The organism is Bacillus sp. 17RED48, from assembly GCF_019837545.1.
Lineage (GTDB): Bacteria > Bacillota > Bacilli > Bacillales > Bacillaceae_G > Bacillus_A > Bacillus_A wiedmannii.
In genome coordinates, this window is record NZ_JADAXG010000002.1 from 230687 (window position 1) to 345559 (window position 114873).

Sequence of the window (114873 nt, forward strand, 5' to 3'; positions counted from 1 at the left end):
ATTGATCCTCTTTTTTTAACTGACTCAATTTGTCTTCTAATTTTTTTATTAAAGTCGGATCAGCCTGCTCTAACTCATCTAGCATATGATTTAAAACTAAATGTCCAAATTCCCCCATCAATTCCTGTGTCATCTTCTTCGTTTGATTGGATAAGAATTCTTCTTTTGTTTGTACAGTACGATATATGCCACTTCTTTTCACAGTCTGTTTTTCTAAGTGGAATTTCTCTACTAACCTGTTCATAACTGTCATGACCGTATTAAAATTCACAGGTGATTCTTCACTTAATTTCTGCTGCACTTCTTTAATCGTAATACCCTCGGTGGACCAAACGATCTCCATAATTCTCGCTTCAAGTGGTCCAAAAAAGTGATTTAATCCTTGCTCATTTAACTTGTAGTTTTGAGTAAACATAATGTGGCTCCTTTCACACTACGAATTGTAGTATAAATTAAATGAAAGGTCAAACAAAAATGATATACACTAAAATTCACTACCTATAAATACGTAGGCCATTCCATTCATTTTAAACCTAATTTCTCTCCAAATGTCTCAAAGAGATACTGCTCTAATATTTGTACATTAAACTTCTCATTGCGCCCAAGTGCAAATAATTCCCGATCCTTTGCTACGATAGTATCTAAAGGAATAACGACATTATCCACTATTTTTGTAATTTCTATGATGTTACTTTTTACATTTACCTCTGTTTTAAATTCAATATTTTCTAATACGATATGTGAACGTCTTCCTGATGTAAAAAAAGTAAAATTAGGATTTTTAACAACGCCAATTTCAGCCTCTAACGCATATAAATAGTGAAAAATTATATCTCTATGTCCATCTTTTATTATTTTTTCATCCTTCTCATCATCTAAGTATTCTTTCACCTTCGCTGCAAACTCAAATCGAAAATCCACCTTTTTCACGCTCCCTTTTTGTATTTTTATATTAAACAAATATATTGAAATAATTTTACCATATTGTAATACAACTTCCTATTAAAAGTAAAAAACGATTTGTGAAATCTCTATTATTTCCGACTCCTTTTTAAAGTATAAACACTAATTCAATTTGAATTAATGCTTCGTTATATCCATTTAAACATATTGTTTCCATATTTTGAAACAATAGTATGAAGTATTATATATCGATAAAGTGAAACTTTAATCAATGAGGGTTTTGTTCATCCCCACTGATTATCAGCCCTCACCAATCAGGCTTTTACGGGCAGCCCACAAATATCGGGGTAAATTGTTTCAAATTCATTTTTCTATAAAGTTCTCACTACCTTTACTATTCCGATATACTTAAACTATATTTTCTACTTATTCATTACATGAGAGAAGGAATGTTACTCTCTTCTATCGAATTTTTATATAACAAAAATGATTAGGTGGTGCTTTACTATGAAATTAGCTGTCATTGGTGGCGGTGATTTACAAGATTCAAATCACTCGCCTATTAATGAGCGACTTATAGAATTAACAAATAAACAGTATCCAAAAGTATTATTCATTCCTACAGCTAGTCATGATGATGAAAGCTATATAAAGCTATTTTTGGACACGTTCGAAACACAATTACACTGTGAAGTACAAATTTTACGTACTATAGCTGATACACCTTCTAAATATGAAATAGACGAAATGATTCAGTCTGCTGATTTAATTTATCTCGGTGGCGGGAACTATATTCACATGCTTACACAATGGAAAGAACATAAACTAGATGAAAAATTATTATTTGCTTTGCAACAAGGAACGCTCATTGCAGGCAATAGCGCCGGTGCTATGTGCTGGTTCACATCTAGTATCCGATCCGATTATGAAGGTTCTGGTTATATAGAGTGTAACGGTTGGGGGATTGTTAACAAAAGGTTTTGTCCACATTATAATCAATTAAATAGAATGAACGCCTTCCATTCCTTTTTACAAAATCATCAAGGTAATATAGAAGGAATTGCACTAGAGGATAATTGCGCTTTATATATTACAGAAGAATCTTTTGAAATTATCGGTGAACCTGAAAAAGCGTGGGAGTTTTATATGAGTGATAACAAGCTCATTAGACAACATTTTGATATCACTTTAAAAAGCTATTTGTAAACCTACACTTACAAAAAATGTCCCTAAGTATAATAGCTTAGGGACATTTGCATGATTTAACTCACTAGTCGTGTAATTCGTTTCTTCTGCCATGAAAGCTTATAATATGCATACTGTAATATTAAGCTGACAATAAATGCTGCTGGGTACCCAATCCATATCCCTTCTATGCCAAGACTTGTATGGTAAGAAAGGTAATACGCTACAGGTACTTCAACAAGCCAAATTGATACAACACCGATAACAGTTGGCCATAATACTGTACCACTCGCTCGCATTGTCGCACTAATAATTTGCGCATGCCCGAAAATTAAATAACTCCATAACGTAATCATAACGAGGCTATGAGCAATTTCAATTGTAGTTTGACTCGTTAAAAATAGTGATAGAATGTCTCTTGAGAACAAATAAATAAGAGATATTAGCACACCACCGATGACGTAGTTCATAATAATCCCGGCCTTCACAACTTTCTGCAGTCGATCGAATTGATTTGCACCAATTGATTGCGCTGCAAAAATAGAAACTGTAATACCAAGGCTAACTGCTGGCATTTGTACATAACTTGCAACCTGATTCACGACGCCATATGCCGCTGTTGCATCCGAACCGTAACGATTTACAAACGCGATTACCGCAATTTCAGATAATGAAACTAATATCATATTAATACTCGCTGGAATTCCGAGTCGTAGCAATAGCTTTAATAACTCCCCATCCATGCGAAGATATTTCCTTACCGTACTATCTAATTGTAGTGGGTGATTTTTCTTCTTTAAATACACTAACATGACAATGAACGTAATAACTGTAGATATAACAGAAGCATAGGCTGCTCCATACACATCTAATTTCGGAGCTCCTAACCATCCGAAAATAAGAATCGGTAATAAGATCATATTTAGCGCTGTACTTACAATTAAAAAGTAAAATGGCGTTTTAGAATCTCCTGTACCCCTCATAAATGTTGTGTATGCGAAGTATAAAAATAAGACTGGCATCGATATAAATAAAATACGCGCATAATGAACACTTATATCAATAATATTTTCTGGCGTTCCCATAAGGCGCATAATATCCATCGCAAAAACACTACCTATTATCGCCAGCACAACTCCAATAATAAAGGTAAATGTCAGTGTCGTACCAACGATCGCTTTTAAACGATCTTCGTTTTTAGCACCAAACGCCTGACCAATTAAAATCGAACTACCTGAACCAATACCAATTACAAATGAAACGAGTAAGAAAAATAGCGGGAAGAATGCTGAGATGGCTGCTAAATCATTCACTCCAAGCCATCTTCCTACTACTACCATACCGAATAATTGTCCAATCGATTGTAGTACATTACTTAATAGTAACGGTACTAAAAACATGGACATCGACTTCCAAATCGGTTTACTCTCACTTTCTAACTTATGTGACTCCGCACCTTCTTTATTGTTATCTGTAGGTGGTTTCAAATTTCATTTCTCCTTTTATTAAAAATCTGTTTTTCAACTTCTATCTCTTTGTATATTTGTTATAATAATGTGCTTCTATGCATATTCTTTTCCGTATGATTATAACTTCACCCAATATTGGCTTCCATCTGCTGTTCTATCTAAAAACCCATATTCGATTAAATATCTTCTTAAAGTTACAAAATCCGGATATACTCTTTCTATGACAGTATTTACTTCTTTTTCAGTGTACTTTTTATTACTATCAAACTTCGTCACTAAATGGCGTAATATAATTAATTTACGCTTTTGCTTTTTCGGAAATTTAGAAAGCGGTCCATCTAATCCTTCTGTAAAGTGTGCTTTTAATACTTCATTATTTTCTTCTTCCGTAATATTGTAGCGATCATCTACCATCGTTGCTGTTCTATGAATGGGTACAAATTTCGTTTGTACTTTTGATTTTTCTTCTGATAGTTCCATTAACGCTAAAAACACTTTCGCTTGCTTCATTTTCTCTCGAAGTGTAAATCGATGATTTCGAATGGTCGAAGTACTTCCACCATCCATCTCGTTTACAATCTCTTTATCATTCAGCCCCATATGGAAAAACTGAACCATTTTCTTTTGCAAATCAGTTAAACCAGTATACTTCTTATCAAGGTTTAATAAATAATCAAACATAGACGTATGTTCATTTTGCACATGCAATTGTACAAACTTCTCTGCTTCATACAAAACTTGATTATCTTGATAAATAACTCCCTTAATAAACGCTTCTCCACAAGCTAAACAAATATACTCCTCTGCTTCCGCTTCAAACACATACCCTTTCTTCAATTCCTCAACCGACGCATCCCAAAACTTCTCTGATATATCATTCACACTAAACACTCCTCCAAAACGTTTATTTAAAGACTAAACAAATCACAATAACGTTTGTTATCACTTCACCATCTTAACATAACATAAATAAACATTTCAACATTCCGTTTACCCATTTTATAAACTTTTATAAAAAAATCTATTAAACAAACTAAAAAAAGACTTAAAACAATGAAAAGCGAATGTATTTAATAAATGAATTACGATAGGATATGAAACAAAACATGACTATTCTGCACGACCTTTGGTTTACTGTTAAACAAAATTACAAATTTCTCACCTATTAATCAAATTTACGGTTCACATCATACTCTCGGTCTTTCACCTGCTATATTGAAAGAAGTGAAATATGCTATTCAATATTTAAGTAATAACAACCTAGTTCAACATGGAACTGGTATTCACTCATTCCAAAACTTCAGCATTCAATTTTAAATACAAAAAAGGTGTTTCCGTATACGAAAACACCTTTTTATCTTTTATATATTCTAATTACAATCTCTACTAAAACTTTACTTCCCTGTACGAATACATGCTTTCCGTTTCCATCTTCAACAAATTTATTAGTACAACTACCCATAATCATCATACAACTAATTATGACTAACGCTACCTTTCGATTCTTGTAAGTCACTTCATGCCACTCCACTATTACAAAACTTCATGTAAAATTTATCCCATCAAGAAATTTTACATGAATAATAAGCCGAAAGAACATGCAATTCTGCATATTTACACGTTTTATCGCGATGTTGTGATTTAATTTAGTTAAAGAACAAGTATACCGAGGTGATTAACTTGAAATTTAAAGCGAAAAAAAATCCTTTTCACTTCATTTTTATTACATTATTTATAATTTTTTTCATTTTATTATTCTTCCAAAATGAAAATTCTATTTTTTTCACTCTCATGATGTTTATAAATATCGTAAATCTTTCTTCATTCTATTTTTCTTACTACAACGTAACGGAATCATCTCTTGTTGTAAAACATGGTTTCATATTGCGTACTGAAATTCCATTTGAAGAAATTCGTCACGTTACATACTCTGGTAAAAAACTTCATTCAAAACAATGGACTAGACAGCAATTAGAAATCCATTACAATTTATTTGACTCTGTGACAACTTTCGTACCTCAAGAAGAAGAAAACTTCCTTTCACTCTTAAAAGAAAACTGTCCACAGATGAAAGTATTGAATATGCCTGCTAACAAATAATATATTTTGGTACTTGCAGTAATACAAATGGAAGACCTACAAATAAATATCAAAAAAGCCAAGATTCTAAACATAGAATCTTGGCTTTTTTATTACTCTTTCGGAGCAATCATTTTTTTCGGATCGACAATTTCATCAAATTGTTCTTCTGTTAGTAATCCAGATTGCAGTGCTGCCTCTTTTAACGTTAAGCCCTCTTTATGAGCATGCTTCGCAATTTTCGCTGCATTTTCATATCCGATATGCGGGTTTAATGCTGTAACAAGCATTAATGAACGATTTACATTCTCTTTAATTACTTCTTCATCTGCTTCAATACCAACTGCACAATTATCATTAAATGAAACAATTGCATCTGCTAATAAGTGAGCGGATTGTAAGAAGTTATATGCAATAACAGGTTTAAATACGTTCAACTCAAAATTACCTTGACTCGCAGCAAATCCAATTGTTGCGTCATTTCCCATCACTTGCGCTACAACCATCGTTAACGCTTCACTTTGCGTTGGATTTACTTTACCTGGCATAATAGAGCTTCCTGGCTCATTTGCCGGAATAATAATTTCTCCTAGACCACTACGTGGACCACTTGCCAACCAACGCACATCGTTAGCGATCTTCATTAAATCAGCTGCTAATGCTTTTAATGCACCATGCGTATATACAGCTTCATCATGGCTCGTTAATGCGTGAAACTTATTTGGCGCAGAAATAAATTGCTTACCTGTAAATTGGCTAATTTCCTCTGACACCATCTCACCAAATTTAGGGTGAGCATTAATACCTGTTCCAACTGCAGTACCACCAATCGCAAGTTCTTTCATATATGTATTGCTCTCTGCAATCATACGCTCTGTTTTTTCAAGCATACGATGCCATCCGCTAATTTCTTGTCCTAATGTTAACGGTGTTGCATCTTGTAAGTGTGTACGACCAATTTTTATAATATGTTCAAATGCAGTTACTTTTTCTGCTAATGTTTCTTTTAATTTCGTAATTGCTGGTAATACGTGATTTTCTACTGCGATTACACATGCTACATGAAGCGCTGTTGGAAATGTATCATTTGAACTTTGAGACATGTTCACATCATCATTCGGATGAATATGTACGTCAGATCCCTTCTCTTTCAAAATTTGATTCCCTCGATTTGCAATTACTTCATTCACATTCATGTTTGACTGAGTACCACTACCTGTTTGCCATACGACAAGTGGAAAATGTTCATTCCATTTCCCTGCAATCACTTCGTCAGCTGCTGCCACAATTGCTTCTGCTTTTTCTTCTGATAGCTTTCCTAATTTTTGATTACTAAGTGCTGCACTCTTCTTTAAAATGGCAAATGCTTTTACAATTTCAAGCGGCATTTGCTCTGTTCCAATCGGGAAGTTTTCTTTACTACGTTGCGTTTGTGCTGCCCATAATTTATCAGCTGGAACTTTTATTTCTCCTATTGTATCTCTTTCAATTCTGTACTCCATTTTTTCATCCCCTTGAAAATAAAATACCTACATTTCTCATTTTAACAGACTTTCAATCAAATGATAAGAATTCTCACTTATATATATGCAAATATTCAATATTTTTTTCAAAAATTCCTCTTGACCTAAACTTAAGTTTAGGCTGTATCCTTACCATTGTAACCTACTATAACACTACTGGAGGAATTTAAAATGAAAAAATATGCTTTCATAACAGGTGCGAATAAAGAGATCGGATATGAACTGGTTCGTCAATTAGCAGAAAAAGACTATCACGTATTTTTAGGTGCTCGTAATAAACAACTTGGACAACAAGCGGTAAAATCTTTACATGTTTCAAACGTTTCCTATATTCAAGTAGACATTTCTAGTGCTCAATCCATTCAAGAAGCAATCAAAAAAATCCATGAAACGACTGACCACTTAGATTTATTAATCAATAATGCAGGCATAGCACTCGACTTCCATACGATACCTAGTGAATTAAATATTGAAACTTTACGCCAAGGATTTGAGGTTAACTTTTTTGGAACATTCCAAATGGTGCAAGCCTTTTTACCATTATTAAAGAAATCAAGTAACAGTAAAATTATTAATGTAACAACTGACATGGCCTCACTAACAATGTTTGCTAGTGGTGAAACACACCCGATTAATACATTAGGATATAATTCTTCAAAAACAGCTATTAATGCTTTAACATTAGCTTTTAGCAAAGAATTTGGCACTAACGGTCCAGAAATTTTCGGAGTAACTCCTGGTTTTACAACTACTGACCTAAATGGAAATTCCCCAGGTGGCCATACGACTAATGAAAGTGCTAAAATTATTATTAAATATGCATTAAGTGAAACAAACTATAATGGTAAAATACTAAATAAAGATGGCATTATACCTTGGTAATAAAGGGATGAACGATATGTATTATACAATTGGGCAAGTCGCCAAAATGCACCTCTTAACTATTTCTCAAATACGTTATTACGATAAACAAGGACTGTTCCCTTTTCTTAAAAGAAATGAAAAAGGAGATCGAGTTTTTGATGAAGAAGCACTGAAATATTTAGAGATGATTTTATGCTTAAAAAACACCGGTATGCCCATTCAAAAAATAAAACAATTTATCGACTGGTCTATGGAGGGAGAATCTACAATCCTTCGACGGTTGGAATTAATGCAACAACAGGAGACCAATGTCTTACAACTCATTCAAGACACTGAAAAAAACTTAAAAAAGATACAACAAAAAATTGCTAAATATGAGGTCGAGATAACTTCTTCAACTCCTATTACAAAATAAAAAAATCACCTTCTACATATTGTAGAAGGTGATTTTTTATTTTATGATGCTTGCTTTCCTTTATCGGCATCATCTACATACCAAATAAATTTGCCTGTATATCCGTAAATAACTGCTAAAATTAATGATACGAAGCTTAACCACATAAATGGAACGTATGAGAATGTTGCTACACCTAAAATACCAGCCATAAAAATACCATTATCAGACCATGGAACCATACCTGAAGTTAACGTTCCACCTACTTCTGAGTTACGTGCTAATACACGTCGGTCTATTTTTAATTTATCATAGCTATCTTCCATAATTTTCGGTGTTAAAATTAGTGATACGTACATCGCACAACCAAATATATTTGCTAAGAATGCCACGATTAATGTAGACAATGTTACATTGCCTGCAGAATTTAATTTCTTCTCAAATTTTGATACGATTACTTTTAAAACACCTAGTTTTTCAAGTAATCCACCAAATCCTAAACCGAAAATAATAACGGCTACTGATCCAAGCATACCGTTAATTCCACCACGGTTTAATAACTTGTCAACAAACTCAACACCAGATTGAATTGAAAATCCGTTATACGCTGTTCCAATCGCCTCTCCAAAGTTCATTCCTTGGAAAAGAGCTGCCCAAATTGCACCAATTAAAGCTCCCATTGCAATTGTCGGCATAGACGGTTTCTTCATCGCTAATAGAACAATAACAATGACCGCCGGAACAAGCATCCATATTTTAATATCAAATTGCTTTAATAAAGCTTCTTTTAAAAACTCTACTCGATTCAAATCTACATTATCGCCGCCATACATCCAACCAGCTACAGTAAACATAATGCTAGTAATAATATAAGCCGGAACATCTAATACGAGCATAGCTCGAACGTGAGCAATAACGTCTACTTTCGCCATAGAAGCTGCAAGAACTGTACTATCAGAAAGTGGTGATAATTTGTCGCCGAAATAAGCTCCTGAAAGAACTGCACCCGCAACAAGCGGAAGTGGTAATCCAAGTCCCTCACCAATCGCCATCATAGCAATACCCGCTGTTCCTACTGTTCCCCATGATGTTCCTGTTGCGATAGAAGTAATCGAACATATGATTAATGTTGCTAATAGGAATATGCTAGGGTGAATAAATTCTAATCCATAATAGATTAATGTTGGTACTACGCCACCAGCAATCCACGTTCCAATTAAAGCACCTACTGCAACTAAAATCAGTATTGCTTCTAATCCGTTAGAAATTCCTTTCGTAATTGCATCTTGCAATTCTTGATAACGAAATCCTAATCTTAATCCAAGCGCAATTACTAAAAACCATGAAATAAATAGCGCTAATTGAATTGGGAGATCAAAAATCGTTTGGAAGGAAAAGACAACAGCAAGAAATAGTAATAAAAGAACTATGATTTCTAGCATCGATGGTAATCTTACACTTTTCATTTTTTTCTCTCCTTACAAGTCGATAACATGACGTGTGTCGTCTTACATGTATGTAATATACAATTAGCGAAGACAAAACAAAATTTTCATATTATTTCGATTTATTTTTCCAGTATAATATAACACCTTTTCTATTGTAAAAGTAGATGTTACTTTTCGCAATGGAAAATATAAAAAATGTTACATTTTTTATATAGAACAATCCATAAATAACTTTTTTAATATTTGCCATAACAAATTTTTTACTATTATCCTCACCTTTTAAGGACTACCATTTTTCCCCACAAAAAAGCACACATCATTAAAATGATGCATGCTCCACTTTTATTTATACATATTTTGTATTTCTTCTTTATTTTTAAGTATTTCCACAAACTTATCACTACAACCTTTCGGAAATAACACTCCGAGCCCATATGAATGCTCAAACTGAAAATGAGGGTACTTCGCTTTGACCTCATCCCAAAATTTATACACGCCGAAATTTCGATCTTTCACCTCAATATCGTGAAATAACACGATACCGTTATTCGCAAGTTTCGGTAACCATGTTTTATAATCATGAGAAACTGCTTCATACGTATGATAGCCATCAATATGCAACAAATTTATCGTTCCATCTTGAAACTGATCCACAGCCTCATCAAAAGTAGACCGAATTAAATTCCCTATTTGAGGATAACTCGTGCTCACGAATTTACTCACTATTTGAAAAACACCTTCTCCATATGGACCTGTGTGCTCATCTCCTGCCCAAGTATCTACAGCAAAGCATTTTGTAGATACTCCTCCATCTTTTACCCCTTGGCAAAAACTAAAAAAAGAAGCTCCTAAATGTGTACCTAACTCAACTAATATTTCTGGTTTTTCAAATCTTACTAAATCATAAGCGAAGTTTAAATGTCCCACCCACGCAGAGTTCATTCGAATATATGGACTATATTGATCAAATTCAAATGTTGGTTTATGAGTAACCCAGCTCATCACATTTCTCCTTCTACACATATTTTTAACAAACCAAATTACTCTTATCTTTATTTTTTTATCATTGTAATTATGATTTTATTTCATAAAAATATGAATTATTATTCCTTTCTTATTGCGGTAAAGCATCGTATACATACGGATCTGCAGGCGTATTAATTTTCTCTACTTTACTTACTTTTACAAGTGGAAATAGTGTTCCTTTATATGTCGTTTCGTCCAACAAACCTGTTATTTTCACCCATGTTTCCTGTGGGAGCTTTTTTACGTTTTCCCCTGCAACAATCATCCCCCAGACTGATGCATCCGCAATACAACAAGTTATGCCGTATCGCGCCACTACCGCTTTATCACCCGTCACATCCTTATCATTATATATAAACCCTGAGAATGTAATTTCTTTCCCTTTAAACCCTTTTACATCTTGGCCAATTATACTCATTGTTTGAACATAATCCTTATCCTCTACTTGTATTTTTCGTTGTCCTAACATACTTTTTTCTAATTGTTCTTCCACTTGATTAATCACTTTTAAATTCGAGGTTTCATCTTGATCAACTAATCTTTCTTTCCAAACAGAATTTGCCTGTATTCCCCCTTTTTCGTTCTTTTCCATACTTCTCGCCTGTACACTTTGATTCATACCTCTTTTTCCCGCTAAACTTCCGTCAATTGTTACACTTCCAAATAGAAAAGCACTAATAATCGGAACAACAAATAAAACATATACAAAGAAACTTTTCATCCCTGATTTTAATGCTGTATGATGCTTACAACAATTACAATCATCCCGTTTTTCTCCCCCATCTCTCCAAACTTGTAAAGAACCAAGAAGTAAAATCACTACAAAAGCTATATACGTAAATTTAATCATTTTTGGAGCGATAAAATTATAAATATTGCCTGTTACAAGTAGTTTAAATAAGAGCATCGCTAAACCAATTAAAATAATGCCACGAATATAGCGATGATAGGCCTTCTGTTCCTGTTCCTCCACTGTTTCCCACCTCCTATAACGTTGTAATTTGCACGATTGTGTACACCGATAAAATAATAATTCCAATCAAAAAGAATACAAATCTCTTTTGAAAATAAGCAAATAGCATTAATGTATTTTTCATATCAAGCATAGGTCCAAACACAAGAAATGCGAGAAGTGCTTTTACAGAGAAGACATGTCCAAAAGATGCCGCTATAAATGCATCAGCTGCTGAGCAAATGGATAAAACATAACCAAATCCCATCATAATAATTGGGGAAATTACTTCATTATGGGCCACTGCATCAAGTACATTTCGATCAAAAAACGTTTGAAATACGCTCGCAAAAAAAGCACCAATCAATAAATATTTACCCGTATCAAAAAACTCATCTACAGTGTGATTCACAACATTCCCCCAGCCCTTTTTTTCTTTTTTCTGAACCGGATCCTCTATATCTTTTAAAATATTGTTCCCGCGATAGACATAATACACAATTAGCCCAACTAATAGCGCCGCACAAATCGTTATCCCAAAGCGTGCATATACAATTACATCATTTTTTTGAAATGCATATACGGTAGATAAAAGAACAATCGGATTCATAATAGGTGCACTCAATAAAATTACAATTCCTACATGAAGAGGGAGTCCTTTTTGAATAAGTCTTCTTACAATTGGTATAATGACACATTCACACATCGGAAAAATGATTCCGACAAATACCGCTGGAATCATTGCAACAATCTTTGATTTCGGCATTACTTTTTGAATCATATCTTCCGTCACAAACACTTGAATGAGTGAAGAAACAATTACCCCTAATAAAATAAAAGGTATTGCTTCGAATATAATACTTAAAAACACGGTATTCACATTCAACCATTCTTGTGGCATACTTTTGTGCAAATTTGCTAGACTTGTAAAATCTACAAAAAATAATAAAAAAAGAAAAATAGAAATAAGGGCTATTCCTATTAATTCTTTTGAAACTCTATTAAAGACCAACATTATCCCCCACTTTATTCATATTAAATTGTATACTTGTCCAAATGCCCTACACTACTACAGCACAAATTTTATAGTCTATTCCTATTCTTAAATCGTAATCATTATGATTTATTATTGATTTTTTCTTTTCTATCACTTAATATAAAACGTAATCATTACGATTTAAAGGAGAGATCATTTTATGAAAAAAGTACCTATCACTGTATTAAGTGGGTTTCTAGGAGCTGGAAAAACTACTCTACTACATCATATTTTGGCTAATAAGAGCAACTTAAAAGTGGCTGTTATCGTTAACGATATGAGTGAAATAAACATTGATGCATCGCTTATAAAAAAAGGTGGGTTTTCACGTACGGAAGAGAAATTAGTAGAAATTCAAAATGGTTGTATCTGCTGTACACTACGAGAAGATTTAATGATAGAAGTGAGTCGGCTTGTTGAAAACGGTGATATTGACTATATAGTTATTGAAGCTTCAGGTATAAGTGAGCCGATTCCAGTTGCCCAAACATTTACTTATACTGACGAAGTACTTAATATCGATTTAACGAGAAATTGTCGCCTCGATACGATGGTTACAGTTGTAGATGCAAATAAATTTTGGGATGATTTTGCAGATGGTGAAAGTTTATTAGACCGTAAACAGGCTATCGATGAAAATGATACTCGAGAAGTTATTGATTTACTAATAGACCAAATTGAATTTGCGAATGTCATTATTCTTAATAAAATTGATTTACTAGAAAAAGAAGATAGGGTAGAACTTCATCATTTACTACAAAAATTAAATCCCGGTGCAAAAATTATTGAAGCTTCATTTAGCAATGTACCATTGCAAGAAATTTTAAATACAAATTTATTTAATTATGAGGAAGCGAGTCAATCGGCGGGCTGGATGCAAGAACTAAATAGTGAACATCATACACCCGAAACTGAAGAATATGGTATCAATTCCTTTGTATACCGTCGTAAATCCCCTTTTCATCCTGAACGCCTTATGAATTGGCTAGAAAAATGGCCTGTAGATGTTGTAAGAGCGAAAGGCTTTTTCTGGCTCGCATCTCGTAATAATATGATAGGGCTTCTATCTCAAGCAGGTTCCTCTATTACAATTCAAGGAGCAGGTGAATGGATAGCCGCATTACCTGAAACTGAAAGAAATCAAATTATTAAAGAAGAACCCGAAGTATTGAAAAACTGGGACGAGCGATATGGAGATCGAATAACTGAGCTCGTATTTATCGGTATTGATATGAATCATTCTGTGATTGAACAATCATTAGATGATTGTCTATTAACAGACAAGGAAATGGAACAAAAGTGGAATACATTTGTTGATCCTATTCCGGCTTTTACTTACACTTCATAATCTAAAATAAAAAGGCTTCCGTAAACAGAAGCCTTTTTATTTTATCGTTCTCTTATTTAACAAATTTTCTTTAATTTGAATAACACTTTACATTAAGAAAGAAATTTCAATTTATTAATGTTTCTTTCTGTGATATATTGCATATTGTATCCGATATATATTTTTAAAAGGAGGACTATATACAGTATGGATCCAAATCGTTTAAAAGGAATCATTATGGTTGTAATTGGTGCTTGTTTATGGGGCTTGTCCGGGACAGCTGCACAACAACTTTTTCAATATGAAAATGTTTCTACTGAATGGTTAGTTACAATTCGTTTGCTTATATCAGGCTTTATCTTGCTCCTTATTTCATCATTCGGAACGAGAAAAAAAGAAATATTCGGCATATGGAAACAAAGATCTGATGCTACTAAAATGATATTGTTTGGCCTATTCGGTATGCTTGCTGTACAGTACACGTACTTCGCTTCTATTAAAGAGGGAAATGCCGCTGTCGCAACATTATTGCAATATTTAGCTCCCATATTCATCACTGTATACTTACTTTTCAAATGGAACGTTCGACCATCAAAAATTGATTTCATTTCCATTACCCTTTCATTAGTAGGCACTTTTCTCTTACTAACAAACGGGTCTGTTCATAACTTGGCTGTTTCTACACCAGCTATTATTTGGGGTATTTTATCTGGATTATCTCTTGCTTTTTATAGTTTATATTCAAAGGGATTACTAGAAAGGTGGTCTTCCTCTGTTATCGTTGGATGGGGCATGATTATTGGGGGTATTGGCGTTACGATTCTACACTTTATTTCTACAAACGAATTCATTTTATTATCGACTATGAAATATGTAAAACTAAGTACCCTACCGCTCATAACATTTGTCGTCATTTTCGGGACACTGATTGCATTTTATTTATACTTAGACAGCATACGATACCTGACTCCGAAAGAAACAACATTATTCGGTTGTACTGAACCACTCGCGGCTATTATTTCTTCTGTACTTATATTGCACGTACCCTTTCAATCTTTTCAGTTATTAGGGGCTTTTTGTGTCATTGTAATGGTGCTCATCTTAAGTCAAAAACCGGATGAAGGGAAACAGGAATTAAAGTTTGTTCATGAGAAAAAAGAAAATATACAACGAAAGGATTGAATTCACTATGCCCATCCCTCAAAATTATAAAAAACAAGGAAGAGTTTCGGCAAAATCACTCGTTTTAAATCAATTACAAGATTGGATTATTGAAGGTGTTTTACAGCCTGATGAAAAAATTAATGATGGGGAATTGGCTGAAGCACTAGGAGTAAGCAGAACACCTGTAAGAGAAGCACTTCAAATATTAGAGCTTTCTGGATTAGTGGAAATGGTACCTGGGCAAAAAACAAAAATTGCTCCTATTAAGTTAGACGACATTCCTATCATTTATGAAACGATGGCTGGTCTTCACTCTATTATAGGAAAGCAAGCACTTCAAAAAATTACAGACGCTGATCTGAAACTACTTTCTGAAATAAATGCTGATTTTCAGCGCTCTATAGAGAAGAAAAACGCAAAACAAGCTTTAAAACTAGATATACAATTTCACAATACAATTTCTTCTATTGCTAAAAACCAATATATTGAACCCTTTCTAGAAAATATGCAACTTCATGTTCTACGCCTTGAATATTTATTTTTCCAAAACTTTGTTCCAGCAAGTCAATCTATTGAAGAACATCACTCTATCATTCAAGCATTGCAAAAGCAGGACGAAAAACAAATGGAACAAATGATGTCTCAAAACTGGCTCCGTCCAATGAAAGAAATATCAAAAATAATTTCTACGAAATAATAATAAAGCTGGTTACACAAAATCGTAACCAGCTCACCTTTTACTAATCTATATAGCTATGCCTGAATATCTGCATAATCTTCCATATCTTCGTACTCTTTTTCCAATTCTTCTAAAGACAGCTCGTATAATTGTCGGTCGCGAATTTTAAACACACCTGCTCCAATTAACTCATCAATTAAATGCCTCTTACGATTTTCAACAGCAAAACGGAGTTGACTACTCATCTTTTAAAAAACTCCTTTCCACGATCATTGAAAATGATAATCTTTATCAATTACCACTTTTGATTATAAAAGATGACTCTTTATAAGTAAAGTAATTTCATGAAATATTTACCTTACAAAGTATTTGTGGCCACATTATATATATGTATGCCGTGCGAAAAATGTTATGACACATTTTCTTATCCTTTTTCTTTCATACTTTGCAAGTTGTCTCACTATGATTAAATTCACCATCTATTTCTACTTGAATGGTGACATGTTCTACATGAAACTTCTCCTTTAATACATCCGTAGCCTCTTTTAATACATTTTGCGTTTCATCACCTTTAATAATCAAATGGCAAGTTAATACTTGAAAATCAGATGTGACAGACCATATGTGCAAATCATGAACTTCTTTTACAACCGTAATATTTAATAATGTACTTTTTACCTCTTCAACATTTATGTGTTGGGGTGCACCTTCCATTAATATATGAACGGTATCACGTGTTACACGCCATCCGCTAATAATGACTAAAATAGACACAAGAATACTAGCAATCGCATCAGCAACAGTCCATCCGAAAAATTTAATAAATAGCGCAGCAATAATCGCTCCGACTGATCCTAATAGATCGCCTAATACGTGTAGGAACGCGCTTCTTAAATTCAAATTCCCCTTCACATCTCCGCCTCTCATTAATATCCAAGCTGATAAAATATTAATAAGCAGACCAAGTACAGCAATAATGAGCATCCCATTACTAGCAATCTCAACTGGCTCTTTAAAACGGCGAATTGCTTCAATAAAAATGTATACTGAAATGACAATAAGAACGACACCGTTACATAATGCCGCTAACATTTCGACTCGCTTATACCCATATGTTTTCGCAGTTGTTGCTGTTTTTTCTCCAAGCTTGAATGCAAGTAAACTTAGCGCTAAGGATACTGCATCACTTAGCATATGCCCCGCGTCAGATAATAGTGCTAAGCTATTCGTTACAAATCCCCCAATAACTTCAGCAATCATAAAGCTTGTCGTTAATAAGAAGGCAATTAATAACGCTTTTTTATTTTTTGAATGACCGTGATCATGTGAATGTCCCATACGAATGCTCCTTTAAGTGCAATATCTGTATGTTAGTATGAAACACATTCCCTATCTTTATCCCCCATTAACTGCCCATAAACGCCCGCTTCCTCTATCTACACACTTCGCTATTTTTCAAACAAGTCCTTTTTCTCAACAAAAAATAAGACTACTTCCTTTTCAGCTTCATATTGTTTACTAATGAAAGAATTTCTAAGGAGGTTACTAAAATGAAACGTTTATTTCTCTGTATGGAGCGTGAACTTGTTGTAGTGAAAGAACAATATGGTCACTTTGAAACAGCGTATCACTTACAAAATATGCAACCTACCTGTATTGCTGTTGATCCATTTCAAAAGAACCGTGTATATTGCGGCACATTTGGACGAGGTTTATGGTTAAGTGACGATGGTGGGGATTCATGGAGACCGATTGGAGATTCATATCGTTACTTTGATTTCCCTAAAGAAGATGGTATTTTACATTCTTCGATTACTTCTATAACGATAAGCTCAAATGAGCAAGTTAACGGCTATGGCGTCGTTTATGTCGGCACAGAACCGAGCGCTTTATTCCGTTCTGAAAATGGTGGTGAAACGTGGACTGAACTTAAAAATATGAAATCATTATTATCTTCTTATACGTGGGCTTTTCCGCCTAGACCTTTCACCCATCACGTACGCTGGATTACAGTTGATCCAAACACCCCAAATACAATCCATGTTTCAATTGAAGCTGGTGCTGTTATTCAAAGTAATGATAGAGGGCATACTTGGATTGATAAAAAATTTGGTGCTCCTATCGATGCTCATCAATTGCTTATGCACCCTGACGCTCCAAATCGCCTTTATGCATCATGTGGTGACGGATTTATGGGCGGACCTGATCGTGCATATCTTGAAAGTTATAACAGTGGAAACAGCTGGATCTCATGCAGTGAAGGACTTGAACATCATTATCTATATAGCATGGCTATCGATCCGGCTGATTGTGATACAATCCTCGTTTCTGCCGCACCGAGTGCTGACCTCGCTCATCATCGTATTCCTTATGAATCTTATATTTATCGTAAAACGAAAGATTCTCCTTTCCAGCAAGTGCAGCAAGGTCTACCATCTGCAATTGGTACAGTCATTTCAATGTTTGCAACAAATCCAGCCGAACCACATACGTTTTACACTTTAAATAACAATGGCATCTTTCAATCCAATGATAGCGGCGAATCGTGGGAACAACTAAACATTCCTTGGAAAGATGAGTATAAAACGCAGCATCCGCATGCGTTACTTGTAGCTAGTTCTTAACGAAAAAAGACTGCCTAACGGTTTTAGGCAGTCTCTCTTCTATTTCTTTAAATCAATTACGATATCATCTAGAACAATATCTTTACTCTTCGCTTCTTTTTTCGGCACTTCAATTTTCTTCTCTTTTCCATTCACATACTCCACTCCACCATGATTTTCAGGTGTATGAACTCGCAAGTGCACACGAGGTGTAACGATAAGCTTTGTGGCATTTTCGTTTAACTTTTGGAATGTAGCACTCCAACTACTTTTATGGGGTTCTGCTACTGTACTACTTCCGCCATTTCCTTCACCAGCATAATGATTTCCTAAATCATCTTTTATTTCTAACTCAACATCCGCACTATCCCATATACTTCGTAATGCCTTAGTTTCTTCTTGATTATAAAAAACGATAAAGGACATCGGGGTTACTTCCATTTTGTCTATATTTACTTTTATTAATTCATTTTCAGAAACCCTATTAACCTTTACTTCTTTACTATCCATTGCTTTTAAACTAAGCGCGAAATTCCAGTTCCCCTTTATTGCATTACCTTCATAATCCAACTCAATTGCCTCTATATCCCACCAAACATTTGCAACATCTAACCTTTCACTACCATGACCACTCATCGTAGTCATACCTACATACTTTCCCTCTCCAACTTTTGTAACGTCCGAACTACCTCCTCCGCCATCAAAGCCCATCACTTGCGGACTTCCAAATGGGAACGGTTTCTCTCCTAAATCTTTTTCGCTTTCAATAGAATATGTGATTGTAATTGTTCTACCATCGAACACAGCATCATTAATTGTAACCTTAACCCCATTACTCTCTCTCGTCATATTCAATTCAGTCGAAAATTCTTTATAATTTTCATATAACCCTGTTCTACCATTATCTAAAAATCGGAATATGTCACCTATAATTGGCAATACCCCGGCATATGTAGGAAACCCGATACCAAGCGTTGCAACTGATAAGCCTACTAAAATAGATGCAGCAGCGACACTTTTTTTCCAACTTTTCATCTTTTTCTTCGTACGTATCGATTGTTTTACATTGCGCTTCGCTTTTTCTTTTTCAATTTCAGAAGCCTCAATTTCCTCAAGTTCTTTTTCATCTATATCAATGTCATTTAATAGTTCATAAATGTCTTTCATATTGCACTACCTCCAAAACTAATATTCGTAGCATTTTGTTGTAGTTTCTTTTTTCCACGGTACACACGATTATCGATCGCTGCCCGAGTTAACCCTAACTTATCTCCTATTTCTTCTGTCTTCATACCGAGAAGATATTTCATAATGAACACCTTTTGATCTAACGGTTCTAATTGATTAATAAGCTTCAATAACTCTTCCCTATCTTCCATAACGATTAATTCATCTTCCGCTGACTTTTCCGTACTAATATGAAACTCATCTGAAATAATTTCTACTTTCCTAGTCGCTTTCCGATAATAATCAATCGCCTTAAATTTCGCAATCGCCGCAATCCATTTTTTAAAGTCACTCGGCTCTCCATGAAATTTATTTGCGTTATTCCAAATGGAAAGAAATATATCGTTTACACATTCCTCTATGAGTCCATCATTTTGAACTGGAATAAGAACTTTGTGCGTTATTCCTTTTATGAGTGGTAAGTATGTATCGACAACGAATTCTAGTGCATCTTCTTTTTGCCGTTGTAATCTTTTTATAAAATTTTTCTCATTTGATTTCATGTAGCGATTCCCCTTATTTTTTTGTAAAAGCTTTTACACCCTATATAACGTCTTACAAAATATTTTCTCTCATCTTTTTTTATTTTTTGTATGTTATGGAATACTTTCCCTAAGCCATTGTCTCACATAACTATGTATTACAAGAAAATTTTCTCAAGTCTGCCCTTTAATTCATGTAGTACACTATTTATGTAGTGACTTTTTAACTTGATGTACATTTTATTTCATTAATCTACTATTTTAAATTAGGAGATGAGATGTGTATGTGTGGAATTACAGGTTGGGTCGATTGGAAGGAAGATCTTTCAAAACAACATGTTATTTTAGAAGAGATGGCAAATAGTATTCAGCATCGTGGTCCTGATGCTGAAGGATTTTGGTTTTCACCACGTGCGGCTTTTGCACACCGGCGTTTAATTGTTATTGATCCAGAAGGCGGGACACAGCCGAAGACATTTCGTGCTGGTGATTATACGTATGCTCTTACTTATAATGGAGAAATTTATAATTTCCGTGAACTGAGAGAGCAACTTCGAAAATGTGGTCATGCATTTGAAACGCATTCAGATACAGAAGTGTTACTACATGCTTATTTAGAATGGAAAGAAGATTGCGTACAACATTTAAACGGAATTTTCGCTTTCGCCTTATGGGATGATCAGAAGCAACAGTTGTTTTTAGCACGTGATCATTTAGGCGTAAAGCCACTCTTTTATACTGAAAGAAATGACAGCATTATTTTCGGATCTGAAATTAAAGCATTATTAGCTCATCCATCTGTTCCTGCTGAAATTGATGCAAATGGCATAAGCGAAATATTTGGATTAGGCTTATTTCGAACTCCAGGATATGGCGTCTTTAAACATATTCAAGAAGTGCGTGCTGGACATTCTATAACGTTTACACGTGATAAAAAAGTAGTTAAGAAGTATTGGAATTTAGAAAGTAAAGTTCATACAGACTGTACTGAAGATACATCATCACATATTTTATCTATTTTACAAGATACAGTAAAAAGACAATTAATTGCCGATGTTCCTCTTGTCTGCATGTTATCGGGCGGGTTAGATTCTAGCGGTATTACTGCACTAGCGGGGAAAGAATTTGCCGCTGAAAATAAAACACTTCATACGTATTCCGTTGACTTTGTAAATAGCGCCAAAGATTTCGAGCTGACATTTGCTCGCACTGGTTTAGACGCCCCTTGGGTAAAACGCGTTTCTGAACATGTAGGGACATCGCATCATGACATTATTGTGAATGCTGAAGAATTAGCAAATCACTTATTCGTTCCTCTCCGTGCAAAAGATTTACCGAGTGCTGGCGAAATGGAAACTTCACTATATTTACTATTTTGCGAAATGAAAAAAGATGCAACTGTAGCTTTATCCGGAGAATCTGCTGATGAAGTATTCGGTGGGTACCCTTGGTTTCATCAAGAGGATTTACTATTTGTCGATAAATTTCCTTGGCTAACAAATTGGAAAAACACTTCCCCTCTTCTACTAAATGAAGTAAGTAACCAATGCAAATTAGAAAACTATATTGATACACGATTCCAAGAAGCGATACTTGAAGTACCTACTCTTGAAGGCGAAAATAAAAAATCCGCGAAACAACGTCAAATGTTTTATTTATTTTTAACGAGATTTCTCCCGTTTTTACTTGACCGTAAAGACCGTATGAGTATGGCTGTAGGATTTGAAGTTCGTGTACCGTTTTGCGACTATAGATTAGTTGAATATTTATGGAACGTTCCTTTCAACATAAAAAGCATTGATAATATTGAAAAAGGTATTTTACGTAGAGCACTGCAACCTGCTTTACCTGACGATGTACGCAATAGAAGAAAAAGTGCTTATCCAACTTCACAAGATCCACATTATTTACAAACAATCCGTCATTTATCACTCGACTTGTGCAGTAATAAAAACAATCCTATTTTCTCACTTATTAATCATTCCACATTACTTGCCATTGCCGATGAAAGTAATAAAGAAATTAACAATTTTGAAGCAAGAAGTGCTATGGAATATATGCTACAAGTAAATGAATGGTTGAAAACGTATCATATTCATATTGCTTAACAAAAAGGAGTTCAAGGATAAAAACCTTGAACTCCTTTTATATTAATTAGCACATTGTTTATTTTCAGTATCAATAGACCACCCAATAATTGTGGCACAATCTCTACCTTTCCACTGCAGTACATTTGTTAATACTGGCTCAATCTGTAAGCAACTTCCGTCGTGCAATATTTCTACTAAAGATTGATCATCATCAAATTTTCGTTTATCACACTCTAAAATACCGTCCGTTGCCATGACGATGTGATTCATTCCTTTTTCTAATCCCCTTACACCTGACGTAAAACAAGGTGTATTTGCTGCGAAAATATTTTTCCTACCGATATATTCGTAATTCTTCCGTTTATTTAACCGCCCTTTACTATTCTTCGTTTTCTCAGAATGGAATAAATATGCGAAGCAATCACCAACTGATAGCCAATATAAAAATTCACCTTTTCGTAAACAAATTAAGCATGCAAGTTCCTCATCATCTTGATCACATTTTTCAATAAACAGCTCATCTGTAAATAACGCTAATAAGTACATATGTGTATGATGAAAAGCTAAATGTATTGGGTATGAGAATAGCTCTTTTAGTTTCTCTTTTCTTTCTGAAATCGCTTCTATTATATAATTTATATTTTTTGTTTTGTGGTGTGTATCAAAAATCATAACAAATTCAAATTGTAATTCAGGATCCCACCAAGCAAGCACCGCATCTCCTCTTTCATATGCATCACTTTCTTGATTTCCCCCATATACGCCGACTGAAAGAGGACCACATTTTTCAACATGTATTTCATCTACATACATCTGTTCATGACTCATCCATTTAAATGTATTCACAGCTATCATCCTCTCTCCTGCTAAATGTATACCTTTACACATAGATTACCTTATATTTCAATAAAAATAAACTTTTTCAACATTTTCCATCCAAATAAAAGGATTTTATTTCTATTCTCACGAATATATCTTACTATGCGATATAAAAATAGGGGGATTTATCATTATGAAAGACATCAATCAACATTGGGAAAGTATTTATTATCACTTACGATATGAATATGAAGACAACCTTTCCCACCAAGCCATTCGTATTTTACAAATCGTTTCTCGTGAGAAAGATATAACAATTGGAAAAGTGGCTACCGAGCTTAGTCTCTCTCATAACACAGCGTCTGAACACGTAAAGCGCCTTATTCAAAAAGGATTTATCATGAAAGAAAGAAATAAACAAGATGAAAGGGTCGTAAACCTTACTTTAACGAAAGACGGCATTGAAGTATTAGAAAAGCATACTTTACTAGATAAAGAAAAGATAAAAATATTAGAATCACAGTTATCAAAAGAAGAACAACAATTAATTGAAAAAGCTTTTTCGTTATTAGCGAAGGAGGCAAAATATGCATTTCCTCGTTAAAGTTATCATTTCGGCACTTATTATCGGCGTGATTACTGAAGTCGCTAAACACTATAGTACGATAGGTGGCTTTATTGCTGCCCTTCCTCTCATTAGTTTACTGAGCCTATTTTGGATTTCTTTCGAAGGCGGGAACAAACAAGAATTAAGTCAATTTGCTATAGGCGTATTATACGGATTTCCTGCATCTGCACTACTATTATTTATCGTCTATATTGGTCTAAAAAACTCTTTTTCACTTAGTACATCTGTCCTGTTTGGTATAGGTGTTTGGTGCATTGTTTTTGCTTGTCAAAAATTATTTCAAGCTTAGGTGGGGATTATTATTCATAAAATTGTAGAGGTATTCGGAAAAAATATAGAAGTATATATAAAAGGAAGTAGTAAACAAACGGTAGTTATTCAAACCGGAATGACTTGCTCATTTTATAATTGGCTTCCCATTATAGAAAAGCTTTCACAACACTTTACAGTCATTTCATACCATCGCCCAGGTTATGGAAAAAGTGAACTAGGGAATCATTCACGTACTACATTACAAGCAACGAAAGAACTTCATATGTTACTACAAAAACTGGATATTCACGAGCCAATCATTCTAATCGGTCATTCCTACGGAGGCTTATGTGCACAACATTTTGCTATGTTACATGAAGATAAGTTACAAGCACTTATTTTAGTTGATTCTACTTCTATGAACTTACACCGATTAGATGAACTTCATTTACCAATTTCTGATCAAACTGATTCGGATGATATGTGGCTTCAAAAATATATGACATACTCCAAAATGGATGTAGACATGCTTTATAATGAACTAAAACCTATACTCGTTGATCAATCAAGACAGTACATCGAATTTTCTACCTCTCCTCTATTATATAAAGCGACAGCTTCTGAACTATGTGAGTGGAAAAATTGTGCCCGCTCAATAAAAGAGCTACATAAAACATTAGAAACACCTTTAATCGTTATCGGTAGAGACCCTCAATATTCTATTACTGAGTTGACTGAGGGTGGCATGCCAAAAGAGGAAGCCACACAACTAGAAGCAATGTGGCAAGAACTGATTCATGAACAACTACAACTCTCAATAAATAGTCAATATATACTTGCCGAACATGCTGGTCACGGAATAGAAAATGATCGACCAGATATTATTATTGAAGCAATTCACCCCTTGCAAATAAAAAAAGGAAGCAACTAACGCTGCTTCCTTACTTATCTATTCATAATCTTCTTCATCATCGATTTCTTCATAATACGAATTCCCATTACTTACATATATAGGGCCATTCGCAACGTCAATACGTAATACCCATGCCCACGGCACAGCTAAACGCTTATGTATCGCTCGCCAAAAGCTCATTGATTTTCTTTCGTACTCCTGGAACTCCTGAAGTAACTCTTTGTAGGAGGAACCGTCTAACTGAATATTTGCTTCTAACAAACGAGAATGGGCATAGTACTGCAGCTCTAGTTCAGCAGCAATTTCCATTTCTTCTTCCGTTGCCATACCAATAATTGCTCCATCTGCTGGTACAATTTCAAATACGTTCTGAACTTCAATAAGCCCTTCTTTCTCTTTCTCAAACATGTAAACAGCCTCCTTTAACACAAATTTTTTATGTTACAAAGTCATACTTCTACAATAACTTCTCCCTTTCCTCTTTTTTTGATAAACTTTTACAAATTATTTATCTGATAATCTGTAGACTGTATTCTTTCAGCAGAACTGAAACAATTATTATCAAAAGTTAATTTATACACGTCAGGCATATGAAGGATTTTCCAAAACTGAAAATCATATTTCGAATCAAAATAATTCATTAGTAATACCATAATATTCCCATGAGTACCTATTACAATATTCTTACCTTTATATTTTTTTAATATACTTTGCATACATATTATAGCGCGTCTTTGTGCTACATCATTTGATTCTCCGCCTTCGTATGCATAATTCCAATCTCCCCACACTTTCTCCATAGCATCATCAAAATCCTGTACCGGCTCTGTACTTAATAACATTTCACGTAAATCTTCTTCTATTTGTATCGATATATTATATGTATTCGCGATTCCTTGCACAGTTTGAATTGCTCTTTTGTACGGGCTAGAGATCACAACATCGATATGTTTACCTTTTAACAAGCGTGTTACATTCTCTGCATCGCAATGCCCTTTTTCAGATAACGGCCGTTCCCGTTCTTGTTTTGTATATGTAGAGTGGGCATGGCGAACGAAATATATTGTCGTCATTTTTCAACTTCCTTTCTTATTTTCAATCTATATTCAATGAAACAAATAAGAAATCCTGTATTATAAAAAGAAAAGGACACTTTCTAAAAAGCGTCCTTGTTTACATAATAAAATTATTCCATTATAATTTCCTTCTAAACTCTTCATCTGTTATAGCATCTTGAATAAAATAATCTATATTATTTCTTAGCTTTTGATATGCAACTTGATCTTCTATACCATTAAACATAATTACAACTTCTACCTTATTCCCCTTCTTATCTGTACTATACAAACTTTTTGTCAATACGAATGCGGTAGATCCACCTTTTTGACCAGCAAATTCTAACTTACTATTATCAACTGTTCCTTTGAAAATATTCTCGATTTCTTCTTGCATTGATTTTGGAAAATACTTTCTACTATTTATCTTTTCCATTATACTCATATAATCTTTAGCGTTTGCACCCACTAATCGATCTGACCAAATTCGCTGAAATTCCATATCTACTTTTAATGGGATATCCCGTTTTTTCCATTCTTCTTCATCTTTCATCCATTCATGAATTTGTAACACATGTTTATTATACTCATCCTTTGACATGTTACGTATCATTTCTAATGATTGATTTTCTGGCTCATGAAGCTCTTTTTCTACATACCCTCTCATATATAGTGCAGCAGTATACGAAGAGAATTTGTCATGACTAGTAAGCTCTAATTCTTTTATACTTTCATTTACCCTTTCTATTCCAAGCTTATCTAACAAATATGTTGTATTTGCATTAGAACTATAATGAATCATCCCTTTAGCGACTTCTTCTAAGGCGATTTGTCCATTTTTCACTAATTCTCTCGCTTTGGCATCTTCTAACCAGTCAGGATGCGCTCCACCATCAGTGTTTTTAACGTAATATTTTTCTAACTCCTGCAATGAAATTTGTTCATCACGGCTTATCTTTCCTTCTGACACTTGCTTAGCAAATTCAACTGCTATTACGATTTTTGCCGTACTCGCTAATGGCAATTTTACATTTTCATTTATAGATGTTAATATTTTCCCATTTTTTCTAATTAGTAATGAACATGTTTTATCATCTTTATGTTCTTTTATGTACTTTAATACGTAATCAGGATCTTCTTTTGACAAATAGTACTTCATAATAACAAAGAAAGCTATAACCGCTACTATAATGACTCCTGCAACAATTCCTATAATCTTTAATATGTTCACAATATGCCCCCTCTATAAATCCCCTTCTATATAATATATTATAGCGAATCAAAATACAAAATTATACAAAATAGAGTAACTCTTCCTAAAAAATGAAAGAGTTACTCTATTTCACATGATGTTATTTGTCCATTTAACGTAACAACTATATTTGAGTCGTCACTTTCTTTAACGCTATTTAGTCGATTTGAGTTAGGAGGACCAATTACAACTGACTCCTTAATTGGCGAAAGATCCTTTCCTAATTTTTCTGCACTTACACCATATGCAGCTTGAAATACTTCTGGCGGTGTTAATCTAAGTATGTCTGATCCTTCTGCTGTTTCAAACTGATCGTTATTGAAAAACAAATGTAATTGTACTTCTTCTGTTATCGCTGTAATCCAATGCCACCATCCCATTGGAATAAAGACAGTTTGCCCCGCCTTTATATGATAATTTTGCAATTGATTCGTTTCGGGATTTAAAATGGATGTAACTGCTTCTCCTGATACAACAACATCTAATTCCCACGCATTCGGATGCCAATGCGGTTCCCGCATATGCCCTTTTGTCATAAATAAATCAACAAACGCTCCTCCTATCATCGCTGGTAACTGTGTTGACGTAACTTCATATGCAACGTTTTTATCATCCCTTTTAAAAAAGACATTTTTTCTCGAATCAAAGAAAAGGTTTGGAGTTCCTGAACTTTTCTTTAAATTTTTATTATCTGGAACATAACCTGAACTACTCATTTTATCCCTCTTTTCCACTCCGAACATTTCTACTTTCACACTGTATCCTATGGAAAAAATGTATGAATGTGCCTATCATTCACATAACAAAAAAACATGCCTTCATGATGAGAGCATGTTTTGTGATATTCTTCACATTGTTTAGTTAAAAAATAAACTTTTTACTTGCCATGATGTAACATTAAATCACTAAGTTCTTCTTCAATGTGATTTAATTTCGCAACGCCTTCTTTCCATTTATGAATATAACGTGAAACCCCGACAATAAATAAACCAATAATTGTAGAAAGAATAATACCATATACGATTGTTACAGTACTCATAGTTACACTTCCTTATAATTAGTAATGTTGTTAGTAGTTATATTTTTATTATAAACCTTTTTCTTTTAAAATACTTCGATTTCAACTTTTTTTAACAAAATTGATTTTTCTAATATTTCGTTCGTAAAAATGGCATATTTTTCACAAATTATACAAAACTTCACCATATGTACTATTACCATATGAGTTATATTGTTAAATAGGATAAAGTGAAATTTTAATCAGTATGGGGGATCTATCCCACACTGATTATTAGCCCGCACCAACCGGGCTTTTACGGACCGTTACTGTGGGATAAAGGGGATGATATACTATGACGACTTGGTTTATTGTAATGTTAATTGTATTTGGGGCATTTAAAATTATCGTTTCTAGCCTTCCCAACTCTGTTATTGAATCCATTATTAGCAAGTACGAGACACATCCACAACTTGAAGAAGAGAATGTGACTGTTACAATTAATGGAAACAACTTAGAAGGCGAACAAAAATCCAAAATTATTCATGATTTTAACGAAGGTTTATTTTTAGATCGCTATTACGCACCACCACACAATGAGGGCACGCCTTTAATTATCAATGAAAAACGTGGTAAAAAAGATTTTATCTTTTACATTTATAGTCATGAAGAGCATGTTGATGTTGTAAAGCAACATAAAAAGAAGGTAGTTGCTTATAGTTTACGCTCTAAAAACCTTCAAAATAATGATATGTTCGTGTCAGCTGATTTAGCTTAATACTCATATATTAGAAAAAGGAATCCATATATACGGATTCCTTTTTACTATTCACTGAAAAATAAGCTCTGTCTTCAAACTATCTTTCGGTAACAACCATCCTTTTTGTTCTAATCTCTTCATTAATAATTCTCTTTGTTTTGTTGCAATACTTTCCTCATTTGTTTTAAACGACACTTCTATTACGAAATCATCTTCTATTTTCCCTGTATTACTTAGTGGCCAAACTTCAATATTCGTTTTTATATTTTCAAACTCCCCTGTATACCTTTTCATTAATACAGGACCGTAAATACGAGAGTTCTTGAGCATTTCTTCTCCCCAATTCGTATACGACCATTTGTTCATTTTCCCTGGCAACTTTTCTATTAACATGTTTTGAGCGGCTAGTTCGTTCGGTAAATCAAGTACTCCATACCCTTTAGCACTGTAGGTTTTCTTATTTGAAATACTTAACGTTTTCTTCTCAAATCCCCAATCTATTTCCGCCTCATAGTTATCGGTTTTACTATCAAATCCATCCTTTTTAGCCACTTCTAGTGCATCTTGAATTACACCATTTTGAATAGGATATCTTTTTTTATATGTTAGCTCAAAATCTTTACTAAATTCTTTCTTTCGAATTCTCGCAAACCACCCTTCATTATTTAAATTTTTATTTGCTGTATCTAAAAATTGCACTTGTATTCTTTCATAATTTGTACCAGCCTGAAAATGTTCTAATATCTCTTGGTTCATTTCTTTGTTGTAACCTAATACTTGTTCTGGCTTTAATAATAACTTCACTTCAAAACTAGGTGTCATTGGACTGGCAGCAAACCCTTCCTTAACGTTATAAAGGAAACAACAAAATAAAATGCTTACGAATACAAATACTTTTTTCATATACCTATCTCCTTTGCATTTTAAATGACTTCTATACGTTCCATAGTAAGTGAATACACATTTTCATACCCTGCCGTGCTAAGCTTTTTCTGTAATCGATCCGTATCCCCTTTCAAAGCATGTACTAACACCGTATGTTCTGGTAATAATGTATTTAACATCTCTTTCACATCTCTTATACTTTGGTGAACTTTATATGGAACTCGCTTCACCCTACATTCTTTACCTACACGTTCTTTCAAAACTTTGTCTGCAAAACTCCCTTTAGCAATATGTCCAGTAAATATAATGGAATGTCGTTCTTCATATCGCAGTTGTTCATAATATAACTGCGCTCGTTTCGTTTGCATATTCGCATCACTCATTATAACTATTCCATAACTATTTTGCGTACCGATGTCATGATCCATAACGATTATGTTTCTTTTTAAACTCTCCAGGATCCGTTCAAGTTCTTCATTATTTTTGAGCCAATCTTTATATACGAACATTTCTTGGAATCCATCCAAAATTTCTTGATCTACTATAATGGGAAGTTCTTTATACTTTTCATATAAATACAATACGATATCTTGCGCTCTACCAAGCGGTGGCAATGGCAATAATGCTATTCCTTTCTTTTGCGCAACTCGTTCAATTTCTGTACACAGTTCATTTATTCGTTCATGTTGCGAAACATCATCAGTATGATAAGCGGCATCTACGATTGCGACTTTTATATCGCCGCGCAACTTCTCAGGTAAATTAGCTCGTAGTATGTTAGACTCTGCTGAATAATCGCCAGAATAAAATACATATGTATGACTCATGTCCACTAAAAACCAAACAGCCCCCAATACATGCCCACTATACCCCCATTGAAAACGCAATGTAGGTGTAATCTGTATCCATTCATTCGGATTACTAATCTCATCAATATATACATAATTTAAATCTTTAACATTTTGGTCGTTATAAGGTACATTCCATCCTTGCGTCAAATTATAGTTTCTCCATTTTTCATAATAAGCGGGAAGTTGCTCCTTCGTATAACGAGTCGTCCAAATTTTTTTCTTATATCCATACTTCGCTAATAAAGGTAAGCCCATCGTATGATCTTCATGAATATGTGATAAAAATACTGCATCTAAAAACGGTACAACTTCCCTATCTATTTTTGGATAACTATCCTCATATGATCGATTAATACCACAATCAAATACTATTTTCGTCTCTTTATTTTTTACGAAGTAGCAGGAACGACCGTATTCTCCCGCTCCTCCCCATACTTCTATCCTCATCATGCTACCCCTTTTCGTTTTTGCTCCATATGTTGCAGAAGTAATAAACATATTGTTGTAAGTCCAACGGAAACGACAGCCATTGCCATGCCAATAGATACTTCTCCTTGTTCAAACTGAGCAAAAATAAATGTTGCTGACGTTTCTACTGATGGAGGTAATACGAGAAGCGATGCTACTAATTCTCTTATCGAGATTGTAAATGTCATCGCCCATCCAGCAAGAATTCCCGGGATAATAAGAGGTAATATTATTTTTCTAAAAATATAAATATAATTTCCAGAAAAAATACTTCCTGCCTGTACAAGAGAATCATCAATTTGCCCAAGCGATGCTTTTACATACTGCACCGTATAAGGTAAAAAAAGAACGACGTACGTTACGATAACCATAACTGGTGTATTGTAAATTGACAGGGGCATATAGGGTGAATTCCAGAATAAAATAAGCCCTACAACCATCACGATTCCTGGTACCATATTCGGTAACATACCGCACATATCAAGCCATTTTTCAGAAGACTTTTCGCCCTTTCGGATCATAAGTGCCAAAAATACTCCAATCATAGCAGCAATAATCGCTGTTATAAGTGAAAAAAGAAAACTGTTCCATAAAGCTTCTAATCCTGGAGAGCCAATTGTAAATAATGCTTCATAATGGCTCGTTGTAAAGTTATTTACCTGTAAGCCGTCGCCTCTTAATTTCGATAATGAAGCAATCAGTATAGAAAAATACGGGATTCCAATTGATACGATTAATAAACCAATTACATAAACCCATGCTACAATGCGCGTAAATATAGACAATGTATACCTTTTAGATTTCACACCTTTTCCACTAACCATTGCATATGAGTACTTTCGATTCAAAACATTTTGCATATACCAAATGAGCATACATGCACTAAGTAATAAAGAAGATAATGCTGTTGCACTACTAAAATCAATCGGCCAACTTGAGATAAATTTATGAATCTCTGATGTTAACACATGAAATCCTATTCTTCGTCCGAATGTAGCCGGTGTTCCAAATTCAGCAATCGTCTTTACGAAAATGAGTAAAGCACCCATTACATAACTTGAAACTAATAATGGCAATATTATTTTTCTTAAACGGTAGAAAAAGCCTCCACCATGAACTGCTGCAGCTTCTTCTTTACTACTCCCAATTTGAAGTAACGTATTTTTCAACATGAAGTAAAGGAATGGGAATAAATGCAGACTCATAATTAAAACCATGCCGCCTAAACTAAAAAACGAAGATGAAATCGTCTTTAGCATCGGAAAAAACTGTTCGAAATAGCCGTTCGGTTGCATGAACAAAATCCAGCCCATCGATCCAATATACGGCGGTGTCATAAATGGAATCATAAAAATAATATCCAACTTACTATACTTTCCAACATCTGTTTTACTCATAATGAACGCTAATGGAAATGCAAATATAGTTGCTCCTATTACTACGAGTACACCTAAAAGCATCGAGTTTAGAAAAATCCCCGCTAATCCACCACTCTGCATCACTTCAAAAGGCTTTAAAAAATTCCAACTACTATTTTCGTATACACTAGAAAATAAAATGAGGAAAAGCGGAATGACGATTAACATCGCCACAAGCAACAACGCTACCGTCATTCCAACTTGTCTTACTGATACGAATCGATTTACCATGTAATCACCATCTTATTGAAATACTTTCTTAAATTGTTTTCCGATTTCATCTTGTTCTTTCTCAACTGTTTTCCAATCAATATGTAATACCGGAATCTCTTCTACATTCGGTCTATTTTCAGCTTTTATATCTGTTCTGCCTGGTAATAAGTACGCTTTAGCAACTTGTTTTTGCACATCATCTGATAATAAATAATCAATAAACTCTTTTGCACCTTCTACATTTTTACTATCCTTCATAATCCCTGCTGCACGTGGGCTAATAACTGTTCCGCTTTTTGGATAAACAATATCAACCCGTTCACCCTTTGCTTTTGCACTGTACGTCATATAATCAACACCAGCAATGACCATGTCTTTCGCACCTGTTACTACTGGATCTAACGCTTCTTGATTTGCCCCCGATACTGTAACTTCATTTTTCTTAAGTTGTTCAAATAAATTCCATCCATCTTTTCCATGCTTTTTCACATAACCTGTTACAAAGTCTAAAGCTGAACCTGATAGTGCTGGATCCGGAAGATTCACTTTTCCTTTCCATTCCCCTTTTGTTATATCGCTCCAATCTTCAGGCGCTGTCTTCACATTTTTTGTGTTATACACAATTCCTAATGCTGAAGCACTATATCCAAAATAATGTCCTTTATCATCCGACCATTCAGAACGAAGCTTATCAGCTTGTTTCGCTTCTTTATAAGCTAACGTTTGTCCATCCTTTTTTAATCCTTCCATCGATGGTAATGATGCAAGTACGACTACATCAACGACTGGATTTTTCTTTTCAGCTTCCATTCTCGCTAAAATCTTACCTGTTGTTCCTTGAAACATTTCTACTTTTATACCTGTTTTCTTTTCAAAATCCTTTTGAATCTTTTCTGCTAATCCTTTTGGTCCTGCACTATATACAACAATTTTCTTTTCATTCGTAGTTTTACTTTTTGCATCTACATTGCCTGTCTTTGAACTACACCCTGTTACTACAGCCGAAAATAATAAAGTACATACAAATAAAGACTTAAGCGAACTGAATTTCTTCATACGATTCTCCCCCTATATGATGAATACATTTTTTTGGCACATATAACGATACTGGTTTACCGATGCTTAATTTACTATTGTGATAAACTGTCCATATTCCAAGTGCACCCATGTTTACTTTCATTTCATATCGTTCTCCTACATATGTAACGTGCTGAATTTCACCTGTATACATTTCACACACTTCATTTTTCGTCCAGCTCACATGCTCTGGACGAATCATTTGTTTACCCTCTACAAGCCAATTTGCTTTACCAACAAATTTTGCAACAAATTCATGAGACGGCTTCACATAAATATCTTCTGGCGTTCCTTTTTGTAATACTTCTCCTTGTTTCATGACAATAATTTGATCTGACATTGACATAGCTTCCGTCTGATCGTGAGTGACATACAATGCCGTTAAACCAATAGAATGAACGATATCCATAAGCTCTAAGCGCATTTCTTCACGCAAAATTGCATCGAGTGCACTAAGCGGTTCATCAAACAAAATAAAATGAGGTTTTGTTACAATCGCTCTAGCAAATGCAACACGTTGCTGCTGTCCACCAGAAAGTTCGTGTGGATATCTTTTCTCCATACCTTGCAGACGAACTCGCTTTATCGCATCTTCTACCTTTTCTCGTAAGTGATTCGTTTGCTTTGTAGCCCTTAATCCAAATGCAACATTTTCAAATACAGTCATATGCGGCCATAAAGCAAAATCTTGAAATACCATACCGATATTACGTTCATGAGGAGATGTTTTTATTTTTTTCGCACCAGAATACATGCACTTATCTCCAAAATATATTTCACCTTTATCTGGCTCTTCAAGTCCTGCAATCATTCTAAGTAAAGTCGTTTTCCCGCATCCCGAAGGTCCTAAAAGTGTGGTGAATTCACCTTGTTTCATGACAATTTGTAACGGTTTTAACGCCTGCGTTTTTCCAAACTTCTTTTCTAATCCATGAATTTTAATATCCATCGTTTCACCTCTCTCCCCTCACTCTTAACCTGCTTTCATTCTATCTGGAAGATTTATACTGAATGTTAATGTACTGTAAAGATTAAATTAAAAAACTTCTAATAAACTATTTATTTCTATAGATTTTTTCTATAGTTAAAATAAAAAAGGCGGGCAATTCATAATGAATCTCTTAAAATTAGAAATTGTAGTGCTTATTAGGAAATATAAAAAACTTACACTTGTTGCAGAAAAACTTGGTGTTAAACAACCTACTATTACATTCCATATAAAAAGCTTAGAAGAGGAACTCGGTGTACCTTTATTTGAATTACGATCCGGGAGATATTTCTTAACGGAGGCTGGTGAGGCATTGCATCATTATGCTTGTAAAATAGATGCACTTATGAAAGAAGCTAGGCGGGTCACGCAAGAGTTTAAAGATTTTCATAAAGGCGCTATAACAATTGGCGCTAGTTATGTACCAGCGACTTATCTTTTACCAGAAATTATTCACCAATTTCAATGCGAATTTCCAAATATAAAAATAACACTCATGGTAAAAACAGCTCCTGAAATTCGAACGATGCTACAAAATCATGAAATTGACCTCGGGGTAATTTCTGCAGCACCGTTTGATGAATCCCTTTTAAAACAGACAAATGTAATGCCTGATACACTTGTTCTTGCTTTCTCCAAAGAACATCATTTTTCAAAAAAAGAAAATGTATCACTACAAGATATCGAAAAGGAACGTATATTATTGCATCGTAATCCATCTACAACGAGAGATTTACTTACAAAATGGACGTTAGCTCATAACATTACGTTCCAATCTGAAATTGAATTAGATTCATTAGAAACGATGAAACAAATTTTAAAATATGGTAATGGCATTGCTTTTATTTCTAAACTCGCTATCGAACAAGAAATACAACGAAATGAACTACGCTACATACCCATCCCTGGATTTGAATTTCAACGTAACATTTATACGATTCATCATGAGGACAGATGGAATTCTAAAATTATTTCTTTTTTACTACATAGCATCACTTCTTATGCCGCAAAAAATTAAAAGGCTGTCGTTATACACGACAGCCTTTCAAACTATAACTCTATTTATTTTTCTTCGCTTCAATTTTTGCTTGCGCCTCTTCAGCCTTATCTAATGCTTCTGAAACTTTCTTCTCTTTTTCTTTCACGTCATCTATACTATCGACCGCTTTAATCAGTTTATCAATTCCCTCTTCTTCTACCTTTCTCCGCTTTGCCACTCTTTCATTTACTTTCTTTTCCACATCTTTTGCTTTTTGAAGCATATTCTCTGCATTTGATGTTACAGCTGTTTCAAGTGCATCGTCTTTTTTCATTTGCAACACTTCATTTGCAATGTCTTTTGCTTCTAAATACTTACCATCTTTTAATGCTGTTGCTCCGTGATCCATTTTCTCGGCCATTTCTTTATATGATTTTGCTTCATTTCCTGACTTTTCTTTTTCCGCTTTTTCAAACCACATCGTTGCATCACTATATTTTTCATCTTTCAACGATTGCATACCTGTTTCTATATATGTGTCATAATTACTACATCCAGCCATTACGACTAACAGAAAAAGCATAACAAAACTTAATTTTCTCATGATGTTTTCTCCTTTTCTTTGCCTGCTCACTATACTGTAACATACATGAAAAAGAGTTTCAAAAACTAAAATACTAATTTGGTCATTTTTATAATGATAAGTCGAATTTTTATTATTTTCTTATTTTTAAGCCGACACACCTACTTGTTTTTTCCCCATATGTTGCTTTACTCCAACTAATACAACTAACAATAAACCTCCGCCTATCGTCATCATAACAATGCTAGTTGGTAACATATCTAATAATAATCCATATACAATCATACCGAGTGGTGCGATTGCAGTAGCAATTGTTTCAAGTAGGCCAAACACACGCCCTAAGTAGCTCGGATCTGTCGTTTTTTGCATATGTACTTGCATCGGAATATTTACAATCATAATTGCTATACCCGTTAACATCATAAAAGCAATATAGTAAATAAAACTTGCCCCTTTTGAAATGGTAACTACCAATGGGAAGACTGTACATAAACTTAAACCCGCAAACAAAAACAGCCCAGTATAAATAGAACGAAACGGATTATTCACTTCTTTACGCACCGATAAAGCAATCGCACCCATTAGCATCCCGACTGCTAACATTCCCTCTACGATACCGAGTTGCTTTGAAGATAAATGCAATGTATGGACGATAATGTATGGAAGTGCAACGGTTAGCCCACACGCAAAAAAGTTTACCCACAATGCTATTTTCATTAAACCATATATTTCATGCTGTCGTTTTACATATGAAAACCCTTCTTTTATACTCGTCAAGAAATCCTCTTTACTCTCAGCCACTTCTTTTTTATATAAATCAAATACAATAAATAATTGCAAAATAACTGCTAAAAAGAACGTAACACTATTTAACAAAAAAAACGACTTAATTGAAAAGAAACCAAATACAACTCCACCAATAATTGGCCCTAAAATATTTGATAAAGAAGCTGCCGTTTGATTTAAAGCACTCGCTTTTTGAATACGCCCCGCATCTACTAAATTAGGAATAGACGAAGTTAATGCAACAGAATAAAAACTTGCACAAATTGATAATAATGCTGCTGAAATATAGATAAAAAGAAGTGAAGGTCCAAATATAGTAGCAAGAATAAACATAATAAGCATCGTTACACTACTTAATAAATCCGTGCCAATGACAAGCCATTTTCGATTCACACGATCAGCTACAGCACCTGCAATCGGACCACAGATCATCCTTGGTAGTGATCCGCAAACGAGCGTAATAGCAAACCCCATCCCTGAACCAGTTGTCTTTAATACGTATAACCCCATTGCGAATGTATAAATACCTGCCCCTAATAAAGACGTCATCTTTCCAATCATCATCAAAATAATATTTCTCGTTGCAACTTTCATTCTTGTATCATGTTGTCCTATACTTATATCTCCCATAATGACTTTCTCCCCTTAAAAGTTAAATTGTGTTAAACTTATTATATAATCAACTTTCCAATTTTTACAACAAAAAGTTAAATACAATTTAACTTTTTGATGATAAAGGAGCAATAATATGGCAACTCTCGGCGAAAAAATTAAGGCATTACGAAAAGAAAAAAAACTTACACAAACAGAGCTGGCAGGTTCGGAACTGACAAAAAGTATGCTTAGTCAAATTGAAAACGGAAAAGCTACACCTTCCATGAAAACATTACAATATATTGCTGAAAAACTTGAATATGAAACGAGCTTTTTATTAGAGGAAGACGATGATGAAATTGTAGAACTCATTACAAAAATGGAGCAACTCATAAAGGAAAATAAATGTGATGAAGTATATGAAACTCTACTACCGATTGTTCAAAAAGAGCTATCTTCTACTATAAATACGGCTCGTTTATATAAACAGTTCCTAACAGGAGCAGCTATTATGAACGATTATAATATTGAATCTTACGTTGAAACCGCTGTTTCTATATTTGAAAAATATGCTTTATATCGAGAAAGCACTGAAACGAAACTACTGTTTTACTATATGCTCTACAAACGGAAAAAATATAAAGAATGTTTACAGTTGATTACCAAAATTCGCGATGAATATAAAACGAAGAATTTAGAAATGGATCTTATTACACATATACAATTATATTTAAAAGAAGCAATTATTTTACTCGCATATGGCAATTATGAAAAATGTGAAAAAGTCATTTTAGATGCACTTGCATTTTCAAAAAAACACCAAGTGTATTATAAAACAGATGAATTTTACCGTATTTTATCTTATCAAAAAATCATTACAACTGATAAAGAAAGATATTTATATTACATAAAAAAATCTGAGCAATTTGCCATTTTTACAGAAGATACTTTATCCGCTGCAAATATACATATATTAAAAGCTTATTACTACAATACCGTTACGAATGAATATACAATTGCATTAGAACATTTAGAACAATTCCGAGAAAAACTAAAAGATGTACCAATTTTTCAAGACGATGGACTGTATTATATTGAAAAAGGAAAATCTTTGTATGGCTTAAAACGTTATAAGGACGCTTTGGAAACATTAAAACATGCTACTATACCAGATTATATGAGTCATCCACTTGATCAATCGTGGTTATTAACGGCTGGATCTTATCGTGCTCTTTGCTATATAGAACTTCAAGATAAAACAGCTGCACTCAAAGAAGCAAAAGAAGCAGTTCAAGCGATAGATAGCTATCCTGATTCCATCTTCTCTTCATTTATTAAAGGAACATTACAAATAATACAAAAACTTTAAGAATGTCTCGAAATGGTATATTATTCCTCTTTTTTAGCAAAGATAATAATGATGGGAGGAATATAAATGAATATTCAACGTGCAAAAGAGCTTTCTGTGTCAGCGGAGCAAGCTAATGTCAGTTTTCAAGGCATGCCTGTTACGATTCAACACGTCGACGAAAGCAATGAAACCGCCCGCATATATGAAGTTAAAAACCCAGGACGCGAATTAACAGTTCCAGTTAATAGCTTAGAGGAAATATAAAAAATGCCACTTCGACTTTTGAAGTGGCATTTTTCATCCTTTAGATTACTTATTATAAATTTCTTCTATCTTCTATTTTACATGGGATGAAAAAATAAGAATTTTCTACTTCTTTTCTTTTTGTGACCTGCTAGAATACAAACTATGGATTAATTATTTGTACTATACATTAAGGGGGAAAGACAATGAAATCTGATTTAGAAAAAAACAAACCTTATTATGCAGTTATATTCACTTCTAGTTTATCAAATGATACAACAGATTATAGTACCGTTGCCGAAACAATGGAGGAACTTGCGAAACAGCAACCTGGATTTTTAGGTGTAGAAAGTGCACGAGATAATTCGGGCCTCGGCATTACAATTTCTTATTGGGAATCACTTGAAGCAATTGAAAATTGGAAAAAGAACGCCTTACATAAAGAAGCGAAAAAAAGAGGCCGTGAGCAATGGTATGAAAACTTCCACCTGCGTATTTGCCTTGTTGAGAAAGAATTTAAGTTTCATAGAGGTACATTGTAACGATGGAGAAAAAATTAGCTCTCGTTGCTGTTCATGAAATTTATGGTGTGAACGACCATATGCATCACGTTACCCACCACTTCACTTCATCTCATATAGATGTATTCTGTCCTAATCTTCTACAATCGCAACATGCATTTCATTATAGTGATGAAGAAAAAGCATATCAACATTTTGTAAATAATATTGGATTTGATGATGGAAAAGAACAAATTAAAGAATTCATCAATACTCTTTCAAGTAATTATTCACATATTGGACTTATCGGCTTTAGTGTTGGCGCTACCATCTCATGGCTATGCAGTAACAATCCGAAAATAGATTTTATTATCGGATGTTACGGTTCCCGTATACGTGACTATATTCATATAAAACCTACATGCGCTACCTTACTTATTTTCCCTGAAAAAGAAGTTAGTTTTTCAGTATCCTCTTTCATTCAAACATTGCAGCAACAAAAAAATCCTTTATTAGAAATAAAACAACTACACGGTGAACATGGTTTTTTAAATCCGTACACTGAAAAATATAGAGCGAACTCTACAAAGCAGGCATACAATGTAATAGATGCATTTCTTGCAAAAACAATCTTATAAAGGAAATCCAAATAACGCTTACATTACTCTTACTTCTTTTCATATTCATTGCCTTTTTCGCAGCGCTAACTATCATTTTTATAACTGTAAAAAAAGGGGAGTTTTTCAAACGCCCCCACTTACAATCTATTATCGTTTGCATTTTATTTTTTACAAATTGGATCTTATATTCAACAACTTTTTATACGTTACCTCCCGAGAAAGTTAGCGAATTCATATTCTTGCCCATTTGGTTTCTCCTTTGTATTTTAGGATTTATCGTTTTCTGGCGCGAATGGAGAAATAATCGTGTGTTCTCCATATGTATCTGTTTTCTTTCCGTTATTAGTTTTCTATTTGAGTTATTGTTGTTAGTTCTTTCGGGGATGTAATAGAAAAAGGAAGAAAAGCCAACTTTCAACTTTTCTTCCTTCTATGTTTACCTTTAGCTTTCACTGTCACTGATTCACAAGGTGTATAATATATTTGAGGTGTCGCCTTATCAACAAACATCATAAACGTAATGAAGCCGATAATAAAGAAAATAAACAACGTTAACAAAATTGCTCCTATCGTTAAAAGTATCATAACACCACCCCTATATCTTTCATGTTATTACACCTTTCGCTATTATATGAGCGTAATCCTTTTTAGAAAAAGAAACGTAACAAAATAATCACAATCACTCCCGTTAATACTGTACCTAATAAACTACGAGTATATATCGCAACAAGAAATGTTGGGATTGCTGCGATAAGGTAATCCCACTGCATCGTCTCATGCATAAATAATACTTGGGCTAAAAGTGCTGCTAATATCGCAATTGGTATGTAATTTAACCATTTTAAACCCCAGTCTGGAATTTGTAGTTTGCTAAATACGAGTAGAGGTAAAATACGTGGCACGAGTGTGACAGCTCCTGCTGCTAGTAAAAGTAATAGTACGTCCAATCTCATTTCCATTTTTCAATTACAACTCCAATCGTCGCAGCTAGTAATGTTGCGATAATAACCGCTATACTATCTGGCATAAATAAGTGTGAAACGTATGCGATCATAATCGCTACAATTGCAACAGTAAGATGAATTGCTAGTTTCGGTTTACTACTTATGAGCTGAAGAACAAATAATCCGATAAACATTGCTGGTAATGCATAATCCATGCCATATGTATGCGGATCTGGTATCCACTCACCAAACAGCCCGCCAATAATAGTAGCAAGAATCCAATTTAAATATGCTGTGACATTTAACCCCATCATCCACCTGTCACCTACATATCCTTTTTGCGCTGCGTGCTGCACTGCAACGCCGAACGTTTCATCTGTAATTTGAGAACCGATAATTACATTTTTTAATAGAGGAAGTTTCGTAAAGTATGGTGCAAGGGCAGCACTCATTAGAAGGTGGCGTAAATTAACAAAAAAGACGGTAAAAATAATTGCTGAAGCAGGAGCGCCAGCTGCATACATACCAGCTAATATAAATTGGGCAGAACCTGCATAAATTAAAGTGGACATAAACGCAATTTCAATGATTGAGAAACCTGCTGTTTTTGCAATTACACCAGCTGCTATACCGATACTTAAATAACCAAATACAGTTGGTAAACAATCTTTTACTCCTTGCTGAAATGTATCATCGCTCTGAAAAGCTACATGGGCCTGAGCTTTACTCATTCGTATCATCCTCCATTCCTTCCATCGTTCGTTTTCCTGTTACGACATGAACTAAATCTATATTTTCACGCCATAACGTATCTAACTTATCAGCCCCAAACTCCTTCGTAATTTCTTCAACCATAATATCGTGCCGCACATACTCTGTAGCAACGAGAACTAAAGCTGGGTCATACGTTGTAACGGCCCATGAAGTGCTATCATTTGAGAAGTTCGCAATTAATACTTCCTCTCCATCACGAGCAATAACGGTTAAATGACCACCCATTCTCTTTTCAACAACGTGGGGCGTCATATAATTATGGTGAAACGTCGCACCTATTTTTGTATTGGGAGCGCCAAATAAGATTGAAAATATATGTACACCTTCCTCTTCCTTTTGACGAATATATGGCTCAATTTCATGCACTTGATCTTCCCAAACAGAAATCCATAGCTCTTCCTTCGCCCTATTAATTATATTGCATATTTCTTTTACAACACGATCATTGGAGCGAATATGCGAAATTACATCTATTTGTCGCTCTTGTTCTAAACAATTTAATTTTCGGTCTAAAAATTCAAAGGAATTTTCAAAATCTTTTCGCATTCGATCCATTAACTCCGTAGCTGGTACTGGTACATATTTCACTGGTTCAGTAGGAACGATATGCACCGCTCCTTTATCCATCAATTTACCGAGTACTTCATAAATCATCGAACGCGGTACCCCTGTTTGCTTACTCACTTCATACCCGGTTACTGGGGAATGTTTTAATAGTCCAATATACGCTTTACATTCGTACTGGGAAAAACCTAACTTTTGTAATTCCTTTATAATTTCATCCATCAGCAATCCCTCACATTCTATATAACTCTCATCTCAAAACGATACATGTTTATTAGTAGTTATTAGTATACCTACTAATATAAAAAAACAGACCCACAAAGTCAATTGATAATTCTGAAATTTAATCCAAAAATAAAAAGCCTTCTTATGAAAGGCTTTTTGTACATAACACTCCTGTTATTTTAACTGCAAAGTTTTTGGCGACTTTCCCCTTAAATGCTCCCGTAAAGTAGAGCCTGTATACTCTTCCCTAAATACACCGGCCTTCACGAATAAAGGAATAACTTCACTAAAGAATAGATTTAGTGACTTTGGCGGTCCTCCTGGAATAGCAATAAATCCATCTAACGCCCCTGCTTCAAATCTATCTATAATTTGTTTCGCAACGTCTTGTGGTGTACCAACCGCGACCCAATGGGCGGAGCCAACAACTTCTGGTCGTTCTAGTATTTGTTCAACAGTTGGTTCATTTTTAATAATGTAGTTCCGTAATAATTCGGCATGAGTTTTACTGCGAACAGCTTGATTCCGACTTGGCAGCATCTCTTCCGTAATCTTACTTTCTAGCGGAATCCCTCTAACGTCTAATCCGAGAACCATTTCGAGTAACGAGAATCTCTTCTCTTTTGTGAGATGTTGATGTGCTTGCCTATGCATTTCTAACGCTTCTTCATATGTATCACCAATAAAGAAATATAATCCAGGTAATACGCGTATATCATCTTGCTTTCGGCCATGCTGTTCTGCTCTTCTTCTTAAATCTTGACGCAGTTCCATTCCTGACTCTACATCTGGCATTGCAGCAAAAATTGCATCCGCAACAGAAGCAGCAAAATTCCGTCCTGACTCTGAAGCACCAGCTTGAAATAATGGCATTTCCCCTGAAATATGCTGCGGAATATTAAGTGGACCTTTCACCTTAAAGTATTCACCATTATGCTCAATAGGCTTTACCATTTCTCTAATAACATCAGGATTATCTACTTTCAATACTTCATTCGGGTGACTCCCCCAAAGTTTTCTTACTAACGCTGTACATTCTGCCGCTTTGGCGTATCGTTCCTCAGATGATGACATTCCTTCCTCACCAAAGTTTTCAGCGCCGTCAATGGATGTAACAATATTCCACCCTACTCGGCCTTTACTAATCCAGTTCAAAGATTGTAATTGCCTCGCTAATATATATGGTGGGTAAAACGAAGTTGACGCAGTCGTAACGACTCCAATTTTTTCTGTTGCATAAGCAATAGCAGTAAACAGTAATGTCGGATCTAAAATGACATTCCCTTTATTACGAGCAATTAAATCCGGGTGCGCCACTAAATAATCTGCTTTAAAAACAAAATCTAACTTAGCCTGTTCTGCCTGTTTCGCTAACTCTACTTGTTCATCAATTCCTGAATCAAATATACAGTCTTCTTCTTTCTTTCTCGAAATTAAACATAACCCAATGCAAAGTTGTTTTTTTGTAGACATATACACACCATCCCCTTATTTTTAATTCATCTAGTTAAATAAATGTTGCTATCATTATAAAATTCTATTCTTATACAAACAGATAAATTGATAATGATTATCAATATCATTTTATGGGGTAACTGTAATAAAAGCAATAAAAAAAGACTCCCGCTAACGGAAGTCTCCTATCTCAATATTTCATTCGCTTCTTTTTCATAAATTTTATCAAATGAAGTCATAACGCGTTGTGACGCTGAAATCATTTTTTGATCCGTCATAAGATCAGCCATCTCTTTCGTCATATCTACATTTGAATTTTCTAGCATATGATTTTTTACTGTCCCTACCCCGTTCGGTAAATCAGCAATGTTTCCTTCTGCTAGAGTAAAGCTTTTGTTCTCTCTTTGTACGAGACGATTATTCGCTTCTGCACCTACTGTTTTTGTTTGCAGGCGAGCAATATTATTTTGCGTCACCGCATCATATAACGTACCGTCTGCTTGTACAGCTACCTTTGCTCCTTCTGGAATACGAATACGTTCATTATTCTCACCCATTACGAAAGCACCTGAAGTTGTTTGCAGATAACGATCACTATTTACTGTAAAACTACCGTCTCTTGTTAAAAACGTTTCATTATTTTTAGATGTAACGAAAAACGAAGCTGCGCCAGACGTACCGTCATCTAAAAAGAAATCTGTAGCACTATTTGTCATTTGTATATTTCCTTGTACTAAGTTCACATGCGTTGCGGCTGGTACTACAGCGTAATCGACCGAACCGATATTTGTCACAGCTCCATCACCACGGCGATATGTATCTTGTACATCAAATACTTTAGAAGTCATATTTTCTGCTTTAAATCCTGTCGTTTGAGCATTTGCAACGTTATTCGAATGAACATTAATGCGCTGCATATAATTCATCATACCCATAGAACCTATATAAAGACCGTTCATACTCGTTTGAATAAGGCAGTTGCCTTATCCTTCACCTCTTTTCTACGATGTTTGTAACATTTGTTTCGCTAAATGTTCAGCTGTAGCGATATGTATATGTTGTTTCACGTCTTGTCCGTCTGTCATTAATACAATTGGAGCTGATGATACTGCTGGAATTTTCAACAATTCACCACTACTTGCTGTTTCATCAAATTTCGTAAATACGATACCATCAATATGAATATCTTTAAAATTCGTAATGATTTCAATCATATCTTTACTTTTCATCGAAGCTGATAACGTTAAGCAAATATAATCTGGCTCTACTTGTCCCATCGTTTCAATCATTTCTTCCACTGTTTCTGACGCACGATAATTTTTTCCGGCTGTATCAATTAAAATATAATCGACGCGCGCTTCTTCTTTAAAATACGTAAGCGCCCTTGTCATTGCAGCTTCATCACGTACAGCGATTACTTCAAATCCCATTGTTTTTACGTAATCTTGCAGTTGCTGTACTGTTCCAATGCGCGAATGATCTGTCGTAATAAAACCGACCGTTTTTTTCTTACCGTGAAACTGCCATGCCATTTTCGCAAGTGTCGTCGTTTTTCCAACTCCAGTTGGACCAATTAATGCTATTGTTTGTACTTCTTTTTCAAAAACGTTTTCCGTGTTGAAATGGGATCTCATATCTTCCAATATGTATCCGATCACTTCTTCTTCTGTAATCATCGTCGCATTCTCAAACTTCACTTTTAACTTTTCAGCATATGCATGAATGAAGTATTGTTCTACATCGTTTTGCTCTAGCATGCGAATTACTTTTTGAATAATAAACGGTACAGATTCTTGGTTTTCTTTTTTTACAACCACTTCTTCTTTCTTGACCGGAACAACTTTTTTCACAGTTTTTTGCTTTTTTGTTACTTTCGCTACTTTCGTTTCTTCCGTCTGTTTCACAACGACGATACCTTTTTCAAACAGCTTTAATAGTTTCTCTTTCTTTCTTGTCCATTCTTCACTATTTCCTGTTTGCATCGCCGCATATGACATAGAAGTCGTCACGTTTTCTAAATTGTGCAGTACCGATTGAATTCCGTTCGCCTTCACAATTTGTTCTGAAGGATCATTTACAACATCCATTAATTGTTCGTGAAATTGAGCTGTGGCTTCATTCACTTCTTCCTGTTTATCCTCTGGAAAAGCAACTAACATTTCATAATTCTTTTTCCAAAAAAACGGGATGTTTCGTTTTACACTTTCATCGACAACGTAATAATAATCTGTACCATATTGGTCAAATAACTTTCGATACAATTCATTTTTCGAAGCTGCTTTTATTCGCATTAACGCTTCTTTCTTTTCTGTACTTTCCATTACTTCACCCCCTACTATTCAATATAGGCAATTTGATCTACAACAATTTCCGGTGCTAATTCGCTAATACAAAGTACTTGCGCTTCTACTTGATAACGCTCAAGAAGTCTTACAATCGCAAATCTGAAATCTTTTCTACGCGTTAACAATACTGGTTCTCTTCCCATTAAACGAGCTTGTTTAAAGACACGCTGTACTTGTTCAACAACACGTGTTTCTAGATCTAAATCCCAGTTTAATAAGTAACCTTGGTATGAATTATTTACAACATCCGCATCTAACTCGATTGAATCTGAGAAGAGCGCCGCATAAATTTTACCGTCAGGATTTTTCGCATTTTCACAAATAACTTTTGAAATACATTCACGGACGAATGACGTTACACCGTCTACATGGTTTTGATAAATTTCTTTTCCGTCAATAATACCTTCAATAATGGTTGGTAAATCACGAATAGAAATACCTTCTTTTAGAAGTTGTTTAATAACATTTTGAACGAGTGATAAGTCGATTTCTTTCTTCTTAATCTCTTCTAATAAAACACCGTTATCATTTTCAAGCGAGTTAATTAAGTCTTTTACATGTTGACGCTGAATTAACTCATGAAGATTACGTCTAACGACAACATCTAAATGTGTAATTAATATGCTAAGTGGCTCTAATACTTGATAGCCTTTCATTTGTGCATCTTGTACCATATGCTCTAAAATCCAATATCCATCTTCACCGAAAATTGGATCTTTCGCTGGTTCTGCATCTAAATCTGCCATTACATTCGGTGTTTTCAGTGCTAATAAATAACCTGATTTTAAAACACCTTCAGCTGCCTTCGCACCTTTAATACGAATAATGTAACGTCCGCGTGGTCTAAAACTCGTATTATCTTTAAAGTTAATGCCAGGAACGTTAATACCAAGGTCGGTAATAATCGACTTCCTCATAAGAACAACTTTATCACGAGCTGTTTCCCCGTTAATCTTCTGCTTTACAAGGGCTGCTAAATCTAAACCGAGCTCTACTATAATTGGATATTTATCTGTAAATACTCCGAATGAATCTTCCACTTGTTGCAGCTGTTCATCTTCGCCTTGAATCATTTCTAATTCTTTTTGAAGCTCGTCTTCTTTTTCTTTCTTTATTCGGTTTTTATTGCGAATTCCTAAGAAGATAATTGTTCCACCAACGAGTGCGAATGGTAGAAATGGTAGCGGAGTGAAAATACCCATCGCAATAAATAAACCACCAAGCGCATATACAACGACTTCATGTGCTAATAACTCTTTAAAGATACCTTCTGTTACTGTATCCGCTGAACCATCAAATACACGTGTTACGATAATACCTGTTGAAATCGCAAGCATTAACGAACCGATTTGGTTTACGATTCCGTCACCGACAGTTAACTGTGTATAGTGAATCGCTGCTTCAGCAAAACTCATTCCTTGCTGCATTATGCCGACAATTAAACCGAAAATAATGTTTACGAATAAAATGACGATCCCGAAAATAACGTCCCCTTTAATGAACTTCCCGGCACCATCCATCGCTCCGTAAAACTCTGTTTCCATATTTAATTTTTTTCGTTTTGCCTGTGCATCTTTTTCAGTAATAATACGCTGGTTTAAATCCGCATCGATTGACATTTGTTTCCCGGGTAAAGAATCAAGTGTAAAACGAGCTGCAACTTCAGCAGTACGAGACGCACCGTTTGCAACGATAAACTGGAATATGATTAATACTATGAAAATAACGATACCAATTAATAAGTTCCCGCCAATTACAAACTGACCGAACTCTTCAATAACATGCCCCGCATTTCCGTCTGTCAAAATCGCTCGCGTCGTCGATACGTTAATCGATACGCGGAAAATCCCGATTAATAACAGCATCGTCGGAAATGACTTTAATTCATCCCACTCGTTAATACTTGTTGCTCGCATATAAATAAGCACTGACATACTTAGTAAAAAAACGATAACGATATCAAGTATAAATGGTGGAAGTGGAATTAAGAGCGCCACTACGAATGACGCTGCTAAAAAGATAGAAAAATATGTTCTTGCAGAATCTATCTTAAACACAAGAGATCTCCTCCAACCGCGCTATTATACTTCAAGTTCATTCGTTTGAATTAAATAGCGCATAACTTCAATTACAGCTACGTATAAATCTTCTGGAATCGTCTCATCTTCCTCGACTTGATAATATAAAGAACGAGCAAGTGGACGGTTTTCCACCATTGGTATTTCTTGTTCGCGGGCAAGCGTTCGTATATATAATGCGAGCTCATCTTCCCCTTTTGCAACGACAATTGGCGCCGCATCAACCTGTTTATTGTACCGAAGTACGACCGAAATATGAGTCGGGTTGTTTACAATAAATGTTGCACCATCCATCTTCTTCGCAATTGTCCCTTGCAAGATGGCATGCATAAAGTTTTTTCGCTTTCCCTTTACTTGCGGGTCCCCTTCATTATCTTTATGCTCCCTTTTTACTTCTTCTTTTTTCATCTTAATATCTTGTTCGTACTCCCATTTTTGATAAATAAAATCAATAATAGAAAGAACAATTAATATAATTAAAATAGCTAAAAAGATAAATTTAATTTGCCTAATAATTTCAGTAAGTGACGCAGTCCAGTTAAATCCAATCATACTAACAATCTTCTCTAAATTCTTTTTAAACAGAATGTAAGCGACGTAACCGATTAATCCCATATAAAATAGTGATTTCAAAATATCTACTAAACTTTTACGACTAAACAATCTCGTAAAATAGTTTTTTGGGTTAATACGTGACGCTTTCGGCTTAATGACTTTAGAAGAAAATAAGAAACCGACTTGAATCATATAATTAAATAAATGAAAAGCGTATACGAGTATTAATATTGGCGCGGATACTTTTAGTAATAAAATCCCCATCAAGTAAAAATACTCGGTCGAATCTGTATTTTTTCCAATTTGATCAAACAGCACCGCTACAGAATTCGCAATCTCATATCCGAGCCAATCTCCGAAAAAGTACACGACAACTGCTAATACTAGTATGGAAAATAAATTATTTAAATCTTTACTCCGGGCAATATTCCCTTCTTCACGCGATTTTTTACGCTTCTGCGGGGTGGCCTTTTCTGTTTTATTATCCTTTGCCATGCGCGTCCCCCTACTTCGTTAAGAAAAAGTTAAATAGTTTCGTATATTCCTCAAGCAATACATCTGTCATATTTTTAAACACATAACCGAGCATCGGTACACTCATCGCAATAAACAAAATACCACACGTAATTTTAATGACGAATGCATTCATAAAAATATTTAATTGCGGAGCATTTTTTGCGATTAAAATAAGAACAAAGTTAATGATGAATAAACTTCCCATAAGCGGAAGAGCAATTTCAACCGCTGATGTAATCGCAAATAATAACGTTGCGAGTAGACTATCTAAAAAACTAGTCGTCAGCAATTTTGAAATCGCCTCTGTATATTGAAACGACTTTAAAATCGTGGCAACGAAATAATTAATGCCGCCAAGTGAAATAAAAATAATAAGAAAAAATATATCAAAAATGGTTGAAAGTAAAGTAGACTGTGATCCTGCATTTACATCAAACAAACTTGCCTGTGATAAACCTATATCGAAGTCTAAAATATGCCCTGCCATTTTCGGAATATTCCACAGCATTTCTACAATTTTTGAAAGCGATAATCCAATTACAATTTGCGTACCTGCATAAGCTGCAACGTCCCAAGTTGTCTTTATGTGAGAGACATCAACTTGATCGGCCACTGTAATCGAAAGAGCAAGTCCAACTGTAACCTTCGCCATCGCTGGAATGGATCGACCTGAGAAAAACGGTAAAAAATATAAAAATGAAGTAATGCGGCAAAACGCAAAAAACGTCGCCGCCCATAATTCCATATTCATTTCAGTTCACCCATCTTAGTAGGAACGCAATAGCGATGGGATTTTATCAAATAAATCTAAAATAAGTGTCGTTAACTCTTGAAACATCCACGGACCTAAAATGATAATAACGAGTACGATACTCGCCATTTTCGGTAAAAACGTCAGCGTTTGCTCTTGAATTTGCATCATCGCCATAATGACAGCGATAATAATAACGACAATCATACTTACACCGGCAACCGGCATTAAAATCATAACCCCTTTATAAAAAAAGGTTTGAAAAATATCTATAATTGGTGACGTATTCATTTATATGACTCCTATCACATAGCATCAAACGCTTCAGGCGACCGTTTTAAACATAATGTCGACGATTTTTGTATATCCACCTAAATATACGAAAACGAGTATTTTAAATGGTAAACTTAAAATCATCGGCGGTACCATCATCATCCCGAGGTACATTAAAAGTGTACTAATAATCAAATCTATAAATACAAACGCTAAATAAATGAACATCCCCGTTAACAACCCTTTTTGGATTTGCGTTAACGTAAAGGATGGTACGAGCGTAAATAAGGAAAGATCTTTCAAATCTTTCGGCAACTCTTCTCCGCGCACTTTCAGCATCATTTTTAAATCATGCTTATACGTATGCTTTGACATATACTCTTTCATAATCGGAGCTGTCGTCTCCGCAGCTTGACTTACAGTTATTTTCTCTTTCGTCATCGGATCCCACACATCGCTCTTTAGCTGCCCAAGTACAGGCTGCATCGTAAAGAGTGATAAAAATAAGGCAAGTCCAACAAGCACTTGGTTTGGTGGTAAATTCATTACTCCAAGTCCTTGACGTGTAATCCCAAGAACGATCATAAAATAAGTAAAATGTGTAAATAATAGAACGATAGAAGAAGATAATGATAAAAGGGTAACGAGCGCAAATAATTGTACACTTGAATTACTCGTAAACTCTTTTCCATTTTCGAAATTAATAAAACCGTTCGGGGCCGCATACGCTGGATTTACAAAAATAATTGAAAAAACGATAGAAAATACGAAAATAACGGCTAATAATGATAACTGTTTCTTTATTCTCATGATGGATCCTCTACTTTTTTCGTTTCACTCTTCACCGCGTCTTCTAGCGCTTGTTGAAACTGATTTCCTGTTCCTGTTAATTGCACAGATTGTACACCGTTATTACTAATAACAGTGAACACTTGCTTGCCATCCACTTCAAATAAAAAGGCGCTCGTTTGATGATTTAAATACACGCCGTCTTTCACTTGAATATGGCCATTTTCACCTTGTTTAAAAAACTGCTGCTTGCGCGTCTTTTTCGTCATATAATATGCACCGTAGCCGAGCGCACCAAACAGTAAAACGACTTGAAATAAGGTCGTCATATACGACATATGACTCCTCCTCTACTCTTTATCTTGCATTTGACTTTGCGCTTTCATAAGCGCAGCTTGCTTCTTATCGGCTTCAATTTCAGAAATGATAATACCGAACTTCTCGTCCATTACGATTGCTTCACCGATACCGACTTTCATATTACTTAAATACACATCTACTTTATGTCCTAGGTTTTTCTCTACTTCCAGAACATCGCCCACTTTTAACTGTTTCACATCACCGAGCGTAATAGATGACTTCCCAAGCTTTACACCAAGTTCAATCGAAATGTCTGAAACAGTATCAATATGTGCTTTACCTGCTTCATTTCGCTTCCCTGCAAAATCTTCTAATCCCATTAATGACACAGGAGATACTTCATGTTTCATATGGATCCTCCTACTCTACAAAACTTTTAAATAAGAGCGCCTTACGCGTTCCATCTTTTCCAATAAAACAATTAAATTTATGCTTTCCATCTACATAACCAAGTAATTCATCCGAAACTTTCGTATGAAGCGGAATAATATCTCCCTCTTCAATTTGTTCAATGTCACCCATTGTCATCTTTTGCTCACCAATTGCAACGTGAACAGGTTTATACACTTGATTTACTTTCACTTCCACTTCAGACGTATACTTCTTACGTTTATCCGAAGAATGTTCGACAATATTTTCAGACGTTAACTTATCCATAATTTCTTCAACAGATAAGAACGGAATACCGATACGCACTGTCGTATTCCAAAAATCTGTTTTCATATTTACGTTCAGTAATGAAATGATATCACTCGCTGTCGTAATCTTTAATGCATTCGGATCTGTCTCCGTCGTTACAAATTTCGGTTCAATCGCCACAACACTTTCAAATGATTGCTCTAAATTTTTACAAAGGAGCATAAAAATATTATCCAGTGTTAAAAACTCAAATGCGGTAAGTGGTCTGCGCATCGTAAAGTTACGCTTACTATCTCCACCAAGCCAACATTCATGAATATAAATAACGAACGCTAAATCAATCTCAATAACAATTTCTCCAAGCTCTGGAAGGCCAAGATCAATAACGCAATATAAATAATAATCTTTCGGCATTTTCTCCACATACTCACTCGTAAACGGAACTTGCTCAACCGTTGAAGGCTCAAGCTCAATTGGAATACGCATACGCGCTGCCAACGTCTGTGACGTCTGTTTACCAAATGTAGAAGCAATCGCTTGCAAGCTACGTAAATGCTCAACACCGAACTTCTCCGGTCTATTAAAATCATACTCTTGAAATTTCTCTTGCTTCCCTGCTTCTTGTGCGAAAGCTGGCATTTCCTCGCCTTCATTTACCGCCTTCAGCAGGGCATCAATTTGCTCTTGGCTTAATTTTTCGCCACTCATGACAATCCCCTTCCCTACCTTTTCAATTCAACGATTTCAACGTACATCTTCCCGTTTTTCGTCAAAATCTTTCCGGTTCCAATCTCTTCATTCTCAAGCATAAGACGCACCGTATTTTTCGTTGAATTTTCAAGACGATACAATGTACCTTTCGTAATATGAAGCAAATCTTCAATTTTCTTTTTCGTATTTCCGATTTCAAAATAAATTGTTAACGGAATATCATCTTGTAATTTCAAATCTAGCCAACTCCCATATCATGTTCACGAAAATTTCATGTTCTCTCTATATATGAAATTTCTTATTTTGAAACGTCGATATTTAATATTTTTTTAATATATCCTTGCGTTTCTTTAAATGGTGGTACGCCTCCGTACTTTCTCACATTACCAGGGCCAGCATTATAAGAAGCAAGTGCCAATACTAAGTCGCCGTTATTTTTCTTTAAATAACCGCTTAACTCTTTCACACCGCCCTCAATACTTTCAGCTGGTGAAAATGGATTTTTTATACCCATCTCTTTCACATTCGCTGGCATAAGCTGCATAAGACCCATCGCACCTGCATGTGACACCGTTTTCGGATTAAAATTAGACTCTACTTCAATCATTTTTTGAATTAACGTTTTCGGAATTCCGTATGTACGGCTAGTGCGATCAATAATATCCTCATACTTCCCCTCATTGGAAGAACGTATTTTTTGAATATTATACTTCTTCGTTAATTCCCACGTATCAGCAGCCTCATTTTTCGTTTCTGGGAAACGTCGTTCAAACTCTTTTTGTGCGACTTGCACTTCATCTACGTTCTTCGTTTCAGCTTTTTCTTCAGGCTTACTCGCTTCCTCTACTTTATGAATAGATTGTTCCGGTTTATTTACGACCGTTTCTATTTTCGTAGATTGTACCGGCTGACTCATATCCTCTACCTTTGCCGGCTGCGTAGTACCCTTCGTCTCCTTCGCAGGTTCACTCTGCAACTTCTCTTGAAAACGACTACTAACGAATGCTTGTGGACTACTTAGCTTTTGCTGAATTTGTCCTTTCTTATATGCAAGCACTTCTTTTACTATATTTCCAACTAACATAATATCACCTTTTCGGTAAACAAAGATAATCTAATATTAGAGTTTTTTTTTAAAGTTTGCAATAATCCTTTTAATAATATTGTAATAAAAAAACGACTAAATTGTTAAACTGTTATTTTTTTATATTTATTAATTCGAATTTTTAGTTGACACCCATTGTAGCAAGGATTACAATAAATCTCGAAATTGATTTTTTCGCATATTACCGTTTTTCAATTTGCAGAAAAGTCAATATAAAAAAATGGGGGTTCTTAACATGAGAATTAATACAAACATTAACAGTTTACGTACGCAAGAATACATGCGTCAAAATCAAGCAAAAATGAGCAATTCTATGGACCGTTTATCAAGCGGTAAACGTATCAACAACGCTTCTGACGATGCAGCAGGTCTTGCAATCGCAACTCGTATGCGTGCTCGTGAAAGCGGTCTAAACGTAGCTGCTAACAACACACAAGATGGTATGTCATTAATCCGTACAGCTGACTCAGCATTAGGTTCTGTGTCTAACATCTTACTTCGTATGCGTGACCTTGCAAACCAATCTGCAAACGGAACAAATACATCTGATAACCAAGCTGCAATGCAAAAAGAATTTGCTGAACTGCAAAAACAAATTACTTACATTGCAGATAACACACAATTCAATGATAAAAATCTATTACAGTCTAATTCATCTATTAACATTCAAACATTAGACTCTTCAGATGGTAACCAACAAATTGGTATTGACTTAAAATCAGCTTCTTTAAAATCTCTTGGAATCGAAGAATTAGCAATTGGCGCTTCTGCGAATCCACTTGCTAAAGCTACTGTTGAAGCAAGTGAAGCTTTCGACAAAGCTTCAGCTGATACTGTTGCTTTTAAAACATCAATCGACACATTAGCTGCTGGCCCTGCAGGTGCTGAGAAAGATGCTGCAGTTCTAGTTAAAGCTTATATTGAAGCAGCACCAGGTGGTAAAGCTGCTGCTAAAACTGCTATGGATGCTAATGCTGATGCTAAAAAATTAGGTGAACAATTTGACACTCTAGAAGCGGCTGAAAATGGTAAAAAAGCTGAACTTACTATGGCTTCAGCTAAATCAACAGCAGATACTACTGCTAAAGGATTAGTTGACGCGTATAATACTGCTAAAACTGATGCTATGGCTGACCCTAAAGCTAAAGCATACCTTGAAGCTAAAATGGCTTATGAAAAAGACACAAGTAATGTAGCTAATAAGCAAAAATTAGACTCTACTAAAGAAGCAATGGAAAAAGATCCAGCTTCTAAAGACTTAGTTGTAAAACTAGATGCTGCTAAAGCTGCTGCTACAAATGGTACTCCATTAGATGCGGTAAGTAAAATTGATGCTGCATTAAAAACAGTTGCTGACAATCGTGCAACTTTAGGTGCTACATTAAACCGTCTTGATTTTAACGTAAACAACCTTAAGAGTCAGTCTGCTAGTATGGCTTCAGCTGCTTCTCAAATCGAAGACGCTGATATGGCGAAAGAAATGTCTGAAATGACTAAGTTCAAAATCTTGAACGAAGCTGGAATCAGCATGCTTTCTCAAGCAAACCAAACGCCACAAATGGTTTCTAAGTTATTACAATAAGCCATTTGAGTTAGCTTCATGAATAAACCTCTCTGCTTGCGGAGAGGTTTATTTTTTCTATATAAATGAATTATTTGTAAAACCTTTCTTTTTTAGGTAGGATAGAGCATCCATGTTGCGTAGAAGCGGTCAATCCCTATCTCTCCCCTTATGTTAAAACACAACTAGAAGATAAGCATAAGTCCTTTTTTCTTTTCATAGCTGTTTATCGGCTTTAAAACTATATATATGAATTTATAAAATAAGGAGTGTATATTATGCGTATTGGTACGAATGTCTTGAGTATGAATGCTAGGCAATCGCTATATGAGAATGAAAAACGTATGAATGTTGCAATGGAGCATTTGGCGACTGGTAAGAAGTTAAACCATGCTTCTGATAATCCAGCCAATATTGCAATTGTGACTCGTATGCATGCACGAGCGAGTGGTATGCGCGTGGCAATTCGTAATAATGAGGATGCAATATCGATGCTTCGCACAGCCGAAGCTGCACTTCAAACTGTTACAAACATTTTAAAACGTATGCACGATTTAGCTGTTCAATCTGCAAATGGTACAAATTCAAATAAAAACCGTGATTCACTAAATAAAGAGTTTCAATCTTTAACAGAACAAATTGGCTATATTGATGAGACGACTGAGTTTAATGATTTATCCGTGTTCGACAGCCAAAACCGTCCTGTTATATTAGATGATATTGGTCATACAGTAAATATAACGAACCATATTCCTCCTTCCCCTACACAACATGACATCAAGATTTCAACAGAACAAGAAGCAAGAGCTGCAATTCGTAAAATTGAAGAAGCTTTACAAAATGTATCACTTCATCGTGCTGATCTCGGTGCTATGATGAATCGTTTACAGTTTAATATTGAAAATTTAAATAGCCAAAGTATGGCCCTAACAGATGCTGCATCTCGAATTGAAGATGCGGATATGGCGCAGGAAATGAGCGATTTTTTAAAGTTTAAATTGTTAACTGAAGTTGCACTCAGTATGGTTTCACAAGCAAATCAAATACCACAAATGGTTTCCAAGCTACTACAATCTTAAAAAATCATCTTCCTTCTTTGAAACGATTCCATACAAAACAAAAGGGAAATACATATACACTATGTATCTCCCTTTTATTTTGTACCCAAATTTTATTACTGCGTTACACTCATAACCTGTCCACTACGATCAACCATAATTTTCATTTTACCGTCTTGTGCGTTATATAACCCTAATTTATGCAAATCTTGTTTACATTCTTTTACGAAGAAAGGCAATGTGCGAATTTGATCAATATCAGAGCTCGTAATGAAATGAATTAAATGATGCGTCATTTCTTTTATATCATGAACAAGTTCTTCCTTTTCTCGCTTTAGCCTTTCATTTTCAGCCCGTAATACATGCAATTCGCCTTCGAGTCCACGTGCGTTCTTTTCATCCTTTGAACGCTCTGCAGCCATGCTAGAAAGCTTATAGATTCCTTCCATGAACTGATGTAGTCCACGCTCTTTTCTTTCACTACACTGGCTAATTGTTTCAAAATTATCAACAATACCAGATATAACTGTTACAAGATTTTTTTCGGTCTCTGTATTTGGAACTTCATTTCTTAATTCTTGTTTGTTTTCTTTTTTCATTTCAACAATTGGTTCTTTTACAGGCGGATATTTTCGCTTTCGTCCTGGTTTTTGTTTTTCAATATTTTCAAACGGTATTTCACATTTTTTTAATTTGTAATACGTATTTTGCAATTGACTTTCTGTTTTCGGAAAAAGATTTAGTTCTTTTTTACTAACGTATTTTGAAATATTAATAATGTTTAAACCGTGACGTTGGGAAAATTGATACACTTCATACAGTAACTCTAGCTCAGACTTCAGCCATGTAATCGCTGATTTTTCATATGCTCGCATCCCACCATGTTTTTCTATATCTATTTGAAATAATACCATTCTATTATATAAATCAACTAGTTCTTCATATTTTACTTGGAATTGTTTTTCTATTTTTTTAAATTCCGTTTCTAGTTGCACATCGTTCATTTTATTATTTGACATGTTTTGTAAAAGACTTAATACATTGATTGCTGTGTGGTGATACATACTCTGTGTCACTCCCCCTCATCCTTTCACAATTCTCATCTGACTCCCATGTCTTCTCAGAAAATAGCAAATTTTACATATCCATATTATAACATTTCGAAATTATCTGTCAAATAATAAACATACAAAAATATATAGAAAGTATAGAAATAGAAAAAAGATTTTTAAATTAATATGTATAATTGCATATTAATCATATTATATGGTATTTCGGATATATTTTCACCGAAAAAGTTTGCGTTACTACGCAACCTTACTAGCATATTCCAAAAATACGCTCTCTTATATTTTCAAATAAACAAGCTCGCTATTTATTCATTAAACGAATTGAAAATCTCGAAGTAGAGACTATTCATACAGCCACAAACACTCCAGAAATGTTTAATCTTCCTACCTGTACAGCAGAGTATAGAATGCAAAAAAGGAACTAGCCAGTACTACTTACACGTGGCTAGTCCCCTCCTCCCTACTAAAAAAATAGAGTTGTATATCAGTTCTTCAAACCCTCAATTAAAGGCTCTTTTCTTCTACTGACCTAAAACCACTCCATATATCTGGCCTCACATCGCAGGGGCTCTATTAGGCACTGACCCTCGCTAGATTCTCTCTTCCAGCCAATAAAAGCTTTTAAAGTACTAACTTATCAACTAAGCCAATTAACTCTTGAATATCTGGCTTACTTACTTGAGCATTTGCTCCTACAGCTTCGCCTTTATGGAATAATTCATTTGTAATTAATGAAGAGAAAATAATAACCGGTAAACGATTCATTACTTCACTATCCTTAACAACTTTCGTTAAATGATGTCCGTCCATTTTCGGCATTTCAATATCAGTAATTAGCAGGTGAATATGTTCAAACATTTTTTCCCCTTGCTCTTTCGCTAATTTTTCAATTTGTGCTAATGCCTCTGCACCATTGCTGAAGAAATTCATTTTCGTATATCCAGCTGATGATAATGTTTCTTCTAATATTTGACGAAGCATTGCTGAATCTTCTGCAATATAAATCACTTTTTCAGCTCGATCCGTTTTTTGCTCTAAACCTGCAAGTGATTTATTGTCATAGCCAGTACCGCTAATTTCACATACAATTTTCTCGTAATCTAATAGTAAGATGATTTTTCCATCTAGCTTTACAATACCAGATGTCGTTTCCTCTAGTCCCATAGATAATGAAGCTGGCTCATCAATTTGTTCCCACGAAATACGTTGAATACGATGCACTTCATCAACGCGGAAAATAACTTTCATTTGGTTTAATTCAGAGATAATAAATTTCGTTTGATCAAGTGGCTTTGTTGATTTTAAATTAAGAGCCGTTGCTAAATTAATAACAGGTAAAATTTCACCACGTACTTGAACAACACCTTCAACTGCATGATGAGATTCTGGAACAGTTGTAACAGGGAATGGATTAATGATTTCACGTACTTTCATTACATTAATACTAAATAGGTTTTCACCAACAGTATATGTGACAATCTCTAATTCATTTGTTCCACTTTCTAATAAAATACTTTGTGCTTGTGACATAAAGGTGTCGCTCCCCTTCCATTAATTCCGTATATCTAATTATTAAGCTTTATTAAACCGAAAAAGTCAACTACCTATATGAAAAATATAGATAGTCGAACGATTTATTTTAAAAGACGCTTAATCTTGTATAAACGAAGCAAGTGCCTCTAATAATACTTCTTGTGCTCCTACAATTTCTGTCGGCATTGCTTCCCACTTTTTCGAAAGCCCCGTTTCTACTCTTATTCTTAGCTCCGAATCCATTTCTTCTAGCACATATTCTTTCGTCGCTATATCAACATCAAGTAGCGCAAGCGCATATAATTCTGGATCATTTATTTTTTTAAATAATTGTTTCAATATAGATGGTGCTATATGTTTTAATTTTTCAATATGAATTTCCTTATCCGAAAACAGTAACTCATATTGAATAAACGTAACATTTTCTTTAATCACTTTAAAATAGCAATTATTTTTTTTATCATTTACAAAGTAACCGTTCGGATCTGCAATAATACTCTCTACTTTACGAATTAAATCTGGCAAACTACTCGCCGCCATTACAGTCCGCTGCTCAACCTCACTTGGCGAAATGAATGTAACGCGATACTTATTCTGCGCCATCCTCCTCACCTCTCCTTTTATAGAAATCTATCGTCACATACTATCCAGAAGGCGCTGGCCTAATATGAAATGATTATCTCATTCCCAACTATCTCCGTACGCCTCCATAGCTCTATTCTTACAAATAGGAGCTCGTCTGGATCATAACTGTTTCTCCACACTAAACTTTGCTTACCTCTTCTTATACTACCCTAGTAACTCTCCATACCTCTGTCCTTACACACCAGTCGCGGCCCTATTAGGCACTAACCGCTCCAAAACAACGCTAGGTCCTCTCTTCAACCCTAAAAAGAGCTTTTAAGGTCTTTTTAAGAGCTTTTCAATAACTCGATGTTATTGAACCAAAATGCAATCTGCTGATCCGTTATCCCTGATAGTGTAATAAAAAACTCACGGCACTTCATCTCGTCCTTAAACAGTTGATACTTCCATTCTCCTTCGCTACCAACACTTACGAAATAAAACTCATGAATACGGCCAATAATTGATTGCTTTTCACCAAATGAATATGCAGGTACTTGCTTAATTTCAAATTGATCAGGTAAATATATATGCTCTTCTCTTTCCATTTTCAACACTTGCTCTGCAAGTTCACGTTTATTTTCGAAAAAAGGCAATTGTAAAATTCGCTCTTGTCTTGTCGTCATACGAATAAAAAACCCTTTCTACTACATTACAATTTTACTTTATGATATATTATCGAATTAAGTTTACAACTTCATTTAATACTTCATCTGACACTTTAATTACTTTCGCATTTCCTTGGAATCCGCGCTGATAAAGCATTAAATCAACGAATTCTACTGATAAATCTACGTTTGAACTTTCTTTTGCTGATCCTCGTACATTACCTGCACCATTCTCACCAGCAACACCTACTCCTGGAATACCCGCTGATGGTGTCGCAACGTAATTTCCATTCCCAGTTTTCATTAATCCACCTGAATTCGGGAATGTAGCTATAGCTAGTTGTCCTACAACTTTCATACTACCATCTGAATATTTCATCATAACGAAACCGCCGTCAGAAATAGAGTAGTCATTTGCAATTGCAGCTGGACGCCCCGTTACTTCTGTTGTAGAAATAGTTTTCCCTGTCGGATAATTTGTTAAACCACTTAAATCCAGTTTCAATCCCTTTCCAAAAGGAATATCAACCGTTCCACCTTTAGTAATTTCACCAGTTACTGGATCTTTTTGTACGGGTTCATCTGTTTGCTTTAAATTCCCTAATGTATCAAATATAAGAGGTTTGTTGTCCGGCATACCTTCAATAGGCTTAAATTCTTTTTCGTTTTTAGAATCATTTCTTACAGAAACTGAATATGTATATTCGCCTGGCACTGGCTTTTCAACTTCTTTACCATCTACAGTCTCTTTTGTAGTCTTTTGTTTAATATTTACACGTAACGTTAACGAGTTTCCTTCCGCATCAAAAACTGTGAATTCGTGAGATAATGCATTTTGGTTTCTAGGAAGGTTTCCGCCTATTGTCGCTTTATCTGTTTGAATCCCACCAACAGCTGATCCCATTGGAATATGAATTGGGCTTGGTCGTGAAGAAAAATCTACTTCTTGTGTTCCTGTTTTTACACCATAACCTAGTACATACTGTCCACCTGTATTTGTAACATAGCTATCTTTCGATACACTAAAAGACCCTTTTCTCGTATACTCTACATTTCCAGCATTACGATCACCAACTAAAAACAAACCGTTTCCTTCTATCGCTGTCTCCATCTTATCACTAGTTAAAGTAATAGAACCATCACTAAAATCTGTAGATGTCCCACTGAACTTTACACCGTTACCAATACTCTTTGGATTCGTGCCAGCATAAGCACCATCACCACGTGAACCAACCGTATTATTATATAGCAAATCATCAAATATAGCCTTTTGCTTTTTATATCCAACTGTTTGTGCATTTGCAATATTATTTGAAGTAACACTTAATGCATTTTGTGCTGCATTCATCCCTGTAATACTTGTATATAACGCTTTAATCATAACCTTTGTACACTCCTTTTATTAATCTGGCTTAACCTCTTCATTTTTTTCTATATCATCTTTCTTCTCATCTTCCGGATTAGTTTCTGTTATCGGTTTATCAGAAACCCTTTCTATGAAACGAAGTGAGACAACTTGATTATCAACAATAAGTTGCACATCGTTATTTTCAGCAAGTCGAACTGTTTCCACTTGACCAGTCACTTGCTTTCCATTATTGCTTACACCTCTAACGTACTTTCCTAAAAACTTCATCCCTCCATCAAGAGCCGTCGAATACATCGTTGATTGCAGTTTATCTACTGCTTTCGTCATATTCTGTACTTGCTCCATAAGCGATAGCTGTGCTGTTTGGTTCATCATTTGGTTCATATCCATCGCATTAAACGGGTCTTGATGTTGAAAGCTTGCTAAGAAAAGTTTCAGGAAATCATCTTTATCCATAATACCGGGTGTTTTTTGAGTACTTGCTGATACTCCGTTTGCTTGTTGAGCTGTCGACTGTGCACCAGTAACAGATGCGTTTTTTGTTTGTGCTCCTGCTTGTAACGGAATATGATTTGTACTCGTTGTATTTAATCCAACTGTTGGCACACTTTATTCCTCCAATAATCCCGCAAATTCTTTTGCATGTTGTTTTTCATGTTTCGTACTTGCTAATTTTTGTTTTTGTCTTTGCTCTTGTTCTCGCTGTTCTTTTCGATTTTCATCTTTATCTGAATAGCTAATTTGAATATTGATTTCTTTTTCTTTTAACTTCAGTCTCAATTCATCAAAAATGATTTCAACACGTTTTTTCGCATCATGTTTTTCCATTTCTACGTGAACATCAATTTGATCTCCATGTTTTTTCATAAACACCGTTAATGTACCAAGTTTTTCTGGATTTAACTGAAATAAAACACGCTCTTGTTTCACTACAAATTTTTGCAACGCTTCTACTTGTGCTTCCATTTTCTTTCCTAAGTCAGGTAACGTAACTTTCTCAGCGCCACTATTTGATTTTCCTATTTGATCCGTACCCGTTGCTTTATTTAATAACTCCGCACCCGTTGAACTCGAATCGTTTAACACATCACCTTCAGGCAACTCTATCTTTACATCATCGCCCTCAGCTTTTGGAAGATCTACATCTAAGTTTTTGGAATCTTCTTGTTTCTTTGCAATATTACAAGTTTCTGTTTCTACCACTTTCAATACTTGCATCGTTTGCTCCGGCATCTTCATTTTGTCTAATACCATTTGCATTGTATCTTCTAAACATATAGCATTTTTGATATTCATATTTGAAAGAAGCTCTTGCAACTGTTGTAATTCATTGGCGGGTAATTCGTTAAGTTTTATATTCCCATATTCTTTATATAGCTCTTGTATTTTTTGTATGTATTGATATAACAATTCCGGCTGCACACGTAATTGTTCAATTGCAACCATTTGCTCAGATACTGCTAATAGTAACTGTTCTGTCTCTTTTTTTTCTTCTTTCTTTACAATTGGCTCTTCTTTCGTTACTGATTGTTTAGAAAGAATATATTCTTTTTTTTCTTCTTTTGGTGCTTCTTCTCGTTTCATTTTCTCCGTTTTCGGCTGCTTTTTATTTTCCATTCTCATCGTACGATCGAATGAAGAATCTTCACTTTTTGATTGTACTTCTAGCCCTTTTTCTTTTTGCGGAGGTAAACTTTGTTGCACCGGTAATACAGACTGTATCACTATATTCACCTCATCCATTCATACACATTTTCAAATCAAGAAGCATTTTTTCTTCCTGCTTTTCTCGTACTTTAGCAAGCTTTCTACAACCTTCTTGATACATCTCATCAATGACACGTTCTTTTTCTTTTACTTGCTCTAAAAGGCTTTCATTTTTTCGAATAAAATCTTCCGTTTTTTTAATTTTCCGATTCCATTCTTCTATTCTTTCAGGTGAAAACGTATGTGACGAAAGCATACCGGCCATTATACGCTGCCCAGTTTGTACGACTTTACTACGCGATTTTACTACATATAAATCATATTCTTTTTTTTGTTCTATTTTTCTTTTTTCACCTGTTAATTCATACACTTCTTTCAAAATCTGTTCTTTTTCTTGATTTATTTGCAATTTTATCGTGTCGTACTGCTGCTTATCCACCTGTTTTCATAGCCCCTTCCTATTATAACGTTCTCTTTTTCTATTATATAGTTTTTTTCCAAAAAAATCTGTGAAATATTAAAAAACAAAAAAATAAGACCTCTTGGGCTGAGGTCTTATACTGTATGGTGCATCGCTTCAACAATATCATCAAATTGGAAACTATCAGATCGACCTTGTTTTAAAAACGTATTTATACCTTCTACTTTGTTTTTACATTCAAAAATATAAGCATTTTCTGCATTTTCTTGAATCGTCCCTAATTTAAAATACAATTCATTTTCTTTATAAACAGATAAGATTTTTCTCATTTCATTTGCAAGTTGCCAATGAGTTGGCGAAACAATTTCTTCCATAATCCTACTCACTGAGTCTAGCACTGAAATAGCAGGGTAATGACTAAGTGTTGCAAGTTCACGCTTTAACACAATATGCCCATCTAAAATACCTCGTGCTAAATCTGGTACAGGTCCGTTTAAATCATCCCCATCAACGAGTACGGTATAAATACCTGTTATGGATCCCTTTTGTGTTTTCCCAGAGCGCTCTAACAGCTTCTTCATATAACTTTCCATTAAGAGTGTTTTACCACCGATCGGCAACTCTTTAACGGCAATATCAACACTTCTACGCGCATCAGCAAAACGAGTAACAGAGTCCATCATAAGTAGTACGTTATTACCTTGATCACGGAAATATTCAGCAATAGACGTTGCAAGTTTCGCTGCACGAAGTTGCATTAGGTGACTTTCATCTGACGTCGCTACAACAACGACGCTTTTTCGCATTCCTTCTTCACCTAATTCTTTTCGAATAAAGTCTTTTACTTCCCGGCCACGTTCTCCTACTAAGCTAATAACATTAATGTCAGCTTTTGCATTTTTTGCAATCATTCCGAGTAAAGTAGATTTACCAACACCAGAACCTGCAAAAATACCAATCTTTTGACCGATGCCAATTGTTAGCATAGAATCAATCGATTTGATTCCAGTTTCAAATACATCGGTAATTTCTTCACGTTCAAATGCATGAATAGGCGGGGCATCTAGTTTTATTTTTTGTAATGGAATATTCTCTGCATCCTCATTTAGTACTTCGCCATTTGCGCCTAACACTTTTCCGAGTAAATGATTACCACGAGGTATGACAACATCTTCTGCAACTAATGTAACTGAATCTCCATAACATACTTTTTCTGTTTGTTCAAACGGAAGTAGCATATTGTTTTCTTTTTCAATCGCAATCACTTCACATAAAACATTATGTTCCCCAACGAAACAAACATCTCCAATTTTCGCCTTTGGCCCTTTCGCTACGAAAAACTGTTCTTGTACACTATGAACTTTACCGACTTTCGTATAAAACGGGGTTTCAATAAACGTATTCCATTTATGGTTTTCATTCATTAATAGTCGATTCATACATTTTGCTCCTCAAATACCTTCTCTTCTTCCCATTTCTGGCGAAGTTTCGCAAATATAGGTGCAAATTTAAATTCAAAGAACTCTTTCTCTTCTTCTAGAACAAATTCACCGAACTGTAAGGAGAAATCATATTTCCATTCTACTAATTGTAGTAACCAATACTCTTTCGTATTTTCCTTCTCTTCTTGAATACGTTCAAATGTTTCTGGATGTACTGTAATGACTAATTTTTCAAACGAAGTAGGCAACGTTTGAACGATACCAGTTAAAATGGGTAACACATCAAGCAATCGTGAATCTACCGCTTGATTCACGATTTTTTCTGCTAGTTGAAAAGATTGATTCCATAATAACTCTGTCCATTCATATGCTGTTTCTTGTTGTTCTTTTTGAAACTGCATACGTGCTGCTTCCATCTGTTCCATTTGGTCATGAATATGCATTTGAAATTCTTCTTTATCTTGCAATAGCTGTTGACGCTCTCGTTCTAGCATTTGCTGTTCTTGCCTTAGTTGATTCAGTTCAGTATGTAATGATTGTTGCTGTGCAAGAAGCTCTTCATGGTCCACCTGTATTTCTTCTTCGACTTGAACTGGTATTGGTTTTGGAAATTGTAATTCATACGTTTCTTCAGAAAAAGAAACAGAATTCTTCGGAATTCTGTTTTTAAATAAGGACATCATCTTCACCTCTTTGAACGATAATTCTTCCTTCCTTCTCTAGCTTTTTCACTGTGCCTGTAATCGTTTGCTGTGCCTTTTCAGCATCCGTCATCTTAAGCGGCCCTAAGCCATCTAATTCTTCTAGAATCATCTCTTTACGGTTTGAAGACATACATGTAAATAATTTCTCTTTAATTTCTTCTTTTGCAATTTTAAGTGCTTTCGCAATAACACCGTTATCTGTAATTTCTTCTAATACACGACGAAGTGCAAGATCTTCAAGTCCGAGTAAGTCTTCAAATACAAACATGTTTTCTTTAATTTTCTCAGATAACTCATAATCCATTTCATCCAGCTTTTGAAAGACTGTTTTTTCAACACCTCGTGAAACATTATTTAAAATGTTTACTATTGTTTTCAAGCCATCCGTTTTATTAATTGCATTAAATGCCATATTATTTAATTTTGATTTTAATAAATCACCAATTTGATTTATTAATTCACCATCAACTTGCTCTAGCTTCGCAATCCCCATTACCGTTTCTACTCGCTTATGATCTGGTAATCTCTCAATTAATTGAGAAGCAAGCTGCGGTTTAATATAAGAAGCGATAATCGCAATCGTTTGTGGCGATTCATCATTAAGTACAGTAAGAAGCGGTTCTAAATCCGCAAGTGAATTTAAGAATTCAAACGGATTATCTTTGTTATACCAAAGATCTTCCAATAATTTTTCTAGTTCGTCTTCTGGCATATTTTTAAATATGCGACGAATATATTCTTTATCCGGAGTCACTAAGTTTAATTCTTTTACATTTAATTCATACAAGAACTCCCCTAGTACATTTTCTAACGTTTCCGGTTTATATACACGAAACTTCGCGATTTCACGAAGTAATACTTCTTTTTCCTCAGCCGTCATATATTCAATGACTTTTGCTGCCACCCCTTCTTCTAATGTACGAATAAGGATGGCAGCTTTTTCTTTGGAGGAGATTTCATCTAACATCGTTGTTCCTCCCTTACTGTCCATTTAACCATTTTTTAATTACTTTTGCAGTTCCTTCTACATGTTCTTTCGTAGCATCATGCACTTGTTCATCTAACGTCGGTTCTTTCGGTTCTTCTGGTTCTGGTTTTGGCTCTGGTACTATTTTTTCTTCAGGAATTTCCATAATACTTTCATTACTTGCAGCAATTTCCTCTTCTGCTAAGTATTCTTCATATTCCTCTTCTTCTTTCTTTCTCTTACGTCTTGCTAATAAGAACCATACTAGACCACCAATCGCTAATAAACCAGCTGGAATTCCACCGAATAACCACCAGTTTATACCGCTTTCTTCTGGCTCTTTCTTCTTCTCTTCTTTCGGCTGATCAAACTGAACAGTTACAACGTTAACTTGACCGTTTGTAAAGTTTCCATTCGGATCAGCTTGAAGGCCAGCAGCTGTGCCGATTGCTTCTTTGAAAGTAGTCATATCCATTTTTCGTTTTACTAACGTATCATTGTCTACCCATACTACAACATTTGTTTTCGTTAATTCTGGGTGTTTCTTAATTGTTTCAACTGTTTTATCTATTTCATAGTTTTCAATTTTGTTACCATTTTTATTATCATAGACGATTTTACCATTTTGATTATTGTTCGTACCGTAGTTTGGCACTTCGCCGTTCGCTGTAATACCAGCGCCTTGCTTCGTCTCTGCTCCTTCTTGTGCAGTAGAGCTTTCTTCTTGCTCTTGTTTGCTACGAAGTACACCTTTATCACCATATTTTTCTGACTGGCGTGTAACTTCATCATAGTTTACAGACACTTTCGTATTCACTTTATATTCATTCGGTTTAAACATCGTCATTAACGTTGCATCAATATCTTGCTTTAATTTACCTTCAATTTGTTGCTGCATCTCTACTTCTTTTTCATAAGAAGAGGAACTAGTAGAATGCGCTTCATCTGCTCCTTTTGAGATAATACCTTTTTTGCTATCAATCACACTTACTTCTTCTGCTTTTACACCCGGAACTGCTGCACTAATCATTTGCTGTATACCTGCAACCTGATCTGCCGTTAATAATTGGCCACGTTTCACACCTACAGTAATTGCCGCTGTTCCTTTTGCTTTTTCTTCATCAAAAATTGTCTCTTTTTCAGGTAATGTAATTTGAACATTTGCCGTTTCAACTGTCGCAAAGTTTCTTACGATATCTTGCTCCAATTGCTTTTTCGTACCGACAATTTGCTTCATTTTTTTATCTTGCTCACTTGAACCGAGCGAGCTTTCTAATAAAATTTCCTCACCGCTTTTAGAATTAAACGGTAAGCCCATCCCATTCATTTCTTTTCGAACCCATGGAGCATCATTCTTTTGCACACGAATCGAACCATCGGCCGCTAATTGATAATCGACACCTAACTTCGATAATTCTGCTGTAATCTCTTGCTTATCTGTATCATTTAAATTTTGATATACAACAACATATTTATCTGGCAAGGTGAAGTATAAAAGTGCTCCTGTTACAATCGCTAAAAGCGCAGCACCGATTACTAACTTATGCCACGTTTTTAATGATTGGATAACATTTTTTATCTTTTCCATTTAAACACACCCGTCCACTTTCCTAAATTTGCATATTAATTAGTGACTTATAATTTTCAATAAGATTATCACGTACGAGAGCAGCCGTTTTCATTTGGGATTCTGCCTTCTTCTGCTGAATTAAAACGTCATGCGTTTCCCCTACCCCTTTAGTTAGTAAATCGTATACTGCTGTTTGCGCATTGTTTTGCGTTTGATTCATATCTTCCAATAAATCAATAAACTTTTTCCCCTCAACTACAGATGTTTGAGACGTTTTCGGTGCACCAATTGACTGAATTGCTCCAAATGGTTGCGTATTTAACATCGGTTGGATTTTCATATTACTATATTCCCCCTTATCCTCTACCAATTTCTAAATCTTTATCAAGCATTTTTTTATTCGCATTTAATACACTTGTATTCGCTTCGTACATTTTTTGGGCAACCATTACATTCGTCATTTCAGCAGTCACATCAATATTTGGATAACGTACATATCCTTCTTCATTTGCATGCGGATGTGTTGGATCATACACTAAGTTTTCAGTTTTATCTGCTTCAATACTTTTTATTTTTACTCCATTTGTAGGAGACCCATCTAACATATTTGCAAAACTATTGTTTGATTCTAGCACTACACTACGACGCTCATATAAATTCGCCCCCGGAGCAGCCGTTGTATTTGCATTTACAATATTGTTAGAAGTAACTTCCATCCACTTTCTCGCTGTCGTTAGCCCTGAGCCACTTGCATTAATTGCCTGAAACATCGTTGTCTCTCCTTCTACTTTTAACGTCCGCGTGCCGCTTGGTTAATTGCATATTGTGTATTAATCGCGTTAATTGAAATACCGTATAACTGATTTGCTTTCATTAAATCTAGCATTTCTGTCGTTACATCCACACTATTTCCATCTTTATTCGTTTGCATTGATTTTGTTTGCATCTTTGCATATGTATTTTTCGTATTCACTGTCGGTAAGTGCATTTCATTCGTTTGATATAAATTTGGATTACTCTTTAAGTCCGCAGCATTGTTCTTATATAATGCACTACTTTTATTCATTTGCTCAGCAAATGTTACATCTTGTGCTTTATAGCCGGGTGTATTCGCATTTGCAATATTACTAGAAACAGTATTTCGTTTCGTCACTAAATAATTCATATAATGGCCTACATCACTCACTAAATCTGGCATATTCCACACCCTTTCTTTTTTAACTTCATGATCCACTGATGGAAGTTTCACTTCATTATTTATTTTCTTATATGTGTTTATTAAAATATTAACAATCATGTACCCTTACATATTTTATTCCATTTTTCCATTGTTGTCTTTAGAAAAATACAAAAATATAAAAAAGAATACAAAAAAACTGTATTCACGCAATAATCTATGAAACATTTCAATATATGATTTACAAACTAAAGTTCATTTTCATATTATTTAGATTACTACTATTATTTCATTACAGTCATAAAATGAAACCTCAACCAGCGGAAGTCTTTATTTAAACAAAGGAATGGATCCCCTCTTAAAAGGGGAATCCGTTTCTAAACTCTATCACTAAAATTTACCGTAAAATGAATTAGCTTTCATGCGCCCATCATTTGTCATAATCATTTCTTCCAAAATCTTTTGCTTATCTCGAATATGCTGTGCCGCCTTAATAATGAATGGGCTTACTTCTGCTGCAACTTGCGCACGTGTTTCCTCATCCAATGTCATCATCCAGCGATTTAACATTTCACTCTTCTCAGCAAACTCTCCATCTGACACTTGCAATTCACCGATTTCATTAAAACAGCCGACAAACGTCCGATAAATATCATTGTTCATTTTCAAGTGCTCCGCGGTAACCATCTATTAAATCTTGTAACACTTTCACAATCGCATCCATGTCTTTTGCTTCACGTGTTACTTTCATCGTTTGAATTTGAATGCTAATCCAATCGTATAAGCCATATAAACTATCATATAAATCTTTCGTAATTTCAGGATTTAATTGAAGCTTTAATTCTTCAAAAATACGTTCTAACTTTTCAAGAAGTGCATCCCCTTCTTGTAGTTTAAAAGTATGTAACAGTTCTTCTAAATTACGAAACTCTACAATACATCTTTCATAAATAAAAATTGTATTTTTAATTGGATTACTCGTCATAATATCATTTTGCATATAACGTTGCCATGCTTGCATACAATCACTTCCTTACCTTTCATTAATCATCACTTTTTTGTTTTGTCATTGCTTTAATTGTTTTTAATTGGCTATCAAGCGCTGCTAATGTACTCTCTAGCTTTTGATACTTCTTCACAATTTCATCTTGTTTTTGCAAGTTTTGCGTTTCAATATCTTTAATCTTTTTATCTAAATCACTTACACGTGAATCAATGTTTTTTACTCGTTCTCCAACTACACCTTTATCACCAAATAACTTATCAAGTGGCTCTTCCATCATTTTTCCTAAACCGTTAGAACTAAAGAAAAATTGCTTCGCTGCATCTGGTTTTTCTTTTAACGCTTTCGTTAATGCTTCGTCATTAACTTCCATCGTTCCATCTTGCTTTAATTGAATACCAAATGAGAATAAGTAATTGCCATCTTGTGAAAATGTTACAACATTGTTCATAGCTTGACGCACACTTTGCATAATAGCTTGTCCTTGGAAGGCTCCACCTTTACCAGCAAAGATATCTACTGTAGCAACAGCTTTATTATAATCTGCAACCATCTTTTTAATAATATTTGATGCGTCTGTTACGTTTGAGTCATTTACTGTGAATTTTAGATCTATGCCTTTTGCTTTTGGTTCTGTTGTTGTACCTGCATCTGGTGTTCCTTCTACTTTCAGCTCAGTTACTTTTAACAATTCAATTTTCACGCCTGGAAGAGCTTCAATTGTATTGGTAGAACTTTCATCTGTGATACCATTAATACTATATTTAGCATTTTGCGCTTCATTAATTGTATTGAGCGCTGTGCCATCTGCCTTGGCTAAACCCATATCTTGAAATAGTGTAGATGTGTTCGCTTCAAACTTAATCTGTCCATCTGTTCCCTCTTTTTTCGAGGTCATGAAAATTTTATTTCCAAGTGTATAAGCTGATACACCATAATCTCCATCATTAATTTTGTTAATTAAATCTTTATATGTCATATCAGTTGTTACTTTTAGTTCTTTATCACCTAGTTTTAATGTTTCATCTTTAGGAAGCTTTGCATTTATATCTTTAATTTCATTTGAAGCTATTTGATGACGCTGCGCAAGCTGTGTAATTGTCATATTGAAAGTGCCGGCAATCGCACCCCCATCAGCTTTTACGTTAATATAACCGTCTTGTGATGTTGTTACCTTTTTTTCATTTCCTTTAAAAGCCGCTAAGTTTTTAAAAGTTTGCGTGAAAGAGCTAAATTCTGATTTTAAACTTGTATATAATAGTTTATCTTGTGAAAGTTGGTTTTTTTCATTAGCATAAGGCGTCTTTCTCATTTCTAACGCTTGCATTTCTAATTCTACAAAGTTAGATGTATCGATCATATTATTTCCGAGGTTCCATATTTGTTGTCTACCACCGATACCTGTTAATGTTCCTGCCATAATTTCTCACTCCTTATAGATTACATGTAGTCTAAAATACTCGTTTTACTCATCGTACTAACTGCTTTAAGCGTTGCCTCATACGTTGCGTTTATATAAGCTAAATCAGAGATGGCAACCGCTAAATCGACATCTTCAATGTCTTTACGGTTTTCTTGAAGTGCTAAGTTTTGCTCGCTTAAAATTGTTTTAAACGTCTCCATTGTGTTCATTGTCGAACCAACTTCAGTTGTACGATTAATGATGCCATCTAAATTTTTCTTATTTTCTCCTAATAACGGCTGTAATGCTTTTTGGTCACCTTTTTGCATCGCTTCACTCATCTGTTTTAACGTTTTTATAACAGGGGATAATAGCGCTTCACCGTTACGAAATGCTTTTAATTCATAACCGTCATTTAATTGCCAGTTCACATCATTTTGTCCACCTTGATACGTACCATCTTCTGTAAATGGTGGTTTCTCTGTACTATCACCACCGAAAATATAACGACCTTGCTCTTTTGTATTTGCTAAATATACAACTTGTTTTAAAATTTGATCAATCTCTGCACCGATGGCTTTCAATTCTTTTTCACCATTTTGCTCACTTAATGCCTGCAACGTTAATTGATCTGCTCTCGTTAAAGATTTAAAAACACCTTGTAAAGTATTTTCAGTTTGTGTTAATACATTTTTCGAATCCGCTAAATCTTTTTGCATTTGTTCCATATTCGCCAATGAATGTTGAATCGCAAATGATTTACTTGCCGCAAGTGGATCTTCACTCATAAAAAGGTTTTTCTTCCCTGAAGTCACTTGATTTCGGTGGTATTGTTGTTGCACATTCAAATCCATTAACTGATTCTTTGCCCAGCTTGCATTTTGAAATGTAGATACTCTCATTTCTATCTCCTCCTTATATATTTTCAATCAATTACTATCACTTATCGAATAATCGAAAATAGACTATCAAACACTTCATTCATCGTAGTAATAGCTTTAGAGTTTGCAACGAAATATTTTTGGAAGGCCATTAAATTAACCATTTCCTCTTCCATATTAACGCCTTCAACACCCATTTTTTCTTGCTGAATCCCCTCTAATAAATCCCCATGAATTTTTTGATAAGCATTCACCGCACTTTTATCAGATGCAACACCAACTACGAATTGGTCTAATGCTTGTTTATAAGAAAGACCTTCTTTATACTTTCCATCTGTAATTGCTGCTAGTTTATTTGCTGTTTCAGCTGATATTTTCATCTTCGAAACATCTTTTGCAAATTCAGGGTTTAATTTCATATCTTTCGCTTGATCTCCAACGAAGAACTCTTTCCCCATTACTGTGTTCACTTCATTCTTTACAGAACTCATTAGTTCTTCAAGGTTTTTCTTATAACTAGCAATCTTCGCTTTCGTATCGATTGCTGATTGGATTGCTCCACTAGTTAAAGGAATTTCCGAACCGTAAATTTCAGCAGTCATTGGCTCTTTTTCTTTATTTAATTGAAGTGGATATGTATCTTGTCCATTTACTGTTAAAACACCATTCATTCTAACACTCGCGATATTAGGATTCATAGATTCATAAGACACTTCTATATTTGCATACTTAGACATTTCTGTAATGATACGATCACGTTCATCCAAAAGTTGATTTGGCACTTGTGTACCTGCTTGTCCAATTTTTTTATTCGCTTCCGCTAAGCTGCCAGCAAGACGATTAAATTCATTGACATGCGCTTCAATATCTTCTCTCGTTTGTGCTTCTGCTGTATCTAAGCCTTTCGCCAGACGATTTACTTGGCTTGTAAATTTCCCAGTTTCAGAAATTAATGTATCATAGTAATTTGGTTGTTCTGGATTTTTTGCAACTTCACGAAAGGCATTGAAGAAGCCATCCATTAAACTAGATAATGAATTCTTCCCTGTCGTTCCAACCATAGATTCTACACGTGATAAAGTCGAATTCATGTAGTTATAGTAAGAGAGTTGAGATAATTGATCGTTAAACTGTTTCGTCTTCACTTCATCTGTAATACGGTCAACGCCTAACGTTTGTACACCGTAACCTATTTTTTGTTCCGGTGAATAGCCCTGACTTGCCCCAGCCGATCCGTAATTCACCATTTGACGCACATAACCAGGCGTATGAATGTTAGATAAATTTTGTTTCGTCGTTTGTAATCCCATTTGTGCCGCTAATAAACCCGATAGCGGCGTATTATAATCAGATAATCTCATAATGTTTCACTTCCCCTTTACAATAGTTCGTTCATAAAGATTTGTGAATTATTGTTTCGCTCTAAATTATATTCAGAAACGGAATCCACAATACTTTCTGTAGTTTTTAATAGTACGTTTAAGTAATATTGATTTTTCAAAAGAATCATTTTTACATTCTCTTCTAATTCAGCTACATTTTTTTGTAATTCTTCCATTTTTTCAATTTCTTCATGAGAAAAATACGAAAATAACGCACTTACGCGAAATGATTCCACGCCCTGTTCTTTACAAAACTGAACAACCATTTCTTCAAATGAACTTGATAACTTTTTTAAACCATCAATGTACTGCAATTGCTCTACTTGTAACTTTTGAACTGCATTTACATTTTTATGTTTTAAATTCTCATATATTTGTTCTCCAAGCGCTTGAATGTTTTCATATGCTTTTTGAATAATAACAAGCTTTTCATATAATTGTATGTACATATAGCTTCCTTCCCTTTTACAAGACTAAATTTACAATTAAACCGTGGATTTCTCCAATCTGATTTAACATTTCTAAATGTCCCGTTTTCGTATTAATTAAATTCATAACATCTTCTAGCTCATTTAATCCCATTTCCGCCTGTTTTACAATCGTCATTTTCTGTGAATATCCGTAACGCGGATGACGAGACATGACATCTTTATATTGCAATACATTATCTACGTAAAAATTCAAAAATGATTTTACTGTATTTTTGTATTCCATTACATTATCAAGCGTTAATTCCATTTCAATTTTCTCTTTAATTTCTCCAATGTTATCGACAAATGCTTCCATTTGTTCTAGCAATTTATCTTTTTTCGGATCTGCATGCAAATTATCCGAAAATGCAAGTCCTGTCCTGACATTTGCTTCTTTCGGCATTTGAGTAGCAGGCGGTATATGCGATAAAATTGGATTATGCGAGATCGAACGCAGCATATATATCACCTATTTATTTTTTTATTTCTTCCTAAACTTAATCGTAAAATCCAGTTATTTATAATTATACTCTGAACACTAATATTTTGCAGTTATTTTTTATAAAAGATATGTTACAATTTAGCATGAGGTGGCACAAATCTATGAATATTTTTCTTTGTGGTTCAAATCAATTAACAGCATTAGATCAAGAAGAAATAAAAAAATTTTTAACTGACTATGCTCACAAACATAAAATTTACATATTATGTTATAAATCTATCGAAAATGAGATTCTTCGTTTTTTCATCGAAAACGAAAGACTCGCTCAAAATTTATGCCTTTACACGCTACAGCCGTTACAAGCATTAACAGATGAATTTCAAGAGGTCCTTGATTACTTAAAAAGACACGGAGCCGAGTATGTTACTTTTGATCATCCTTCCGACTCCATTTACCGATCGGATTATATGTTTTTTGTAAAACAAATAATCGAAGATACCGATTTAGTTCTCTGTTTTTATAATGGGGACAAGCATACATCTGTCATTCCCGTTGACGTTGCAAAAGAAGCAGGAATTGATGCTGTTATTTATGATTTACCAGGTTTACATGAAAAACAGATGAAAAAAAACTTTGAACAAAAAATCCGTATGATGTAAAGGGGGAGGCACAATATCGTTATTGTGCCTATTATAAATATGATAATTGAACAAGATTATGATCATTTTATCGCGAGTTTTAAACAACAATTCAATATGGATATCGCTTCATATAAACAAGATAGAATGCGTCGTAGAATCGATGCTTTTATTTCGAGAAAGGGCTTTGAGAACTACACTAGTTTTTTAAGCAATTTACGTACCGATCAAAATTTATTTTTAAGTTTTATTGACTATATTACAATTAACGTTTCAGAGTTTTTTAGAAATAAAGAACGTTGGCAAACATTAGAGACGAAAGCACTACCAAAATTGCTTGAACAAAATAACGGAAAATTAAAAGTATGGAGTGCCGCTTGCGCTGCCGGTGAAGAACCATATACACTCTCTTTAATTTTATCGAAACATTTAGCTCCATTTCGTTTTGAAATACAAGCAACAGATCTTGATTTTCACATTTTAGAAACTGCAAAACGCGGTCAATATACAGAACGTTCTTTAAAAGAATTACCTATTGATTTGAAAGAGCGTCATTTTACAAAAGAGAATGATATATATTCATTACATCAAAACATTAAGCAAAACGTGACGTTCAAACAGCACGACCTGTTAATGCAGTCATTCGATACAAATTACGACTTAATCATTTGTCGCAACGTAATGATATACTTTACTGAAGAAGCAAGGGTAAAACTTTATGAAAAGTTTAGTCGTGCTCTACGAAAAGGTGGCGTATTATTTGTTGGTAGTACTGAACAAATTTTAACACCTGAACGATACAATCTTCAGCGCTTTGATACATTCTTTTACGAAAAAATATAAAAGAGGTCGTCACAATGTAAAGTGACGACCTCTTTTATATAACTCGAATTAAAATAATAGAAACAATCCATACAAAGAGAAAAAGAAATGTCATAGACCATTTATGTTCTTGCATCGTTTGTTTCAGGGCCTGTGATAATTGTGTCATATTCATTTCTGCAAGCGCTCTCCATACACTTACATCCCGCTCTTTAGCAGTGCGATCTGTAACGCTAATTAAAATAGTTTCGTTAGACAATTTCGTTATGTAAGCAGTAATAACCGTTACCATTAAATTTATATTTCCTTCTGAAGAATCACTTTCCACTCTAGAAATGAGTGCACTTACATCTAATAACGGAATATGTACCTTTCTACCAAATGATAGTTGTACTTCTGCGAAATCATACGTTCCATCTAACAAAGGAAGTTCTTTTATATGCGCCTGTTTAACAAGCCCTTGTAAACTTCTCATTACTTGTTCAAATACTTTTTCTGTTTGCTTTCCTTCACCAGTTAACGTATGTAACTTTTTAAAGAGTTGTAATACTGTATCCATCTCTTTAGAAAGCATTTCCTTCATAACCTTTCCATCACCTAAACTCGCAAGTAAAATCCCTATTTCATTATTTCTCGAAATAATCTTAGACTGTCCAGTAAACACTAGATTACTATGCTTTCGTTCTTTCTGGATTTCATGTTCCGAAATAGCTGCAGGCTGTTTTAATGGTTGTAGCGTCTTATTTTCAATTGTCGTACGTTTAATCTCCATCTAAGCGCCTCCACTACTATGAAATTATTAGCCCCATTCTTTATTACTTTTTAAAACTAAAAACAATACGAATAAACCTGACATGATAGCAAATACATTAGAAGCTTGTATTCCCTGTTCACTTTTTGCTTCTTTCTTATCTTCTGGCTCTTCTTTTTTCTCTTTCTTTTTCGAAATGACTTGATTGTTATTATCTTTATCTTTTTGAGCCTTCGCTTTATTTACTTCCTTGTTGTCTGTGAGAGGCTCTTTTATAACATAAGTAATTTTTTCTTTCTCTTTCAATGGTTCTTTTATAAGATCGTTTACTTTCTCTTCTTTTTTCGGAATTTGAACAACTGGCAGTTTTTCTTCTGGAAGCGGGATTTCTACTTTCGAGTCTTCCTGCTTCTCAGGTTCTTCCTTAACTTCTAATTTATCTTCATTCTCTCGTTCTTCTATCTTTTTATTCTCTTCTGGTTTTTGCTCCAAAATAGAAACGATATACTCACTTTCCTCAACCAGTTTATTGCCGGCCGCATCCACTATCTCTACAAGTATTTCGTATGTCCCGATTGGCAACGCATCCGTTATTTCAAATACTTTTTGCCAATCCATGTCGCGCTTATTGTAATCTAATAAAAATGTAATCTCTTTATTTTCTTTCCCTTTTAATATAACACGAACCTCTTTCACAACTGATTCTACGTCTGTCGCCTTCACTCGCACACGTATAGAATCGCCTTGTTTCCGTTCAATTAGCTTCTCTTTCGCCTCGTCAACAGTAACTTTATGCAACTTCGGCAGTTCTTTATCTATTGTTGGCGTGTCATTATTTATACGAATAAATGGGACTTTCACTTCATTTTCTATAAGCTCTTCTTTCTCAGTTTCTTTAGAACTTTGAATGAGCTGAAGATTCCAATCACCTTGCAAATCAAAAGTTTCGACCTTGTAGTTAGCAATCCATCGCTTCGTTTCCTCTTCATACTTAAACGATAGCATTCTTTCTTGTTCATACTGATCGCCGTTTTTTGGCAAGCGCAAAATACCTTTTATACTTTGAACATTTTGCTCTTTCGGCTCTACAATAACCCGCACTTCTTCGCCAACTTTTAATTCCGACTTATTTACTGTAATAACTCCTTGATCCGTCTCTATCTTTTTTTCGACCTCTTGTTCATTTGCTACTTCTTGTTGTTCCTCTTTACCTTGATTCAATTCCACTTGCTCTGGCTGCTCTTGAACTTCTTTGTTTTCTTCTTGTACATTCATTTCATTTAGTTTTTGATCTGGCTCAATTTGTTCTTCCGCCTGACTTTGCAGAGGGAAGAACAAATACATATGTATGAATAACCAGCTCATTAGAAAAAACTTTACGTTTTTCATCTACTAGCTCAAACTCCTATTTCAACGACTTATAGCGATTTCGTCACTTTTACTCCAAAAAATCCATCTACATTTACAAGTTCACCATACGCCACCAATACATCATTTACATAAATACGAATTGGCTCGTCAATATCCTCATCCAGTACAACCGCTTCATTCTCTTGTAAACTTAAAATATCTTGAATTGTTTTCACTGTGCTTCCAAATACAAATTTCACATTCATTTCTACATTTTGTAAGATGGATGTATCCATGTATACTGGTTCCATTTGTTTTACTTCTTTAAATTCAATAGGTTGCACAACAGGTTCTACAATTTTTTCTTCATCAATTTCTTCCGTAACAATCTCTTCTTCCTCTTCCATCATTGGATATAGAAGTCTTCTTACCATTTCTTTCGCTTCTGAAATCGGTAAAATTTGATACATTTTCGATTGAAGCAGGTCACCAATTTCAAGGTTGAACGTAATTTGGACGAGTTCGTCCACTTTCATTGACTCTCCCAAATATTCCATTTCTTCTTTTAACGTTACGAATTTAACATTTGGTGGTGTCATGTCCATTTTTTCTTGAAACATTTCTGACATCGCCGTCGCAGCATGCCCCATCATTTGGTTCATAATTTCTTTAATACCACTCAGTTCTAATTCACTAAGCTCCTTCTCTGGATCAACTTCCCCTGTTCCCATCATCATTAAATCTACCATTGTTAAAGCGACATCTTTCGTAAATACGAATACATTCTCATTCTTTAGCCCTTCAACAAAATCAACATTTAAAATAACAAACGGGACTGGTACTCCGTCATAATGACGAACATTAATTGATTCTACATTGGGCGTACTAATTGTAACTGGCTGATTTAATAGTGTTGACAATACTGTTGAAGCTGAACCAATTGAAATATTTGCAATTTCACCAAGGACATCTTTCTCTTCTTGTGTTAAATGCTCTTTTTCAACTTGTTCTTCTACAATCTCCGTTTCCACTACTTCTGCTGGCTCATCTTTTTCTTCTACTCCACCAGATAATTGCATTAATTTATTTACCATTCGTTTCGCATGTTCAACTGAAACAATTTGCACAAGTTTAGAGTTTACAAGATTATCTATCTTTAAATCAAACGATACTTTAACAATCGTTTGATTCCCATCAATCTCAGAAATTTTCTCCATTTCTTCTGATAACTTTACAACTTTAATTGTCGGCGGAGACATATCTACTGTATCTTGAAAGAATTCTGACATAGATGTAGCTGCGAACCCCATCATTTGATTCATCGCTTCTTGTACAGCACTTAGCTCTAATTCACCAAGTTCTTTTCCGTCTTCCACTTCACCTGTTCCCATCATCATTAAATCAGCAATGGATAATGCAACATCTTGCTTAAGGACAAGAAGGTTTTCCATATCTAATCCTTTTGTAAAATGAATGTTTAATACAACGTGTGGAACTTCGACGTCGCTTGAATCATATAAATCTACCAATTCTATGCGAGGAGCAGTAATACTTACTTGCCTATTTAAGATTGTTGATAATACAGTCGAAGCTGAACCAAATGATATATTTGCAATTTCGCCAAGAATATCACATTCTTGAGGCGTTAAATGCTCATTTTCTTTTTCTAGCACAATTGTGCTCTTATCCCCTTTTGTGTGTTGCTCAGGCATTTTCTCTGCCTCCTCATTTCTGTTTTTCTATCAAATGATATAAACTCTCATTTTATTTTAACAAACTTATTATATAAAACGTTAATATGTATTTATTCCCATTTTTAGATTAGTAACGATTAACCAAAAAGCTCCCCAATTGTATACAAGTGGGGAGCTTTCCTTCATTCCTATTATAAACCTTCTGGGTTTAAAATGAGGACCACTCGTCCATCACCGAGAATTGTCGCACCAGAGAAATAATTCGAACTCTCTGCAAAGAAGTCACCTAATGACTTTAAGACGATTTCTCTTTGACCGATAATTGTGTTTACAATAAGTCCATAGCTGCGATGTGTATTACGAACAATTAACACAGGAACCATTTGACCATCATATGACGCAAACGCCTCATCTACTGTTTTCTCACCAAATACAGTACTTAAATGCTTCACTTCAATAATTTGATTACGGTAATTTAACACATCTTTTCCTTGTAAGGATTGAATGTCTTCTTTTTTAATCCGAATTGCTTCAACAATATTGCCAAGAGGGAAAGCATAACGTTTATCATTCGTTTGAACAAGCATAGATTGAATAATGGACAACGTTAATGGCAGTTCAATTCTAAATGTACTACCTTTCCCTTCTTCAGAATCAATAATTAAGTGTCCACCTAAACTATGGATCGTATGTTTCACTACATCTAATCCAACGCCACGCCCAGAAAGGTCTGATACAACTTCAGCTGTACTAAATCCGGGTTGGAAAATCAAATCAAATACTTCACGGTCCGTTAATTTATTTGCCTCAGATTCTGTTACAACACCATTTTTAATCGCTTTTTCTAATACTTTCCCTTTATGAATTCCATTTCCATCATCCGTAATTTGAATAACGACATGATTTCCACTATGGAACGCTTCTAATTTAATCGTACCTGTCTCATTTTTTCCTGCATCACGACGTTGTTCAACAGTTTCAACCCCATGATCAATTGCATTACGAATTAAATGGACGAGTGGATCACCGATTTCATCAATAACAATTTTATCAACTTCGGTGTCTTCACCTGTAATTTGTAAATCGATTTTCTTCCCTAAATCTTTCGCTAACATACGTACCATACGCGGGAAACGATTGAAAACAGTTTCTATCGGTACCATACGCATGTTTAGTAGTACATTTTGAATATCTTTTGAAATATCGCCTAATCGATTTAAATGCTCAATTAATTCCTTGTTTTGAATTGCTTGTGCCAATTCATCTATACGACCACGCTCAATTACACTTTCTTCAAACATGTTCATTAATCTTTCAATTTTTTCTAATTGAACACGTATGGAACGATTTTCCACTTTACCATTTTTCGTTTTTGCAGCGCTTTTAGCAGGTGTAGCATTAGCAGCTTGCTTCGATACTTCTTTAGTTGATTCCACATGCGTAGCCGCTTGTAAATCTTCCTGCATAGCTTCTTGTGTACCCAATTCTTTCGAGACTACTTCTTTTAATGTATGTCCTTGCTTTACTTCTACTTTCTCAATTTCAGAAACATGAAGCACTACTTGTTTTAATTCTTCTTCACTTTGATCAGTATCCATAAATACTGTGAACTCAAACCCGAAAGCATCTGCTTCAATTTCTTCAATACTTGGAACTGTTTTTTGTACATTACCTACATTTTGCAGTGCTTCAATACACATAATTGCACGTACTGCTTTTAAAATAGCATGTTGCTCAACAGTTATATGCACTTCATGCGAAACTGCATCATCATTATTTATAGGTTCTTGCTCAATATATTCCGCAGGAGTTTCTACATTGCCATTCAATAATGCTTCTAATTTCTGCTTAGTTGTAATTACATCAATATTGCCCATTCCGCCTTGTTGCACATCTGCAACCATCTTCTCTAAATTATCAATGCACTCAAAAATCACATCAATAATCTCTGCATTTACAACTATATTCCCATGACGAATTTCATCTAAAACGTTTTCCATTTTATGCGTTAAATCCGCCATTTCCGTAAATTCCATACTCGCTGACATACCTTTAAATGTATGGGCTGAGCGGAATATTTCTCCCACAACATCCATATCAGTGGGATTTTGTTCTAAAGTTAGCACATTTTCATTTAGCGATTGTAAATGTTCTTCTGATTCCTCAAAAAATATATTTAATAGATCTGTTTGCATTTTCATCCCCTACCTGTCTAACAAACATTTCATTTATGTATAACAATTTAGTGTTTTAAAGCAAGAAAAAAGGGGGCCACACGCATATCCGCTATCAATGTTTAGATTCCTTGTGGCACCCCTTCTATATTAGCTGTTTGCTACTTTTGTTAAAGCTTCAATTACTCGATCTGCTTGGAACGGCTTTACAATAAAGTCTTTTGCTCCACCCTTAATTGCATCTAATACCATACCTTGTTGTCCCATTGCAGAACAAATAACAACTTTTGCACTTGAATCAATTTTAATAATTTCTTTTAACGCTTCAAGTCCGTCCATTTCTGGCATAGTAATATCTAATGTTACAATATCCGGTTGAAGTTCTTTAAACTTCTGAATTGCTTCTACTCCATTCTCTGCTTCACCAATAATTTCAAATTCAGAATTACTTTTTAATAAGTTTTTAATCATCGTTCGCATGAACATCGCATCGTCTACAACTAAAATTTTATGTGCCATTCTTTTTAATTCTCTCCTTCTATGTATAAATATATCTTAATATTTCACCTTATCATTCTCACTCATTATACAAAATAAAATGATAAAATTTAATATTTTTTTAAAAGAATTTTCGTATTTTCATTATTTTATTATTAAAATGATAATATACTATTCTTTTATGTAAATGACAACGCGACGGTTTTTCTCCCAATTTTGCGGTGAATCATTTGGTACAACTGGCTTTGTGTCTGCATATCCTACCGCAGCTAGCCTTTTATCATCCACATTATACACTTCGATTAAGTGGTGAATCATATTTGCTGCTCTTGCTGAAGACAGCTCCCAGTTAGAAGGGAATTTGTCGTTATGAATCGGTCTACTATCTGTATGCCCTTCAACAACAATCGGATTTGGTACTGATTGGAAAAAACCAACTAATTGACTTATTATCTCTTTCGCTTCCGGTTTAACGTTCGCGTCACCCGTATCAAATATTAAATTATCTACTATAACGACGCTTACTCCCGTATCCTCTCGATATACATTCACTTGACTAATACCGTTATTATCTACATATGCTTTTAACTTTTTATATAATTCGTCCATTCTCTTTTTCGAGACCATTTTTTCATCATTTTTTTCATGCGAAATATCTGGTATTGTATTTTCCATTACTTTCGCATCTACTTGCTCCACGTCACTAAACTTTTCAAGCATCTTTGACAATTTTACTGCATCCTGCTTTGATGTAGCAACTAGTAATACAAAGAAAGTTAATAATAACATCGTTAAATCTGTAAAAGTCGTCATCCAACGAGGCGATCCCTTTTGCGGTCGTTTCATCATAACCATACCACTCCTTGAAATATTAGGCTGCTCGTTTTACTTTTTTTATCTTTGTTTCGTATACATATGTATCGAGTTTCAACTTTAATTTAGAAGGAATTTGACCGCGATATAATTCTGAAATCGCTTCAATAACAAACTTCTTCTCTGTATATAAATCTTCAATACCACGATACACTTTTTCAGCAAGAGGAATTGCAATCATATTTGCAAGTACTGACCCATACAATGTCGTTAACATCGCAACTGCCATCCCTGTACCAATTTGCGATGTGTCTTGCAAGTTTTGAAGCATAATGATAAGACCGATTAAAGTCCCTATCATGCCCCAAGCTGGAGCGAAATCGCCAATTTTATCTAATAATGCTGCCCCTTTTCTTAACTCATACACTTCCGTTTCAACATCTCTCATTAACACTTCTTTTAATTCATCTTCATCGTAACCACTTAACATTAATCGAATTCCTTTTTGAATAAAAGGATTGTCTACTTGCTCTCCATCAACTTCTAAAGAAAGCAGGCCATGTTTTTTAGACTTTTTCGAAAAATCAACAAATAAATCCGTTAACTGTTCTAAATTTTCTTCTTTTCTATGTAAAACAGTAAAAATGCTTTTCGTATATTTTTTTATTTCTCCAAATCGATATGCCACAACAATTGTCGCTATAGTTCCCCCTATGACAATTAAAATAGATGAAACATCTAAAAAGTTTTTAAAAGCTTTTATTCCGCCGCCAATCATAATTGCCGCTATCACTATGGCAAAACCTACTATAATGCCGACTGGGCTAGAAATGTCAAACTTCCTTTTTCTTCTTTGTGGTCTAGCAAATCCTTGATTTTCGTCTCCCATATTCCTGCCCTTTCCTTTTCATTTTTATAAAACATTTTTTTATTTTAATAATGCGTTTTCACATATAATAAGTATTATACGCTTATCATCTATTTATCGCAATATACTCATAGAATTGACACATTTTATTTCCATATTAGAATTACAGTATGGAAATATGAGGAGGATTACAATGGAACATAACATTTTACAAGTCATTGCACTAGCAGAAAAATTAAAATATGAAATGCGACATAGCTGGCTTTCTAACGGACGTCAAGAAAGTGTTGCTGAACATACGTGGCGCATGTCTCTAATGGCCATTTTAGTTGAGCCTTATTTAGATCAAAAAGTAAATATTGAAAAATTACTTAAAATGGTTATTATTCACGACCTAGTCGAAGCTGAAGCTGGTGATATTCCTGCTTTTGATACAATGAATAGTCATGAATTACAATTACAAAAACAAACAAATGAGCAAGAAGCCATTTTAAATATTAAACGAACATTAAAAGGTTCTCTCGGTGAGGAATTATATGATTTATGGATGGAGTTTGAAGCGAAAGAAACGTACGAAGCAAAAGTAGCTAACGCACTTGATAAGCTTGAGGTGAAAATTCAGCATAACGAAGCTGATATTGATACGTGGCTACCAATTGAGCATAAAATGACATTCCAAGTAGCAAAGCATACAAACTTTGATTCTTTCCTATCTAAATTACAAAAAATGATTGAACAGGATGGAGAAAAGAAATTACTCGCTGCCGGCATTGACGTGGAAGCTTGCAAACGATAATGAAAAGACACTCAATATGAGTGTCTTATTTCATTATTGTTGATATAGCCTGCTTGTATATAAGCTGTTGTTTTCCATCAACTAACATTAAAACGGTAAATTTGTCTATCGCAACAACTTCTCCTACTATTCTAACGCCACTCTTTAAAAAAATTGTAACAATACCTTTTTCTTCTTTTATTTGTTTATATAGCTCTTCTTGTAAATGTTCCAAATACTTTTCTCTCCTTTTTTACAAAATATCTTAATATAAAAAACTATAAATTATTTATTTGTGTACTTTATCTTTTACATTCATAAACTTATTAATAAGTATATCTAAATCTCGGCTAAATAACAAAACTTTATCATGATCCAATCCGTGTCTAGCAACAAGTTGGATTAGCTCTTTCTTTTTGTTTTCTATTTTATTGTGTAATTTTCCCATCTCCATCTCTTTACTAAAACTCCCTTTTCCCATAATATTACTTGTAAAATTATAGTACAAATCCTCTCATAAAAAAATATAAAAATGGTTTTTTTTACAATTTTTATATTTTTTATGAACAAATCGCAAAATATATAACGATTTCTTCACATATCCCTAGCACAATATACAATCAAAATAACCATACAGGCGTTTGTCTAATTACAAAAGAGACTGGCTCCTTTTCCATACAAAAAACATACTGTATATAGTAGTCCATGAATTATATAGATTAACTTACTCAAAAGGAGGAAAACATATGAGCTATGGTGGAAGTTGCGCTGGTTTCGGCGGTGGATTTGCTTTGCTTATCGTACTATTCATCCTTCTAATCATCATCGGATGTAGCTGCTGGGGTGGCGGCGGATACGGATACTAATATATCCTATCCTTAACAAATGAACGAAAAACTATACGAAAACAGCTCATATTTGAGCTGTTTTTTCATACTTTCGTATGAAGTGATATCCCTCCTTTTTGTGATTTCAACTAATAAAAAAACGTTTACTATGAAATAAGAAATATTTTACTAAGGAGGATTACAATGATTAAAGGTCTTTACGAAGCACATTTACCTGTCAGTAACTTAGAGATATCAATATCTTTTTATGAATCACTTGGACTGAAATTATATAAAAGAGGAGATGATATTGCTTTCTTTTGGATTAAAGAAAACGAAAGTTGGCTCGGTCTTTGGGAAGGCACAGAATACAAAGTTAATTATCATCCCTCTTTACGACACATCGCCTTTCAAGTAAGCTTACATGATTTAGAAGATGCGATTCATTGGCTAAATCAAAAAGGCATTTCAGCACGAAAAGATTTTGGAATGGAACCAATTGAACCGATTGTTTTTCCAGAATTAGCGCATACCGCCGTATACTTTAACGATCCTGACGGAAATAGTTTAGAATTGATTGCACAATTACCTATTGGACTTCCTACAGCAGAGAAAGTGTACTTAAGCGAGTGGAAAAAACAAGTTCAAGCATCATCATTACATAAAGATTAAATTTTATGTCAGTTTCTTATTCCACACTTCTAAAAACAAATAAAAACTTCAATAAACTATTTTACGGGCAAACGTTAAGTGTACTTGGAGATTGGTTTCATACTGTAGCTTTATTAACATTCGTCTATAGCCTAACGGAATCTCCTTTTATGATTGCACTAACTTTTATAAGTAAAGGTTTACCCCAGCTTCTTCTTAGTCCTTTCATAGGCGGAGTTGTAGATCGTTTTTCTAAAAAGAAGATTCTGATTTTTACCGATATTTTACGAGGCATAATCGTCCTCACTTATTTATTTGCACTATATAAAATCGAGATTATTTTCATTTCTAACATATGTTTATCCGTACTTTCTTGTTTATTTGAGCCGGCTAAACAAGCAACCTTAAAAAATATCGTACACCAAAATCATTTCGTAACTGCTAACTCTCTTTCTAGTACAATTAATGGTTTTATGTCTATTATGGGGGCTTCTTTGGGCGGGATAATTGCACAATCTTTACATATTGAATTCGCTTTTTTAGTAAATAGCCTGTCATACTTTATTTCAGCCTATTTTATTTATAATATGAGTGTCCCTTCTCATGATACTTGTAACAAGAAAAAAGCATTTTTTACTGATATAAAAGATGGTTACACATACATATTACAAACAAAAATCATTTTAACGTTAATTCTTGTCGGCATTTCATGGGGCATGATTGGAGGCGCTTATCAGCTACTTCTAACGATCTATGCCGAAAAAATTTTCCACACCAACATTGGAATTTTATATACGGTTCAAGGGGCTGGGCTTATGATGGGAAGCCTTCTCGTTAATCTTTATATGTCTCATAATAAAGAAAAAATGAAAAAAGCATTCGGGTGGGCCTATCTCCTACAAGGAATTTTCTTTCTCGGATTTATTTTATCCAATCAACTTATTATCGGTATCATTACTATATTCTGTATGCGCATAGCAGGAGGAATCATCGTTCCACTTGATACGACATTACTTCAAACTTATACGAAGGAAAATATGATTGGTAAAGTTTTTTCATTCCATTATTCCATTTACGGATCTCTTATTCAGTTATCTATGTTTTTTACGGGATGGCTTTTAGAAGTTCTTTCTCCTCAAGTTATTGGTACCTTGTTAGCTATATGCTGTATTTTTGTGAGTTTTATATGGCTGTTCTTGTTTTATCGAGGGAAACTTAATGAAGAATCTACTATCACTTAATAGCATGTTTATGTACATGCTATTTTTATTTATGTCGAAATATAAAGGAAAAAGGCGATTTATTTCCCTTACGTTCTAATTTTTTAGAATGTACAATAAATTTAGATCATAAGAAAGGAGATATTATAATGTTTGACGATAGACTTACTATTTCAGCTGAGCAGCAGAAGCTCATTTCTAATGCAACTCGCATTCAAATTCTTCACCTTTTAAAAGACGAGGCACTCACTGCAAAACAAGTAGCTACTAAACTAAATAAATCTGCTGGTAGCGTTCATTATCACGTTCAAATTTTATATGATGGAGGGTTACTTGAATTAGTAGACACGAAAGAAAAACGAGGAATTATTGAAAAATATTACAAGGCAAAATCTGCTCATTTCTATATTGAAGAAAGCGGCACAGAAGGAACGAATACAGGCAGTCATATTGTATCTCATTTATTTTTAACTCCAGAGGAATTACAACAGCTTACTTGGGAAGTTACACAAGTGTTATTACGCTGGGAAAACAAAACCGCTCGTCAATCAAGCTCCGAAGAGGAATACGCTATTTCCTGCAGGATTAAAAAACAATGAAAGAAAGGTCCAACTGCTTATGAAAAATAAATTATTATTATTGTCGGGAACAGGAATTTCTCGTTTAGGTGATTTTATGTATCTCATCGCCCTAAACGTAATGGTGTTAAATAGCACAAACTCCCCTGCTGCTGTAGCAGGATTATGGATTGTAGGTCCAATTGCGACCGTTGTTACAAAAATATGGTCTGGTAGTATAGTAGATCGATTAAACAAACGGTCCATTATGCTCATCACAGATATAATTCGGGCAGCTCTTATTGGCTGTATTCCACTATTTGATTCTATTTGGGCCATTTATATTTTTATCTTTTTGACTCGTATTGCCACATCATTTTTCGATCCAGCTTCATCTTCTTATAAAACAATGCTCATACGAGCTGAAGAACGCGCTCAATTCAACGCTTGGAATAACTTTTGTACAAGCGGGGCTTTTATTATCGGTCCAGCCCTTGCTGGAATACTTCTCACCACGTACTCAGCATCCTTTGTTATTTACTGCAACTCACTTTCCTTTCTACTTTCTACTATTCTCATTTATTTCTTACCAAACATTACGTTACAAACAAAGCAAAACGAAGAAGTTGCAAATACTTTCGTACAAACATTACGAAGTGATTGGAAACAAGTTTTTTCATTCGCTCGAACTGAAAGTTACATTATTCTCATATTCGTTTTATTTCAAGCTACTACGCTTGTCTCTATGGCACTCGATTCACAAGAGGTTGTTTTCACAAAACAAGTACTGTTTTTATCCAACATGGAATATAGCATGCTTGTTAGTATAACTGGTGCTGCTTACGTTTTCGGTTCATTACTTGTTTCTCTCTTTGCTAAACGATTACCAATTCAACATTGTATCGGATTAGGTATGATTTTCACAGCAATAGGCTATGTAATTTTCGCCTTTTCAAATTCATTTATAGTCGCAGCGAGTGGTTTCATTTTACTTGGCATTTCTTCATCATTTGCTGGTACTGGCTTTATAACATTTTATCAAAATAACATCCCTGTACATATGATAGGACGTATCGATAGCGTGTTTGATTCAATAAAAAATTTCATCCAAATCTTTTTCATTTTAGCAATTGGGGCATCCGCACAATTCCTTTCCGTTCAAATCACTGTAATAAGCAGCTCATTACTCATTCTTTTCCTTTCCTGTTTATTAGCAATCCGTGTAATGACGCCTTCACGAGAAAAATATTTTAAAGCTACAGGGTCATCATTGGAATATTAAGTGCAATATAAAAAGCGGCTATTATGCCGCTTTTTTCCCATATTAAAGGACAGTAAGACCCCCACTGATTAAAGTTTCACTTTATGTTAAAATATGTATTGGATCTGATTATGTAGGAGGGCTATTTTGGAGATTATATTCATTTTCATATGTATTATATTAGTAGCTTCTATTTTACAAACAAGTACAGGTTTTGGCTTTTCTATTATGGCAACACCTTTCTTACTCATGTTATTTCTACCACAAGAAGCTATACAAATAAATATCATTTTATCCTTAATTATTTCCATATCACTCATCTGGAAAATAAGAATGGACATTGATTTTATTCTAATGAAAAGATTAATTTTCGGAAGTATAGTTGGTGTTCCTTTTGGTATTTTAATTTTCACTTCCATTAACATCAACACATTTAAATTAGCAATTAGCATCCTGCTCTTACTATTAACGTTGATGCTAATATGCAACTTTAAGATTAAATCAACAAAATCTAGAGATTTCTTAGTCGGTGGATTATCCGGTCTTTTAACGACAAGTATCGGTATGCCAGGACCACCCCTGTTACTTTACTTTACAGGAACTGATACGAAAAAAGAGAAGTTGAGAGCAACTACTTTAGCTTTTTATCTATTTATATATTTCATTAGTCTTCTAACTCAAATACTCTTTACTGGCACAAACAAAGCAATTTGGCAATCAAGTTTGTATGCTATTCCAATTGTATTTTTAGGTTTATTTTTAGGACAAATTATTTTCAAATGGCTTAATCAACGGATTTTCAAAATATTTACGTATATCCTTTTGAGTTGCACGGGTATGTATCTTCTTATTGAAAGTTTGCATTTGTTGTAAATAAGTTTCTCAAGATAAAGATACTTTAGATTGTGTAATAATATATAAATTTAAACGAATTTATATATTATTACGTGCGGTGAAGTATTTTACATCATAACTAAAAAACATATTTTAGAGATACAAAATCATAAATAAAATACTAACTAAACGATAAAAAGCGACTATTATGCCGCTTTTTATTTTCATATTAAATATTTTAAAACTAGAAGCCCACCTATTGCTATTACAAAAACATTGAAAAAAATCATCCAATGTTTTTCAAACTCCTTATATCTCTCTTCTTTCACTCCACATTGTTTTAGCTTTTCAAATAAAATTGTTAATTCTTGATTATACTCTTTACTTCCTAATTGTATATAATTGTTATTTATTTTAATTCCATATACATTTTTCATTTTTTTATGTTGCGAAACTGCTTGAATTGAGTTTACTAGTACATTGTATTCATTCAACTTTTTAAAATAACAATCTAACGCTATAATTTGTAACCTTGTATTAGTTAAAACAATGTAATAATAAAAAGTAGCACCTGCCGTGAATATATTCGGTATAACTTTAGAATTAACAAAGCCTCCTTCTTCCACTAATATTTCACACTCGATTTCTTCTCCTTCTTGCAACTCTTTCCGAACTGATTCTTCCAATATTTGCATCGTTAATTTCTTTAATAATTCCCCGTTTTTCACATAATACTTATCTATATTTATACACTCATTCGCTTCTTTCTCTAAACGTGCAATTTCTTCCCTCGAGAAATTCGATTGTATATATAATCCACCGTTACTTTTAATTCTTTCGCAATATCGTCAATAGAATATCCATCAATATACCTGTTTAAAAAGATATATCGATCTTTGTTATTTAAATCTTGAACTATTTCCATAATCTCTTCTTCTTGTTCTATTTCATACCTATCATGGACACTTGTATCTATTTCTACGTCTTTATCGATTTTATTCTCTTTATATACTTTCTTTTTATATTCCAATGCCTTTAATTTAGTAATACCAATCATCCAAGATTTTAAGTTTCCTTTTTCTGTATCAAATTGGTCGATATGAAACCAAATGACAGTAAATACATCGTTATAACAATCATCCACATATTGTTTTTCAATAGGGGTACTTAATGATTTATGAATAATGTACAAAATTAATTTTCCATATTGATCAATCACTTCTTTCAAAGCATCTTGATCATGTTTTTTCATAGCTATAATTAAATCCCCTTCAGAATTGAAAATCATAAGTATCTTCCTTCCTCAGTTCCCCTTTAGCAGCTGCTTTTACTTACTATTGGCAGTTCATTCTCATTTTCTATCACTTTTGTAAAAAATTCTTAATTTTTATTTCTATGTATATAATAGCAAATAAAATACCTAAGTTCAGAAAGTGGAATCTACATTCTGAACTTAGGTATTAACAATCAAACTTTTCACTTATACTAACGTTTCATCACAAACCTCTGTTACATTTTTAAAGTATTGCAAGTTCTCCTTCACTTCAGCTTCGTTAAATAAATTGAGCTGCTTCATTATTTCAGCAGCAAATTCAACGTAAGCAGACCCTACCGCTGTTATGATTTTCCCATCAACGGTTACATCTTTATTTTGTTTATATTCCCATTCATGTAAATGTGCTAACTGTTTTTCATCTGATGTTAATGATGTTGAGAATTTCTTCTTATTAAGTACGCCTGCTGCATGTAGTAAAGATGTTCCTGCACAAATACCCGCTATCCATTTGTTCTGCTTATGTAATTCGTTCACGATCGATAACAATTGTTCATTTTCTAAATGGTCAAAAATATGTCCTCCTGGCACAATAAACACTTCATAGTCTGCTACTTCAACCTGCTCGATAGAGACATGTGGTTGACATAAAAAACCACCTTCTCCTTTAACTGTTTTTCCGTCTACAGTTGCTGTTATTATTTCGAATTCCTTACTTATTAAAAATAAACTCGCTATATTTACTTCAAATTCTGCAAATCCATCAAATAAAAAGATTAAAGCTTTTTTCATATTATCTCCTCCCTCCTATACTTATTCGAAGACAATCATATTTCTCCTCCAAAAAAGGCAGACCTGCATGCAGGTCTGCCTTTTTACTCATTTCTTATTAAATCCTTTTTCACTTAAAAACTCTTTCATATGCATTCTTTTCTCTTTGGACATAAACGAACTCATTGATTCCGTCCATGTTACGTTTTTCTTGTTTGCTAATCTTTCTTTATAGTACGAGCTCATCGTTTCATCGTATTCGTTTAATAATTCATCATATTTCTTTTCATCATATCCATTTTCATGAAGGATTGCCGCTACTGGTAAACGTGGTTTCACTCCATGATCTTCATCTGGTACACCAACTGTCATTCCGAATACAGGATATACTTTATCCGGTAAATGAAGCAATTCACTCACTTCTCTCGGGTTATTACGAATACCACCAATATAACAAATACCGTATCCTAACGATTCTGCTGCTAACGCTAAGTTTTGTGCGAACAGTGAAGCATCTACCGTCGCAACGATAAAGTCTTCTACTCCTTCATACTTTATCTCTGTACTATGTTTTTCACATGCCATTTCAAGTCGTTTTAAATCTGCACAACAAACAAAGAATGCTGCACAGTCTTTCACGTGAAGATTTCCAGATAACTCTGCTAGTTTAACCTTTAAGTCTTGATCTGTTACATATATAACAGAATACGCCTGTACAAAATGTGAGGAAGCGGCATGTTGCGCAGCTTGCACCATTCTTTCTACTGCATCTTTCGGAATTGATTCTTCTTTATATTTACGAACTGAAACGTGTTGCTCCATTTTATGTATGATCTCATTCATGAAAATCACTCCTTTTTTCTCTTCATAATGAAAAATTAACATATCTTTTTCAATATTCACAACTTATAAGCACAAAAAGAGCAATTCTTTTTGAATTGCTCTTTTTAAAACGTTTATTAGTGCGGTAAATGAAATTTTATTGACGATAATTTAAATATATCAGCGATTTTTCGAATATATCGACTTACCGACGAATAACGACAGATTTACATCAAATTATTTCTTGTCTTATTACGCTGTTTTCAAAACTTTAATACCTTTTACGATATTCCAAATGAAGTAATAAATCCCTACAAGAATGAACACCGCATATGTGATCATCATTCCAATTCCAGCACCATCGGATTGATTGAAGCTTAAACCATATATGCCGGATACTGCTAATCCACCAAATAAAATCGCATACGGGAAAATATGTGACCAAAATGCTTTTTTCGCGTGGTATTTCACTTCATCCTCCGCAACGAAGTACACGATAATTGGCAGTAAAAATGGTGCAAAAAAGATACTAAAGTAACATAGTGAAGATAATATATTATTTCCTTTCATCCGACTCACCTCTAAATAGTTTTTGTTATCTTCATTATGTCAGGAATCCATTCTAGAAACTATCGCTTTACCTTTCATGAACATGACATATTTGTAAGATTTCCCTCTAAAATAATCCCGCCTGAAATTTCAGGCGGGATTATTTTCTCTATATTCGATTCATAAACCAATATTGAGTAATGGCTAAATACTCTCGTAAATTCGATGAAATGACAATTCGCTTCGGTGTTTCGGCCGGAAGACCTTCTAATTGTAAACCTTGTTTTGCTGCTATTTTTTTCGCTCTAAACATATGGAAGTCGTTTGTTACGATCATTCCCTTTTTCATATTGTCCGGAATTAAAGGTTTTGAGAATTTAATATTCTCATCTGTACTCGTTGACTTATCTTCCATAATGATGCGGTCTTCTGCAATTTTCAGTTTCATTAATCCATTTTTCATTGCTAATGCTTCTGAAATATCTTCTCCTTTTCCTTTCCCTCCAGATACTATAGCAATTGTTTTCTCATGTGATTGTAAATACTCAGCTGCTTTATCAATACGATATTGCAATGAGTACGACGGTTTCGTTCCGTTTACTTTCGAGCCTAATACAATTATATAATCCGCATCGTAGGTAGCATTCATTTGCCCATGCTTATAAATGTTATATTGTAAAAATCCTGCATAAACGGCGCAAACCATTATAATGCCTATCATATACTTAATTATTTTCTTCTTTTTCATATCCATATACTCCTAAGTTCTTTGCTTCTTTCATGATAATATCCATTTATTTGTTTGTATACAGACAAATTCCAATTCAGCCTAATTTATCCTCTAGAAAGTAATATTTATATTTCTTTCGGGAACAGTAAGTACAACTTTGCACGAAGGAGTGTCTCTATTGCTTCTCTTTTTATGTAACGTATCGTTCTTTTTCATCTTATTTTTACTATCACTTAAATTGCTCGGTAAATCTGCTTTAGCACAACTAACGCCTCATGATTTTGGGGCTATTATCTTTTTATCTTATTTAGCTTTTCAGGCCATACCAGTCTCTGGTGCTTTGCAAGCTTTTCTCGGTATGGTCGTTATTACATGTTTACATTTGCTTCTTACAAAATTAAGCTTACTAAACAAACTAAATCGTTTTATTCTTGGACACCCCATTATTTTAATTAAACATGGTGACATTATTTTTGAGAACTTACAAAAAAGTAGATATCCAATTGCTGAACTACTGTCTAACCTTCGCGTTGCAGGATACCCAAGTGTTCACGAAATTGAATATGCTATTTTAGAAGCGAACGGAGCCATTAGCATTTTACCAAAGCGTGAACTTGTACCATTAACTCCAAAAGATTTGAACATAGATGTTACGTATGCTGGATTACCAATTGCTCTTATTGTTGATTCGCAAATTCAATACGATAACTTAAAGTTAATTCATAAGGACAAAAAATGGTTATATAAAGAATTAAAAGAAAAAGGCATCACTAATATTAAAAGCGTTGCTTTCGCGTCTGTTCAAGAAACAGATGGATCTTTTGCAATTAGTTTAAAAGAGTAAAAAAATCCCCTTACTTGCTCAAGGGGATTTTCTTCATTATATCGCTTCTTTCTTTCCTGTCATATTTAACGGAACAGGATGTTTCATACGATTCATCGTAAATACGATAATCGCTGTCAATACTTCAGCTACTGGCATAACGAGCCAAATTCCATTTATCCCAAATAATTTTGGCATAATCCATAATAATGGAATAATAAATAGTAACCCTCGGCTCATTATAATAAGCACTGATTTTGTCGTTTGTCGCACTGATTGGAAGTACTCTCCATACACAATGTTATAGCCTAAAAATACATATTGGATAAAGAACAAGCTAATACCCGTTAATGTTAACTCCAATAACTCTGGAGATTGGACATCAAATAGACCAATAATATATTTCCCGAAGAATAATCCGATAACTATTGCAATACCACCGAGTACTACCGCAATTTTTACAGCGAACTTTAATCCTTCACGCAATCTTTCTGATAAATTTGCCCCGTAATGGAAACTAGCGATCGGTTGTAACGCTGCTCCAACACCGAAGAATAGTAGTAATGTCATCGCATGAATACTGTTCACCATCGCATAAGAAGCGACTCCTACTTCTCCTGCATATTGAACGAATGCAATGTTAAAACCGATTGTTACAATTGCAACTGTGCTTTCTGCTGTAAAGCTCGGGAAACCAATTACCATAATTTGTTTAACTGTATCCCATTCAAAATGGAATTTCGTCCATTTTAAAATACTACTTTTTCTAAAGAAGTGAGTTAATAATACAAGGAAACCAATCGCTGCTGAAAGAATAGTTGCTGAGGCAGCACCTGTTACGCCCCATCCAAAGATGAAAATAAAGATATAGTCAAACACTATATTTAATACAGCCGTTACAACTAGACCTGCCATTGCTAAATTAGGATTTCCGTCATTTCGTATAAATGTACTTAAAATATTTTCTAAAACGTATATCATTCCAAATGTTAATAATACGTGTAAATAGTCTAAAGCATACGGTAAAATCACTTCGTTTGCACCAAATAAGTATGCTAAATCTTCTATTCTCCATAAGCAAATCGCTGCTAAAACACCTACGATAATTACTGCTACCGTCATGGATTGAGTAAAAATAGACCTTGCTCTTTCTAATTTATTTTCACCTAGTGCAATGGAATATAACGTTGCTCCGCCCATTCCAATCCATAATGAAATAGAGAAGAAAATTGAAAACGCTGGAATAGCCACGTTTACTCCTGCTAATCCGTTCGCTCCAACTCCCCGACTAATCATAACCGCATCAATCACAATATTAACTGACATTAATACCATTCCAAGAACAGCTGGTATTAAATAAGAAATAAATAAACTTTTTATTGGTTTTTCTCTTAATTTTTCTGTTGTTTCCATCATATAAATGCTCCTTTTTCAATGCTCTGTTCATAGTTTAAACCTTCAAGTTACTTGAAGGTCAATAGAGAATTAAAAAATAGGTAACTGAATTATCGTGTTTGATGCCAGTTTGTAATGATACGAGTCCTACATCTTATTGCTTTGTTTTTTCATTATAGGAATTTGAATTTCTGTTACTTGCTCCTCTGGATTTTCTGTTACAGACCAATCAATCAACCCAATCTCAATCGAATCTCCATTCACTTCGTAACCTTCTTTATCAATGTATGAAAGTAACTCCCTATACGTTGCATCTGTTTCTTCATATGGTCCATGGTGATAAGAACAAGCAAATAAACTTTCTTTAATTTCATCTGAAGTATGCACTTCATACGGCATATAATCCAAAAGAATAAACACACTGCTATATGCTTGAAATTCATTTTGCATGAATGCTTTTTTGGAAATTGTCACACCTATATCTCCTGAAAATAGACTATCATCCATTTGCTTCATATTTTTTTGAAGCGAATGAATATAGTAATCAAACATATCATCTGTCGTATTCGGCGCCACTGCAATCGCTGTTATTTTTCTTTTCGGTATCTTTTTAATAACAATTCGATCGGTTTCTGCTTTTGTCGCCTTCTTTATTAAATGAATTCTATGTTCCATTTTCGCCAAAGCATACTCAATGTCTCTTTGTTTTTTCAACATCATTTCTTGTTGTTTTTCCAGTAAATTGAGTGCGTATGCTGGATTTCTTTCATCAATATATTTCTTAATTTCCTTTAATGGAATATTTAATTGGCGTAAAAATTTAATCGTATCTAATAGTGAAAATTGATCGATTGTATAATAGCGATAATTTGTTTGCGGGTCCACAATAGACGGATGAAAAATCCCCTTTTCATCATAATAGCGTAAAGTAGATTCCGCTATATTATGCATTTTTGCCATTTCTCCAATTGTAAAACGTTTATTTAATAACATATATCCTTCTCCAATTCATAAAAAATGTAGCCTTATTTCTTCTTATTATATAGTGGTTCCCTCCATACCTAAATCGAATCCTATCATGAAAATCTGCTATTTTTTCATTGATTTTTCATACATTTTATTATATATTAATTACAGGTTCAAATTACGAGTTCAAAAGAACTCGTAATCAGACCCTTTGTTTAATGTGTTTTACATATTTTCATTAGGCAAATTCCGAGAAATCGTATGATAAAAATAAAAATGATGAGGAGAGGATCCGATGGATTTCGAATTTTTCTTTCAAATTGCACTTATTTTATTAAGTACAAAGCTTGCTGGTGATCTTAGTGTTAGACTAGGTCAACCTTCTGTACTAGGTAAATTAATTGTCGGTATCGTTATCGGTCCAGCTATATTAGGTTGGATTGAAAATTCAGAGCTTCTAACACAATTAAGTAATGTCGGTGTTATTCTTTTAATGTTTATGGCAGGACTTGAAACAGACTTAGAGGAATTAAACGCAAATCGTAATTCTTCTTTAGCAGTTGCACTTGGAGGTATCCTTCTTCCATTCGTAGGTGGTTACGTTTCTGGTCTTGTTATGGGAATGGAACAAGGAAATGCTGTATTTTTAGGATTACTTCTATGTGCGACAAGTGTTAGTATTTCCGTACAAACACTTCGTGATTTAGGAAAGATGAAAACACGTGAAAGTACAACTATGCTTGGCGCAGCTGTATTTGATGACATTCTTGTTGTTATTTTATTAGCATTTGCAATGAGCTTCTTAGGTACAGACGATGTTAACTTAACAATGGTTATCTTGAAGAAAGTTGTATTCTTCGCTTCTATTATTTTAATCGGATGGAAAGGTGTTCCTGCAATCATGCGCTGGTTATCACCACTGCGCGTATCTGAGTCTATCGTAAGTGCGGCTCTTATCATCTGTTTCTCATTCGCATATTTCGGTGAATTATTAGGAATTGCTGGTATTATCGGTGCTTTCGCAGCTGGTATCGCTATTTCTCAAACGAACTACAAACATGAAGTAGAAAAGAAAGTAGAACCAATCGCTTACGCTATGTTCGTTCCAGTGTTCTTCGTTAGTATCGGTATGAATATTACATTTGACGGTATTGGCAATCAAATTTGGTTCATCCTAGCATTAACAGTAATCGCTGTATTAACGAAACTAATTGGTTGTGGATTCGGTGCACGAATGACTGGATTTGACGCTAAGTCTTCTGCCATTATCGGGGCTGGAATGGTTTCTCGTGGTGAAGTTGCACTTATCATCGCAGGAACAGGACTGTCTTCAGGTCTTTTAGCACAAGATTACTTTACAGCTATCGTTATCGTCGTTATTTTAACTACAATGATTACACCACCAATGTTAAAATACACTTTTGGTGCTAAAGATAAAGCAATGAAAGCAAGTAAATAAGCTTTCTACAATAAAAAGAGATTACTATCTTATAAGATAGTAATCTCTTTTTTCATTTTATCTTTAAACAATCTCGTTCTTTTTTAACCCTTTTTCAAAAATAATTCGTGCTTCTTCATCATCCATATCATTACTAAATGAATACACCATAATGCCGTAATCATCTATATATTCACCTAGTTTCATTTCCTCCACTTTTTTATAAAAATCGTCTGCCTCGAAGTGCAGAATATAAGCATCCCAAACTGGTTCATTTATTCTTTTGTACGCCGTCACTTCTAAATCATATCCATCTTCATAATATCCGATGTGATAATGTTGACTAGGATCATATTTCTTCATAAAAATTCCCCTCCCTTTGAAAATGTATCATATTTCACATAATAAACAAAAGCGAGCCGTATTACGACTCGCTTCGTTCATTAAATGCGTTCCATCGCTGTCTTCAACGTTCCAACAACAAAGGCGATTTCTTCACTTGAAATAACAAGTGGTGGTGCTAACGTTAAGACGTTATTATATCCTGCTGTTGTCATGCCGTTTCGTCCTATAATTAACCCTTTTTCTTTACAAGCATTTACAACACTTGCAATTTTGTCGTTATCAATTGGCTCTTTCGTCTCTTTATCATTTACTAGTTCAATTCCAACTAGTAGACCTTTCCCTCTAATATTCCCAACAAGTGGATGCTCTCCAATTTCTTCTTTTAATTGCTCTAATAAAAGCGAGCCCATTTGTGCAGACCGCTCAATTAAATTTTCATTTTCCATAATCTCCAAGTTTTTAAGCGCTAATGCACAAGCCGCAGGATTTCCACCAAATGTATTAATATGACGGAAGAATTCATATTCTCCCTTCCCTTTAAATGCTTCATATATTTCTCTTTTCACAGCTGTCGCTGATAACGGTAAATATGCACTCGTAATCCCTTTTGCCATCGTAATAATATCCGGCTGAACGTCATAATTCATAAATCCAAATGCTTTTCCTGTACGTCCGAAACCGCAAATTACTTCATCGCTAATGAGAAGTGCACCGTGTTTTTGACACGTTTCATGAATAGCTTTCATATAGTCTTGTGGCGGCATTAAAATGCCTCCGCCCGTAATAATTGGTTCCATAATAAAAGCTGCAATCGTTTCACTTAATTCCCATGTCATAACGCGATCTACTTCTTTTACACATTCTACATCATAAATGTTCTCTCTTTCTATTTCAGGCATACGATAACAATCTGGCGGTGTTACATGTAAAAATCCTGAAGCAAATGGCTCATATTGATATCTACGCTGTGCTTGTCCCGTCGCTGCCATCGTTGCCATTGTATTTCCATGATACCCACGGTAACGTGACATAAATTTATAACGATGCGGTTCACCTTTTTGAGCATAGTATTGCCTTGCTATTTTAAAAGCCGTTTCGTTCGCTTCCGAGCCACTATTAGAGAAGAAAATAACATACTCCCCTCCAAGCCACTCATTTAATTTTTCTGCAAGCTTTATAGCCGGTTCATGCGATTGTGACATCGGAAAGTATGATAATGTTTGTAATTGCTTATAAGCCGCCTCTGCAAGCTCTTTTCTTCCGTATCCACTATTCACACACCAAAGACCACTCATACCATCTAAATATCTTTTCCCTTCTATATCTTCAACCCAGCACCCTTCTGCTTTTGCCCCTACCATTGTACTATTTGGACTAAAGGGACGCATTCCGTGCCAAACATATTGCTCATCTTTTGCTAATAATTCATCAGTCTGTTTCGTTTTCATCATTTCTTCCACCTTCCATAACAACTTATTTTTCACAAAAGCTGCGCTGGTGCCATGATGATTTAAATTTCTCCCTGCTTATTTTCATTCCACAAAATTAAGACAAAATCCTACTTACAATACAGTAATATTTACAAGAAAAAGGAGCTTTTCTTATATATCGAAAAGCCCCTCTTTTTTTAATGCGACGATGCATCACTAACACCATGACCTGTATTAGATTTTACAAGAATCTCATCAAATTTCGCAGCATCTTCTTTCTTACTAGATAAAACTGTTCCTAAATATGCTGCAAGGAATCCAAGCGGAATTGAAATAATTCCAGGTGTCGTATATGGGAAAATCGCTTCCCCCACAAATATAGCTTTTCCAGCTACAGGGTTCCAAACATTTGGACTTAATGCTACGAGAACAATTGCTGATACAAGACCAACGACCATACCCGAAATAGCACCTGTTGTATTGAAGCGCTTCCAATATATTGTGAATAATATAACTGGTAGATTTGCACTCGCTGCAACTGCGAATGCTAATGAAACTAAAAATGCTACGTTCAATGTTTGAGCAAATAACGCTAGTATAATGGATAATACCGCTACCCCAATAGACGCATAGCGAGCCATTGAAACTTGCTCTTTTTCCGTTGATTTCCCCTTGCGAATAATTTCATTATAAAAATCATGTGCAAATGCTGATGCTGCTGTTAATACAAGGCCTGCCACTACAGCTAAAATAGTTGCAAAGGCAATTGCTGAAACGAAAGCAAATAAGAAATCTCCACCTAACGCTTTAGCTAATAAAGGTGCTGCCATATTACCAGCAGGGTTTGCTTTCATAATTGCCTCATTCCCTACAAATGCTGCTGCCCCAAATCCTAAAAAGATTGTCATAATATAAAATGCGCCAATTAACCACGTAGCGTACACAACAGATTGCCGTGCCGTTTTTGCATCACGTACTGTAAAAAAGCGAACAAGAATATGGGGTAATCCGGCAGTACCAAGAACTAGTCCTAAATTTAAAGACAGTGTATCAAGACCATCCTTATACTTTACTCCTGGATTTAAAAACGAATCTTTTAACGGAGTAGCAGTTTTCATTTGCGCGAACATTTCAGTCACACTAAAATTAAATTTTGAGAAAACGATAACAGAAATAATAAATGTACCAGCCATAAGTAGTACAGCCTTAACGATTTGTACCCAACTCGTCGCAGTCATTCCGCCAAAAATAACGTACACTGTCATTAATGTACCAACGATTAAAACTGATGTCGTATATTCGATCCCTAATAATAATTTAATAAGTGCACCAGCCCCAACTAATTGTGCAATCATATAAAAAATCGAAATCGTCATTGTATTAAGCGCTGCAACGCCGCGAACTTTTTTCGCATCAAAACGTGCCGCAATCATATCCGCTAACGTGTACTTCCCTAAATTTCTAAGCGGTTCTGCAACAAGGTATAGAACAACTAAATAAGCAACTAAAAAGCCGATACTATAAAAGAACCCATCAAACCCAGTTAATGCGATCGCTCCGGCTATACCAAGAAATGACGCAGCAGACATGTAATCTCCCGCAATGGCCAGACCATTTTGCCAACCAGTTAATCCTCCTCCAGCTGTATAAAACTCACTTGCATTTTTTGTTTTCTTTGATGCAAAATAAGTTATGACGAGTGTACCAAGAACGATGATTAAAAATAGTGCAAAAGCGGTTATATTCAAAGTCAGCCCCTCCCTTTTTGCATATCTTGTAGAATTTTTTGCGAGATTTCATCAAAGGATTCTGCTTTTTTGCTATAAATCATACATAATGACCACGTCATGATAAATTGCGCAAATGCAAACACCCATGCCCACGTAACATCCCCAAATGCTGGTGTATTGAGTACCTTTGAATACGATGTTAAAATAGGTAATGCAATAAAAAAGCTTAAAAAGAAAATACTCATCGGAACGATAAACTTCTTTTTCGTATTTAATAGCAATTGAAATTCTTCTGACTGAACAACCTCTGTATAATTCACTTCATTTTGTAACTTACGTGCTGACGTATCATCTCTTTTCATTCCCATTCCCCTCTCTTACTGAAAATACAATTCCCCCTTGCATACCTAAAGGCTGAATTTTATAAATATTCAGAAACTTATTTCCATTTTAGACAATCCATACATTCCTGCAAAGATTTTTCGATAGACATTTTTCGGCAATTTCCCCTAAATTTTTAATATACTTTTTCAACATAAAAATTACGTACTTCAATCTCATACCAGTCAAGATTTGATGCCCATTAAAACAGAATAAAAAAGTAGTGCTTATCGCACTACTTCTGTCTTTTTCTCTTTTTCTAAATTACGAGCTGTTTCGCTTAATTCAACGTCCTTTCCATCTTTAAGCGTTCCAAATATGAAATCGAATACGGGATTTGAAACACCAAACCAAAACTTTTCATTTTTATAATGGTGTAATATGTGCTGTTTTTTGAGCCATCGTCCAAACTTAGTGAACGGACGAATTGGCTTATGTGCAATATAATGTTTCCATTCATAAACGAGAAGCATAATAATCATTCCAATTCCGAATGAAAGTGTAATAGTAACACTTTTTGTTATAGCGTATGATATAAGTAAATATATAGTAAAACTAGGTATACTAAACCATACAGGCAAAAATAATAGTTTTAAATCATCTGGATATACGTGATGATCATAATGTAATCTTCTTAACATTTTTAATAAAAATACGTTTTTAGGTGGCTTTAAGTGAAATAAAAATCGATGTGTCATATATTCGTTAAGCGTATAAAAAACAATCCCAAACAAACACGCGAACATACCGATCCATGTGAAAAATTGCATTTTTAAAATAATGATAAAAACAAATAAAATACTATACATAATAACGATATCATGTTGTAAAAAGAACTCTTTCCCCACTCTCTTCATCTTCCTTCCCCCTTTTCCAAAAAAACAGCCGCAACATATCGTTACGACTATTTCTTTTATTTTTTATTTTATTCTATTCACTTTACAAATTTGCCTGCTGCTCTATTGTCGAGAAAAAATTGTTCGATCCAAATATATTTTGCTTTGGAATAATATGTTCCACCGCAAACACTGTTACTTCTCCTCTTTGTACCTCTCCAATAATGAGCCCAAATATTTCATGATTTACCGCAAACGTCGGTTGCTTTGTTTGTAGTAATCTTGCTGCAGTATGAAATACCGCTTCATATAGTGGATTCCTATCAGTAATTTCTTTTCGGATTTTTGGTGCTAACGTAATAATAATTTCTTTTCCGTCAATAGTGGTTCGATACATAAAAATCTCCCCTTCAATCTTATGTGAACAACTGTAAAGCTTTGTATGCAAAATGGATAGAATATCCTACTAAAATAATACCTGCTCCGGCTGTTATATAGCCAAGTGCTTTTTGCTTTAATAAAGTTCTGCCAAAATGGACAGAAAAAGCAATATTTAAATTCCATAAAATAATGCCAACGATAATACAAAGACTGTACAAAAATGCTTCTTGTTTCGTTACCTTCGTAAGCAATGAGCTAAGTGTACTTCCGTATATACCAAACCAAAAAACAAGATTTAATGGATTGGATATCGCAATTAAAAAACCTGCCATAAACGATTGTTTCAGGCCACCTACCTCTTCCTTTTTATATTCCATATTCGTGTGGGAAATTCCTTGTTTTACACTTTGAAATCCTAAATAAAATAATAAGAAAAACCCTGTGCAATACATAAAAGCTTGTACATATGTATACATAAACACAGAAGATAAACCGAAGTAGATGAGAAGCATAAACAAAATATCTGCAGTCATCCCACCAATTCCAACAACCCACGCATGCCAAAAACCTCGTTCAATTCCTCGTTTTAACATTTCAATATTAATCGGACCTACTGGCGCAGCTAATGAAATACCTAATACAATTTGTTGTATAATCGCTCCAAACATCGCTCTATCCTTTCTACTTCCTTTACTATTAAGTAATGTTGTAATGATTAAAAATAGACTAGCTTTCATCAAAATATTTACTACTAAAATACCCTTTTTTATCCAAAATATACAAAAGAGCCATCTGGATGATGGCTCTTACTTTTCTAACTTATGAAGAAAAGGACATTTTCCTTTTACCACCTCTACATCGTCTCCTATGAAGTATTGTTTCCATTCGCGATGATCTGGATCACCATAATGACTAATATTAGGATGTTTCGGCAGCTGATCCCACTTTTCAACTCGATCTCGGACCGTTTGTCTTGAATATGCTCCTTTAGGGCGATCCCCTTCTAATCCATCAAAGATGGTGCGTGGTTGAAACCCAATAACGAGAGAATTTCCTAAATGCCTAGTTTTTCTTTGTTTATAAGCTGGCGCATTTCCAAATGCGAATATCGGTTCACCACCAAATGAAAATTCCCATAAGTAATGGTCTGGGTCTTCCGGAATTTGCTTCGGCCATGTTTGATCATCGTTTTCATGTAAATATTGTAGTACTTTCCAAAAGTAATCACGATAATATTCCAGTGATTGTTCCTCACATTCCGGTTCCACAAAAAGAAAGAACCCTCTTCTTACAATTGGGCGCTCTTTCATTAACTCTAAAAAAGATAACATTGTATGTGGCAAATGACTCCAATCATTATGAGAGAGAAATGAATAACGAAGTTCATTCTTTTTTAAAGCTGTTAAGCCGAAATAACACGGGAAAGTTGGTTCTAGCACGACACTCGAAAAATTTTGAAATTCTTTTGTAACCCAATTTGGTATGTCAGTTCTCGTTCTCATTCCTTCATTATCTAATAAATAAGACTCATTCATTCTTTCTTTCACCTCATTATGTATAGCATTCAATTAAGAATATTACATACTCGGCCTGTCCTATACCTATTTAAAAATTCGGCTGGAAAATTATTTAAAAATACAAAAAAATAAAATCGCTTACTTGACTAATTTCTACCAATTCGTGTATATTTAAATTAATCATTTAGCAGAATATTCAAGATTATAGCATTTTTAGTTTATATTATCTTTCAAATGAATTTCACTAAATGAAAAAAGCAAATGTTTTTAGGAGGAATTGTAGCATGCAAGGAAAAGTAAAATGGTTTAACAACGAAAAAGGTTTTGGATTTATCGAAATGGAAGGCGCTGACGATGTATTCGTACATTTCTCTGCTATTCAAGGTGACGGCTACAAAGCTTTAGAAGAAGGTCAAGAAGTATCTTTCGATATCACTGAAGGAAACCGCGGACCTCAAGCTGCTAACGTAGTAAAACTTTAATCCAACATATAACAGGAGGTTACCTTACTTGGTAACCTCCTTTGTTATTCCTTTGTATATTTCCGTTTTACAGAGCAAAAACTATGTGAAATGCGCAATATACAAAGGAGGAAGTAATAATGGGATCAGAAGTAAATGATTTTGAAGAAGTGAAATTCCGTGTAGAAACAGCACAAAAAATGGTAGGATCAGCGACAATTTCAATGGATCCAGATACATTAGAGCATGCAACTACTGCTGTAGAAGCCGCTCGCTCTCAGCTTGAAATTATGAAATCTGTTGCGACAGATTTAGATGAGCCATTTTTAATGAATGAGGAAAAGAAATTAAGTAAATGCGAGCATCAATTAAATGAAGCAAGACACTAAAAAACATCCAGAGAATTTTCTCTGGATGTTTTTTCATGATAACTGTTCTCCATACTTTTTCAATGTTTCTCCAACTGTACATTGTCGTATACAAAAGGAATGAGCATAATACTTACTATTTGTCTTTCGATTATGTTCTCGCAAAAAACATCCTTCACAATACGTTTCTAATAAGTCATTTACCTCTGTAATGAGTTGCTTTTTATCCAACTTTGCACCTCTCTATTCGGTTATTTCTTTATGACTATCAATGACTGTTCCTTCTAATGCTTGCGTAGCTAATTGATGCGCTTCTTTATTTTGTTTTCTAGATATCGGCTCACATACAAGTTTTAATTTCATTTGCTTCGCTTTTTGTTCAATTTGATCTAAATAATGATTTAAATGCTCATCATAACACGGCCATTCTCCAGCCAATTGCTGCAGTACAACTTGAGAATCGCCGCGAAGTGTAACTGCTTCATACTTAATTCCTAATTCCTCGAGTATATTCATGCCATATAGTAATGATGCATATTCCGCTTCATTATTATCATATATACCTTCTATATATGCATTACGGCGAATTCGGTATTTTGTATTTCCTTTTTTATAGTATACACATACACCTACTCCAGCTTCTTTCGTCTGTACATCATAACCGCCATCAAAATAAACGAGTATTTCTTGGGGCTCTTCCTCCACTTGTTTACTCAGCTTTTTCATTTCCTTTAATGACCATTCTGCATCCATTTCATCATAAAATGATAGTTCTTTCACTCTTCCTGTTTTCTCGAAATCCTCTGCAAATTGCAATGCATCTTCTATGTTCATATAATTTGTCGTTAATTCCGTCTGTAATCCGCTCTTTGTTTTATACAACCAATGGATTTTATATTTCATACTAGATTCCCCTTATATAAGATTTCTTATATGTAGTCAGCTAATGAAAGCCTCACTTTATTTTATTATATTGTATCAAGAGTCACAGCATTATATTCAATTTGCTTACATACAAAAAGAGCTATCCCTATAGGAATAGCTCTTTCATCTATTGCATAAATCTTTCAAATTGTACTCGTTTATTAATCCAGTACATTACAGGCATACCAATCGCCATGACAACAAATTCACCGATTGCACATGTTAACCAAGTCAACATAAATGGTAAATCAAATGCAAGATGAAGTTCAATTGCAATCATAAACATTGTAATTGTAAAAATAACTGTATTAAAAATCATACGAGCCCAAACACCTTTAATAAATCGCATAGAAATAATCGTTGCAACTAATGCAAGAATAGATTGCCCTACTCCAAATACTAAATCGTAAGCGATCATAGGTGAGAAAAAGAGATTTGTTAAAAATACACCTAATACAATTCCGTAAATTGCTTTCTTATTAAATACAACAAGATGATTAAACATCTCTGAAATACGAAACTGTACATTCGTAAAGCCAAATGGCTGAATCAGCATAGAAACAGCAATATATAATGCCGCTAAAATACCATTACCGACTAATGTTCTAATATTCATGACAAAATCTCCTTAGTTTTTTTACGTGGGATGGTTTCGAACCACGTTATTCGTTTTTTAAGCAACAAGATTATATTCTACGCAATACACACTCTTTCGTCAATAGATCCCTATCATTAACTACCTTTTTTCTTTTGGACAACGTATAATAAAACATATGAAAGTTTTAGGAGGTTTCACTTCATGACAGCAACAATTCAAAATGAAAAAGTGATCGTTTCCATTTCTGACAATGGTGCAGAATTACAAAGCGTTCGCTTAAAAGAAGATAACACTGAATACTTATGGCAAGGCGATTCTACTTATTGGGGGCGCCGCGCACCAATTTTATTCCCAATTGTCGGCCGATTAGTAGATAATACATACTACGTAGATGGTAAACCATATTCTTTAACACAGCACGGCTTTGCTCGTGATCTTACATTCTCTGTAAAAGAACAAAGTGAAACAAAAATCACTTACATTGTTACTAGTAATGAAGAGACATTAAAAAAATACCCATACGAATTCGAATTACTCGTTTCTTATGAACTAGATGAACAAATCGTTCATGTAACATATGAAGTAAATAATCCTGCTTCAAAAGAGATGTTCTTCTCAATCGGAGCACACCCTGGTTTCAACTTCCCCTTATTAGAGGGCGAATCATTTACAGATTATCATTTATCATTTAATGATTCTGAACGCTTAGAAACAAGCGTATTAGAAGGACCTTACCTTTCAAGTAAAAAACAATTAATTGCTGAAAATACGAATGAATTACCACTTACATACGATTTATTCAAAAATGATGCGCTTATTTTTGAAAATATGAATACGGATGAAATCTCTATTCGTTCTCATAAACATAATAAATTTGTAAAAGTAGAATTTGATGGATTCCCATTTGTTGGCGTGTGGACACCAGGCGAGAACGCACCTTTCTTATGTATTGAACCTTGGTACGGTATTGCTGATGAAGTAAATCCAGCAAAAGATTTCAAGGAAAAAAAAGGAATTCAATCTTTACAAGCGAATGAAACATTTACATGTCGTTATAGTATTACAATCGGCTAAGTTACTCTATCCCCTACTTCAAGGAAACATATAAGTAGGGGATCATCTTATAATATGGAGGTTTCTCATTTTGATTGAAGTATATATTGATGGTGCATCAAAAGGAAATCCTGGTCCTTCTGGTGCAGGCGTGTTTATTAAAGGGGTGCAACCAGCTGTACAATTATCACTGCCCCTTGGGAGAATGTCCAATCATGAAGCAGAATACCACGCTTTACTTGCGGCATTAAAATATTGCACGGAGCATAATTATAACATTGTCTCTTTTCGTACAGATTCGCAACTTGTCGAGCGAGCTGTTGAAAAAGAATACGCAAAAAATAAAATGTTTGCACCACTATTAGAGGAAGCATTACAGTACATAAAAAGTTTTGATCTCTTTTTTATTAAGTGGATTCCAAGTAGTCAAAATAAAGTTGCTGATGAATTAGCTAGAAAAGCTATCTTACAAAATTAACGGGGGGATGAGTGTGAAAAAAGATTGGATTGCTCCTCTTGCGTTATTATTCGTCTCTTTTATTTGGGGAGCTACATTTGTTGTCGTTCAAAATGCTATGTCTTTCGTTGGTCCATTTACTTTTAATGGTATTCGCTTTTTATTCGCTGGAATTATTTTATTATTCGTTCAAATGATTTTCTCAAAAAAATCTTCAAAACAAGATATAAAACAGAGTAGCCTCGCTGGATTAATCGTTGGATTCTTTTTATGTATTGGCTATGTATTACAAACATTCGGCTTACTTTATACAACTTCTTCAAAAGCAGGCTTCTTAACAGGGCTTAGTATCGTTATGGTACCAATTCTATCTTTTATCTTTTTAAAACAAAAAGCTACTATTTTTATCGTATTTGGTATTGCTGTAGCAACAGCAGGTTTATACTTATTAACAGCTGGTGATTCTTTTCAATTAAACATCGGCGATATACTCGTTCTCGGTTGTGCAGTTGCTTTCGCTGCTCATATTCTCGTTAACGGCTTCTTCTCTAAGAAAATATCACCTTTATTATTAAGCACGTCGCAAGTATTAGCTGTCGGTATGTTTTCTTCTATTTGCGCCTTTTTGTTTGAAGATTGGGAAAAATTATTTTCAGTAGCACTATGGACGAATTCTTCTTTTTTATTCGCTCTATTTCTAACTTCCCTATTCGCGACATCCATTGCTTTTTTCATTCAAACATCTGCACAAAAACATACGTCTCCAACGAGAGTAGCAATTATTTTCGCAATGGAGCCCGTTTTTGCTGCATTAACAGGCGTTCTCGTTGCAAACGAACAACTTTCTATTTCTGCTATTATCGGATGTCTATGTATTTTCCTAGGCATGGTTTTTGTTGAATTACCTTCCAAAACAAAAAAAGAAGCGCAGGCTGCGTGAAGTTACGCTTGTAACTTTCGCATAAAAGCCTTAGCGCTTTTTTTATCTGTAATTTCTTCTTCTTTCAATCGTTCTAATAACGCAACAAAATAACTTCCATCAAACTGTAATTGATGTTTAATTGTCGCTTCTATTGCCGCGTTCACAATACCATCAGATGCACCAGTATATCCTTGTCCGAACATAATAAATCCTTGTGCTTCCTCTGATAATTTAAATCCTTTCGTATGTAAGAATGAAAGATAATCTTCTACTGTTTGCATGTTATTCCCACCTACTCAAAAATTCTCCATCTCCTATCATACATGTTTTTACACGCTATGAGAATGAAATTTCTTTGACAACTTTGTAAATCTATCGTCTACTGCATAGACAATAGAGGATTTCCTTGTAATATGAATGAATATGTATAGTGGAACTTATTTCATATTAAAGGGGAGACACGATGAAACAAGCACTATTAATTATCGATGCGCAGCAAGAATTAATGGATGGAAATGAACAAGAAAAAGAAGTTTTTCGTAAAACCGAGTTATTATCTACACTAAATACAGCCGTACAGAAAGCGATAGATGCAAATGCCCTTATTGTTTTCGTAAAAGATATCGATGTTGCTTCTGGTAGTGGAGAAGGATTTGAAGTACATAATGAAATTAAAGTACCTCAGTCTGCAATCCTTATTAATAAAGCAGCAACAAACTCATTCTATGGCACTTCTCTACTTGAACTTTTAAAAGAAGAAAAAATTAATCATATCGTTATCGGTGGATGTAAAACAGAACATTGCATCGACACCGCAGTTAGAACAGCTACTGTACAAGGATTTGATGTTACATTAATTAAAAACGGTCATTCCACAACTGATTCTAACGTATTATCTGCAGAGCAAATTATTGGTCATCATAATAAAACTCTACATGGACATTATAATGTTGATCATTTTTCAATGGTTAGAGATGTCGAGGAAGACCTTTTTCAACCCACTCACGACCAATATCGTGATTAGTAAAAAGAATCCTTCATTCAGAAGGATTCTTTTTCATCCGAAAATTTGCGCTGCAATACTATAGAGCCCATTATTCCGTTTTAATAATTGTTCACTATTTCTCATCATAATTGGTGGTGTATTAACCTTTTGAAAGCCAACAGCCTCTAATTGATTTATAAAATCTTTTTTACCCTCTGGTACATCAATTCTTACTTTACCATGATGTTCTCTTGCTAAATAATGTACAATTCTCATTGCCATCGCATCATTTTCAGCAACGACCGGACCTATTATTTTATTTTCTAGTGTTTGTATACTTAAACCGTAACCTAATACATTTTGTTTGTTGTCCTTTACAACGATGCATTGTTCACTTTGTATAATTCTTTTCTTTAAAAATACTTTTCTATTTGTTCCAAACGCATATTCATCTATTTTTATTATTTCTTCTAAATCAACCTCTTCATAATCCATCATACATTCTTCATTTTCTACACATTTATGATTCACATTGTATGAGTTGCATATGTATTTAGAAACATAGCTCACTGACTTGAACCCTAACTTTTCGTATAAAGGCTTTCCCTCATCCGTAGCAATAAGCATTATTGGAGTTTGAGCTGATACAGTCATAATGCATGAATTCGTTATCGCCTTTCCGATCCCACCTCCCTTATAAATCGGATGTACAATCACCATTCCGATAGACGCTAATTTCTCCCCATATAATATAATTGCCGCGCTAGCAATAAGTTCCTTCCTCCCATTCCACACACCGTATACAATACCTGAGTCAAAAATAGTCTCAATTTCTTCTCTGTTATAATCCCAGCCAATATAAGAAGATAATGCAACAATATCCTCTATATTTTCTTTTCTAAGACGATCCACTCTTATTTTCAATCCAATCATTCCCCATCCCCTTATCTAGACATTTAAATCATTATTATCAAATCAACTTGTACATGTTTCACTTTATCTGTCACACACATATCCTATTTTGACCAAGACTATATTGTAAATGAGGTGACAACATGCCCATTACGAATCGATTTTCTACCACCACTAACGGCGCACTCGCAATTACAGGTAATACACTCGGGTTAAGTAAAATTAGTAATCAAAACCGTGCTGGTACAATCGGGGCAATTGGTGCATTCGTAACTACGAATACTGCTTTACAAGTAACGACTTTTCCTGCTGGTACAACATTAAACTATACACAAAATAGTTCTACCGCTATTTTGAATATCCCTGCTGGTAGTACTATTCTTTACGCAGAACTCGTTTGGGGTGGAAACTATTTATCTCGTGATCAAAACATTACGAGTGTATTAGGAAACCCCGTTTCTTTTACAACACCTGTGTCAACATACTCAATTACCCCTTCGGCTGTTACAGCTTCAAATCAAACATTCGTTTCTGGATCTGTCACATTTGGATTTTACACACGATCAGCGGATGTAACGTCACTCGTTCAAGCTGCTGGATCTGGATCTTATACAACAGGTTCTGTTCCTGGACTTGTAGATCCTTTAGACGCTTCTAATGGAGCCATTAATTCTGCAGGATGGACGCTTATTGTCGCTTATCAAAACGGTTCCTTACCCGCAAGAAATTTAACAATTTACGTAGCTGGTAACCGCGTTTCTGTAGAAACCGGTAGTGCAGATGTATCTGTCTCAGGGTTTTTAACACCTGCCGGGGGACCTGTAAGCGGGAGATTATTTTTAAGTTCTACTGAAGGGGATGCTGATTTAACTGGGGATCAAGCTTTATTTGGACCAAATTTCAGTTCATTAAATG

The 114873-nt window shown here is 34.5% G+C and carries 136 protein-coding genes, 1 pseudogene and 1 riboswitch (2 of these 138 only partly in view); of the genes and pseudogenes, 40 read left to right on the plus strand and 97 right to left on the minus strand.

Features of this window, described 5'->3' with window-relative positions; genetic code table 11:
• Together ILT06_RS07780 and ILT06_RS07785 are read right to left on the minus strand one after the other, a co-directional pair.
• A protein-coding gene (locus ILT06_RS07780; protein ID WP_222654997.1) for a BlaI/MecI/CopY family transcriptional regulator crosses the window boundary here: on the minus strand, window positions 1-415 show its 5' portion. It extends 2 nt beyond the left edge of the window; 415 of the gene's 417 nt are visible here — the first part of the coding sequence; the start codon lies at window positions 413-415; the stop codon is cut by the window's left edge — 1 of its three bases falls inside, at window position 1.
• A 107-nt stretch (window positions 416-522) separates the two neighbouring features.
• Window positions 523-921: a DUF3942 family protein gene (locus tag ILT06_RS07785; protein WP_142289436.1), complete on the minus strand. Its 399-nt coding sequence runs from the start codon at window positions 919-921 to the stop codon at window positions 523-525.
• Window positions 922-1410: 489 nt separating this feature from the next.
• Between ILT06_RS07785 and ILT06_RS07790 the strand changes: the two genes are divergently transcribed.
• A complete protein-coding gene (locus ILT06_RS07790) occupies window positions 1411-2109 on the plus strand; it encodes a peptidase E (protein WP_098103562.1) in 699 nt (232 codons plus the stop codon).
• 56 nt (window positions 2110-2165) lie between these two features.
• Here the strand turns inward: ILT06_RS07790 and ILT06_RS07795 are convergent, their stop codons facing one another.
• Together ILT06_RS07795 and ILT06_RS07800 are read right to left on the minus strand one after the other, a co-directional pair.
• Complete coding sequence (locus ILT06_RS07795; RefSeq protein WP_098103561.1) at window positions 2166-3575, minus strand: MATE family efflux transporter; 1410 nt, start codon at window positions 3573-3575, stop codon at window positions 2166-2168.
• Between the two features lie 99 nt (window positions 3576-3674).
• On the minus strand, window positions 3675-4439 hold the full coding sequence (locus ILT06_RS07800; protein ID WP_222654998.1) for a DUF2087 domain-containing protein: 765 nt from the start codon (window positions 4437-4439) through the stop codon (window positions 3675-3677).
• Window positions 4440-4694: 255 nt separating this feature from the next.
• On the opposite strand from ILT06_RS07800, the pseudogene ILT06_RS32455 reads away from it, so the two are divergent.
• A pseudogene (locus ILT06_RS32455) lies at window positions 4695-4874 on the plus strand (MBL fold metallo-hydrolase); the annotation flags it as partial.
• 37 nt (window positions 4875-4911) lie between these two features.
• Here ILT06_RS32455 and ILT06_RS07805 read toward each other — a convergent pair.
• Window positions 4912-5073: a hypothetical protein gene (locus tag ILT06_RS07805; RefSeq protein WP_222654999.1), complete on the minus strand. Its 162-nt coding sequence runs from the start codon at window positions 5071-5073 to the stop codon at window positions 4912-4914.
• 164 nt (window positions 5074-5237) lie between these two features.
• On the opposite strand from ILT06_RS07805, the gene ILT06_RS07810 reads away from it, so the two are divergent.
• The gene (locus tag ILT06_RS07810; protein ID WP_222655000.1) at window positions 5238-5657 is read left to right on the plus strand and encodes a PH domain-containing protein; all 420 of its coding nucleotides are present in this window, start codon (window positions 5238-5240) and stop codon (window positions 5655-5657) included.
• Between the two features lie 92 nt (window positions 5658-5749).
• Here the strand turns inward: ILT06_RS07810 and fumC are convergent, their stop codons facing one another.
• Window positions 5750-7138 (minus strand): class II fumarate hydratase, encoded by a 1389-nt coding sequence (gene fumC / locus ILT06_RS07815; RefSeq protein ID WP_064476491.1) that lies wholly within the window; start codon window positions 7136-7138, stop codon window positions 5750-5752.
• 192 nt (window positions 7139-7330) lie between these two features.
• Between fumC and ILT06_RS07820 the strand changes: the two genes are divergently transcribed.
• Window positions 7331-8041: an SDR family NAD(P)-dependent oxidoreductase gene (locus ILT06_RS07820; RefSeq protein ID WP_222655001.1), complete on the plus strand. Its 711-nt coding sequence runs from the start codon at window positions 7331-7333 to the stop codon at window positions 8039-8041.
• A gap of 16 nt (window positions 8042-8057) precedes the next feature.
• Complete coding sequence (locus ILT06_RS07825; protein WP_088048489.1) at window positions 8058-8438, plus strand: MerR family transcriptional regulator; 381 nt, start codon at window positions 8058-8060, stop codon at window positions 8436-8438.
• A 41-nt stretch (window positions 8439-8479) separates the two neighbouring features.
• Here ILT06_RS07825 and nhaC read toward each other — a convergent pair whose 3' ends face one another.
• The 4 genes from nhaC to ILT06_RS07845 form a co-directional block, all read right to left on the minus strand.
• On the minus strand, window positions 8480-9883 hold the full coding sequence (gene nhaC, locus ILT06_RS07830) for a Na+/H+ antiporter NhaC (protein ID WP_064476494.1): 1404 nt from the start codon (window positions 9881-9883) through the stop codon (window positions 8480-8482).
• Between the two features lie 324 nt (window positions 9884-10207).
• Window positions 10208-10867, minus strand: coding sequence for a class I SAM-dependent methyltransferase (locus ILT06_RS07835; protein ID WP_064476495.1), 660 nt, complete (start codon window positions 10865-10867; stop codon window positions 10208-10210).
• A gap of 112 nt (window positions 10868-10979) precedes the next feature.
• The gene (locus tag ILT06_RS07840; RefSeq protein WP_098103322.1) at window positions 10980-11864 is read right to left on the minus strand and encodes a TIGR03943 family putative permease subunit; all 885 of its coding nucleotides are present in this window, start codon (window positions 11862-11864) and stop codon (window positions 10980-10982) included.
• Window positions 11865-11877: 13 nt separating this feature from the next.
• Window positions 11878-12855, minus strand: a complete 978-nt coding sequence (locus ILT06_RS07845) for a permease (RefSeq protein WP_064476497.1) — start codon at window positions 12853-12855, stop codon at window positions 11878-11880.
• 184 nt (window positions 12856-13039) lie between these two features.
• Between ILT06_RS07845 and ILT06_RS07850 the strand changes: the two genes are divergently transcribed.
• The 3 genes from ILT06_RS07850 (at window position 13040) to ILT06_RS07860 (ending at window position 16067) form a co-directional block, all read left to right on the plus strand.
• Window positions 13040-14227: a GTP-binding protein gene (locus ILT06_RS07850; RefSeq protein WP_064476498.1), complete on the plus strand. Its 1188-nt coding sequence runs from the start codon at window positions 13040-13042 to the stop codon at window positions 14225-14227.
• Window positions 14228-14413: 186 nt separating this feature from the next.
• Window positions 14414-15388, plus strand: coding sequence for a DMT family transporter (locus ILT06_RS07855; protein ID WP_064476499.1), 975 nt, complete (start codon window positions 14414-14416; stop codon window positions 15386-15388).
• Between the two features lie 7 nt (window positions 15389-15395).
• Window positions 15396-16067 carry a GntR family transcriptional regulator gene (locus tag ILT06_RS07860; RefSeq protein ID WP_064476500.1) on the plus strand — a complete coding sequence of 224 codons (672 nt, stop codon included), beginning with the start codon at window positions 15396-15398 and terminating at the stop codon, window positions 16065-16067.
• A 56-nt stretch (window positions 16068-16123) separates the two neighbouring features.
• Here the strand turns inward: ILT06_RS07860 and fbpA are convergent, their stop codons facing one another.
• Both fbpA and ILT06_RS07870 read right to left on the minus strand, forming a co-directional pair.
• A complete protein-coding gene (gene fbpA, locus ILT06_RS07865; protein ID WP_000098301.1) occupies window positions 16124-16294 on the minus strand; it encodes a Fur-regulated basic protein FbpA in 171 nt (56 codons plus the stop codon).
• 193 nt (window positions 16295-16487) lie between these two features.
• Window positions 16488-17387, minus strand: coding sequence for a cation diffusion facilitator family transporter (locus tag ILT06_RS07870; RefSeq protein WP_064476501.1), 900 nt, complete (start codon window positions 17385-17387; stop codon window positions 16488-16490).
• A 212-nt stretch (window positions 17388-17599) separates the two neighbouring features.
• Here ILT06_RS07870 and ILT06_RS07875 point away from each other — a divergent pair, with 212 nt between their 5' ends.
• Entirely contained in the window at window positions 17600-18673 is a 1074-nt protein-coding gene (locus ILT06_RS07875; RefSeq protein WP_064476502.1) for a WD40/YVTN/BNR-like repeat-containing protein, read from the plus strand.
• A gap of 39 nt (window positions 18674-18712) precedes the next feature.
• On the opposite strand, the gene ILT06_RS07880 is transcribed toward ILT06_RS07875, so the two are convergent.
• Both ILT06_RS07880 and ILT06_RS07885 read right to left on the minus strand, forming a co-directional pair.
• Window positions 18713-19819: a DUF4179 domain-containing protein gene (locus ILT06_RS07880; protein ID WP_098103324.1), complete on the minus strand. Its 1107-nt coding sequence runs from the start codon at window positions 19817-19819 to the stop codon at window positions 18713-18715.
• Complete coding sequence (locus ILT06_RS07885) at window positions 19816-20382, minus strand: sigma-70 family RNA polymerase sigma factor (protein ID WP_098103325.1); 567 nt, start codon at window positions 20380-20382, stop codon at window positions 19816-19818. The genes ILT06_RS07880 and ILT06_RS07885 overlap by 4 nt, the downstream gene beginning before the upstream one ends.
• A gap of 263 nt (window positions 20383-20645) precedes the next feature.
• Between ILT06_RS07885 and asnB the strand changes: the two genes are divergently transcribed.
• Window positions 20646-22469, plus strand: a complete 1824-nt coding sequence (gene asnB / locus ILT06_RS07890; protein ID WP_098103326.1) for an asparagine synthase (glutamine-hydrolyzing) — start codon at window positions 20646-20648, stop codon at window positions 22467-22469.
• A 42-nt stretch (window positions 22470-22511) separates the two neighbouring features.
• Here the strand turns inward: asnB and ILT06_RS07895 are convergent, their stop codons facing one another.
• Window positions 22512-23339 carry a PP2C family serine/threonine-protein phosphatase gene (locus ILT06_RS07895; RefSeq protein WP_064476506.1) on the minus strand — a complete coding sequence of 276 codons (828 nt, stop codon included), beginning with the start codon at window positions 23337-23339 and terminating at the stop codon, window positions 22512-22514.
• 124 nt (window positions 23340-23463) lie between these two features.
• Here ILT06_RS07895 and ILT06_RS07900 point away from each other — a divergent pair, with 124 nt between their 5' ends.
• From ILT06_RS07900 to ILT06_RS07910, 3 genes are read left to right on the plus strand one after another with little or no spacing between them, the layout of a single operon-like run.
• The gene (locus tag ILT06_RS07900) at window positions 23464-23874 is read left to right on the plus strand and encodes a MarR family winged helix-turn-helix transcriptional regulator (protein ID WP_098103328.1); all 411 of its coding nucleotides are present in this window, start codon (window positions 23464-23466) and stop codon (window positions 23872-23874) included.
• Entirely contained in the window at window positions 23858-24187 is a 330-nt protein-coding gene (locus tag ILT06_RS07905; RefSeq protein WP_098103329.1) for a DUF3147 family protein, read from the plus strand. The genes ILT06_RS07900 and ILT06_RS07905 overlap by 17 nt, the downstream gene beginning before the upstream one ends.
• Before the next feature lie 57 nt (window positions 24188-24244).
• Entirely contained in the window at window positions 24245-25081 is an 837-nt protein-coding gene (locus tag ILT06_RS07910; protein ID WP_308010582.1) for an alpha/beta fold hydrolase, read from the plus strand.
• A gap of 18 nt (window positions 25082-25099) precedes the next feature.
• Here ILT06_RS07910 and ILT06_RS07915 read toward each other — a convergent pair whose 3' ends face one another.
• The 6 genes from ILT06_RS07915 to ILT06_RS07940 form a co-directional block, all read right to left on the minus strand.
• Window positions 25100-25471, minus strand: coding sequence for a hypothetical protein (locus ILT06_RS07915; protein ID WP_046959012.1), 372 nt, complete (start codon window positions 25469-25471; stop codon window positions 25100-25102).
• An 89-nt stretch (window positions 25472-25560) separates the two neighbouring features.
• Window positions 25561-26136 carry a histidine phosphatase family protein gene (locus ILT06_RS07920; RefSeq protein WP_222655002.1) on the minus strand — a complete coding sequence of 192 codons (576 nt, stop codon included), beginning with the start codon at window positions 26134-26136 and terminating at the stop codon, window positions 25561-25563.
• Window positions 26137-26257: 121 nt separating this feature from the next.
• The gene (locus tag ILT06_RS07925; protein ID WP_098103331.1) at window positions 26258-27349 is read right to left on the minus strand and encodes a serine hydrolase; all 1092 of its coding nucleotides are present in this window, start codon (window positions 27347-27349) and stop codon (window positions 26258-26260) included.
• Window positions 27350-27450: 101 nt separating this feature from the next.
• The gene (locus ILT06_RS07930) at window positions 27451-28086 is read right to left on the minus strand and encodes a cupin domain-containing protein (RefSeq protein WP_064476512.1); all 636 of its coding nucleotides are present in this window, start codon (window positions 28084-28086) and stop codon (window positions 27451-27453) included.
• A gap of 161 nt (window positions 28087-28247) precedes the next feature.
• Window positions 28248-28409: a hypothetical protein gene (locus ILT06_RS07935; protein ID WP_061680580.1), complete on the minus strand. Its 162-nt coding sequence runs from the start codon at window positions 28407-28409 to the stop codon at window positions 28248-28250.
• 65 nt (window positions 28410-28474) lie between these two features.
• A complete protein-coding gene (locus ILT06_RS07940) occupies window positions 28475-28591 on the minus strand; it encodes a multidrug transporter MatE (RefSeq protein ID WP_222655003.1) in 117 nt (38 codons plus the stop codon).
• 131 nt (window positions 28592-28722) lie between these two features.
• Here ILT06_RS07940 and ILT06_RS07945 point away from each other — a divergent pair, with 131 nt between their 5' ends.
• Window positions 28723-29145: a YfmQ family protein gene (locus tag ILT06_RS07945; RefSeq protein ID WP_064476513.1), complete on the plus strand. Its 423-nt coding sequence runs from the start codon at window positions 28723-28725 to the stop codon at window positions 29143-29145.
• Window positions 29146-29196: 51 nt separating this feature from the next.
• Here the strand turns inward: ILT06_RS07945 and ILT06_RS07950 are convergent, their stop codons facing one another.
• From ILT06_RS07950 to ILT06_RS07970, 5 genes are read right to left on the minus strand one after another with little or no spacing between them, the layout of a single operon-like run.
• Window positions 29197-30030: a hypothetical protein gene (locus ILT06_RS07950; RefSeq protein ID WP_222655004.1), complete on the minus strand. Its 834-nt coding sequence runs from the start codon at window positions 30028-30030 to the stop codon at window positions 29197-29199.
• Window positions 30031-30050: 20 nt separating this feature from the next.
• On the minus strand, window positions 30051-31313 hold the full coding sequence (locus ILT06_RS07955; RefSeq protein WP_142315092.1) for an MBL fold metallo-hydrolase: 1263 nt from the start codon (window positions 31311-31313) through the stop codon (window positions 30051-30053).
• Window positions 31310-32980, minus strand: coding sequence for an ABC transporter permease (locus ILT06_RS07960; protein WP_098111811.1), 1671 nt, complete (start codon window positions 32978-32980; stop codon window positions 31310-31312). The genes ILT06_RS07955 and ILT06_RS07960 overlap by 4 nt, the downstream gene beginning before the upstream one ends.
• A gap of 12 nt (window positions 32981-32992) precedes the next feature.
• Entirely contained in the window at window positions 32993-34018 is a 1026-nt protein-coding gene (locus tag ILT06_RS07965; protein ID WP_222655005.1) for an ABC transporter substrate-binding protein, read from the minus strand.
• Window positions 33996-34988, minus strand: a complete 993-nt coding sequence (locus tag ILT06_RS07970; RefSeq protein ID WP_064476518.1) for an ABC transporter ATP-binding protein — start codon at window positions 34986-34988, stop codon at window positions 33996-33998. Before ILT06_RS07970 ends, ILT06_RS07965 begins: the two co-directional genes overlap by 23 nt.
• A gap of 163 nt (window positions 34989-35151) precedes the next feature.
• Between ILT06_RS07970 and ILT06_RS07975 the strand changes: the two genes are divergently transcribed.
• On the plus strand, window positions 35152-36045 hold the full coding sequence (locus ILT06_RS07975) for a LysR family transcriptional regulator (protein WP_098111814.1): 894 nt from the start codon (window positions 35152-35154) through the stop codon (window positions 36043-36045).
• 40 nt (window positions 36046-36085) lie between these two features.
• Here ILT06_RS07975 and ILT06_RS07980 read toward each other — a convergent pair whose 3' ends face one another.
• Both ILT06_RS07980 and ILT06_RS07985 read right to left on the minus strand, forming a co-directional pair.
• A complete protein-coding gene (locus ILT06_RS07980; protein WP_222655006.1) occupies window positions 36086-36610 on the minus strand; it encodes a hypothetical protein in 525 nt (174 codons plus the stop codon).
• A 126-nt stretch (window positions 36611-36736) separates the two neighbouring features.
• Window positions 36737-38005, minus strand: coding sequence for an MFS transporter (locus ILT06_RS07985; RefSeq protein WP_098111815.1), 1269 nt, complete (start codon window positions 38003-38005; stop codon window positions 36737-36739).
• 118 nt (window positions 38006-38123) lie between these two features.
• On the opposite strand from ILT06_RS07985, the gene ILT06_RS07990 reads away from it, so the two are divergent.
• The 5 genes from ILT06_RS07990 (at window position 38124) to ILT06_RS08010 (ending at window position 41072) form a co-directional block, all read left to right on the plus strand.
• Complete coding sequence (locus ILT06_RS07990) at window positions 38124-39338, plus strand: helix-turn-helix domain-containing protein (RefSeq protein ID WP_222655007.1); 1215 nt, start codon at window positions 38124-38126, stop codon at window positions 39336-39338.
• Window positions 39339-39404: 66 nt separating this feature from the next.
• Entirely contained in the window at window positions 39405-39584 is a 180-nt protein-coding gene (locus tag ILT06_RS07995) for an H-type small acid-soluble spore protein (protein ID WP_001025744.1), read from the plus strand.
• Between the two features lie 185 nt (window positions 39585-39769).
• Window positions 39770-40105 (plus strand): antibiotic biosynthesis monooxygenase family protein, encoded by a 336-nt coding sequence (locus ILT06_RS08000; protein WP_064476522.1) that lies wholly within the window; start codon window positions 39770-39772, stop codon window positions 40103-40105.
• Window positions 40106-40107: 2 nt separating this feature from the next.
• Complete coding sequence (locus ILT06_RS08005) at window positions 40108-40701, plus strand: dienelactone hydrolase family protein (protein WP_103655421.1); 594 nt, start codon at window positions 40108-40110, stop codon at window positions 40699-40701.
• An 11-nt stretch (window positions 40702-40712) separates the two neighbouring features.
• On the plus strand, window positions 40713-41072 hold the full coding sequence (locus tag ILT06_RS08010; RefSeq protein ID WP_081257380.1) for a hypothetical protein: 360 nt from the start codon (window positions 40713-40715) through the stop codon (window positions 41070-41072).
• Between the two features lie 25 nt (window positions 41073-41097).
• Here ILT06_RS08010 and ILT06_RS08015 read toward each other — a convergent pair whose 3' ends face one another.
• The 17 genes from ILT06_RS08015 to ILT06_RS08095 all read right to left on the minus strand — a co-directional run bounded on the left by ILT06_RS08015 (window position 41098) and on the right by ILT06_RS08095 (window position 54746).
• Window positions 41098-41268, minus strand: coding sequence for a DUF3951 domain-containing protein (locus ILT06_RS08015; protein WP_064476524.1), 171 nt, complete (start codon window positions 41266-41268; stop codon window positions 41098-41100).
• Between the two features lie 62 nt (window positions 41269-41330).
• Window positions 41331-41642 (minus strand): AzlD domain-containing protein, encoded by a 312-nt coding sequence (locus ILT06_RS08020; RefSeq protein ID WP_000425942.1) that lies wholly within the window; start codon window positions 41640-41642, stop codon window positions 41331-41333.
• A complete protein-coding gene (locus tag ILT06_RS08025) occupies window positions 41633-42358 on the minus strand; it encodes an AzlC family ABC transporter permease (protein ID WP_149174138.1) in 726 nt (241 codons plus the stop codon). Before ILT06_RS08025 ends, ILT06_RS08020 begins: the two co-directional genes overlap by 10 nt.
• The gene (locus tag ILT06_RS08030; RefSeq protein ID WP_098103342.1) at window positions 42351-43187 is read right to left on the minus strand and encodes a TrmB family transcriptional regulator; all 837 of its coding nucleotides are present in this window, start codon (window positions 43185-43187) and stop codon (window positions 42351-42353) included. The genes ILT06_RS08025 and ILT06_RS08030 overlap by 8 nt, the downstream gene beginning before the upstream one ends.
• A gap of 177 nt (window positions 43188-43364) precedes the next feature.
• Window positions 43365-44663, minus strand: a complete 1299-nt coding sequence (locus ILT06_RS08035) for an NtaA/DmoA family FMN-dependent monooxygenase (RefSeq protein WP_154131554.1) — start codon at window positions 44661-44663, stop codon at window positions 43365-43367.
• A 167-nt stretch (window positions 44664-44830) separates the two neighbouring features.
• Window positions 44831-45604, minus strand: a complete 774-nt coding sequence (locus ILT06_RS08040) for a flagellar basal-body rod protein FlgG (protein ID WP_098093112.1) — start codon at window positions 45602-45604, stop codon at window positions 44831-44833.
• A 42-nt stretch (window positions 45605-45646) separates the two neighbouring features.
• The gene (flhF, locus tag ILT06_RS08045) at window positions 45647-46966 is read right to left on the minus strand and encodes a flagellar biosynthesis GTPase FlhF (protein WP_098093110.1); all 1320 of its coding nucleotides are present in this window, start codon (window positions 46964-46966) and stop codon (window positions 45647-45649) included.
• 14 nt (window positions 46967-46980) lie between these two features.
• On the minus strand, window positions 46981-49047 hold the full coding sequence (flhA, locus tag ILT06_RS08050) for a flagellar biosynthesis protein FlhA (protein ID WP_097817754.1): 2067 nt from the start codon (window positions 49045-49047) through the stop codon (window positions 46981-46983).
• Between the two features lie 24 nt (window positions 49048-49071).
• Window positions 49072-50118, minus strand: coding sequence for a flagellar type III secretion system protein FlhB (flhB, locus tag ILT06_RS08055; RefSeq protein WP_098093107.1), 1047 nt, complete (start codon window positions 50116-50118; stop codon window positions 49072-49074).
• Between the two features lie 10 nt (window positions 50119-50128).
• A complete protein-coding gene (locus ILT06_RS08060) occupies window positions 50129-50890 on the minus strand; it encodes a flagellar biosynthetic protein FliR (RefSeq protein WP_001055715.1) in 762 nt (253 codons plus the stop codon).
• Window positions 50891-50905: 15 nt separating this feature from the next.
• Window positions 50906-51181: a flagellar biosynthetic protein FliQ gene (locus ILT06_RS08065; protein ID WP_001098085.1), complete on the minus strand. Its 276-nt coding sequence runs from the start codon at window positions 51179-51181 to the stop codon at window positions 50906-50908.
• A 33-nt stretch (window positions 51182-51214) separates the two neighbouring features.
• The gene (locus ILT06_RS08070) at window positions 51215-51973 is read right to left on the minus strand and encodes a flagellar type III secretion system pore protein FliP (protein ID WP_001220582.1); all 759 of its coding nucleotides are present in this window, start codon (window positions 51971-51973) and stop codon (window positions 51215-51217) included.
• Entirely contained in the window at window positions 51970-52290 is a 321-nt protein-coding gene (locus tag ILT06_RS08075; RefSeq protein ID WP_000121176.1) for a hypothetical protein, read from the minus strand. The genes ILT06_RS08070 and ILT06_RS08075 overlap by 4 nt, the downstream gene beginning before the upstream one ends.
• A gap of 12 nt (window positions 52291-52302) precedes the next feature.
• On the minus strand, window positions 52303-52662 hold the full coding sequence (gene fliN / locus ILT06_RS08080) for a flagellar motor switch protein FliN (RefSeq protein WP_000680010.1): 360 nt from the start codon (window positions 52660-52662) through the stop codon (window positions 52303-52305).
• Between the two features lie 10 nt (window positions 52663-52672).
• Window positions 52673-53659, minus strand: a complete 987-nt coding sequence (gene fliM / locus ILT06_RS08085) for a flagellar motor switch protein FliM (RefSeq protein ID WP_098093105.1) — start codon at window positions 53657-53659, stop codon at window positions 52673-52675.
• 14 nt (window positions 53660-53673) lie between these two features.
• Window positions 53674-53898, minus strand: coding sequence for a flagellar motor switch protein FliN (locus ILT06_RS08090; RefSeq protein ID WP_000775712.1), 225 nt, complete (start codon window positions 53896-53898; stop codon window positions 53674-53676).
• A 62-nt stretch (window positions 53899-53960) separates the two neighbouring features.
• Window positions 53961-54746 (minus strand): lytic transglycosylase domain-containing protein, encoded by a 786-nt coding sequence (locus ILT06_RS08095; protein WP_154131553.1) that lies wholly within the window; start codon window positions 54744-54746, stop codon window positions 53961-53963.
• A 256-nt stretch (window positions 54747-55002) separates the two neighbouring features.
• Here ILT06_RS08095 and ILT06_RS08100 point away from each other — a divergent pair, with 256 nt between their 5' ends.
• Both ILT06_RS08100 and ILT06_RS08105 read left to right on the plus strand, forming a co-directional pair.
• Window positions 55003-56349, plus strand: a complete 1347-nt coding sequence (locus ILT06_RS08100; protein ID WP_154131552.1) for a flagellin N-terminal helical domain-containing protein — start codon at window positions 55003-55005, stop codon at window positions 56347-56349.
• Between the two features lie 257 nt (window positions 56350-56606).
• Window positions 56607-57407 carry a flagellin N-terminal helical domain-containing protein gene (locus tag ILT06_RS08105; protein WP_154131551.1) on the plus strand — a complete coding sequence of 267 codons (801 nt, stop codon included), beginning with the start codon at window positions 56607-56609 and terminating at the stop codon, window positions 57405-57407.
• Between the two features lie 95 nt (window positions 57408-57502).
• Here the strand turns inward: ILT06_RS08105 and ILT06_RS08110 are convergent, their stop codons facing one another.
• The 22 genes from ILT06_RS08110 to ILT06_RS08215 all read right to left on the minus strand — a co-directional run bounded on the left by ILT06_RS08110 (window position 57503) and on the right by ILT06_RS08215 (window position 76176).
• Entirely contained in the window at window positions 57503-58450 is a 948-nt protein-coding gene (locus ILT06_RS08110; protein WP_154131560.1) for a DNA-binding domain-containing protein, read from the minus strand.
• A 627-nt stretch (window positions 58451-59077) separates the two neighbouring features.
• Window positions 59078-59986: a chemotaxis protein gene (locus ILT06_RS08115; RefSeq protein ID WP_064459934.1), complete on the minus strand. Its 909-nt coding sequence runs from the start codon at window positions 59984-59986 to the stop codon at window positions 59078-59080.
• Between the two features lie 120 nt (window positions 59987-60106).
• A complete protein-coding gene (locus tag ILT06_RS08120) occupies window positions 60107-60592 on the minus strand; it encodes a LysR family transcriptional regulator (RefSeq protein WP_154131550.1) in 486 nt (161 codons plus the stop codon).
• Window positions 60593-60900: 308 nt separating this feature from the next.
• Window positions 60901-61239 carry a DUF3964 family protein gene (locus tag ILT06_RS08125; RefSeq protein WP_000213334.1) on the minus strand — a complete coding sequence of 113 codons (339 nt, stop codon included), beginning with the start codon at window positions 61237-61239 and terminating at the stop codon, window positions 60901-60903.
• Between the two features lie 49 nt (window positions 61240-61288).
• Window positions 61289-62602: a flagellar hook protein FlgE gene (flgE, locus tag ILT06_RS08130; protein ID WP_098111827.1), complete on the minus strand. Its 1314-nt coding sequence runs from the start codon at window positions 62600-62602 to the stop codon at window positions 61289-61291.
• A gap of 21 nt (window positions 62603-62623) precedes the next feature.
• A complete protein-coding gene (locus tag ILT06_RS08135) occupies window positions 62624-63196 on the minus strand; it encodes a flagellar hook assembly protein FlgD (protein WP_001143481.1) in 573 nt (190 codons plus the stop codon).
• 3 nt (window positions 63197-63199) lie between these two features.
• A complete protein-coding gene (locus tag ILT06_RS08140) occupies window positions 63200-64315 on the minus strand; it encodes a flagellar hook-length control protein FliK (protein WP_048566925.1) in 1116 nt (371 codons plus the stop codon).
• A gap of 10 nt (window positions 64316-64325) precedes the next feature.
• Entirely contained in the window at window positions 64326-64736 is a 411-nt protein-coding gene (locus ILT06_RS08145) for a hypothetical protein (protein ID WP_048566834.1), read from the minus strand.
• 116 nt (window positions 64737-64852) lie between these two features.
• Window positions 64853-66157, minus strand: coding sequence for a flagellar protein export ATPase FliI (gene fliI / locus ILT06_RS08150; protein ID WP_098111828.1), 1305 nt, complete (start codon window positions 66155-66157; stop codon window positions 64853-64855).
• The gene (locus ILT06_RS08155) at window positions 66154-66840 is read right to left on the minus strand and encodes a FliH/SctL family protein (RefSeq protein WP_154131549.1); all 687 of its coding nucleotides are present in this window, start codon (window positions 66838-66840) and stop codon (window positions 66154-66156) included. Before ILT06_RS08155 ends, fliI begins: the two co-directional genes overlap by 4 nt.
• Window positions 66827-67831 (minus strand): flagellar motor switch protein FliG, encoded by a 1005-nt coding sequence (locus ILT06_RS08160; protein WP_000883360.1) that lies wholly within the window; start codon window positions 67829-67831, stop codon window positions 66827-66829. Before ILT06_RS08160 ends, ILT06_RS08155 begins: the two co-directional genes overlap by 14 nt.
• Before the next feature lie 13 nt (window positions 67832-67844).
• Complete coding sequence (locus tag ILT06_RS08165; protein ID WP_048566831.1) at window positions 67845-69419, minus strand: flagellar M-ring protein FliF C-terminal domain-containing protein; 1575 nt, start codon at window positions 69417-69419, stop codon at window positions 67845-67847.
• A 22-nt stretch (window positions 69420-69441) separates the two neighbouring features.
• On the minus strand, window positions 69442-69741 hold the full coding sequence (fliE, locus tag ILT06_RS08170; RefSeq protein ID WP_000701682.1) for a flagellar hook-basal body complex protein FliE: 300 nt from the start codon (window positions 69739-69741) through the stop codon (window positions 69442-69444).
• Between the two features lie 16 nt (window positions 69742-69757).
• Entirely contained in the window at window positions 69758-70171 is a 414-nt protein-coding gene (flgC, locus tag ILT06_RS08175; RefSeq protein WP_042511534.1) for a flagellar basal body rod protein FlgC, read from the minus strand.
• A 20-nt stretch (window positions 70172-70191) separates the two neighbouring features.
• Window positions 70192-70599: a flagellar basal body rod protein FlgB gene (flgB, locus tag ILT06_RS08180; protein ID WP_001113102.1), complete on the minus strand. Its 408-nt coding sequence runs from the start codon at window positions 70597-70599 to the stop codon at window positions 70192-70194.
• 369 nt (window positions 70600-70968) lie between these two features.
• Window positions 70969-71241, minus strand: a complete 273-nt coding sequence (locus ILT06_RS08185; RefSeq protein WP_001058080.1) for a hypothetical protein — start codon at window positions 71239-71241, stop codon at window positions 70969-70971.
• Complete coding sequence (locus ILT06_RS08190) at window positions 71231-71599, minus strand: flagellar export chaperone FliS (protein ID WP_001149518.1); 369 nt, start codon at window positions 71597-71599, stop codon at window positions 71231-71233. Before ILT06_RS08190 ends, ILT06_RS08185 begins: the two co-directional genes overlap by 11 nt.
• Before the next feature lie 22 nt (window positions 71600-71621).
• A complete protein-coding gene (locus tag ILT06_RS08195; protein ID WP_154131548.1) occupies window positions 71622-73001 on the minus strand; it encodes a flagellar hook-associated protein 2 in 1380 nt (459 codons plus the stop codon).
• A 20-nt stretch (window positions 73002-73021) separates the two neighbouring features.
• A complete protein-coding gene (locus ILT06_RS08200; protein WP_154131547.1) occupies window positions 73022-73885 on the minus strand; it encodes a flagellar hook-associated protein 3 in 864 nt (287 codons plus the stop codon).
• A 41-nt stretch (window positions 73886-73926) separates the two neighbouring features.
• Window positions 73927-75225, minus strand: a complete 1299-nt coding sequence (gene flgK / locus ILT06_RS08205; RefSeq protein ID WP_154131546.1) for a flagellar hook-associated protein FlgK — start codon at window positions 75223-75225, stop codon at window positions 73927-73929.
• A gap of 17 nt (window positions 75226-75242) precedes the next feature.
• Entirely contained in the window at window positions 75243-75695 is a 453-nt protein-coding gene (locus ILT06_RS08210) for a hypothetical protein (protein WP_048561273.1), read from the minus strand.
• A gap of 16 nt (window positions 75696-75711) precedes the next feature.
• A complete protein-coding gene (locus tag ILT06_RS08215; protein ID WP_000946323.1) occupies window positions 75712-76176 on the minus strand; it encodes a YaaR family protein in 465 nt (154 codons plus the stop codon).
• A gap of 143 nt (window positions 76177-76319) precedes the next feature.
• Here ILT06_RS08215 and ILT06_RS08220 point away from each other — a divergent pair, with 143 nt between their 5' ends.
• Both ILT06_RS08220 and cheR read left to right on the plus strand, forming a co-directional pair.
• On the plus strand, window positions 76320-76817 hold the full coding sequence (locus ILT06_RS08220) for a flagellar motor switch protein FliG (RefSeq protein ID WP_098102206.1): 498 nt from the start codon (window positions 76320-76322) through the stop codon (window positions 76815-76817).
• Between the two features lie 39 nt (window positions 76818-76856).
• Window positions 76857-77639 (plus strand): protein-glutamate O-methyltransferase CheR, encoded by a 783-nt coding sequence (gene cheR / locus ILT06_RS08225; protein WP_116349646.1) that lies wholly within the window; start codon window positions 76857-76859, stop codon window positions 77637-77639.
• Between the two features lie 34 nt (window positions 77640-77673).
• Here the strand turns inward: cheR and ILT06_RS08230 are convergent, their stop codons facing one another.
• From ILT06_RS08230 to ILT06_RS08260, 7 genes are all read right to left on the minus strand, one after another.
• A complete protein-coding gene (locus ILT06_RS08230) occupies window positions 77674-78390 on the minus strand; it encodes a hypothetical protein (RefSeq protein WP_154131545.1) in 717 nt (238 codons plus the stop codon).
• A gap of 27 nt (window positions 78391-78417) precedes the next feature.
• A complete protein-coding gene (locus tag ILT06_RS08235; RefSeq protein WP_154131544.1) occupies window positions 78418-79758 on the minus strand; it encodes a transglycosylase in 1341 nt (446 codons plus the stop codon).
• Window positions 79759-79787: 29 nt separating this feature from the next.
• Window positions 79788-81431 carry a flagellar motor switch protein gene (locus ILT06_RS08240; protein WP_154131543.1) on the minus strand — a complete coding sequence of 548 codons (1644 nt, stop codon included), beginning with the start codon at window positions 81429-81431 and terminating at the stop codon, window positions 79788-79790.
• A gap of 173 nt (window positions 81432-81604) precedes the next feature.
• Window positions 81605-83608 carry a chemotaxis protein CheA gene (locus ILT06_RS08245; protein ID WP_098102201.1) on the minus strand — a complete coding sequence of 668 codons (2004 nt, stop codon included), beginning with the start codon at window positions 83606-83608 and terminating at the stop codon, window positions 81605-81607.
• A gap of 129 nt (window positions 83609-83737) precedes the next feature.
• Entirely contained in the window at window positions 83738-84106 is a 369-nt protein-coding gene (locus ILT06_RS08250) for a response regulator (RefSeq protein WP_000940570.1), read from the minus strand.
• Between the two features lie 150 nt (window positions 84107-84256).
• On the minus strand, window positions 84257-84934 hold the full coding sequence (locus tag ILT06_RS08255) for an OmpA family protein (protein ID WP_000977943.1): 678 nt from the start codon (window positions 84932-84934) through the stop codon (window positions 84257-84259).
• A 22-nt stretch (window positions 84935-84956) separates the two neighbouring features.
• Window positions 84957-85787: a flagellar motor protein MotP gene (locus tag ILT06_RS08260; protein WP_222655008.1), complete on the minus strand. Its 831-nt coding sequence runs from the start codon at window positions 85785-85787 to the stop codon at window positions 84957-84959.
• A 172-nt stretch (window positions 85788-85959) separates the two neighbouring features.
• On the opposite strand from ILT06_RS08260, the gene ILT06_RS08265 reads away from it, so the two are divergent.
• Window positions 85960-86562: an HD domain-containing protein gene (locus ILT06_RS08265; RefSeq protein ID WP_088048433.1), complete on the plus strand. Its 603-nt coding sequence runs from the start codon at window positions 85960-85962 to the stop codon at window positions 86560-86562.
• A 25-nt stretch (window positions 86563-86587) separates the two neighbouring features.
• Here ILT06_RS08265 and hfq read toward each other — a convergent pair whose 3' ends face one another.
• Window positions 86588-86776, minus strand: coding sequence for an RNA chaperone Hfq (gene hfq / locus ILT06_RS08270; RefSeq protein ID WP_000400660.1), 189 nt, complete (start codon window positions 86774-86776; stop codon window positions 86588-86590).
• 54 nt (window positions 86777-86830) lie between these two features.
• Window positions 86831-87049: an aspartyl-phosphate phosphatase Spo0E family protein gene (locus ILT06_RS08275; RefSeq protein WP_002096752.1), complete on the minus strand. Its 219-nt coding sequence runs from the start codon at window positions 87047-87049 to the stop codon at window positions 86831-86833.
• Window positions 87050-87287: 238 nt separating this feature from the next.
• On the opposite strand from ILT06_RS08275, the gene ILT06_RS08280 reads away from it, so the two are divergent.
• The 6 genes from ILT06_RS08280 (at window position 87288) to ILT06_RS08305 (ending at window position 91930) form a co-directional block, all read left to right on the plus strand.
• On the plus strand, window positions 87288-87407 hold the full coding sequence (locus ILT06_RS08280) for a YjcZ family sporulation protein (protein ID WP_000120179.1): 120 nt from the start codon (window positions 87288-87290) through the stop codon (window positions 87405-87407).
• Window positions 87408-87572: 165 nt separating this feature from the next.
• On the plus strand, window positions 87573-88040 hold the full coding sequence (locus ILT06_RS08285; protein ID WP_098111835.1) for a VOC family protein: 468 nt from the start codon (window positions 87573-87575) through the stop codon (window positions 88038-88040).
• Between the two features lie 5 nt (window positions 88041-88045).
• Entirely contained in the window at window positions 88046-89260 is a 1215-nt protein-coding gene (locus tag ILT06_RS08290) for an MFS transporter (RefSeq protein WP_222655009.1), read from the plus strand.
• Between the two features lie 128 nt (window positions 89261-89388).
• The gene (locus tag ILT06_RS08295) at window positions 89389-89838 is read left to right on the plus strand and encodes an ArsR/SmtB family transcription factor (RefSeq protein ID WP_064476555.1); all 450 of its coding nucleotides are present in this window, start codon (window positions 89389-89391) and stop codon (window positions 89836-89838) included.
• A gap of 19 nt (window positions 89839-89857) precedes the next feature.
• Window positions 89858-91078, plus strand: coding sequence for an MFS transporter (locus tag ILT06_RS08300; protein WP_154131540.1), 1221 nt, complete (start codon window positions 89858-89860; stop codon window positions 91076-91078).
• A gap of 126 nt (window positions 91079-91204) precedes the next feature.
• Entirely contained in the window at window positions 91205-91930 is a 726-nt protein-coding gene (locus ILT06_RS08305; protein ID WP_154131539.1) for a sulfite exporter TauE/SafE family protein, read from the plus strand.
• Window positions 91931-92115: 185 nt separating this feature from the next.
• Here the strand turns inward: ILT06_RS08305 and ILT06_RS08310 are convergent, their stop codons facing one another.
• The 6 genes from ILT06_RS08310 to ILT06_RS08335 form a co-directional block, all read right to left on the minus strand.
• Window positions 92116-92724 (minus strand): flagellar motor switch protein FliG, encoded by a 609-nt coding sequence (locus tag ILT06_RS08310; protein WP_222655167.1) that lies wholly within the window; start codon window positions 92722-92724, stop codon window positions 92116-92118.
• A complete protein-coding gene (locus ILT06_RS08315; RefSeq protein ID WP_222655166.1) occupies window positions 92661-93185 on the minus strand; it encodes a sigma-70 family RNA polymerase sigma factor in 525 nt (174 codons plus the stop codon). Before ILT06_RS08315 ends, ILT06_RS08310 begins: the two co-directional genes overlap by 64 nt.
• A 186-nt stretch (window positions 93186-93371) precedes the next feature.
• Window positions 93372-93956, minus strand: a complete 585-nt coding sequence (locus tag ILT06_RS08320) for a type 1 glutamine amidotransferase family protein (RefSeq protein ID WP_098102190.1) — start codon at window positions 93954-93956, stop codon at window positions 93372-93374.
• Window positions 93957-94043: 87 nt separating this feature from the next.
• Window positions 94044-94778, minus strand: coding sequence for an oxygen-insensitive NADPH nitroreductase (gene nfsA / locus ILT06_RS08325; RefSeq protein ID WP_098102188.1), 735 nt, complete (start codon window positions 94776-94778; stop codon window positions 94044-94046).
• Window positions 94779-95009: 231 nt separating this feature from the next.
• Window positions 95010-95327 (minus strand): magnetosome magnetite crystal formation protein family, encoded by a 318-nt coding sequence (locus ILT06_RS08330; protein WP_000678044.1) that lies wholly within the window; start codon window positions 95325-95327, stop codon window positions 95010-95012.
• Window positions 95328-95475: 148 nt separating this feature from the next.
• Entirely contained in the window at window positions 95476-96054 is a 579-nt protein-coding gene (locus ILT06_RS08335) for a YdcF family protein (RefSeq protein WP_088048428.1), read from the minus strand.
• A 160-nt stretch (window positions 96055-96214) separates the two neighbouring features.
• Here ILT06_RS08335 and ILT06_RS08340 point away from each other — a divergent pair, with 160 nt between their 5' ends.
• Window positions 96215-96880, plus strand: a complete 666-nt coding sequence (locus tag ILT06_RS08340; RefSeq protein ID WP_154131884.1) for a DUF421 domain-containing protein — start codon at window positions 96215-96217, stop codon at window positions 96878-96880.
• 36 nt (window positions 96881-96916) lie between these two features.
• On the opposite strand, the gene ILT06_RS08345 is transcribed toward ILT06_RS08340, so the two are convergent.
• The gene (locus tag ILT06_RS08345; RefSeq protein WP_098102217.1) at window positions 96917-98272 is read right to left on the minus strand and encodes an MATE family efflux transporter; all 1356 of its coding nucleotides are present in this window, start codon (window positions 98270-98272) and stop codon (window positions 96917-96919) included.
• Window positions 98273-98401: 129 nt separating this feature from the next.
• Window positions 98402-99247 (minus strand): MerR family transcriptional regulator, encoded by an 846-nt coding sequence (locus ILT06_RS08350; protein WP_088048426.1) that lies wholly within the window; start codon window positions 99245-99247, stop codon window positions 98402-98404.
• A 268-nt stretch (window positions 99248-99515) separates the two neighbouring features.
• Here ILT06_RS08350 and ILT06_RS08355 point away from each other — a divergent pair, with 268 nt between their 5' ends.
• Entirely contained in the window at window positions 99516-100679 is a 1164-nt protein-coding gene (locus tag ILT06_RS08355) for a cation:proton antiporter (RefSeq protein ID WP_088048425.1), read from the plus strand.
• 63 nt (window positions 100680-100742) lie between these two features.
• On the opposite strand, the gene ILT06_RS08360 is transcribed toward ILT06_RS08355, so the two are convergent.
• The 8 genes from ILT06_RS08360 to ILT06_RS08395 all read right to left on the minus strand — a co-directional run bounded on the left by ILT06_RS08360 (window position 100743) and on the right by ILT06_RS08395 (window position 107296).
• Window positions 100743-101021: a DUF3986 family protein gene (locus ILT06_RS08360; RefSeq protein WP_088048424.1), complete on the minus strand. Its 279-nt coding sequence runs from the start codon at window positions 101019-101021 to the stop codon at window positions 100743-100745.
• Between the two features lie 80 nt (window positions 101022-101101).
• A complete protein-coding gene (locus ILT06_RS08365) occupies window positions 101102-102451 on the minus strand; it encodes an aspartate aminotransferase family protein (protein ID WP_141669145.1) in 1350 nt (449 codons plus the stop codon).
• A gap of 179 nt (window positions 102452-102630) precedes the next feature.
• A complete protein-coding gene (locus ILT06_RS08370) occupies window positions 102631-104181 on the minus strand; it encodes a solute symporter family protein (RefSeq protein ID WP_001027730.1) in 1551 nt (516 codons plus the stop codon).
• Between the two features lie 2 nt (window positions 104182-104183).
• Window positions 104184-104525 (minus strand): DUF485 domain-containing protein, encoded by a 342-nt coding sequence (locus ILT06_RS08375; protein WP_000817375.1) that lies wholly within the window; start codon window positions 104523-104525, stop codon window positions 104184-104186.
• A 246-nt stretch (window positions 104526-104771) separates the two neighbouring features.
• Window positions 104772-105401: a sterol desaturase family protein gene (locus tag ILT06_RS08380; RefSeq protein ID WP_064476566.1), complete on the minus strand. Its 630-nt coding sequence runs from the start codon at window positions 105399-105401 to the stop codon at window positions 104772-104774.
• Between the two features lie 82 nt (window positions 105402-105483).
• Window positions 105484-105777, minus strand: a complete 294-nt coding sequence (locus ILT06_RS08385) for a hypothetical protein (protein WP_064476567.1) — start codon at window positions 105775-105777, stop codon at window positions 105484-105486.
• Window positions 105778-105796: 19 nt separating this feature from the next.
• The gene (locus tag ILT06_RS08390; RefSeq protein WP_000466561.1) at window positions 105797-106429 is read right to left on the minus strand and encodes a LysE family transporter; all 633 of its coding nucleotides are present in this window, start codon (window positions 106427-106429) and stop codon (window positions 105797-105799) included.
• Between the two features lie 138 nt (window positions 106430-106567).
• Complete coding sequence (locus tag ILT06_RS08395; protein ID WP_064476568.1) at window positions 106568-107296, minus strand: YqcI/YcgG family protein; 729 nt, start codon at window positions 107294-107296, stop codon at window positions 106568-106570.
• 266 nt (window positions 107297-107562) lie between these two features.
• Here ILT06_RS08395 and cspB point away from each other — a divergent pair, with 266 nt between their 5' ends.
• Both cspB and ILT06_RS08405 read left to right on the plus strand, forming a co-directional pair.
• A complete protein-coding gene (cspB, locus tag ILT06_RS08400) occupies window positions 107563-107760 on the plus strand; it encodes a cold shock-like protein CspB (protein WP_001161731.1) in 198 nt (65 codons plus the stop codon).
• Between the two features lie 119 nt (window positions 107761-107879).
• The gene (locus ILT06_RS08405; protein ID WP_000534395.1) at window positions 107880-108128 is read left to right on the plus strand and encodes a DUF2564 family protein; all 249 of its coding nucleotides are present in this window, start codon (window positions 107880-107882) and stop codon (window positions 108126-108128) included.
• A 33-nt stretch (window positions 108129-108161) separates the two neighbouring features.
• Here ILT06_RS08405 and ILT06_RS08410 read toward each other — a convergent pair whose 3' ends face one another.
• From ILT06_RS08410 to ILT06_RS08420, 3 genes are all read right to left on the minus strand, one after another.
• Window positions 108162-108338: a zinc-finger domain-containing protein gene (locus ILT06_RS08410; protein WP_000358801.1), complete on the minus strand. Its 177-nt coding sequence runs from the start codon at window positions 108336-108338 to the stop codon at window positions 108162-108164.
• A 12-nt stretch (window positions 108339-108350) separates the two neighbouring features.
• A complete protein-coding gene (locus tag ILT06_RS08415; RefSeq protein ID WP_222655010.1) occupies window positions 108351-109010 on the minus strand; it encodes a ribonuclease H family protein in 660 nt (219 codons plus the stop codon).
• Between the two features lie 148 nt (window positions 109011-109158).
• Window positions 109159-109647: a QueT transporter family protein gene (locus ILT06_RS08420; RefSeq protein WP_001026468.1), complete on the minus strand. Its 489-nt coding sequence runs from the start codon at window positions 109645-109647 to the stop codon at window positions 109159-109161.
• A gap of 6 nt (window positions 109648-109653) precedes the next feature.
• Window positions 109654-109698: riboswitch (PreQ1 riboswitch) on the minus strand.
• Between the two features lie 132 nt (window positions 109699-109830).
• Between ILT06_RS08420 and ILT06_RS08425 the strand changes: the two genes are divergently transcribed.
• The 3 genes from ILT06_RS08425 to ILT06_RS08435 all read left to right on the plus strand — a co-directional run bounded on the left by ILT06_RS08425 (window position 109831) and on the right by ILT06_RS08435 (window position 112079).
• Window positions 109831-110703 (plus strand): aldose 1-epimerase family protein, encoded by an 873-nt coding sequence (locus ILT06_RS08425; protein WP_088048421.1) that lies wholly within the window; start codon window positions 109831-109833, stop codon window positions 110701-110703.
• A gap of 70 nt (window positions 110704-110773) precedes the next feature.
• Window positions 110774-111160: a reverse transcriptase-like protein gene (locus tag ILT06_RS08430; protein WP_064476572.1), complete on the plus strand. Its 387-nt coding sequence runs from the start codon at window positions 110774-110776 to the stop codon at window positions 111158-111160.
• A 13-nt stretch (window positions 111161-111173) separates the two neighbouring features.
• On the plus strand, window positions 111174-112079 hold the full coding sequence (locus tag ILT06_RS08435; RefSeq protein ID WP_064476573.1) for a DMT family transporter: 906 nt from the start codon (window positions 111174-111176) through the stop codon (window positions 112077-112079).
• A gap of 2 nt (window positions 112080-112081) precedes the next feature.
• On the opposite strand, the gene ILT06_RS08440 is transcribed toward ILT06_RS08435, so the two are convergent.
• Window positions 112082-112342 (minus strand): DUF6123 family protein, encoded by a 261-nt coding sequence (locus ILT06_RS08440; protein WP_001195212.1) that lies wholly within the window; start codon window positions 112340-112342, stop codon window positions 112082-112084.
• 182 nt (window positions 112343-112524) lie between these two features.
• Here ILT06_RS08440 and ILT06_RS08445 point away from each other — a divergent pair, with 182 nt between their 5' ends.
• Entirely contained in the window at window positions 112525-113085 is a 561-nt protein-coding gene (locus ILT06_RS08445) for a cysteine hydrolase family protein (protein ID WP_222655011.1), read from the plus strand.
• Between the two features lie 33 nt (window positions 113086-113118).
• Here the strand turns inward: ILT06_RS08445 and ILT06_RS08450 are convergent, their stop codons facing one another.
• Complete coding sequence (locus tag ILT06_RS08450; RefSeq protein ID WP_064476575.1) at window positions 113119-113979, minus strand: GNAT family N-acetyltransferase; 861 nt, start codon at window positions 113977-113979, stop codon at window positions 113119-113121.
• A 122-nt stretch (window positions 113980-114101) separates the two neighbouring features.
• Between ILT06_RS08450 and ILT06_RS08455 the strand changes: the two genes are divergently transcribed.
• Window positions 114102-114873, plus strand: the beginning of a protein-coding gene (locus ILT06_RS08455) for a DUF7507 domain-containing protein (RefSeq protein ID WP_222655012.1). It continues 14261 nt past the right edge of the window; only the first 772 of its 15033 coding nucleotides appear in the window; the start codon lies at window positions 114102-114104; the stop codon falls past the right edge of the window.

What these genes read in the sequence shown, in the direction of transcription:
- ILT06_RS07790 (WP_098103562.1), top strand. Translation starts at nt 1,411, where the DNA reads ATGAAATTAGCTGTCATTGGTGGCGGTGATTTACAAGATTCAAATCAC.
- fumC (WP_064476491.1), bottom strand. Translation starts at nt 7,138, where the DNA reads ATGGAGTACAGAATTGAAAGAGATACAATAGGAGAAATAAAAGTTCCA.
- ILT06_RS07820 (WP_222655001.1), top strand. Translation starts at nt 7,331, where the DNA reads ATGAAAAAATATGCTTTCATAACAGGTGCGAATAAAGAGATCGGATAT.
- ILT06_RS07825 (WP_088048489.1), top strand. Translation starts at nt 8,058, where the DNA reads ATGTATTATACAATTGGGCAAGTCGCCAAAATGCACCTCTTAACTATT.
- nhaC (WP_064476494.1), bottom strand. Translation starts at nt 9,883, where the DNA reads ATGAAAAGTGTAAGATTACCATCGATGCTAGAAATCATAGTTCTTTTA.
- ILT06_RS07835 (WP_064476495.1), bottom strand. Translation starts at nt 10,867, where the DNA reads ATGAGCTGGGTTACTCATAAACCAACATTTGAATTTGATCAATATAGT.
- ILT06_RS07850 (WP_064476498.1), top strand. Translation starts at nt 13,040, where the DNA reads ATGAAAAAAGTACCTATCACTGTATTAAGTGGGTTTCTAGGAGCTGGA.
- ILT06_RS07855 (WP_064476499.1), top strand. Translation starts at nt 14,414, where the DNA reads ATGGATCCAAATCGTTTAAAAGGAATCATTATGGTTGTAATTGGTGCT.
- ILT06_RS07860 (WP_064476500.1), top strand. Translation starts at nt 15,396, where the DNA reads ATGCCCATCCCTCAAAATTATAAAAAACAAGGAAGAGTTTCGGCAAAA.
- fbpA (WP_000098301.1), bottom strand. Translation starts at nt 16,294, where the DNA reads ATGAGTAGTCAACTCCGTTTTGCTGTTGAAAATCGTAAGAGGCATTTA.
- ILT06_RS07870 (WP_064476501.1), bottom strand. Translation starts at nt 17,387, where the DNA reads ATGGGACATTCACATGATCACGGTCATTCAAAAAATAAAAAAGCGTTA.
- ILT06_RS07875 (WP_064476502.1), top strand. Translation starts at nt 17,600, where the DNA reads ATGAAACGTTTATTTCTCTGTATGGAGCGTGAACTTGTTGTAGTGAAA.
- ILT06_RS07880 (WP_098103324.1), bottom strand. Translation starts at nt 19,819, where the DNA reads ATGAAAGACATTTATGAACTATTAAATGACATTGATATAGATGAAAAA.
- ILT06_RS07885 (WP_098103325.1), bottom strand. Translation starts at nt 20,382, where the DNA reads ATGAAATCAAATGAGAAAAATTTTATAAAAAGATTACAACGGCAAAAA.
- asnB (WP_098103326.1), top strand. Translation starts at nt 20,646, where the DNA reads ATGTGTGGAATTACAGGTTGGGTCGATTGGAAGGAAGATCTTTCAAAA.
- ILT06_RS07895 (WP_064476506.1), bottom strand. Translation starts at nt 23,339, where the DNA reads ATGTGTAAAGGTATACATTTAGCAGGAGAGAGGATGATAGCTGTGAAT.
- ILT06_RS07900 (WP_098103328.1), top strand. Translation starts at nt 23,464, where the DNA reads ATGAAAGACATCAATCAACATTGGGAAAGTATTTATTATCACTTACGA.
- ILT06_RS07905 (WP_098103329.1), top strand. Translation starts at nt 23,858, where the DNA reads ATGCATTTCCTCGTTAAAGTTATCATTTCGGCACTTATTATCGGCGTG.
- ILT06_RS07915 (WP_046959012.1), bottom strand. Translation starts at nt 25,471, where the DNA reads ATGTTTGAGAAAGAGAAAGAAGGGCTTATTGAAGTTCAGAACGTATTT.
- ILT06_RS07920 (WP_222655002.1), bottom strand. Translation starts at nt 26,136, where the DNA reads ATGACGACAATATATTTCGTTCGCCATGCCCACTCTACATATACAAAA.
- ILT06_RS07930 (WP_064476512.1), bottom strand. Translation starts at nt 28,086, where the DNA reads ATGAGTAGTTCAGGTTATGTTCCAGATAATAAAAATTTAAAGAAAAGT.
- ILT06_RS07935 (WP_061680580.1), bottom strand. Translation starts at nt 28,409, where the DNA reads ATGAGTACTGTAACAATCGTATATGGTATTATTCTTTCTACAATTATT.
- ILT06_RS07940 (WP_222655003.1), bottom strand. Translation starts at nt 28,591, where the DNA reads ATGGTAATAGTACATATGGTGAAGTTTTGTATAATTTGTGAAAAATAT.
- ILT06_RS07945 (WP_064476513.1), top strand. Translation starts at nt 28,723, where the DNA reads ATGACGACTTGGTTTATTGTAATGTTAATTGTATTTGGGGCATTTAAA.
- ILT06_RS07950 (WP_222655004.1), bottom strand. Translation starts at nt 30,030, where the DNA reads ATGAAAAAAGTATTTGTATTCGTAAGCATTTTATTTTGTTGTTTCCTT.
- ILT06_RS07955 (WP_142315092.1), bottom strand. Translation starts at nt 31,313, where the DNA reads ATGATGAGGATAGAAGTATGGGGAGGAGCGGGAGAATACGGTCGTTCC.
- ILT06_RS07960 (WP_098111811.1), bottom strand. Translation starts at nt 32,980, where the DNA reads ATGGTAAATCGATTCGTATCAGTAAGACAAGTTGGAATGACGGTAGCG.
- ILT06_RS07965 (WP_222655005.1), bottom strand. Translation starts at nt 34,018, where the DNA reads ATGAAGAAATTCAGTTCGCTTAAGTCTTTATTTGTATGTACTTTATTA.
- ILT06_RS07970 (WP_064476518.1), bottom strand. Translation starts at nt 34,988, where the DNA reads ATGGATATTAAAATTCATGGATTAGAAAAGAAGTTTGGAAAAACGCAG.
- ILT06_RS07975 (WP_098111814.1), top strand. Translation starts at nt 35,152, where the DNA reads ATGAATCTCTTAAAATTAGAAATTGTAGTGCTTATTAGGAAATATAAA.
- ILT06_RS07980 (WP_222655006.1), bottom strand. Translation starts at nt 36,610, where the DNA reads ATGAGAAAATTAAGTTTTGTTATGCTTTTTCTGTTAGTCGTAATGGCT.
- ILT06_RS07985 (WP_098111815.1), bottom strand. Translation starts at nt 38,005, where the DNA reads ATGGGAGATATAAGTATAGGACAACATGATACAAGAATGAAAGTTGCA.
- ILT06_RS07990 (WP_222655007.1), top strand. Translation starts at nt 38,124, where the DNA reads ATGGCAACTCTCGGCGAAAAAATTAAGGCATTACGAAAAGAAAAAAAA.
- ILT06_RS07995 (WP_001025744.1), top strand. Translation starts at nt 39,405, where the DNA reads ATGAATATTCAACGTGCAAAAGAGCTTTCTGTGTCAGCGGAGCAAGCT.
- ILT06_RS08000 (WP_064476522.1), top strand. Translation starts at nt 39,770, where the DNA reads ATGAAATCTGATTTAGAAAAAAACAAACCTTATTATGCAGTTATATTC.
- ILT06_RS08005 (WP_103655421.1), top strand. Translation starts at nt 40,108, where the DNA reads ATGGAGAAAAAATTAGCTCTCGTTGCTGTTCATGAAATTTATGGTGTG.
- ILT06_RS08015 (WP_064476524.1), bottom strand. Translation starts at nt 41,268, where the DNA reads ATGATACTTTTAACGATAGGAGCAATTTTGTTAACGTTGTTTATTTTC.
- ILT06_RS08020 (WP_000425942.1), bottom strand. Translation starts at nt 41,642, where the DNA reads ATGGAAATGAGATTGGACGTACTATTACTTTTACTAGCAGCAGGAGCT.
- ILT06_RS08025 (WP_149174138.1), bottom strand. Translation starts at nt 42,358, where the DNA reads ATGAGTAAAGCTCAGGCCCATGTAGCTTTTCAGAGCGATGATACATTT.
- ILT06_RS08030 (WP_098103342.1), bottom strand. Translation starts at nt 43,187, where the DNA reads ATGGATGAAATTATAAAGGAATTACAAAAGTTAGGTTTTTCCCAGTAC.
- ILT06_RS08035 (WP_154131554.1), bottom strand. Translation starts at nt 44,663, where the DNA reads ATGTCTACAAAAAAACAACTTTGCATTGGGTTATGTTTAATTTCGAGA.
- ILT06_RS08040 (WP_098093112.1), bottom strand. Translation starts at nt 45,604, where the DNA reads ATGAACGGTCTTTATATAGGTTCTATGGGTATGATGAATTATATGCAG.
- flhF (WP_098093110.1), bottom strand. Translation starts at nt 46,966, where the DNA reads ATGGAAAGTACAGAAAAGAAAGAAGCGTTAATGCGAATAAAAGCAGCT.
- flhB (WP_098093107.1), bottom strand. Translation starts at nt 50,118, where the DNA reads ATGGCAAAGGATAATAAAACAGAAAAGGCCACCCCGCAGAAGCGTAAA.
- ILT06_RS08060 (WP_001055715.1), bottom strand. Translation starts at nt 50,890, where the DNA reads ATGAATATGGAATTATGGGCGGCGACGTTTTTTGCGTTTTGCCGCATT.
- ILT06_RS08065 (WP_001098085.1), bottom strand. Translation starts at nt 51,181, where the DNA reads ATGAATACGTCACCAATTATAGATATTTTTCAAACCTTTTTTTATAAA.
- ILT06_RS08070 (WP_001220582.1), bottom strand. Translation starts at nt 51,973, where the DNA reads ATGAGAATAAAGAAACAGTTATCATTATTAGCCGTTATTTTCGTATTT.
- ILT06_RS08075 (WP_000121176.1), bottom strand. Translation starts at nt 52,290, where the DNA reads ATGTCGTATATGACGACCTTATTTCAAGTCGTTTTACTGTTTGGTGCG.
- fliN (WP_000680010.1), bottom strand. Translation starts at nt 52,662, where the DNA reads ATGAAACATGAAGTATCTCCTGTGTCATTAATGGGATTAGAAGATTTT.
- fliM (WP_098093105.1), bottom strand. Translation starts at nt 53,659, where the DNA reads ATGAGTGGCGAAAAATTAAGCCAAGAGCAAATTGATGCCCTGCTGAAG.
- ILT06_RS08095 (WP_154131553.1), bottom strand. Translation starts at nt 54,746, where the DNA reads ATGTTAGTTGGAAATATAGTAAAAGAAGTGCTTGCATATAAGAAAGGA.
- ILT06_RS08100 (WP_154131552.1), top strand. Translation starts at nt 55,003, where the DNA reads ATGAGAATTAATACAAACATTAACAGTTTACGTACGCAAGAATACATG.
- ILT06_RS08105 (WP_154131551.1), top strand. Translation starts at nt 56,607, where the DNA reads ATGCGTATTGGTACGAATGTCTTGAGTATGAATGCTAGGCAATCGCTA.
- ILT06_RS08110 (WP_154131560.1), bottom strand. Translation starts at nt 58,450, where the DNA reads ATGTATCACCACACAGCAATCAATGTATTAAGTCTTTTACAAAACATG.
- ILT06_RS08115 (WP_064459934.1), bottom strand. Translation starts at nt 59,986, where the DNA reads ATGTCACAAGCACAAAGTATTTTATTAGAAAGTGGAACAAATGAATTA.
- ILT06_RS08120 (WP_154131550.1), bottom strand. Translation starts at nt 60,592, where the DNA reads ATGGCGCAGAATAAGTATCGCGTTACATTCATTTCGCCAAGTGAGGTT.
- ILT06_RS08125 (WP_000213334.1), bottom strand. Translation starts at nt 61,239, where the DNA reads ATGACGACAAGACAAGAGCGAATTTTACAATTGCCTTTTTTCGAAAAT.
- flgE (WP_098111827.1), bottom strand. Translation starts at nt 62,602, where the DNA reads ATGATTAAAGCGTTATATACAAGTATTACAGGGATGAATGCAGCACAA.
- fliI (WP_098111828.1), bottom strand. Translation starts at nt 66,157, where the DNA reads ATGAATCGACTATTAATGAATGAAAACCATAAATGGAATACGTTTATT.
- ILT06_RS08155 (WP_154131549.1), bottom strand. Translation starts at nt 66,840, where the DNA reads ATGTCCTTATTTAAAAACAGAATTCCGAAGAATTCTGTTTCTTTTTCT.
- ILT06_RS08160 (WP_000883360.1), bottom strand. Translation starts at nt 67,831, where the DNA reads ATGTTAGATGAAATCTCCTCCAAAGAAAAAGCTGCCATCCTTATTCGT.
- ILT06_RS08165 (WP_048566831.1), bottom strand. Translation starts at nt 69,419, where the DNA reads ATGGAAAAGATAAAAAATGTTATCCAATCATTAAAAACGTGGCATAAG.
- fliE (WP_000701682.1), bottom strand. Translation starts at nt 69,741, where the DNA reads ATGAAAATCCAACCGATGTTAAATACGCAACCATTTGGAGCAATTCAG.
- flgC (WP_042511534.1), bottom strand. Translation starts at nt 70,171, where the DNA reads ATGTTTCAGGCAATTAATGCAAGTGGCTCAGGGCTAACGACAGCGAGA.
- flgB (WP_001113102.1), bottom strand. Translation starts at nt 70,599, where the DNA reads ATGCCAGATTTAGTGAGTGATGTAGGCCATTATATGAATTATTTAGTG.
- ILT06_RS08185 (WP_001058080.1), bottom strand. Translation starts at nt 71,241, where the DNA reads ATGAACAATGATATTTATCGGACGTTTGTCGGCTGTTTTAATGAAATC.
- ILT06_RS08190 (WP_001149518.1), bottom strand. Translation starts at nt 71,599, where the DNA reads ATGCAAGCATGGCAACGTTATATGCAAAATGATATTATGACGAGTAAT.
- ILT06_RS08195 (WP_154131548.1), bottom strand. Translation starts at nt 73,001, where the DNA reads ATGGCAGGAACATTAACAGGTATCGGTGGTAGACAACAAATATGGAAC.
- ILT06_RS08200 (WP_154131547.1), bottom strand. Translation starts at nt 73,885, where the DNA reads ATGAGAGTATCTACATTTCAAAATGCAAGCTGGGCAAAGAATCAGTTA.
- flgK (WP_154131546.1), bottom strand. Translation starts at nt 75,225, where the DNA reads ATGAGATTATCTGATTATAATACGCCGCTATCGGGTTTATTAGCGGCA.
- ILT06_RS08210 (WP_048561273.1), bottom strand. Translation starts at nt 75,695, where the DNA reads ATGTACATACAATTATATGAAAAGCTTGTTATTATTCAAAAAGCATAT.
- ILT06_RS08215 (WP_000946323.1), bottom strand. Translation starts at nt 76,176, where the DNA reads ATGCTGCGTTCGATCTCGCATAATCCAATTTTATCGCATATACCGCCT.
- ILT06_RS08220 (WP_098102206.1), top strand. Translation starts at nt 76,320, where the DNA reads ATGAATATTTTTCTTTGTGGTTCAAATCAATTAACAGCATTAGATCAA.
- cheR (WP_116349646.1), top strand. Translation starts at nt 76,857, where the DNA reads ATGATAATTGAACAAGATTATGATCATTTTATCGCGAGTTTTAAACAA.
- ILT06_RS08230 (WP_154131545.1), bottom strand. Translation starts at nt 78,390, where the DNA reads ATGGAGATTAAACGTACGACAATTGAAAATAAGACGCTACAACCATTA.
- ILT06_RS08235 (WP_154131544.1), bottom strand. Translation starts at nt 79,758, where the DNA reads ATGAAAAACGTAAAGTTTTTTCTAATGAGCTGGTTATTCATACATATG.
- ILT06_RS08240 (WP_154131543.1), bottom strand. Translation starts at nt 81,431, where the DNA reads ATGCCTGAGCAACACACAAAAGGGGATAAGAGCACAATTGTGCTAGAA.
- ILT06_RS08245 (WP_098102201.1), bottom strand. Translation starts at nt 83,608, where the DNA reads ATGCAAACAGATCTATTAAATATATTTTTTGAGGAATCAGAAGAACAT.
- ILT06_RS08250 (WP_000940570.1), bottom strand. Translation starts at nt 84,106, where the DNA reads ATGGCACATAAAATTTTAGTTGTAGACGATGCGATGTTCATGCGAACG.
- ILT06_RS08255 (WP_000977943.1), bottom strand. Translation starts at nt 84,934, where the DNA reads ATGATGAAACGACCGCAAAAGGGATCGCCTCGTTGGATGACGACTTTT.
- ILT06_RS08260 (WP_222655008.1), bottom strand. Translation starts at nt 85,787, where the DNA reads ATGGGAGACGAAAATCAAGGATTTGCTAGACCACAAAGAAGAAAAAGG.
- ILT06_RS08265 (WP_088048433.1), top strand. Translation starts at nt 85,960, where the DNA reads ATGGAACATAACATTTTACAAGTCATTGCACTAGCAGAAAAATTAAAA.
- ILT06_RS08280 (WP_000120179.1), top strand. Translation starts at nt 87,288, where the DNA reads ATGAGCTATGGTGGAAGTTGCGCTGGTTTCGGCGGTGGATTTGCTTTG.
- ILT06_RS08285 (WP_098111835.1), top strand. Translation starts at nt 87,573, where the DNA reads ATGATTAAAGGTCTTTACGAAGCACATTTACCTGTCAGTAACTTAGAG.
- ILT06_RS08290 (WP_222655009.1), top strand. Translation starts at nt 88,046, where the DNA reads ATGTCAGTTTCTTATTCCACACTTCTAAAAACAAATAAAAACTTCAAT.
- ILT06_RS08295 (WP_064476555.1), top strand. Translation starts at nt 89,389, where the DNA reads ATGTTTGACGATAGACTTACTATTTCAGCTGAGCAGCAGAAGCTCATT.
- ILT06_RS08300 (WP_154131540.1), top strand. Translation starts at nt 89,858, where the DNA reads ATGAAAAATAAATTATTATTATTGTCGGGAACAGGAATTTCTCGTTTA.
- ILT06_RS08320 (WP_098102190.1), bottom strand. Translation starts at nt 93,956, where the DNA reads ATGAAAAAAGCTTTAATCTTTTTATTTGATGGATTTGCAGAATTTGAA.
- nfsA (WP_098102188.1), bottom strand. Translation starts at nt 94,778, where the DNA reads ATGAATGAGATCATACATAAAATGGAGCAACACGTTTCAGTTCGTAAA.
- ILT06_RS08330 (WP_000678044.1), bottom strand. Translation starts at nt 95,327, where the DNA reads ATGAAAGGAAATAATATATTATCTTCACTATGTTACTTTAGTATCTTT.
- ILT06_RS08335 (WP_088048428.1), bottom strand. Translation starts at nt 96,054, where the DNA reads ATGAAAAAGAAGAAAATAATTAAGTATATGATAGGCATTATAATGGTT.
- ILT06_RS08345 (WP_098102217.1), bottom strand. Translation starts at nt 98,272, where the DNA reads ATGGAAACAACAGAAAAATTAAGAGAAAAACCAATAAAAAGTTTATTT.
- ILT06_RS08350 (WP_088048426.1), bottom strand. Translation starts at nt 99,247, where the DNA reads ATGTTATTAAATAAACGTTTTACAATTGGAGAAATGGCAAAAATGCAT.
- ILT06_RS08355 (WP_088048425.1), top strand. Translation starts at nt 99,516, where the DNA reads ATGGATTTCGAATTTTTCTTTCAAATTGCACTTATTTTATTAAGTACA.
- ILT06_RS08360 (WP_088048424.1), bottom strand. Translation starts at nt 101,021, where the DNA reads ATGAAGAAATATGATCCTAGTCAACATTATCACATCGGATATTATGAA.
- ILT06_RS08365 (WP_141669145.1), bottom strand. Translation starts at nt 102,451, where the DNA reads ATGAAAACGAAACAGACTGATGAATTATTAGCAAAAGATGAGCAATAT.
- ILT06_RS08375 (WP_000817375.1), bottom strand. Translation starts at nt 104,525, where the DNA reads ATGAAAAGAGATGATACGTCAGCACGTAAGTTACAAAATGAAGTGAAT.
- ILT06_RS08380 (WP_064476566.1), bottom strand. Translation starts at nt 105,401, where the DNA reads ATGAAGAGAGTGGGGAAAGAGTTCTTTTTACAACATGATATCGTTATT.
- ILT06_RS08385 (WP_064476567.1), bottom strand. Translation starts at nt 105,777, where the DNA reads ATGTATCGAACCACTATTGACGGAAAAGAAATTATTATTACGTTAGCA.
- ILT06_RS08390 (WP_000466561.1), bottom strand. Translation starts at nt 106,429, where the DNA reads ATGTTTGGAGCGATTATACAACAAATTGTATTAGGTATTTCATTAGCT.
- ILT06_RS08395 (WP_064476568.1), bottom strand. Translation starts at nt 107,296, where the DNA reads ATGAATGAGTCTTATTTATTAGATAATGAAGGAATGAGAACGAGAACT.
- cspB (WP_001161731.1), top strand. Translation starts at nt 107,563, where the DNA reads ATGCAAGGAAAAGTAAAATGGTTTAACAACGAAAAAGGTTTTGGATTT.
- ILT06_RS08405 (WP_000534395.1), top strand. Translation starts at nt 107,880, where the DNA reads ATGGGATCAGAAGTAAATGATTTTGAAGAAGTGAAATTCCGTGTAGAA.
- ILT06_RS08415 (WP_222655010.1), bottom strand. Translation starts at nt 109,010, where the DNA reads ATGAAATATAAAATCCATTGGTTGTATAAAACAAAGAGCGGATTACAG.
- ILT06_RS08420 (WP_001026468.1), bottom strand. Translation starts at nt 109,647, where the DNA reads ATGAATATTAGAACATTAGTCGGTAATGGTATTTTAGCGGCATTATAT.
- ILT06_RS08425 (WP_088048421.1), top strand. Translation starts at nt 109,831, where the DNA reads ATGACAGCAACAATTCAAAATGAAAAAGTGATCGTTTCCATTTCTGAC.
- ILT06_RS08440 (WP_001195212.1), bottom strand. Translation starts at nt 112,342, where the DNA reads ATGCAAACAGTAGAAGATTATCTTTCATTCTTACATACGAAAGGATTT.
- ILT06_RS08445 (WP_222655011.1), top strand. Translation starts at nt 112,525, where the DNA reads ATGAAACAAGCACTATTAATTATCGATGCGCAGCAAGAATTAATGGAT.
- ILT06_RS08450 (WP_064476575.1), bottom strand. Translation starts at nt 113,979, where the DNA reads ATGATTGGATTGAAAATAAGAGTGGATCGTCTTAGAAAAGAAAATATA.